Below are 115,343 nucleotides of genomic sequence, written 5' to 3'. Positions count from 1 at the left end.
CGTTGCTTGTAAATTTCCAAGGTTTTTTATAATCTTTGACATCATATTTCCAAATTACCTTATCCAGTTTATGAACCTTACCTTTGTAAACGATCCCATTTTCTGTGGCATGATCAGGAGTTCCAAATCCATAACCCAAATTCAGACTGAGTAATTCTCCTTGGACAAATCCAGCACCTGCAGCCCAAAGCCATTTGTTTTTTTCCGGCCAAGTGCCCCTTCCCCAATCCAATACCGCATAACTTTTGTCATTAAATTCATAAGTGATTTTATTATACTCAATAGAACCCTTACAAAGCAGACTTGGCATTTTGTATTCATAAAAAAAAGTAGATTCAGAAAAAGGAGTGATGACTGCTAAAGCTTCTGATGCTTTTTCTTCTAACTCAAAATTTCCTTTGATGGATTCGGTTTGAGAGTCACCAATAATGGAATACTCTATCACTCTTTTTCCTTTTAGTTTTTTAATACGAATGAACTGATCCCCTTTTTTAAATTCTATGGGATCTGTTGTATTGGTAGGGAAAAAGATTTCGCCCGGTCGCACTAATTCTGTTTTCGAAAAAATGGTTTTCCCTGTTACAAAATCTAAAAGTTCAATACTACCCATTGCTAAATTTCCAATGTCCGTGACCGTAATTGCACCACCAAACTTTTCATTATAAAAAGTATAATGTTCCCAACGTTTGTATCGTTTAGGATCTACTTTGATTTTGGATTCATCAATTTGAAAATATGGATATCTTGCCCAACCAGATACATTCAATTCTCCATTGTCTTTTAAAAGTGAAACATTAGATTGGATTTCTGTTTGTTTTGTCGGACTCAAGTCCGGTTCAGGAATGAGTGAAATGATTTTCCCTTGTTCATCTTTTACTTCGTTTGGTCCTAACTTTGAATTAGAACAAGAATAAAATAGTAGAGATGATACGATGCAGATTCCAATAAAGAACGGCAACATCGAATTTTTTTTGATCATAGATTTTCCCCGTGAGAGGCAATTAGAACATTAGCAGGTACTAATCGTCAATCTTTCTAGTAAATCTAAAGGGAATTCTGTATTTGAAAGTTAAAATACAATGGGTGGTCTTGGCAGAGATAAAATGAATGTCATAAATCGAATGACATCAATGCGAATCTAGAACCACATCTATAAAAAAAGAGTAACCCAACTCATTGACTTTAGAAAATACAATGACGTTCTTTTTTAATTCTTTATCCCAATACGGATCACTTACCTGCCAATTGTCTGCATCTCGAAAGACTTGTTTGACATGTTTATAAAAAAACGGCATATACGACCAGTTTTTCTGTAACAAAGATAGGTTTTCGGCAAATCCAAATTCACTGGTTCTCACGTAGTAAGGAGACACTTGTGTTCCTAACCAATCGGTAATATAAACACGTTGGATCTGTTGGTTTAATTTAAAAAAAGAATGTGGGTCGATGACAACTCGGTTTTCTAAAACTAAAGTTCGAAGAGAAAGATGGCTCAGTTGGAGTTTGATATTTTTTTCAAATTCAATCTCTGTCGCCACTTCGATTCGCTTTTTTTCATGATACAATTGTAACTGCGGAACAACGGTATCACAAATACTTTGTTTGTCCTGGTTGTATTCAGAAGGTCTTCCCAAAAAATAACCTTGCAGAAGGCTTGCACCAGAACTAATTGCACGAAACAACTCTTCTTCGGTTTCAATTCCTTCAAACAATAGCTGAGATCCAATACTAAGTGAAATCTGTTTTAAATATTCTAAAATAGATTGGTATTCTCTTTTTTCGATGGATTTCTTCAATAAATTCAAATCAATTTTGATGATATCCGGTTTGATTGCACCTAATCGTTCTAAGTTGGAGGATTCAGACCCAACGTCATCCAAAGCAATTCCAAAACCCTGTTCCCGCAAAAGTTCCACTCCTGCTGCCAAAACATCAGTTCCGTAACTTCCTGATTTTTCTGTGATCTCAATAACAATTCGATCCAGAGGAATCCCATAACTATTCACTAAATCAGAAATTGGTAAGGAATTGGAACGGCTTTCCTCATATTCTAAAATGACTTGGTCAGGTGACATGTTGACAAACAAACGATCGTTTGTTGAGCGGATTCGAGTCAAAGCAAGTCCAAGTAATTGCCGATCAATGACACTCATTCGCAACGGTGATACATGAGGATCACTGAATTCAGGAATCGAAACTAAATTCCCGGATCCGTCCCGTCTACGGCCGAGAGACTCGTAGGCAACCACAGTCTGTTCCTCTACGGAAAAGATGGGTTGGAATAAAGGGACATAATGATTCAATTGTATGGATTCCAATGTGTATAGCCTTTGTCAGGACAATATCTGTTTTAACAGAATAAAATTCAATAAATTAAACAATTTTCGAATTTTAAGCAATCCTTAAATCGAACTCGGCGAGCAGATGGACAATTCTTGACCCTCTTTCCGACATTTCTTAGACTCATCCGATGCGTCAGTACCTCACCCTAATCGGAATTCTCTTCCTTTCTCTTTGGGCAAGTCCTACACCGGGATTCGGATTCCCTACCATCAGTCGTGAAAGGACAAATACCGCCGATCCGAATGCCGCTTGGCAAATCCATTCACGAATCACTCCTAACATAGATGGACAAAACATTTTTAGCATCCAATACCATAACGATGGAAAATCGGCGATCATTGGAACCACTGATTTTTACATTTATCGTATTAGTTTATTAGATGGAAGTTTGATCTGGAAAGTACAAGCAAAGATGTACTACCAAAAGGAATTTGATGGCCCAAAAATTTTTGATGTATCGCCCGATGGAAAAACTTTTTTAAGTTTTGGTCAAACGGATCCCGAACGCCAATCATCCGAACGTTATTTAGTTTTGCGATCATCAGATAACGGAAGTATAACGAAAAAATTTCCTGCGGAATTTTCAACTTTCTATTCACACACTGCTGATATAGACTATCGATATCCGGGAGATGAAAGTAAAGACAATCGAGAGGCCGCAGGCTTATCTCCTAATTGGATACAAACAATAGATAACGCTAAGTACATTGATGGTGGAAGAAAAATCCTTGTTTCTTATAAACACAATATGGATGGCCCGCATTTTTATGATCGCAGATTAGTGGTTTATGAAACAAACTCAGGAAAAAAATTAAACGAATTTCAATTAACATCTGATCCAGAGTCTGCAGATTGGACTCAACCAGCAGGATTTGAAATTGCTCACCATCAATTTTCTTACCTACATGTTAATAAACGTAATACAATTATTTATGGCAACGCCCATGGACGAATTCATGAAGTCAATGAATCTGTTATGGTCCAAAATAGTATGATCCCACTTGTAGAAGAGAAACCAGCTGGTCCCATCGTTTATATTCCACTTAGCACTTCCTCTGATTTAGAAACCAAAGATAGACAAACTGTTCGTTCTGTAACCGTTTCTCCTGATGGAAAGATATTATATTGTTCTGCAGGGATCGAAGGTGGTTATATTCAAGTTTATGGATACAATTTAGAAACAAAAAAAGAATTGTTTCAATCTTCCTTTTTTGACGCAGGCGAACTCATTGCGCCTTCAAATGATATACTCATAATCGGAGGATTGTTTTCTTCAGGAAAATTCAACATAGTGGATACAAAAAAAGGAATTTTACTCTTTGCATCCAATGATGAAGATACTTACATCCATCCTTATATTTTTTCTGTACATCCAAAACTAAGAGAAGTTTTGACTTTGTCTTCAGGAAACGAACTTCTTATCCTTCGTCCCAGGGGAGCGGTATCACCATGGTAAAAAATACAAAAATGAAATTCTTAATTCAATTCTTATCTAACACAATTCTCTTTGTTGTGTTAACATTTCCTTTGTTTGCAACGGAGTTAGATTTATCGCAAATGAGAGATCCCAAAACCATAAAAGACAAAGTCAATAAAGGTTTTGATGTCAATGCCAAACGTTCTGCAGATGGATACACTTTACTCCATTACGCAGCAGAATTAGGCAATCCTGATCTAACCAAATTTTTATTATCCAAAGGAGCCAAGGCCAATGAAACAATGATTCGAGGAAACACTCCCCTTTCAACAGCCATTGGATTTGATAAAACAGAAATCATTAAAATTCTTTTAGAAGCAGGGGTTGATCCCAATGAAACATTAGGTGAATTTGATTACAAAAGATCCCACTTTCATTATTATATGATCAAAACAAGAAAGTTTGATCCTAATATCTTTCGTTTATTTATCTCGAAAGGAGCTAATATAGAAACCACTGATTCCTTTACAGAAACACCTTTAATATCTGCAGCCTCTCTCGACTTTAACTACATCCATCACGCAAAAAATTTAATGGATGCTGGGGCCAATACCAATGCCCAAACTAATTTTGGAAAAACTCCATTAATGGTCTCTGTCTTTATACGACACTTTGCACTCGTAGACGAATTCATCAAACGAGGGGCGAATATCGAATTAGAAGACTCAGATGGCAACACAGTACTACTTGCCATGATCAATACAGGGAATGATCATTCAGACAAACCAAAACTGTTTCAAATGCTTTTGCAAGCAGGGGCCAATCCAAACCATCAAAACAAAGAAGGGGATACAGCATTACATTTAAGTGTTATTGGTCATTCCTACGAGATCTTGGATTTACTCACCAAACAAAATGTAGATTCAAATTTACGAAATTCAAAATCCGTCACAGCCCTTGGCCAGGCCATCATCAATGAAAATTGGAAAGCGGTAAAAATTCTTCTCACTATTGAAAAAAATATCAACGGATTAGACAAATACGGATCCACCATGTTACACAGTGCGATTCTAAACGAAAAAATGGAACTCATCAAACTTTTGTTGGAAGCAGGAGCGGACCCGCAAACAAAGGACCAATGGGGAAAATCTGCGATTGAATTTGCGGAAAGACAAAACAATCCCAAGGTTCTCAAACTATTAAAGAAAGAATGAAACAAAAAACCAATACCCGTTTTTTACCAAAAGGTCTTACGATTTTACATGAAGACAGAGATATCCTTGTCGTAGACAAACCAGCGGGACTTCTCACAATCGCAACCGAAGCGGAAAAATCAAAAACAGCTTACGCTGCCCTTATGGACTATGTGAAAAAGGGAAGTGAAAGGTCTAAAAATAGAATCTTTATCGTACATAGATTGGATCGGGAAACATCGGGAATTTTGGTATTTGCAAAAACGGAAACGGCGAAACAAACACTCCAAGAATCTTGGGAGAAAACAAAAAAAATCTATCTCGCTGTGAGTCATGGCGTTTGGAAAGAGAAGTCCGGTGACATCCAATCTTATCTTATAGAGTCCAAAGCCCACCGTGTTTATTCCACTGATGAACCCGAGTTAGGAAAACTTTCTAAAACCAAATTCAAAGTTTTAAAAGAAACCAATTTATATTCTCTATTAGAAATTGAACTACTCACTGGCCGCAAAAATCAAATCCGTGTACACCTCTCTGACAAAAAACATCCCATTGTCGGAGACACTAAGTATGGCAATGATACAAGATCTTATCCTCGTATGGCACTACATTCTTTTTCCATCCAGTTGACTCATCCCTTCAATAAAGAAATACTTACTTTTGAAACTAAAATCCCAAGTTTTATCACAGGACTTGTTGGCGGATACGAAAGGAATACAAATGAAACATAAAGGATTTATCTTTGACATGGATGGAGTTGTTGTTGATAACCACGCCTTTCATTTCAAAGCATGGATGGAATTTTCTAAAAAATATAATTTCCCACTGAATGCAGAAATTTATAGAGATACGTTTAATGGTAAAACCAATGCAGACCTCTTTCGAATGATCTTTGGAAATATCTCCGATAAAGAATGTAAACAGTATGGAGATGAAAAAGAAAGTTGGTACCAAGATTTATACCGAAAGGAAATGAAACCACATACTGGTCTTTTGGATTATCTACAATTTCTAAAAGAAAACCATCTAAAGATAGCCCTTGGTACATCAGCTCCCACAATGAATGTAAACTTCACTTTAGATACTTTATCATTAAGGCATTTTTTTGATATCATTGTGGATGGAACTCAAGTAAGCCAAGGTAAACCCCACCCACAAGTTTACGAACTTTGTGCAAAGCAATTAGGACTTAACCCTAAAGATTGTGTGGTGTTTGAAGATTCTCTAGCGGGTTTACAATCGGGAAAATCAGCAGGATGTTCCATCATTGGTGTAGCCACTTCACATACAAAATCGGAACTAAAAAGCCATGTAGATCAAATCATTCATGACTTTAAAGACCCAACTGTTTTTCAGTTATAAAAGTTACTCTTGAAAATCGGTGAGTAGGTTTCCTTTTTTGTCGGATAGATCAATGCGAATGACTGCGGTTCTACCCTCGTCCGTATAAGAGAGGTCATCAAAAGACAATTTACGTGCCATAAAAATTCCACGCCCATGTGTTTTGAAGGCATTCTTTGTCATGGCTTCGACAGACAAATACCTCTGCCAATCAAACCCCTTACCTTGGTCACTAACTCGAATTTCTATATGGTGGTCATTTTTTTCAAAAGTAATTTTTACAAATTTATCTTTAAACTCAGGTGTATCTAATCTTCTAAAAATTTCTTCCATCAGTTTGTCATTATCGTGGAGTTCTGATTTTTCTTGATAAGAAATACCTAAGTTTCCATGTTCAATGGCATTGTTTAAAATTTCCATAATCCCAGTTAACACACGTTCAGGATCAGGACAAGCATTGGCAAGAAGTGGTGCCAATTCATGGGATTCACGAATGGAACGAATGCGAAATTCTCCCGTGAGCATATGGCGAAGCGCACCCATACCTTTATGTAAATCTTCTTTAGCACGTTGGAGTTTGATAAAATGTTCAACTGCCGTTTGTACAATGCGAACTAACAAAGTTCGAGAATAAGGTTTTGTCAGATAATAAAAAGCACCAGCATCCAAGCCTTCCGTCATATCTGTGACAGAACTCATCGCTGTTTGGAAAATAACCGGAATGTCTTTATACTTTTCAGAACGTTTGATTTTTTTTAATAATTCAATTCCATCCATCTTTGGCATCAATCGATCCAAAATAATGGCATGAAAGGCTGTTGAATCTGAACTAAGGATTTGAAATGCTTCTTCACCGTCTCTAGCTTTCACAACGGTAAATCCTTTATCAGAAAGGGACTCATCAATGATCATCAAATTGATCATTTCATCATCCACTGCAAGTAGGTTAATCATCGAAGTCCCTCGCGAGAACAAGGAATTAACATAGTAAAAATTGCTCCCTTTTCTTCATGGTTCTCGGCATACAACAACCCGTGATGGTCATTAACAATCTCTCTGGAAATGGACAAACCAAGTCCCGTTCCCTTAGTTCCTGCTTTCACTTGTTTGGACTGGATGAATTTTTCAAAAATTTTATCCAAATCTTCGGGAGGAATCCCCGGTCCAAAGTCACGAATTTGTATTCCGATACCTTTGACATATGACTGAGTTTTTCTCGGAATAAATTCTCTTCGAACCATACTAATTTCAATATTAGTGTCATTTGGAATGAATTTTAATGCATTGGATAAAATATTTCGTATCACCTGTTGGATTCGCTCATAGTCGAACTCCGCTTCCCAACGTTCTTCCTTATCTAATAAAACAACTGTGATCCCTCTTTTTTCCAAAATTAAACGCATTTCATTGATCACAAATTTTGTAGTTTCTTTCAGGCAGTTTTTTTCGAAAAGATATCGCATTTTACCAGACTCTAGTTTGGCAATATCTAACAAATTTTCTAATAAACCTAACAATCGTTTACCTGAAGAATCAATGATCTGAAAGTATTCTTTAATTTTTTCAGGCGGAACCGTTGCTGATTTTTCTTCGCCAAGTTCGGCATAACTCAAAATGGCGTGGATTGGTGTTTTGAGTTCGTGGGAGATATTGGCAAGAAAAAGAGACTTCATATAAGAAGCCTCTTCTGCAATATTTTTGGACATCTTTAAGTCCATGGTTTGGCTTTCCACCAAATCCTCTAAATGATTTCTATATTGGTATAGTTCTTCTTCTTGTTGTTTCCTAAGGCTAATATCCCGAAGAATCCCTGTAAACATCTTACCTGCCTTGGTTTTAAACTCGCCGACAGACAATTCACAAGGGAACATTTCACCTGACTTACGTTGTGCGACAAGTTCTCTTCCAACACCTAAAATATTTTGAAGGTCTGATTCTTTATATTTTTTTAAAAAAGTATTATGTTTCCCTTTATACCCATCAGGAATGATAATCGATATATTTTTACCGATGACTTCTTCTTGGTCATAACCAAAAGTTTTCTCTGCTGTTTTATTAAAAAATTGAATGATACCATCTGCATTGACAATGACGATAGAATCGGCTGCGTTTTGAGCCATGGAAAGGAATCGAGATTCACTTTCAAGGAAAGCACTTTCCAAACGTTTCCTTTCTGTGATGTCCCTATGGTTGGACATGATGTATCCTTCATACAGAACTACAAAACGCACTTCCACATGACGAATGTTTGGTTCAATTCCGTAAGAATACTCTTTCCAAAATACTTGGCTTTTTTTCTCGGATAAGTAAGCGAGAGCCTCGGCGGTGATTTCGCGAAGGTAAGGTGGTAGGCCCACATCGATATGTTTGCCAAGAAGGGTTTCTGGTTTATCTCCAATGTTTACAAACCGAGACGTTTTATAATCTACAATGATTCCCTCTCTATTGATTTTGAGCCAAAAATCGGGATTGGACCTAAGAAGGTTTTCCAATTCCCGTAATACAACTTCCGCTGGAAAGTCGGAAGGATTTTGCCAAATCCGGGAAAATGAAGAATTAGGTGCCATTCTATAAAGTCCTGATAATGAATCTCTGAAAGATCGCTATTTTCGGAAAGAAATTGTAAGAAAAGAGCGCGAAAAAAGAATCAACGTAAGGATTCTCCTCTTGTTCTACAACCACCTCATCAAACCAATCCTGTTTCACTTAGATCCAGAATCGGCACACCATCTTGTGTCAGGTTTCCTCTCGCTTTCCCAAAAAATTCCTTTTTTCCATAAAACGCTCTCTTCTCTCTTTGAATACAAATCGGAAAGACTGAAACAAAACATCCAAGGAATCCATTTTCCGAACCCTTTAGGCCTTGCGGCCGGTTTTGATAAAACAACAGAACTTTTTCCCACTATGATTCATATGGGTTTTGGTTTCATCGAAGTCGGAACCATCACTGCCAAAGAACAACCAGGTAATGACAAACCTCGTCTCTTTCGTTATCCGACTCACAAGGCACTCATCAACCGTATGGGCTTCAATAACCCAGGTGCCGACATTGCCGAATCCAATTTAAAGAAACAACCAAAGTTTGGAATTCGTGGGATCAATGCTGGTAAATCCAAAGTCACTGAATTAGAAAATGCAGTCAGCGATTATGTCTATACGTTAAAAAAACTTGTTCCTTATGGGGACTATGCAGTCATCAATATCAGCTCTCCTAACACTCCAGGTTTACGTTCTCTCCAATCCAAAAAAACTCTCATTGATCTCATTGAAGGAATTCAATCTGCTTTTGATCACAAGTTTCCGATTCCCTTATATTTAAAATTTGCTCCTGATTTATCAGAAGAAGAGTTAATAGAAAATCTAAAGGTTTGTTTGGATTACAAAATTAATGGCGTCATTCTCACAAATACTACATTAAATAAAGATGTACTCGGCGAAGCAAATCCACCGGAAGGAGGACTCTCGGGTGGACCACTCTTCGAAAGGTCTCTCCACTTTGTTTCTCTTGCCTACAAAACTCTTAAAGGAAAAATACCCATCATTGGAGTTGGAGGGATTGACTCAGGAGAAAAAGCACTGCGAATGATTGAGGCTGGAGCCAACCTCGTTCAAATTTATACAGCTTATATTTATGAAGGACCTTTTTTGCCTTACCAAATTTGTTCTTATCTCGACAAAACACTGAAACAAAAAGGACTTTCGAATATCTCCGAACTTGTAGGAACCGGAAACTCATTATGACAACAACCAAACCCGGTACAAAAATCTGTACACACTTCGGAACTTGCGGAGGATGTAATTACTTAGATATTGATTACACTAAAGAACTTCGTAAAAAAGAACAGAACATCAAAGAACTGTTTAAAAGCTATCGCCACTTAGAATTTCGTACCATAGTTCCAAGTCCCTCACCAGAGAATTACCGTCACAAAATCCAACTTCCTTTCGGAAGAAGAAACATTGGAAATAAAACACTTCTTACTTTAGGTTTATTCAATAAAGAATCCACATTTGTTCTAGACCAAACCGAATGTGATATCCAAGATCCAGGGCTCACGGAAATTGCTCTAGCCGTCAAACAGTGGGCAAGGCGAGAAGGGCTCCTTCCTTATAACGAAAAATCCAAACGTGGAATGATGAAGTATCTTGTAGCGAGAAAGTCTTTTTCTACAGGGGAAATCATTCTCGGGATTGTCACTGCAAAGGAAGACCTACCTCACTCTAAAGATGCTTCCAAACGACTTCACACTGCTATCCAGAACCGAATTGGCAAAACAGGAAAACTCGGAAAAATTGTTGGTATCATTCAAAACATCAATACAAAACATACCACGATGGCCCTCGGACGCGAAGAACACTTGTTATGGGGAAGACCTTATATCCATGAACATTTTGGAAAACATAAATTCCGAGTTGGCCTTTCTACTTTTTTGCAAGTAAACCCCATCCAAACTCCAAGTTTGTACAATTTAGTCTTAGATGAAATAGAACCAGAAAGCCGAGTGATTGATGCCTATTCTGGGATTGGAACTATTTCTTTTTGGATTTCTGGAAATTGCAAAGAAGTGATGGGAATCGAAGAAAATCCCAATTCCCATAGAACAGCACTAGAATCGATTAAATACAATAAAGTACACAATGTACGGTTTCGTAAAGGAAGAGTTGCCGATGTATTACCTTCTCTTTATGGAAAAAACTACGATACCTTGGTTCTTGACCCACCCCGAACTGGCCTTGGAACCGAAGTTGCGGAAACCATTTTAGGTATGGGATTTAAAAAAATTGTTTATGTATCTTGTGATCCAATGAGTTTACGTGAGGACACAAATTTACTTGCAAGACAATACTTTTTAAATTCCGTCCAACCAGTCGATATGTTTCCAAGGACAGATCACGTAGAAACTGTGGCAGTATTTAGAAATAAAAATATCACATAACATCCATTACAAACTCAGAGGCTTTTTTACTAAAAGCCATAATGGTAAAACTAGGATCTACACTCACTCCGGTAGGAAATACGGAAGAATCAGCAACAAACAAATTTTGAAATCCATGAACTTGGTGGCGTGAATTCACCACTGAATTTTCTGGAGATTTCCCCATCCGACAACCTCCCGCAGGATGAGGAGCGGCCATTGGAAATTCGGCAGGCCTCCATGCTAAGGCATCAATTTCTTCTTTTTTAGGTAATTTCGAATATTTCTTTAGCTTCATTCCGGCAAGGAACACTTCCTTAGCACCAGCTTCAAAGTTTAACTTCATTTGTTTATAGGTAAGATCGCTAAATATTTGTTTGGTGATATTACCAAAAGGGTAATGAATCTTACGTTTTCCAAATAGATCGACTTCGATAGAACCAAGCTCTCCATCTACATCATCGATCCAACCTATGGTTCCTCCTAAATGTTCCATTTGTTTCATATAATGAAAATGGTCTTTTCCAAAACTAGGTATGAGGGCAGCGAGGGTTGCTGGTTGTAACTGGTTTGGCATAAGCATATATCCACCTTCCCGGTAATTACCATTTTGGAATCTTGCTAAACGAAACCCTTCCACTCCGTAAGCCGCAGGAATATTGCGCCATTGGACTATTGGTTCTTCATATAACGCATGTACCATGGGAGAGGGATTGATTGCTAGGTATTGACCAAGAGCAGGCAAACGTTTTTTTAGACCGTTTCGTAGTAAAAAAGTAGAACTTCCAAATCCGCCTGCCGAAACACAGACTGCCTTTGTTTGAAATGTAATTTTTGTTTTTGTAGGCCGTAGGGTACGCCGATCAATCACTACAGCTTCCAACCCCGTTACTTTCTGACCTATATATATTAATTTTTCAGCACGAAGATCTGTATAAATATCCGTTCCAAGTTGCACGGCCCTTGGAATGTGAGTCACAAGTTGTGATTGTTTGGCGCCAAATAAACAACCTTGCATACAATGTCCGGACTTTTGACAGTTCTTTCGTGCCTGTGGAACTGCGTGCCCTTCCCAACCTAATCGTTGTGAGGCTCCTCGAAACAAACGATTCATCGGATTAAAATAGTCCTCACCGGCCGGTGTGACATGGAGGTCGGATTCCAACTCCGGCCAATAAGATTCTAAATCCTCCGGTAAGTGGTGTTCGATCCCGTATTTGCGGTTCCATAACAGCAATCGATCTTCTGGTGTACGGTAACTGTCTGCCCAGTAATGAACAGAGGCACCACCTAAATTGTTTCCATAAACAAGGTTGATCCCGCCATCAGCGGTTGTATGGAAATTTCTCTCTGCCGAAACCTTTCCTCCCATATTTAGTTCATTGTTGTCAAAGGTTCCTGTATGATAATTACCTCCTTGTTCAATAAGAGCCACCTTCCATCCCTTTTTGGAAAGTTCATAAGCCATAGTAGACCCACCACAACCAGAACCAATCACCACAATATCGGCTTGGATCGTTTCGTTTGGCTGATAAGATTTATAATCACGATATACACCTGGTTTCATTCTAAACCCCTCTCCCTTTCACCAAATTTTGGTAGTGAATTCTTGCTTCACTCCACTTCTCAGGTGGATTGGCAAAAGGCCCGGGATAGGAAATGGAATTCCATGTAGATTTATGTCCGTAGTAAACAAGACAAACCAAAAGTTTTAAATTGCCGACAACCGCTCTCAGAATATCTGAATCTGTATTTGCCAATTCGAAAAGTAGGACTTCTCGTTTTTCTAAACTAAGGTTGGAAAAAAATGAAAATTGTCCATAAAGAATAGGTAGGTATTCCAAAACCATCACTGCGGAATGAAAATCTTCCTGGATTTCCTCGGAGACAAAGTACAATTCTTCATCCAATCTTCGCATAACATTTGCTTCATCTAAACTTGGCATTCCAGGTTCTCTAATAGGCAAAACTACTTCAGAAAATGCTGTAACCGTTTTTGTTTCCGAATCACTAAAATAGAAATAACGAATTTTAGATTTGATGCCCGCACAAAAGAGTAATAAGGCCAAAAAGGATTTTCTAGAGAAAAAGTGCATAGATTCTTCCTTGGTTTTTTTCTTCCCTTACAATATTCAAAACTGATTTTCCCCCAAGGGATAAAAAGGCATCACCACTTGCATTCATATCCCATAAATCTCCCCGGAAAAACACGTTGATTCCAGCTTTTACTTTAGGATCTTTCAAACGTCCCAACATAGCGTATTTTTTCCAAGCAGTCCGTTCCGATATAGAGCCTATATCTTTTTGGTCTATATCTTTCGGATTCGCATAACCGTTGTAACCGTTCCATTTGGTGGTCCAAGAATCTGCTGGTGCCACAAAGGAAGGAATTGCCAAAAGTTCTGCTTCCGATTTCTGTAATTCTTTATACACCTCTGGGAACCAAGAGTCAGCACAAACCATAGTATACAACTTACCAAGCGAAGTTTGGTAAGTGACATTCTCTTCTAATTTTCCTTCTTTTAAAAATTCTTTCTCTTCTGTAATGGGAAAAAGTTTACGAACAATTTGATCATCTACTCGGCCATCAGGATGAAAATAAAAACTTACATTTTCTAATGGGCCATCCGTCGGTGTAATTTTTCCTTCAATGACTTTAGGATGAGGAAGGACAATAGAACCTGCGACAATAGAGACCCGATACTCTCGAGCCAATCTAGCAAACACGGATTGGTATCTATCGGACATTTGCCAAGCTTTCATCCGAAAGAGTGTCTCTTTTAATGTATCAGAGGAATACGATGTGCTAAACAAATAATGCCAGAGAAAAGAACCTAAGTTTTGTTTTACCAAAACCTCCATTGCCTCCTGAATTGTATTCGCTGCAAAAATGGATTTGTCATCAGCGGTGACCACAAGCCAAGTTCCTAAGTATTCTGGTAAAACGATGATACTACGATCGACAAAGAGAAGTTCCTTTTCTTTTGCCATGCGGAAGTAATTACCAAGGGCGATATAAAAACTATCCTCGGTTGCGTAACTGTACTTGTTAAGATAGGGCTCTATCCCTACAAAACTTCCGCGTTTTCCTCCTCCCTCCTTTTGGATGTATATCTTTGGATTAGGAAGAAACTTTAAGATCTCCTCTTGCGGTACAACTTGCTTTTGGCAGTGGATCGTAAAAACGGCAAGGTTTGCAAAAACGGAAAAAGAAAGGAGAAAACGCATCCACCAAATCTACTACACAACTTCGTTTCAGACAATATTTAATTGTGTTCTTAGTTTTTTCTTTTATTTTGACCTTATTCTATGAAAGAGAAACCTGCTCCCAAAAAAATCGTTCTCGCTTACTCCGGTGGATTAGATACCTCCGTCATCCTTGCTTGGTTAAAAGATACCTACGGTTGTGAAGTCATTGCTTTTTGTGCCGATGTTGGTCAAAAAGAAGAGTTAACCGGTCTCGAAGAAAAAGGAAAAAATACCGGAGCTTCCAAAGTCTACATCCAAGATCTACGTTTGGAATTTGCACGTGACTTTATCTTCCCTGCGATTCGGGGAAATGCTATTTATGAAATGCGTTATTTATTGGGAACATCTCTCGCAAGGCCACTCATTGCGAAAGCGATGGCAGAAGTTGCCAACAAAGAAGGAGCTGATGCTTTCTCTCATGGCGCAACTGGAAAAGGTAACGACCAAGTACGTTTCGAACTAACCTTTAAAGCTCTTTCGCCTAACTTACAAATCATAGCTCCATGGAGAACTTGGGATTTTGGTGGCCGAGCGGATCTACTAGAATATGCGAAGAAAAAAGGAATCCCCGTTCCCGTAACAGCTGCTAAACCATATAGCATGGACAGAAATTTAATGCATCTTTCTTTTGAAGGTGGAATTTTAGAAGATCCATACAATGAACCAAAAGAAGATATGTTTATCTTAACTGTATCTCCGGAAAAAGCCCCAGATAAACCAACTTATTTGGAATTGGATTTTGAAAATGGTGACTGCGTTGCCATCGATGGAAAAAAATTAAATCCTCTCGAAGTAATGGAAACCTTAAATGATTTAGGTGGAAAAAATGGAGTGGGAAGAGTTGACATCGTTGAAAACAGACTTGTCGGAATCAAATCTCGAGGAGTGTATGAAACTCCTGGTGGAACCATTCTTCATATCGCGCACCGTGATTTGGAATCCATCACCCTTGATCGTGACACCCAACACAAAAAAGACGAACTCTCTCAAGAGTTTGCTCGATACATTTACAACGGTCAATGGTATTCCAACCAAATGAATGCTCTAAGAGCTTATATGGATTACACACAAAAGTATGTAAACGGAACTGTAAGAATTAAATTGTATAAAGGAAGTTGTACAGTTGTCGGAAGAAAATCCAACAAATCCCTTTACAATGCAGGCCTTTCCACTTTCGAAAAAGAAGAACTTTACAATCAATATGACGCCGAAGGTTTTATCAACCTTTACGGACTTCCTATGAAAGAGTGGGCAAGGGTAAACAAATAAGATGAAAAATATCGCCGTATATCCAGGTTCTTTTGATCCGTTCACAAACGGTCATCTCGACATTATACGGCGAGCCCATCCGTTATTCGAAGAGATCATTATTGCAGTAGCCATTAACTCTAAAAAAACTTCACTCTTTTCTTCTGAAGAGAGAGTGGAGATGATCGGAAAGGTTTTTAAAGGTTGGGATAAAATAAAAATCGATACCTTTGAAGGACTTACTGTCGATTATTGCAAAGCAAAAAATTCGCGAGTCATCTTAAGAGGACTTCGTGCTGTAACTGATTTTGATTACGAATATGCAATTTCTCTTATGAATAAAAAATTAGCACCGGAAATCGAAACTTATTTCTTAATGGCAGATAATGAATACTCGTTTGTGTCTTCGACAATCGTCAAAGAAGTAGCAAGACATGGAAGAGCTGTATCCAACCAGGTCCCTGATGTTGTTGGTGATGCTCTTGCAAAGAAATTTTCCGTTTAAGGCGAAAATGAGGACTTTATGAGAATACGTTCATCTTTTTTCTATGGTTTCACCTTACTTCTATTTGGTTCTCTTGGTTACTTCCTCATTGAAGCAGGGAACCTTTTAGAATCTGCTAAAAATATCGTTCTTGTAACAAATGAACAATTGGATACGGAGAATTTTTTCACCCGGTTCCATCACCCACTCCCTCTTCTTTTCCTTCAGATCATCATCGTTTGCGGATCTGCAAGATTTGTAGGTTATATATTTTCTCGTAAACTCAAACAACCGTCTGTGATGGGTGAGATTGTTGCAGGGATTTTACTTGGACCATCACTTCTCGGTTACTACTTCCCAGATACCATGGGCTTTTTGTTTCCGCAGGCAAGTTTACCAACACTAGGAACTTTAAGCCAAATTGGTATGGTCCTTTTTATGTTCATCATTGGGATGGAACTTGACCTTTCTGTTCTCAAAAATAAAGCTCACTCTGCCATCATTATAAGCCACGCCAGTATCATATTTCCTTTCTTTTTAGGAATGATTTTGGCCTATTATTTTTATACTGACTATGCACCAGAAAATGTAGGTTTTCTATCTTTTTCCCTCTTTATGGGAATTGCCATGAGTATCACTGCCTTTCCAGTGCTTGCAAGGATCCTGCAGGAAAGAAACCTCACTAGGACACCACTTGGGGCTATGGTTCTCACTTGTGCTGCTGCTGACGATATCACAGCTTGGATCTTACTTGCGGTCATCGTTACCATTTCCAAAGCAGGAAATCTCAATACAGCACTGTTTACCATTGGATTGTCCTTTGCTTATATCCTAACTATGATTTATCTGGTAGCGCCATTTCTTAAACGATTGGGTTCCATTTATATCTCTCGTGAAAACCTAACACGAACTGCTGTGGCCCTTATCTTAATGATACTTTTCTTATCTTCTCTGACAACAGAAGTAATCGGAATTCATGCTTTGTTTGGAGCCTTCCTTGCTGGAGTCATTATGCCGGCTGAAGGAAATCTAAAAAAACTCATTGCAGAAAAGATCGAAGACATTGCCGTCATTTTATTTTTGCCAATTTTCTTTGTCATCACTGGGCTTAGAACAGAAATTGGCCTTCTCAATGGTTCCCACCTTTGGTTGGTTTTTGGTTTGGTCATACTTGTTGCGGTTGTTGGAAAATTTGTAGGAAGTGCTTTTGCTGCAAAAGTTTCAGGTTCCAATTGGGAGGATGCACTTTCCATTGGTGCTCTCATGAATACACGAGGTCTTATGGAACTTGTGGTTCTCAATATTGGTTATGATCTTGGAATTTTAAGTCCTGAGATCTTTGCTGTTTTTGTCCTTATGGCCCTAGTGACCACTCTCTCCACAGGGCCACTCCTAGATGGGATTCAAAAGTTCTTCTCTAAATCAGAAAAAAGAGTGACCACTGAAAAACCTTCAGATGACAAATTACGAGTGTTAGTGGCTTTTGCTCAAGAGAAAATGGGAAAAAGTTTAGTTCGTCTTACCTATTCACTTTCTGGTAACCAAAAGAAAAATTTAGAAATTACTGCACTTCACATTTCACCAAACGATTCCCTTTCCAACGAAGAAATTCGTCGCTATCGTGATGCTAGTTTTGAAGCCATTCGCCAAACAGGATCTAGTATGGGAATCCAAGTCCAAACGGAATACCGCATCACGGACAATGTAACTTATGAAATTGTCAATTTTGCCAAAATCAAACATACTGACACTTTACTCATCGGTGCCGCCAAACCATTATTTTCCCGCAGTTACACGGGTGGTAAAATCAAAGGAATTCTAAACTATTGTCCTGCAACGGTTGGGGTTCTCATCGACAATGGTCTCGAGTCTGTGGAAAAAGTGGCCATTCTCTATAAGGGAGAAAAAGATCCAATCCTTGGTTTTTCTCAAAAACTAACTTCACTGAAAGGAATGAAGTCGAACAAAATCAAAGTGGAAGACCTAATCCAACCCGAAACAGATTTGAATCCTTACCCAATTTCTCTGAATAAAATCACAGGGTATTCACTCATCCTCATCGATTTGAATGTTTGGGAAGAAATGGGATTTGAAAAAATGGATCTCCTACCCACCTCCTTCCTTTTGGTTCGTTTTTTAACCACCTAAAGATTCGATTGCTTTTTTGGGTTTCTCTAAGGTACTGGAGATATGGAAAGAACTTTTATCATGCTTAAACCCGATGCTGTGAAAAACAAACACATCGGTGACATCCTTCAAAGAATTGAAAAAGAAGGATTTAAAATCCTAGGACTGAAATCCTTAAAACTCAGCCTCGAAGACGCAAAACAATTTTACGCAGTTCATGCGGCTCGTCCCTTCTACAATGACCTTTGCACATACATGGCATCCGGCCCTATCGTTGCTTGTGCTCTAGAAAGAGACAACGCTGTTGCTCATTGGAGAGATGTGATTGGCGCAACTGACCCGAAAGAAGCAAAAGCAGGAACCATCCGTGCGTTATTTGCGGAAAGCAAAGAAGCTAACGCCGTTCACGGTTCTGACTCTGTTGCAAACGCTCTTCAAGAAATTGCGTTTTTCTTCAAAGGGTATGAACTTAACTAAGTTCGAACCGACCAAACGATCGGTTCTTTAAATAGAACCGGTCTTTCCTGTGTTAGCACCTTTTTCAGAAATTCTAAAAACCTCCAAACAACTCTTTGATTCTTTTTTTGAATCTTATACAAAAGAATTATTTTCTCCTAACACTCGCATAACAGAAGCATGTTTGTATAGCTTACGAGCCGGCGGAAAACGTATCCGACCCATTTTTGTTCTAAATTCTTTTTTTAATTCAAGTAACTTACCGGAAGAGATCAATCTTAAAGATCATAAGTCAGTTTACTTAGCTGCCTTGGCAGTAGAGTGTATTCATACCTATTCTTTGATTCATGATGACTTACCTGCAATGGACAACGACGACACACGTCGCGGTTTACCTACATGCCATATTCAGTTTGATGAGGCCACTGCCATCCTTGCTGGAGACACTCTCAATTCGATTAGTTTCTATTTGTTATCTTTGATTGAGGCCACCGACTCAAACACCATCCGGGATTGTATTCAGATCCTTCATGCTGGTGCCGGAATCCAAGGGATGATTCTTGGACAAATGGAAGATATCGAAGAAGAAAAAAATCCAAGTTCCAAAGATAAAGAATCTAAACTCACATCCATCCATGAAAAGAAAACGGGAGCTCTCATCGAGGCATCCTTCCTATTGGGAAATCGACTCCGACCCGATTGGAAAGAAAGGAATTCTGTGATTTCTAGTTATGCGAAAGAAATTGGTTTATTATTCCAAATTACCGATGATATTTTAGATGTAGAAGGAAACCTGGAGGACCTTGGAAAAACTCCTGGTAAAGATGCCAAAGCCGGTAAACTCACCTACCCGGGCCTTTATGGTATGGATACTGCAAAAAGATTCAAAAATGAGTCCCTGGAAAAAGCAATCTCTCTTGTTACAGGTGTTCCTTCCTTAAACAATGAATTCTTTTTAGGATTACCTAAATACATTGCCGAAAGAAAAAATTAGACTCGATGACTACCTCGTTCGCGCAGGTTATGCGATTGATTTAAAAATTGCACAGTCTCTCATTTTATCAGGTTCTGTCCTCGTAAACGATGTTGTTATTTCTAAAGTGGGAACAAATATCTCCACTAAAGATATTGTTCGTACCAAAGAAAAAATCAAAACCTACGTATCACGAGGGGCCTACAAACTTCTAGGTGCTTTCGATGTTTTTTCCAATGTGAATGTTCAACACAAATCGTGTATTGATCTGGGCTCCTCGACAGGGGGATTCTGTCAGGTACTTTTAGAAAAGGGGGCTTCCCGTGTCATTGCAGTAGACGTTGGTTATGGCCAATTGGCACAAAAGATTGCGAATGATCCGAAAGTTACAGTTTTTGACCGCACGCACTTAAAAGATTTAACCATACCCCAACTAGAGCCGTTGACACCAGAAACATGGATCACTATGGATTTAAGTTTTATCTCTTTGGTTCCTGTTTTTGGATCACTTGTCATTTTATTTCAATCGAGTCCCAAAATTGTTTGGCAAGGTATTTCTTTATTCAAACCACAATTTGAAGTCCATCCATCTAAATTGGATCGAGGTGTTTTGAAATCTTCGCATAATATAGGATATACGATACGATCGGTTTGGCGAAAGATCAAAAAACTGGATTCTAATATAAAATTTTTAGGACTGGCTGAATCCCCCATCCAAGGTGCTGATGGGAATCGGGAATTTTTAATTCGATGGGAATGGAAAAGTTCTGTCGAAAATCTTTAATTGGTAAAACTGGAAACTGCCACTTTTAATTGATCCGTAGTAAAGGGCTTCATTAAATACGCATAAGACGGATTCAGGTCTATTCTTTGTTTGGCTGTATCATCCAAAAATCCTGTCAAAAATAGTACAGGCACGGAAAACTGCTCACGTAAAGATTCGGCTGTATCAATCCCATCCAAAGGACCTTCCAGATTGATATCCATCAGTATAAGATCCGGAACTTTTTCCGAAACTATTTGGAAGGCCTCATCCCCAGAAGGCACAACCGCAATCACATGAAAACCAAAGGATTCGATTTTCTGTTTGATATTGAGTCCGAGGAAGGGTTCATCCTCGACGATGAGGATGTTCTTTTTCGTCATATATGCTTTATTTTATAAGGGGGGGTCTGTTAAAAAGTAAAAATACTCTATGGCAGATAAAAGTAGCAAACAACCGGAAAATGTCCCAGGAAAATACTATGTCGACCAGACCTGTGTGCCCTGCAGCGACTGCATTAAGGAAGCCCCGAACCTTTTACAGTACAACGAGGACGAAAGTCACATTTTCTTTAAAAACCAACCAACAAACCCGACAGAGGAAAAACAAGCAAAAGCAGCGATGGCGATGTGCCCTGTAGACGCTATAGGGGACGACGGAGAGTAATTAAGAATTATAGAATATTCTGATGTTGCTAGCAACAATGTCTGGTTTTTCCAAATGAATTGCATGTCTCACTTTTGGAATCCATACCAATTTACTTTTTTTGATATACGATTTCATTTTTTTCATCATAAACGGCGGGGTGATTTCATCTTCCGCGCCAGCCAAAATTAATGTAGGAATTTTGATCCCTTTCATTTTTGAATCAAAAAAAATCTCATCTTCCCTTCTTAAGGTATTTTCTTGCAGGTATTCATTCGGTTTTTCATTCCAAATTGTAACAAGAGTATGACGAAAAAGATATCCAGGTTCCGGAAATTCTTCTCCATAAAGATAACGAAGTAACAAAACTACTTGTTTTTCCGTTTTTGGAAAAAGTATCTTACGCATCCTTTCTCGTTCTGGATGGGGAATTCCACCGGGTGCCAAAAGGATTAGTTTTTTGACTCTTTTTTGAAGATCCTTTAGGACCAAATGTTGGGAAGTGAGCCCACCCATAGAATGCCCCACGAGGCAAATGTCTTTTAATTCTAACTTTTGAAAACATTCTAGGAGTAAGTCTGCCCAAACATCTATTTGGTATAAATACTTTACAAGTGGCAACTTACTCTGCCCATACCCTGGCAAATCAAAGATATAAAGCGGAAAACCGTCATCTAACAGTTCTTTAACGACTCTTCGGAACCCAAAACTCTCATCTAATAAACCGTGGAAAAAAACGATTGGTTTTTGGTTGCCATTTCCAAATTTCCAGTAAAAGATTCTATGTCCACCCATATCAACGAAAGACGGTATACCACCCATATTTTTCATTGATTTACGTCTCTGGGACTGATAGTTTCTAAAAAGGCTTTGGTAAAAGTATTTTATCATAATGTTGAATCTAAAAATTGAAAGATTATCGCAGCTTCTCTCCCATTCCCAGAATGGATTAGTTTTCGTCGATCTTAAATCCAAACAAATCCTATATATCGATGAAAACACGATTCAACGATTACACTTTAAATCTCCCAAAGCTTTGGAAATCCAAAATCTCTTTTACGATCATGAACTTTTGCTTTCTGAAATTCATATGCATCCGCAATCAAAAAGTGAATACAAATGGTTTCTGAAAAATCAAAATTCAGAAAAGGTTACTGTTTCTGTTCATTTTTCCTCGTTAACGGAATTCTTTGATTCTGATACTGAAATTTATTCGATCACCATCAATTGGAACCATGAGTATACAGATGATAATTCTGAAATCATAGACAATTTAGAAATTCCGTTTCTACAAGCCGACATTAAAGGAAATTTACTTTATGCCAATGCACGGTTAATTCATTTGTTCGGATTAACTCCAAACCCCATCCAATCATACAACCTACTCAATATACTTTCCTTATCAGAATCCGTAAAAAAGGAAATTTTGGTTCGAAACACAAAACGGATTATAGAATTCCAACCTAACGTTGGGAAAATAATTACCTTCCAACTACAAAGTTATATCACAACAATAGAAGGAAAACCCGAGGGCATTACCATTCTCTTACTTGATCTTTCAGAACTACAAAATGCAGAACGTATTGTTAAATACGGCGAAGATAAATTAAGAACATTCTTTGCTACCATGAACAATGGTTTTGTGATCATCAACAAGGAAGCAATTATTTTAGAAATTGCACCTATTTTTAAATTTTTATTATTCCAAGTATTTGCTTTTGAAGTAGGAGAAGATATTTTTCATTTTTTTGATACAAACATGAAATCAAAATTAATGGGAGTATTAGATTCTGTTATCGAAAACCAAAATGTACAAACAACAGAATTTGAATATTTACTACTTGGTGAAGAAAGGACATTTGAAATTCGCTTTATTCCTGTAAGGCGATATGACCCAAATGATAAAAAAGTTATGTTGGTATTCTCCGACATAACCGAAACAAAACGGTTGGATCGACAACTCGTCGAATCCATGAAATTCGCAAGTATCGGTGAAATTGCCGCCGGCCTTGCCCACGAAATTAACAACCCTTTACAAAGTGCTCTCTTATATCTAGATGATTTAATTACTGTTGATGAAACTGATGCCAATGAACGCCGTAATATTTTGAAAAAAGTTGAGTCTGCAAATTTGCGGATCCGAGATTTGGTAAAGGCCTTACTTGATTTAGGAAGGATGGAAAGTCCCAACCGGGATTTCGTTTCACCTTATTACATTTTGGTTCGAACCAGTGAACTGGTTGAAGTCAGTTGCCGAAAGAAAAATATCAATTTTACAAGGCATGCCGGTCCTAATTTACCGGGAATTTTTGTGCGTTGGCAGGAAATTGAACAAGTATTGATCAATTGTGTGGTAAACTCCATCAATGCTCTTTCCGAAATGGAAAATGCGAGACAATACCCTAAAATCGAATTAGGTATTGATTTAGTTAAAAATCAAAAAAAAGAATGGGTCGTGTTTTCCGTAGAAGACAATGGACCTGGAATCGATGACGATACATTGGAAAAAGTTTTTTTACCGTTATTTACAACAAGAAGAAATAAACAAGGAACTGGTTTGGGACTTTCTATTTCAAAAAAGATAATCGCCGAACATGGTGGAGAAATCTATATTAAAACAAAGGAAGGAACAGGAACCAAGGTAGATATCTATCTTCCTGCCCACACAGATGATAATGGATAAAATTTTAATTATAGATGATGAAGAAGACATTCGAATCGCTTTAAAAAGAGTTCTATCCCGCGAAGGGTATCAGATCGAACTCGCAGAATCGGCATCGGAGGCGATCCGCAGAATTTCGTCAGGGGAATCCTTTTCAGTCGTAATTTCTGATATTCTAATGTCTGGGATGTCGGGAATAGATTTCATTAAATTCATTGCTGAAAAAAATATTAATTTACCTGTTGTTTTGGTAACAGGAAATCCAAATCTTTCCTCAGCAGAATCCGCCATTCGCTATCATGCCTTTGAATATATATCCAAACCTGTAGACAAAACACAAATACTATCCGTTGTTAAACGAGCATTAGAACAAAAAAACCAAAAAGATTCCGATTTAGAAAAATTAATGTTATCGGAAAAACTGGAAAAAGCTCTAAGAACTCAAAATTTAGATTTAAACAGACAAAATGCTGCCATACTCAATGCAACTTCTGATGCCGTAATCACAATCGATTCTAAATTAACTATTGTTTCTGCAAACAAAGCAAGTTTTGATATGTTTCGATTTAACATACCCTTGGATCTAATTGGACAATCCGTTAAGATTCTATTTACTGAAAATAAAATGCAAAAGTATATGAGTCAAGTTGCTAAGGTTTTGAGTGAAGAGGCAAATAAATCTACACTCCAATTATCTGATGCCACATTATTACGTTCTGATCATACTACATTTTTAGCCGATATTGCTATTTGCTCTTATAGTTTGGATGGTGATACATATTACACTGGTGTCATTAGAGATGTAACACAAAAAAAACTTATGGTAGAACAACTCATCCATTCAGAACGCAGAGCATTTTTATCTGTAGTGGCTGCTAGTATAGGACATGAAATCAACAATTCGTTAACTGCCATCCAAGGTTTTGTGGAAATGGCTTCTAGAGAAAATGCAGACACTATGTTAAAAGATAGAGCTCTGAAAGTTACTCTCAACCAAACAGAAAAGTTAAGAGCGTTAACTTCCAATCTATTACAACTAGGAAAATCATTAAAATCAACTAATGAACAGTCCAAAGTATTAAATCTAAACAAAGAAATTTCCTCTGTCCTTCAAGTATTCAAAGAAACAGCAAAATTAAAATACTGTCAGATTAAAAGAGAAGAATCAACGGAAGACATTCCTATTCGTATGAATTCAGATCAATTTGCTCTACTATTATCAAATATTCTTTTGAATGCCGCTGATGCCACAAACAACATTGGCACAATAGAAATTTCCTCCTACCAAGATCAAAAATATTCTCATTTAGTTGTTACCGATGATGGGGAAGGGATGTCGCAAGAAACCTTGGATAAAATCTATGAACCTTATTTTACAACAAAAGAATTAGGAAAGGGTACAGGGCTTGGGATGTTTGTCGTCAAACAAATTGTAGATAATTTTGAAATTCGACTACAAATTGAATCGGCCGCAGGGAAAGGTTCTAAATTTCATTTTATTTTTCCAAAGGTTTCTGAAACATAGTTGCTTAAGTGTATCCAGGATTCAATGACTCCCAACTAGAATTGCTTTTTTCTCGTTATGGAAAAGATTGTAAAGTTTTTCCACTGCAAGAAGAAGCATCCACAAGACGTTACTTTCGTATCACAACTTCTGAAAATATAGATGTTGTTGTTTGTATTGACGAAGTGGTAAACGAAGATTTTATCATTATCTCCGAATTTCTAAACACCAATGGAATTCATGTTCCTAAAGTTTTGGATGTCAATAGAGAGTTTGGACTCACGTTTATGAGTTTTGAAGGGTTGGAAGATTTTAGTACTTACAATCTCAGTGATTACAAAAATAAATTTCCTATACTCATCGATTTAATTCTAAAACTCCAATCGCTCGAACCGCCTCCTCTTGTAAAAAATAGAAAATTTGATACTGAAAAACTGAGTTTTGAAACTAACTTAACTTTGGAAAAATTTGAAGGATTTCGTAAACAATTTCAAATCAAAACAGAAATTTCTAATGAAGCGAATGCTTTTATTGAAGAAACTGTCGGATACCTAAACAAATATCCGATTAATGTTTTTACTCATAGAGATTTTCATTGTCGAAATCTTTTGCGAGCACCTAACTCAGAATATGTATTAATCGATTTTCAAGATGCAAGAATGGGTGTTCCACAATATGATCTGGCTTCTATTTTGTACGATGCCTACTATCCACTCCCCAGAGATTTTCGTTCCTTAATGCTAAAGTCCTTTCGTGAACGAAACCAAGACCAAACAAAAAAATTTAACGATACTTTTTATCTACAAGCTCTACAACGATCCTTCAAAGCGCTGGGAACTTATTTCCGAATGCTCACCGACCACAAAAAAGATAAATTCAAACCATCCATTATTTCTTGCTTAAACCAACTAGAGGAAATCATTCAATTGGGAATGTTTGCAGATTCATTGTTTATTTTTGTTCGAAGTTTACGAGAAGAACTCAGTCGCCATAAGGACTTTAAAAATCTATGAACGCATTTGTTTTGGCTGCAGGATTCGGCAAACGAATGGGATCTCTTACTGAAAACACTCCTAAACCCCTATTAAAAATTCAAGGTGTCAGTCTTCTCGATTATAGCTTGTATTTATTAGATCAATGGAAAATTTCCAAGGTTTGGATCAACACACATTATTTAGGTGAACAAATCAAAATTCATGTACAAAATTTTAAACGATATCCCGTTGAAGTTTTAGAAGAAAAAGAAAAGATTTTGGGGACGGCCGGGGGAATCCGAACTGGGTTACCAGAAAACTCTCTAGAAGAGCCGATTTTACTTATCAATCCAGACACTTTGTTTTTTCCTAAGTTAGATTTTTTACCTAATCTTAGTTTGCCGAATGATAAAAAAATCCATTTATACCTACTACCGACACCTCCTGGTCAGAGTTATACAAAAATCAATATCGATAAAAATGGATTATTAAAATTTGGAAGTGGATCTTATTACTATATTGGGCTCGCAATTTTAAATCCAAAATGTTTAATCCATTTAGAAAAAAATCAATACCACGACCTTTCTGATATATTTAAAGAATGTGCGGAAAGAGGAGAAATTACCGGAGAGGTATTCCCCGGCACCGTTTTAGATTTAGGAACTAAGGAACTTTGGGATTCCTATGAAACAAAAAACATTTTTGGACATGAACTTTCTAAAATCAAATCCTTTATCAAATCTTCATATATGACTTAGAATTTCGTTTTTTCGCTTTTCATACCCTTTTTTTCCAAGTAAGGCAAACATATTGTTTTTATAATCTTCCACACCTGGTTGATCAAATGGATTTACCCCTAACATATATCCAGAGATACCACAGGCAAATTGAAAAAGATACAAAAGTTCTCCAATCGTTTCTTCGCTTAATCCTGGTAATACGATTTCTAAACAAGGTACTCCACCATCCTTATGAGCAATGAGAGTTCCAAGCATAGCACTTTGGTTTACTTCAGAAAGTTTTTTGCCGGCCAAATAGTTGAGGCCATCGCGATCATCAGTTTTTTCAGTTAGATAGACGTCTTGTTTTGGAGATTCTACCTTGATGACCGTTTCCATCAAATGACGTTCTCCATCTTGAATGTATTGCCCCATAGAATGAAGATCGGTGGTGAATTGAACAGACGCAGGGAAAATTCCTTTACCATTTTTTCCTTCACTTTCACCAAACAGTTGTTTCCACCATTCTGATACAAATACTAAAGCTGGTGAATAACTTACCAAAATTTCTGTTTTTTTCCCTTGGGCATAAAGACCGTTACGCATACTCGCATAATACGTTGCCAAATTTCCTTCGGAAGCCGACTTTGTTTTTAATTCGCCTTCCATTTGTTTGGCGCCATCAATGAGTTTGTTTATGCTAAATCCAGCGGCAGCAATCGGTAATAATCCAACTGGTGTGAACACGGAATAACGACCACCGACATCATCAGGAATCACAAAACTAGGAAAACCGTACTCGTCAGCTAGTTGTTTGAGGGCTCCTTTCTCTTTATCAGTAGTTGCATACACTCGATTTTTGAGATTTTCTCGTCCATACTTTCGTTCAAGAAGAGAAAGTAATAATCGAAAAGCAATGGCAGGTTCTGTTGTGGTTCCCGATTTTGAAATCACATTCACTGAAAATTCTTTGTTCTCCAAAAAAGCAAGTAAACGTGCATGGTAATCCGCATCCAAATGATGGCCCGCATATATGATCTTTACTGCCTTCTTTTGTACTTCTTGCGCGCTGAATTCTGGAGTTAACGCTTCAATCACAGCACGGGCTCCCAAATAACTTCCACCAATTCCCACAACGACCAAATATTGGGAATGGGATTGGATGGTTTCTGCAGCGAGTCGAATCTTCTGTAATTCATCTGCACTGGTTTGACCAGGAAGATCTACCCAACCTAAAAACTCATTTCCGACTCCTTTTTTTTGTAATAGAGTTTGTCGGGCTTTTTCGGCATTTTCTAATTCTTTCTGAATCAAAGTTTCAGTAAGAAAAGATTTCACAAATCGATCCGAAATTTTTAGGTTCGACATAGCACCTGTCCTAAAATAAAGTATGGCATCGAAAGGAAGATGAAGTGGATTCTTTTAGAAGTAAAGAAAATTTGAATCGATTTGAATCAATATTTGGAAAAACAAAACAACTCCCACGATTGTTTCAAGCTCCCGCTAGAATCAATATAATTGGGGAACATGTAGATTATTTAGGTGGAACGGTACTTCCTGCTGCTATCAATTTTGCCGTACAGGTTTATCTTCGCCCAAACGATACATCCACCTACAGATTACACTCCGTCACATACAATGAAACTGTAGAGTTAAAGAAACCTTTAGTATCAAATCCAAAAGCACCATGGTCGGACTACATAGCAGGTGTCATTGTTGAAATTGAAAAAAAAGGTCATACAATTCCTGGTTTTGATTTATTAGTCGATGGGAACATCCCCCAAGGATCGGGTCTCTCTTCCTCCGCTGCATTAGAAGTCGTAACTGGTTATGCGATCAAAGAAACATTTGAGTTGGTTATTTCCAAAGAAGAAGTCGCCTTAATTGGACAAAGGGCTGAAAACCATTTTGTTGGTACCAATTGCGGAATTATGGATCAATTCATCATTGCAGTCGGCAAAGAGAATGATTGTATTTCCTTAAATACGGATACTCTAAAGTATTCATACCACCATTTTGATTTGGGAGATTACGAGTTTTACCTAATCAATTCCAATGTGAAACATAGTTTGAAAGACAGTGCGTATAACCAGCGCCGAGCGGAATGTGAGTCCTCATTAGTAAAAATACAAACAAAATATCCAATTTTTACACATTTGTACGATGTGAACCTTGAGGAATCAGAACTCGACACATGTCACCTAACGAATCAAGAGTGGAAACGAACAAAACATGTGACTTCAGAACGCGAAAGAACAAAAATTGTCATCAATGGTTTAGAATCCGGGAATTTTAACGATGTGGGGTCGGCCCTTTTTCAAACACATTGGTCTTTATCTAAAGAATTCGAAGTGTCCTGCCCCGAAACTGATTTCATTGTTGATTCTTTACAAAGTTTGGGTGTCACTGGTGCCAGAATGATCGGTGGTGGATTTGGTGGATGCGTACTCGTACTAGACAAGAAGGATCATTTTTCTAAAATCGAAGAAGTTTTAAAAAAAAGTTATCAACAAAAATATAACCTTGCGATAGACTTCTACAAGTTTCAAATTTCAGATGGGGTAAAGGAAATTTATATATGATCGAAAACTGGAGTGATTACACAGTTGAAAGTGGTGACTTCAAAATGGAAGTCCTCCATCAGAGATATGTCCCCCTACCAGAAACTGCTGTATACTTTGAATTGTCTGGAGAAATCAATCTCTACAATTCACAGGTCATGAAAGAAAATTTGGAAATTCTCATCTCCAAAGGGATCAATAATGTCTTTTTAAACTTTGAACAAGTCAGTTATATCGATAGTTCTGGACTGGGAGTTTGTTTAGGGATTCATTCTAGACTGATGAAACAAAAAGGGTTCATCCGTATCATTTCTCCGTCTGAAAAAGTGAGATATGTTTTAGAACTAACCAAACTAAAGAGCCTGCTCCAAATTTATCCGACGTTGGAACAGGCCGTTCAAGCAACTTAGAAATAAGTAGGAAAAAGAAATTTCAATTTTTCAATCTGTTCTGGATTTCTTTTTTCTGGTGAAGTCACCAAAGAAAACTTTGTACTCCCCACAAGACTGGTATCATCCGACTTTCCTAAAAGATCAATAAGCGTAGAAAGTAACTTCTTAGCTGTTTCTGCATTTTTACTTAGGTTACCCAACACCATTTCCAAAGTGACATGGGCTTCATCTTCTTTCCAACAATCGTAGTCAGTTGACATACAAACCATTTGGTAAAGAATCTCCGCTTCTCTTGCTAGTTTTGCTTCTGGAAGGACAGTCATGTTGATGATGTCGGCTCCCCAAGACCTGTACATATGAGATTCTGCTCTTGTAGAAAATAAAGGCCCTTCCATACAAATTAGAGTTTTGTTGGAATGAATCGGAAGACCAATTTGTTTTGCAGCTTCTTCTACTTTTTTTCCAAGTCCTGGTGAAAATGGATCGGCAAAAGGAGCATGAGCCACCATTCCATTTTCGAAAAATGTAGATGGTCGTGCTTTAGTGCGGTCAATGATCTGCGAAGGAATCACAAAATCTCTAGGGGCAATTTCTTGGCGTAAACTTCCGACAGAACTAAAAGCTATAATTTCTTCTACGCCTAACTGTTTTAATGCGGCGATGTTCGCTCGTGCTGGAACTTCGCTTGGATTTAATGAATGTCCTTTTCCATGCCTAGGTAAAAATGCAATTTCTTTACCTTTAAAACGACCAATGGTGATCGTGTCCGATGGTTTGCCCCAGGGTGTATCAGGATGGATTTCTTTGATAATTTCCATTCCATCAATTGAATATAGGCCAGTTCCACCAATGACCCCGATTTTCACTACATTTGCCATATGAATCCTCTTAAAGTGCAGTTTTCCCCTAACGATTTTGGTTGCATTCGTTTTTTACATTCGAAGACTGTAGAATGCTCATGGGAGAATACATGAAATCCAAAATATTACCCTTAACCACTCTAACACTCCTGATTTTTACAGCAGGCATTACCTCTGATTCCGCATTTGATATGTCCACCCAGTCTGACCGCAAATCAGTCAGTGTTACCATTTACAATGGAGGGATTGGTCTCGTTCGGGAAACTCGCGTTTTAAATTTATCAAAAGGAATTCGTACGTTACGTTTTGAAGATGTCCCTTCTCAAATCATTCCACAAACTGTAAGGGTCAAAGGAGAAGATCAAAAAAAACTGACAGTGTTTGAACAAAACTATGAATACGATTTAATTTCCCCTGAACGCCTTATGGACAAATACATTGGAAAAGAAGTCACTCTTTACAATGAAACAAAAGAAAAAACAACTTCCGTCAAAGCAACGTTAATCTCTAATAATGGAAACCCTGTGTATAAAATTGGAGATGAAATTTCACTTGGTTACAATGGACGAGTGACAGTTCCTACCATTCCGGAAAATCTTTATGCAAAACCTACTCTTGTTTGGAAATTAAAGAATGATCTGGAAAAGGAACAAACCTTAGAAGTTTCTTACCAAACTCATGGCCTTGGTTGGTCCGCTGACTATATCCTGGTTTTGGATAAAGAAGAAGAACTTTGTGGTTTGAATTCTTGGGTGACCTTGAATAACAACTCCGGTGCAGAGTTTAAAAATGCAACGTTACAACTTGTGGCAGGAAAGGTAAATTTAATCTCCAACCAAGTGAACTCTTATGCAACACAACCCCGCGCAGTAAAAAAAACAATGATGAAAGAGTATTCTGAATCAGCAGATGCTCCAGAATTCAACCAAGAGAATTTGTCTGAATACTACCTATACACTTTGGACCAACCAACCAATATCGGTTACAACCAAACCAAACAAGTCCAACTGTTCCAATCCGAAGGAATCGAAATCAAAAAGTATTTTGTTTTTGAAAACCTTCCTATGTACGAAGGGAATGAAAAAAACTTCAATAACGCAACCATCAAGTACATCTTCAAAAATGCGAAGAAAAACAATTTAGGTCGCCCACTCCCACTAGGAACCATTCGTGTTTTCAAAGCTGATTCTAAAGGAAGACAACAACTTCTGGGAGAAGATACAATCGATCACACTCCTGAAAACGAAGAAGTAAAAATTCGAACAGGCCAAGCTTTTGATGTAGTTGCTAACGGCAAACGACTCTCAAACGAAGTGTTCAAACTTTCTCGTGGAGATAAATCAACTTACTCAGCGGAAATTCGAAACCGAAAAAAAGAAACAATCGAAGTTCGGTTCTATGCGAGTCTTTGGGGTGATTGGAATATCACAAAATCCTCTCATAAATTCACAAAAGAATCAGCAACGAAGGCATATGCGGATGTACCTTTAAAAGCGAATGAAACGGTAACTGTGGAATACACTGTAGAAACAAAATACCAATAATGGAAAACAAATATGACGTAATCATAATCGGTTCTGGTATAGGTGGCCTTACGGTCGCCTCTATCCTTTCTCAAGTAGCCAAAAAGAAAGTATTGGTTCTGGAACGTCATTTTAAGTTAGGCGGATTTACTCACACCTTCAAACGGTTTGGAAAATTTGAATGGGATGTGGGAATCCATTATATCGGGGACTTAGGCGAAGGTTCGATGTTACGAACTCTTTTTGATTCCATCACAAGAAAAGGTGTAAAGTGGAACAAAATGGAAGAACCTTTCGAAGTCTTCGATTACCCTGAATTTAGTTTTCCTGTTTATGGAGAAAAAGAAAAATTTGTTTCGGACTTAAAACTCAAATTCCCTTTAGAATCTGAAGCCATTGATAGATACTTTCGAGATGTCGAAACCTTCACCCAATGGTTTGGTAGGCATTTTACATTAAAAGCTTTGCCTGCTGTATTTGAAAAGGCAGCCAAGTTTTTAAACTTAAATCACATTCCCACACCTTACATCACTACCAAAGAATATATGGAAACCAACATTCGGGATGAAAACTTAAGAGCCCTTCTTTGTTCGCAGTGGGGTGACTATGGCCTCCCTCCTTCCGTTTCTTCCTTTGCCATCCACTCGATGATCGTTACACATTATTTCCATGGTGGGTATTTTCCGATTGGTGGATCTTCTAAAATTGTAGATTCCATTGAACCCATCGTAGAAGAAAACGGTGGGAGTTTAAAAATCCTCCACACGGTGAAAGAAATCCTTTTGGAAGGAGACAAAGCTGTCGGTGTGAAAGTAGAAGTTCAAAAAGGAAAAACCTTTTCCGAACAAGATTTTTATGCGGATGTGATTGTTTCCGATGCCGGAGCCTACACAACGTATAACAAATTATTACCAAAAGAATATTCCTCTTCTTTCCAAAAACCTTTGGAAACTCTCAGCACACAAGGAACCACTTCCATTACACTTTATATTGGATTTAAGGAATCTCCGACAAAACTCGGATTCCACGGAGAAAACCATTGGATCTTTCCAGATATCAATCATGACGCTTGTTATGCGAAAAGAAACGATTTGGCAGACGGGAAACCTCCGATGATGTATTTATCTTTTCCTTCCTTAAAAAATCCAGAAGCCGAAGACCACACCGCCGAAGCTATTAGTTTTGCTGATTATTCTTTATTTGCCAAATGGAAAGATGAACCCTGGAAAAAACGAGGGGAAGACTACACAAAACTCAAAGAAACCATCACCGAAGGTATGTTAGAATTTTTGGAAAAACGATTTCCCGGATTTAGGGATCTCATCGAATTCACAGAACTCTCCACACCCATCACTACAGAATTTTTTACCGGTCATAAAGAAGGTTCCATTTACGGACTTTCCTGTACACCGGAACGCTTTGAACAAGAATGGTTAGGTGTGAGGACAACGATCGAAAATCTTTACCTAACGGGAGCGGATGCCTGCTCTCCTGGTGTGGCCGGTGCTCTCATGGGCGGAATTGCGGCTTCTTCTGTGGTTTTAGGGCTTACGGGAACACTTCGGCTCATGAAAGAACTTTTCCAAAAGAGCCAAGAAACCGGTTGACAATTGGTTTAAGATTTGATAGTTTGATATTAAATTAATGGGAACAAAATTCAAAGGATCCAAAAAAGAAGTACAGGCGTTGGATGCGTTCATTAAATTGAAACGTGCGGCCGAGTCTCTGTCTTCCCGACTGATTTCTGAGTTCACAAAGTGGAGCATCTCAGAAAGCCAATTTGGGGTACTCGAGACTTTGTACCATTTAGGTCCTCTTTGTCAAAAAGACCTTGGGGATAAAATTCTCAAAAGTACAGGAAACATCACTCTTGTCATCGACAACCTAGAAAAACGAAGTCTGGTAGAACGTGTTCGTGGTGTGGAAGACAGAAGGTTTATTTCTGTCCACCTAACGACCGAGGGGAAAAAACTGATCGAACAAATTTTCCCTGACCATGTAAAACGAATCACATCTGAGTTCGCAGTATTATCACCTGAGGAACAAGAAGTCCTTGGTAAGATCTGCAAAAAACTTGGTAAAAAAACAGACGCTCTCTGTAAGTAATTTAATCTCGGTAGTCCATCACCAATCGAAATCCTGCTCGCCTATCTTCGGATAGGTTAGGAATCCCTCCATAAGATCTAGCAGTTGCTGTTGAGTTTTTCGCAGAGTCTGAATACGAACCTCCTCGAACTACTTTGTAAATTTTCCCAAAAGAAAAGTTTTTAATATGATGCCCTGGATACAACTGATAGTCACTGGAAGTCCATTCTGGAGCATTTCCACACATTCCAATGGCTCCATAAGGACTTTCCCCTTCTGTGGAGAGCACATGAACAGATTGTGCCTTTCCTATTTTTGATTCCCTCGTATTACAATACAAAGAGTCGTATTCATCGCCAAAAGGATATTTAGTAGCAATGATTTGGTATCCCAAGGTTTCATCCCGATTGGTAAACTCAATCACTCCTGGACCCCGAGCTGCTTTTTCCCATTCCCATTCAGTCGGAATTCGTTTCCCCACCCAACTCGCATAACGTTCCACTTCCCGATATGTAAGATGAACCACAGGAAAATCGCCTTCTCCTTCAGGGTATTTCCCCCCAATCCAATGTGGAGGGCTCTGGGTATTGGTTTGTTTTAAAAAGTAAGCATATTCTGCGTTAGTGACTTCAAATTTATCAATATAAAAGGAAGGAATCTCTTTTAGATTCGAAGGTTTTGGTTCTAAAAAGTAGGGATTAAAACTGTCACTCGAAGGATCTGTACCTTGACCGTATAAAAAAAGTCCGCGTGTGATAAGGACCATTTCTTTTCTATCTTTAGGATGAAATACCGTTTTTCTAGGAGGAGTGTATCTTCCTTTAAAAAAGGCATCTGGTTCGGTAAAAAAATCTTCTTCAATATAACTAGAAATGTAAGCATCTGTTGTGATCTCTTTCATTTTGGAACTGAGATCTGGTTTATAATCACCGACTAACACTACTTCTATGAATTGATTGTTTTTGTTAATATTTTTTTCTTCCCAAACAGTATCTCGAACCACGAGGATTCCTTGTTTAAGATTCGTAAGTTTTTGATACACAGGAAATTCTTTTGTATCAGCAAATAAAGATTTAATTTCGTTCAAAGAGAGTTTGGATATTCGTTGGTTGCGATAGATTCGAACTTTGATCCACAATCTATTTTTATAAACACCAACCACTTCCCCTTTCCAGAGTTGGACTTTCTTTTTAGTCGATGCAAAGGGTGATTCTTCCGAAGTTTCCTCTTGCGAAACAAGGGGTGCCGCAGCCATCCCTAAAACGAATAGAATCAATAGTAATTTTTTCATACTGTCTTTTATCATCATCGGCGTATTTTGCAGAAACCTTTTGATTGAAATTTCCTGTGCATGTATACAATCTGTGGGAAAGGGAAATGCCACATTGATCGAGTTTCAATACAAACGAGAGAAGGAAAACATCCTAATTTCCCTAAAAACGGATTCTACCCAAATTGGTACCTTCCACCGAATCGCTACGATCATTTATGCTCTGAAAATGGACATCCTTTCCGGTGAACTGAGCACTGTAATCGAGAAAGGAAGGGAATTTACAATCGATTCGTTCATTTTACAAGCAGATGGTGGTGATACTACCCAAGCCGCTTTCAAATTAGGGATGATGATGGATTCCTTATTTTCTAAAAATACTAAGTTCGAAGAAATTTTAGAAAAGTTACAAATCCAAGAACCTGCAATCGCTACCTTCTTTCGAGAAACACCTGAATTTATTTTTAGCGATCTTCCCGAACGGAATGAAACTTGTTTGTATTTGGAAAGTAGTGCAGGAAGGGGTCTGTTGTATTATGTTTCGCGAATTCTAATGCAAAACCAAATCAACATTCGCAGTGCTACGATTGAAACCGATTTCGAAACTGGCCGTGCGAAAGATAGTTTCTATTTAACAGATGCATCGGGGAAGATTTTTGCTTCTTCTGACCTTGCGGACAAAATCAGAAGAGAAATTCTAGCCCCGATCCAATCAAACTCTCGTTAGAGATTAGTTTTTACAAAGAACCTTTAAAGAAGTAGCTTTATCAACTTTTGGTGCTTTTCCGTTAGAAAAACGGTAAGCTAAACCTGACTTCTTATCCACTTCTGTTTTAGTCCAATATTTCTCTTCGCTTGATTTAATCTCTTTTGGAGCCGTTGCTGCAAATTTTACGAGATCATCTTTAGAAGGAACCACTCCACCTACGGATTTACAATATGCTGCGGCTTCTGACCATTTTTTAGAAGCTACTTTGTCCACGAGGAATCCAGCAGTAGATTCTTCTGGAGCCGGAGTCTCTTCTACTTTTTTCTCAGGTTCTGCAGCCACTGGTTTGGTCTGTGCATCAGCAGGAGCAGATGTAACAGCTACTGGAGCTTTTGTTTTGAAGTATTTTACATATCCTAAATACCCGATTGCAAGCACTCCGGCCAAAACCAAAAATAGATACACTCCATTTCCGGATTCTTTTGTACCATGGGAAGATCCGTCGGAATGAGATACCGGGGATTGAAGGGAAACTTGCGCGGACTCATCGTTTCTGAAAAGTGATGCACTTTCGTTTCTTGTAGATTGTTTCTTAACCGTATTTGTTTTCTTAGCCGCTTTTTTGACAGCCTTCTTCTTAGCGGCAGATGATGATTTTTTCGTTGCCATAATGATAATCCTTATTGCCGAGACAATTCTAATTATAGTTATCACATGAAATCAAAAAAAGCTGAAGAACTTCTTCTCAAATTTGTTTTTTTTTAAAATTTTTTTAAGTGTGTTTCCTTTTCTCCTACGAAATCGTGATCCTAGATGAAAGAAGTTCGTATTGGTCTATTGGGTGCCGGAGTCGTCGGCACTAGCTTACTCCAACTCTTGGAAAAAAACCGAGAAAAAATCCAAAATCATTATGGAATCAACTTACAACTAACGGCGATTGCTACTCGTAGCCCGGGAAAACTCCAAGGTAAAACAAACGTTCAAGTAACGGACGATGTACTATCTGTTACAAATCGTTCGGATATCGATATGATTGTTGAATTGATAGGCGGAACCGATATGGCCTACAAAGCGGTTCGGTCTGCTTTAGAAAATGGCAAAACTGTCATCACGGCCAATAAGGCGTTGTTATCCGAAAAAGGTAGGGAATTGTATCCGATCTCTACTAAAACAGGAGCAGAACTGGGGTATGAAGCAGCGGTCGCAGGTTCCATTCCTATCATCCGCACTTTAAGGGATGGTCTTTCCTCTTGCGAGTTTGAAGTGATTTGCGGAATTCTGAATGGGACTACCAATTTCATCCTAACCAAAATGGAACAGGAGTCTTGGGATTATTCCACTGCTTTGAAGAAAGCCCAAGAGTTAGGATTTGCGGAGGCAGATCCCACCTTTGATGTGGAAGGAATAGACGCAGGTCACAAAATCAGTTTGCTTGCGAGTCTTGCTTTTCGCGAGTATGTTTCGTTCTCCTCATTATCGGTAAAAGGAATCTCTGAATTACAATCATCTGATATCCAATCTGCCCTTTCTCTCGGCTACCGAATCAAACTTTTGGGAATCTCTAAACGAAGTTCGGCGGGTGTCCTTACCAAGGTTCACCCAACTCTTGTTCCCCTCGACCATCCTTTAGCAAATGTGATGAATGAATCCAATGCAGTATTTTATAAAACCAAAGAAGCAGATTCAGGAATGATCACAGGAAAAGGAGCCGGTGGAATGCCTACAGCCAGTGCCGTTCTCTCCGACATCATTTATTATGCAACACGACTGGGTAGTAAAGACATCGCGAAGGAAAATAACCTTTTTCCGGAAGCCAAAGCCTTTCCAGAGCCAGACAATTTGGTTCGTTATTACCTACGTTTTTCCACGGTAGACAAACCCGGGGTTCTTGCTGAAATTTCTCAAGTCCTCGGCCGTCATAATATTTCAATTGCATCCGTCCAACAGAGAGAGTCCACTTCCGAACCTGTGTCAGTGATTGTTGTCACACACGCAGCGACCGAAGGAGAATTTCAGAAATCTCTGCAGGAAATTGATACTATGTCTTCCATCATCAAACAAAAAACTGTGGCCATTCGGCTCTTGGAAAAGTTGTAAGTCGCGATGGCGAATTTACAATTTCCCTCTCTAGATTTAAAAACAGAATTCGTCGATATCAAAGGCGAACGAGTTCTGGTTGTTTCGTTCGTGGGTCAGATCACAAATACCAACGCTTATGAAATCAATCGGAATATTTCCGTCATCTTTCGGGATGCCGTTTACAATATTATCTTAGAACTCACAAAACTGGACTACATCAATAGCATTGGGGTCGCCACACTCATCGGAATCATCAAAACGGTGGAGAGCCATCATGGCAAAATTCTGATTGGAGGACTGAATCACTTTTTAGAAAACGTGATTCGCCTAATGGATTTGCCACGTAAGGTTCAAATTTTTAATACAAAACAGGAAGCCATCACTCACTGGGAGTAGAAACGAGAGTCGGTTTTTGTTCTTTTGTTTTCCAAATTTCCTCTTCAATCAGACCTAAAAGATGGGAAAGGCCGGCGCGTGTAACAGCAGAAACAAGTAAAACATCATTTTTTTCAAATGAGGCACGTGTCTCTTCATCCAACCCATCCGCTTTGTTAAAAACTACCATTCTCGGAATTTCATTTAATTGTAATGAATTAAGAATGGTGTCTACAGCTTCCATTTGTTCCGCATAACTTAAGTTTGTGGAATCAACCACATGCAGTAACAGATCCGCATCCCCCAATTCCTCGAGGGTAGCTTTGAAAGCTTGCGAGAGATCTGGTGGAAGATCATGAATAAAACCAACTGTATCAGAAATGATGATCTCTCTTTCTTCTGGAAAACGAATTCGACGAGTTGTAGGATCCAAAGTAGCAAAGAGTTTGTCTTCTGCTATGACTGTAGAATTGGTTAAAGCATTGAGGAGGGTTGACTTCCCAGCATTTGTATAACCAACAATTCCCACAATGGGGATTTCATTTCTGGAACGTGACTTACGGTTCAGTTCCCTACGGCGTTTTAGATCTTTTAATTCATTTTCCAAACGAGTGATTTTTTCTTCGACTCGTCTGTTTCCAATTTCTAATTTAGTTTCCCCTGGCCCTCTTCCACCAATACCACCTGTTAGGCGACTCATATTGTCATCTAATTCAGAAAGCCGGTTTTTTAAATATTTGAGTTGGGCCAGTTCCACTTGGAGTTTTCCATCTCTCGATTTTGCATTTTTCGAGAAGATATCTAAAATGAGTTGGGTGCGATCAATGATTTTTAAATCGCTGGCATCGGAGATTTTTTTTGCCTGAGAAGGTGTAAGTTCTAAATCAAAAATCAAATGTTCTATATCTTTATGGACTGAGGTGAGAATGATTTCTTGTAACTTTCCTTTTCCAACGACGGTTTTGGGATCGGGATCTCTTTTTTGAACATAGGTATCCACAACATGAATGCCAGCAGTGCGACAGAGTTCTTTAAGTTCCGCCATCGAATGATCAGGCGACCGTTTCATCTTCCGGACATCATACACACCTACGAGGAAAGCCCGATTTTCTTTTTGGGACTCCTTTAAGGTCGACGTCTTTTTAGTGAATTCAGATTCAAGTGCTTCCACTTGTTCTGAGTATCCATACTTCAACTGCCCTGGATATTGTTTGGGAGATAGGATCCAAGGTTCCTTTGCATCTGGATCTGGATTAATAAAGGCAGAAAAAAAGTATTTGGGAATTCCGTCAGAACCAACACAGGCTGCAGTGATCGAATCAAAACGGTTCAACACAAGGTCCATTAAGTCTTCTTGGTTTAACGGGTGTTCTTTGAGGTGTGTATGAAAGAGCCGCAGCCCTCGCAGACGAGAATGCGCCACACGATAACGATCCAAATGAGGAATTTCGATGGAGTTGTCATTACCAACAATCAAATGAGTGACATAACCTGTCCTCTCAATGAGAAGGCCGACTTGCCTACGAATTTCTACCGAAATCTCACCTACGAGCCGTGCCAGGTCCATAGAAATGATAGAATCCTCTCTCAGACGCCTTTCGGAGAGAGATTTTAACTTTTTTAGTTGGTTTGGCTTGAGACCAGCTAGATTGCCGCTAATTTTACTTATAGTAAGTATCCGATATTCAAAGTATGGAAGTAGGCTATCAGATGTTTCAAAAGGGTCAAGACATAATTTGGAAGAGCAGTTTATGGGTGGTCCTTGTTCTGTTGATAGGTTGTTCCACTGCAAGGCCATACCAGTTAACAGACGTTTCACCAAGGTATCAAGAATACCAAGGAACCGATTTAGATCCTCATAAAACAAAACAAGTATTGGTTCCAGTAACAAACAATCGTAAGTATGATGAATTTATCCAAGAAGCACACAGAACCATTGCACTTTTAGAATTTGGGGAAAACGTAGCTCTTCGTGCTGATAGCAAAAAAACTGTGGGGGAACCGGCAAATCAAGAAATGCAAGCCGCAGCCTATTTAGAAGAAGACCTCCCACCTATCATTACAAAACTTCCTGGTCTCGTACAAACCAACCAAGACTTAATTGAAAGCACACCCAACGACTTTGATGGGCCTGCCATAGGTCGTGTGACTTATGAATTAGGTAATATTTTAGATTCTCTAAAACAATACAGCCCAAAAGCTATTGGAATTCAAAATGCTATTCGTAATATTCGATCGGATTCGGCTAACTATGCCAAAGGAAAAGACATTGCCGATCCAGAAATCAATCCTGTAGTAGAAGATCCCATCATTATAGATGATAAAAAAGATAAACCAAAAAAACCAGAAAAGATTATTACTAAAAAAGAAGATGTTGGTTCTAAAATTTCCATTAAACGCCTCAATCGCAAAACGAAAGTTACAGGAAAGGCAAAAGTTGACGAACAAATTAATGAATTAGTCAAAAAGGAAGAAGAAGAAGTTTTTTCAGACGAAGAAAAAAAAGACAGAGAATACACTGACCAAATCCGTACTGGTCTTGTGAAAGTTTTCCAATGGGAATACTATCGAAACTCCAAAAACTTAGAAAAAATTCTGGCCACCCATCCGATCCCCCGTGTTCGTTCGGCAGCAGCACTAGCTCTCGGTCGATTGAAAGCCGGCCGTGTGAGTTTACAAACCGCAATTGATCGAGATGGTTACCAAGTAAGACCAGCGGCTTACAAAGCTTTGTCGGATCTTGGGGACAAACGTTCATTGTCTTATTTTATTGCAGGAACCAAAGCGGAAGATCCTGAAGTGATTGCTGTCAGTTACGAAGGACTTGGTAAAACGAGAGACCCCGCTGGTAGAGAAATGATCCTCACAACAGGACTTGCTTCCGAATATGTTGTCATTGTTTCCGGATCCCTTCGTGGACTCGCCTATCATAAATTAGATGCTGATGTAGAAGTATTTGATAAATTTTTAAAGTCCAATGAACAAGAGGTCAAAGAAGCAGCATTGGAAGCACTTGCCATTCACGGCAGTCGAGAAAGTTTGCGGATATTGGAACGAGTGGTGGCCGAAGAACCAAATCTTGCTTTATTAGCCGTTGATGAAATTAGTAAAAATCCAACTCTTTCGGCAACTTTTGCCCTCATTCGTTTGAACGAAGCTCAGACTGATGAAAAACTTGGGAAACGAATTGGAGAATCATTACTTCGCAGAAAAGCTTTTGGAAAATATGCAATCATTCTCGTTGAAGATGACTATCTAAGAGCAGAACCGAACGAACGATCCAGACCTGTATCTTATATTAAAAACAAAGAAATTGGTCTCATTCTTTCTGAAACGAAAAAGGAATTTGCCGTTCGCATTGGTGAAGACATACTTACAGACAAATACATCCAAGTTAAAATGGAATCTACCCTTCCAGGAGCCAGAGGAGCTTTTGTAACGGGTTGGATATTCTATCCAAAACTCGATATCATTGAAGTGAAACAATTAGGAAGTGATGGAAACTCAGGAAAGTATTCCAATTTGAAGAAAGGAAAACATAACAATCTCTTCAATCCAATTGAAGAAATCAAAGTTCCTAAAAAGGATTAGATTTTCCTTTTGAGAGGGCGGTGGGAACCCATTCCACCGTTCCTTGTTTGAGTGGGACTTTCGGAATCATCCAATGTAGTCCACAAAACCAAGGCAAAAACAAAGAAGAAAATGGCATCACGCCAAAAACATCGAATCCAGTGGAAGCGATGACAAGAACTCCCTTGTAACCCGATTTGTAAATTTTACGCATCATCCAAAGACCTGAGGTTTGCGTTTCCATAGTCACATCAGAAACTACCATATCGTAATTTTGATTTTTAGAAAAAAGGACCAGTCCTTCTTTTGCATCCACTGCTCTGTCTGATGGAATATTTCGAGAATCAAAATATGATTTTAAATTGTTCGCATAACGATCATTATCATCAACAATTAAAACTCTTTTCATATTTGGATCTCCGCATCAGCAAATTGACTGTCATATAATTTTTTATAAATTCCATTCTCTGCCAAAAGGAAGTCATGATCTCCCTGTTCTTTAATCTCACCATCTTCAATCACCACTATGTTTTTTACACGACGTACTGTCGACAGGCGATGGGCGATAATGAAGGTAGTTCTATTTTTAAAAAGGCGTTCCAAAGCACGACTGACTAACCTTTCGGATTCTGCATCGAGGGCACTTGTTGCCTCATCTAAAATCATAATTTCCGCATTTCGTAATAAGGCACGGGCAATCACCAAACGTTGCCTTTGTCCTCCACTGAGATCGAGCCCTCGAACCCCAATAACAGTGTCGTATCCATTTTCCATATTAGTAATGAAATCATGGGCATTGGCAAGACGGGCTGCACGAACCACTTCCTTACGTGTTGCAGCACCCGTTCCATAAGCAATGTTCTCTGCTATGGTTCCGTGGAAGAGAAAAATTTCCTGAGTCACAATTCCAATTTTTTTACGAAGGGATTTAAGAGAGTAGTTACGAATGTCAATCCCATCGATGCGAATTTTTCCTGCTGTAGGATCAAAGAACCTTGGAATTAAATCCATGAGTGTGGACTTACCAGAACCACTAGTTCCAACAAAGGCATAAGTTTCACCCAGTTTGATATCTAAGTTGATTCCTTTTAGAACTTCTTGGTTGGTTCCCGGATAAGAAAAATGGATGTCATCAAACTGAATCCCCTCCTCTATTTTTTCGAGAATGGCTTCATCTCCATGTTCTACTACTTCAGAATCCCGATCGATGATTTCAAAAATCCGTTTTCCTGCTGAATTGGCTTGGGTGATTTTTCCCACCATTTGGGAGAGTTGCGTAAGAGGACGAAGTAAAAATAACAAGGTAAGGAGAAATGCCATAAACTCCCCTTGTGTGAATTTACCGGAATAAATAAATTTAGCACCCATTGCAAAGTATCCAAGAACCACAATGGAAGATGTCAACTCCACAAGACTGGGTGCCATTTGTAAATAGAACTGCCCTTTGAAAGTTCGTCGGTAAACTCTATAGTTAATGTGATCGAATTTTTTAAGATCCTGGTTTTCTTGGCGAAAGGTTCGGATGACCTTAATTCCTGAAATGAATTCTTGAATATGACTGTTTAGGTCGGCCAGTTTTTCTTGGAACCGAGCAGTAGAAGAGGAAATTTTCCGCGTAAATAATGTTACCGGCAATATCACAACCGGAATAGTAAGACAAGCTAGGACTAATAATTCCGAATTCAAATAAATAAGAATCATTAGGTGTGTTAAAACATAAAAAAAGTTAATCACCGCATCACGTAAGTTACTCGAAATGACAGCAGCAACAATCTCAGCATCGTTAATCACACGGCTCATGATAAGACCCGTTTTTTCTTTATAGAAATAAGTGAGAGGTAACCTTTGGACTTTTTGAAATAATTCTTGGCGAATGTCTCTCACTGCTTTATAACCGGCAGTCGCTATACAAAAAACAGATAAAAGGTAAGTTCCTAGTTTTAAAAGATAAAGTGGAAATACAGCAATACAGACAGCCCAGACGACTTCTTTTGGTTCCATATCTTCTGTGAATTGATTGATTTGGAGTTTTGCAGAAATAATGACCCGTTTCAGCCGTTCAAGCCCATCCAAACTTTCTTCACCCAATAGAACTTCTTGAACGAGGATAGTTTTTTCAGGCAGTGTTAAATCCAAATGAAAACGATTGTTTTTATCGCCACCTAACGAATCAAAAAGGGGGATAAGGGCCGTAAGAGAAATACCATTTAGAACTGCTGTCAAAAGGGCAAATACTAAACCCAAAACAAATCGTTCTCGGTAGTGCACAGAATAGGACAATAGTCTTAAAAAATATTTCATTTGATAACTTCCTCATAGAAGTTACGGAGTAATGTTTCCCCATGTTCGGTGAGGATGGATTCTGGGTGGAATTGTACCCCAAATACCTTATTCCATTTTCTGTGACGAATTCCCATTATGACTCCATCTTTTGTTTCCGCTGTCACTTCCAATTCGTTTGGCAAAGAAACTTTCGAAACAGCCCAGGAATGATACCTGTTCGCTAAAAATCCATTAGGAATGTTTTTAAACACCCCTTCGCCGTTGTGTTGGATCTCAGAGGGTCTTCCATGGAACACTTCGGGGGTTTGTTCCAAACTCGCTCCGGAGGTTTCAGCAATGGCTTGGTGACCGAGACAAATCCCAAGCACAGGCATTGTCTCATACACTGCCTGTATATGATTCATTAATTTTCCGGAAGTTTTAGGAAGCCCTGGACCCGGCGATAAAACAACTGCCTGGTATTTTTTTTGTAAATCTACGGGTAAGTCTTCATCATGTCGCATGACAGTGGTTGGTATGATTTGGTTCAGGTATTGGTACAGAATATAAGTGAATGAGTCGTAGTTGTCGATGAGAAGGAACATATTAGGAGAGGACAAGTGGATTTGGTTTTAATTCCACCTGTCCTAATTCCAATCTTTATGCGTTAGGAGTTTCGATCCCAACACCATCATTGAGAAATTTAGAAATGATCACACGTTGGATTTGTGAAGTTCCTTCGTAGATTTGGAAGATTTTTGCATCACGCATTAATTTTTCTACAGGGTATTCTTCGTTGAATCCGTAACCACCAAAGATTTGAACTGCATCTGTTGTGACACGCATTGCCATATCAGCACAAAATACTTTTGCGATGGATGCTTGGTATGTATTTCTAAATCCGTTATCAATGAGCCAAGCCGATTGCCAACAAAGGAGTCTTCCGGCTTCAATGTCACGAGCCATCTCAGCAATCATAAAACTCACACCTTGGTTTACAGAGATCGGTTTACCAAACGCATTACGAGTGTTTGCATAACGAATGGAATGGTCAAGTGCTGCACGAGCCACACCAACGGCTCCAATTGCCACTGCAGGACGGGTTTTATCAAAAGCGCCCATGGCAATTTTGAATCCTTCGCCTTCTTTTCCGATCATGTTTTCTTTTGGAACTTTTACGTCTTCAAAGGTAACACCACGAGTGTCGGAACAACGTTGTCCCATATTTTTTTCTTTTTTACCGATGATGATTCCTGGAGTTTTTGCATCTACGATGAATCCGGTCATACCTTTGTGGCCAGCATTAGGATCTGTTTTTGCTAAAACAAAAAACCAGTCCGCATGACCTGCGTTAGTAATCCACATTTTGGATCCATTTACAATATATTCATCACCCACTCGTTTGGCTGTGGTTCGAATTCCTGCAACATCCGACCCAGCACCAGGTTCGGTAACCGCATACGCAGCAAGAGTAAAAGTTTCAGACATTGGTTGGATGAATTTTTTCATTACATAATCATCTGCACCGAGTAAAACAGGTGCTAATGCTAAATTGTTTGCTAAAATGGCAGTCGCCATTCCCGAACATCCGTAAAATAACTCTTCTGAGGCGATAAGTTCATCCAAAACACCGAGGCCTGCTCCACCGTATTCTACCGGGATATGCATATTCATAAGGCCTACGTCAAAAGCTTTCTTTAAAATTTCTTTGGGATATTCACCGGAGTGGTCATGGTGTTCCGCCTTGGGAATCATTTCATTTTTGGCGAAATCTCTTGCTAAGTCGCGGAGGGCTTTTTGTTCATCGGTGATGGAAAAGTCGATCATGGTGTGCCTTGTAGATGTTTTTTTACAGTACTTTGGAATTTTCTCTCTGAGTCAAGAAACTAGGGCGACTTAAATCTGTTGAAAAATCTTTTGAATCCAAAATCCTAGCCTTGGGAGAAAACAATGTCAGGACACTCGAAATGGGCGACGATTCGAAGAAAAAAGGGAGCTATTGACGCCAAAAGAGGCGCCATCTTTACAAGGATTGCCAAAGAAATTTCTGTAGCTGCCAAAGATGGTGGTGGAGACCAAGAAGGAAATCCAAGACTTCGCCTTGCCGTAACAAAAGCAAAAGCTGCCAACATGCCAAAAGACAATATCGAACGCGCCATCAAAAAGGGAACAGGCGGACTTGAAGGTATGGTGTATGAAGAGTGTCTGTACGAATGTTACGCACTTGGTGGCGTAGCCATCATGGTCGATGTCCTTACTGACAAAAAATCACGTACAACTCCCGAAATTAAAAGCATTCTAACCAAACTTGGCGGTTCCCTAGCCAATGCCGGGGCAGTCTCTCGTCTTTTTGAACGTAAAGGTCAAATCACCCTAAAAGCCGACCAAATTTCTGAAGAAGCTTTATTTGATTTAGCGCTTAGTGCAGGTGCTGAAGACATCCAGGTCAATGACGGTATGTATACGGTAATCACAGCTCCCGCTGAATACGAAGCAGTTCAATCTGCCCTTTCCACAAAGGGACTGAATATGGAAGAGTCGGAAATCAAATACATCCCTATGACTACTGTGGAAGTGAACGACAAAGAAACGGCTGAAAAAGTGATGAAGCTCATTGAAAACTTAGAAGCCAATGATGACGTACAAGGTGTGAGTTCCAACTTTGAGTTAGGCGATGGGGTGGAGTTAGATTAAACCTTACCCTCATAGGCAGGGACGATTTATGTCGCCCTGCCTCTTATATTTTGGGATCCTCTGCTTTGCTACAGCTCTACAGAAAAATCCACTACAAAGGGTTTATCTTTTTTTAATCAGACCTGCGATGAAAATCAGCAAAATCGATCCTGCCACTGCCACCAGCAGTTCTGCAATAAGGCCATAAGAGCGAAAGCCCAAAAGTCCAAATACAATCCCTCCTAAAAAGGAACCCACCACACCAATTACCAAATTAGCAATGATCCCAAATCCCCTTCCACGCAAAATACGACCAGCAAGCCAACCTGCTGCAAGACCAATCAGTAAAAACCAAATAAAACTAAACATAAGTTACTATCCTTGTTGCCTTTTCTTTTGAATTCTCATAAATTTACAAGAAGTCGTTTGAGAATCAAATCATATACGAAGGCTACATTTGAAAAATCAACTATTAACAGGTCCCTATTATTTTGGTATGAAGGACTTGGATGTGTTCAAAAAACATTTTATCCAGGAAAACCAAGGGAAGCCGCTCTTCCTCATTCGTTTCGAAAACATTAGTGGTATTGAACTAACTGATTTTTTGGATCTACTCCGAACCGAATTTTATGCCTGTTTGGATTTAGAAGATATTTGTTTCGGGTTTCATTACTTAGAAAAAAGAAATATATTGATCATGGGAATTTCTCCACTCTTTGAGTGGGACATTGAAAAATTTCCTAATATTGAAAATGCTGTTGGTAAATTCCAACAACAATGTATGCAAAATAAAACTGCATCTTTTCATTTTGGAGTTTCAAGAACTCAATCTAATTTTATCTCCGATAATGATGAAATTTATAACGAACTTTATAAATCCTCCGAAAAAAATCTAAACGATAACTTAGTGCGTTGGAGTTGGACCTACTACAACAAAGCTAACACCTATATTTCTGGATCGGTTCATGAAGCCATGATCCAACCCACTGTAATCTTCAACCCAAAAGATAAAACCTATTCTGTTAAAGGGGGGGAAGTATTCCTCGGTGGTGGAGCATACATTGGTTACAAAGATTTAATCAATGACATTCCTTCTGACCAAGATCTAAACCGAATCGAACTTTTGATTTTAGAAAAACTAATCATAGCCTGCGAAGGGGCTCCGGGACTTTTAAAATTTAATATTTCGCCACAATCATTAATTGATACTTTTTCCCATGTAGGTCGTGTCGATCGGTTGAAAAAATTAATCCAAAACAAAGATCTACTGCCTGAAAACATTCGATTTGAATTGGTAGAAAAACCATATGACGATTCCCATTATCCGTTAAAGGATGTTTGTCATGCTTTTTATTCTCATGGAATGAGTTTTGCTGCTGACGACTTTGGAGTCAAAAGCCAGTCTCATCAAATTGTTTTGGATTTAGGAATTATGATTAAAGAATTCAAACTTGATCCAATCAGTTTTAAATTCAAAATCGAAGAAGATCAAATCAAGTTTTTGGACAACTTAGCATTTATCGATTATTGTAAACGTCTTGCTGACAACAGAGAGGCCGTGATCACCGCAGAAGCCGTAGAGGATTACGATACCTTGCGGTTCCTTATGGAGCACCAAATCTATCAATTCCAAGCAAACATTCTATTTGGAAAAATGACTGTGTCTGATTACAAAAGAGATTTTGATCTTCTGCATTCCATTCACGAAGATATAGTGAAAGAAGTATTGACAGATAAAATTTTGTCAGAAAAACAAAAGAAAGTCGGGAATTTGTTTCGAGTGGCATCGGAAGAGGGTTTGATTTAAAAATAATTATGCATTTCATTATGGCGATTGAAAACGATCTAAATTCCGCACAGGATTTGGAAAATATCTTTCTTGGTTTGCGCCAACGTGTTGTCATAACAAAATTTTCGCAAACAGTCCAAGAGTATGTAAAATCCTCAAACCCGGATATCATTCTTATGGGTTTAACCTTTAAGGATAAAAAAGAATTAGAATTTGTTTTAGAACTTCGTCGGGATGTGATCACTCACAATATTCCAATTCTCGCTATGATTCCCAAAGAAGATGCTAACTTTGTCGCAAACCAAAAGGCACTTGGATTTACAGATTATATGGTAAAACCATTGATCAAACAACCACTTCTCGATCGAATTCATTCACATATTGAAGAATATAAATTTAGCGAATCTTCAAAAACTAGAGACAATATGTCCTTTATCGTTGTGGATCGGGGTCATGGTAGAGTTCTATTTCAATGCCGCGCCAATCTTAAACGGTATGTGTTTCCGGAATTTAAAAAAATATTCACTCCTAACTTTTTAAAATCCATTCTGGCCGAACGTATCTGTTTTGATGTTCGTGTAGTCCCCGAACTTGGAAAAGAAGAAGTAGAAGTTTTTGAAAGAGTAATGAAACTCTTTATGGGTCATGAGAAGGTTGTGTTCATTGCCGGTCGCCACATGGGTGCATTCATTGAACACGCATCAGATGATGAAAAAATGTTAGTTTTTATGGCTCCAAACGAATTCGATGAATACGTTAAAATGGAAGAACAGAAGATAGAAGAACAACGTAAGAAAGAAAAAAAGGAAAAGTTTGCAAAAGATAGTGCCAAAGAAAGTGCACCCACCCCACCTACATCTTTAGGCGATGTAAAAATAGAAATTCCAATCGGAGGACCGACTCTTCCATTGACTTCTGAAGAACCAATCATTTCGGAAACACCTCCTGAGACTCCACCTAACTCAGATTCGACTGAAAAACCTCCGCAATCATAAATTTTAAAATTAAAAAAACAAAAGAAGTAACCAATGAATTACAAACGCGAAGTCATCGACATTCCAAACGGTAAAGGCGAAATCATTCGCTTTCAAATGAACGAACAAAACTCACTGACGGGACAAAACATGAGAGATCTCGGTGAGATCTTAAATGAAATCAAAGCCGACAATTCTAAACGAGGTATTATCTTAACTACGGATAATCCTAAATTTTTTTGTAACGGACTCGACGCAGAAAATTTACTTTCTACTAGTCGTGACAAACTCATCGATGAAGTCGGTGGAATTGTTATTCTTTTTGGTGAACTTGTAAAGTTTGATAAACCTTTGATTACTGAAGTCACAGGTCATGCGATGGGTGGTGGCGCTGTCATCACTGTAGCATCCGATTTTAAATATATGCTCGATGGAAAAGGACGGATTGGTTTTACAGAAGTAAACGTAGGCCTTCCACTTCCAGGAAGTTTTATCGATCGTATTCGTATGTGTGTAGATCCAAGGTATTGGGCTGAAGTTTGTTTGGAAGGTTCGACTTACAAAGGTGCAGAGGCCAAAAGAATTGGACTTATCGATGAAATTGCACCAACTCCAGAAGACATAAGAAAGATTGCTTTAAAAAAATTAGAAACACTTTCGAAAGTTCCGCAAGCGGCATATCGTTCCACTAAAAATACTTTAAACGGAGCACTTCTAGCAAACTTAGAACAATATAAAAAAGATACGATCAAATCCTTCGAGCAGCCAGGTGTTGTTGAAAATCTACTCGAAGCAATGACGGCTCTTAAGGAAAAACGAAGACCCGTTTTTAAATAAAAATTTCATCGATCGAGGGGAAAAATACGACAGCCCCTCGATTCTTATAAGTCTTTTCACCATAAGCGCCGAAAATAATAGTGAAATCTGATGTTGCGCTCAATCGTATTAGTACTGATACTCTCTCTTTATCCACTCTCTGCAATATCTGTATCTGATTTCCCTCCTGGTTTTGTTTTAAAAAATCCATACCTTTGGCCAGTAAAAGGTTATGATTCGATTACAGGTGCCTTTGGAGAATTTCGAACCGGCCATTTCCATATGGGACAAGATTTTTCCACCGGCGGGAGAATAGGTGTACCCATCCTAGCCGTTGCGAAAGGAAAAGTAACAAGAGTACAAAGAAGATGGACTAGCATTGGTTATGCGTTATTTTTACAACACGACGATGGAATGACTTCTCGTTATGGTCATTTACATAAATTCTCACAAAAAATCATCAAACAGATTTTAAAATCAAAACAAGCAAAACGATATAAAGACAGAACTGATTTTGACATTGCTCTTCCTGAAGCTGTAGAGGTTGATGCGGGAGAAATCATTGCATTTTCTGGAGATACCGGAGTCGGTCCACCCCATCTTCATTTTGAACTTTTTAAAGACAATGTATATTACAATCCCATGCATTATGGTTTAGGTTATAATATAGCAGAACCAATTGTGTTTAATACAATTCGTATCACTCCCCAAACACCTCGTACCTTTATCAATGGTAGAAATGAAACCATTGAAATTCCATTTTATGAGACCAGTGGAAATCGATTTGAACTCTCAGAGTCCCCAACACTTTTTATCCAAGGAAAGGTTGGAATTCAAATTGCACTCCATCAAAAATCCAACAATAATCGTTTAGGAATTTTTACCTTAGATATGTTAATTGGTGAAAATGTTTTACAAGGGTTTCAGCTTTCTAAAATTCTAAAAGAACATACAAGAAAAAATGTTTTATTGTATGACAGCTCTGTCAGTAAACCAAATGGAAATCCTTTTTCCTACTATCTACACACCCGCGACGGAAATGATCTACTCGGAATGAGAAGTAATGGCCGAGAACAAGGCCTCTTGGATAGCGAGCAGATGCGTTTGGGAGAACCAAAAGAAATCACAATTCGTGCCACGGGCATGGGTGGACAAATGTCTTTTGCTTCCTTTTATATCCTAAAGGACCAAGGGGATTATAGTCATATTGTCACCAAAGAATGGAAGTACAATGTGTACTATGACCGTTATACTACATTCAAATCCAAAGATACAAAAGTGGAATTGTTTTTTCCTGTAAACGCTGTATATTCTAAAGCATTTTTTGAAATCGAAGCCCAAGAACAAATTCAAATCAATACAAAAGGCCTCAATCAACTTTCTAGCGTATATAAAATTGGTCCTGATTTTAAAGATTTTAATTTAGGTTACGATCTTTATGTAAAAGTTCCCAAAACTAAAGATATCAATTCAGCAGATTTATATGAAGTATTGGCAGATGGAAATGTAAAAAAAATTAACGGATCTTCGTTTAGTTCCTGGGGTCAATTTTTCAAAGTAAGACTTCGTAAAACAGGACTCTTTGTTGTTTTATCAGACCAAACTCCTCCTACAATTTATCTACATGATTTGATGAATAAAACAGTATATCCAAGGGAAGACTTTGCTTTGTATTTAAAAGCAGTCGATGTTGGATCGGGAATTATGCCGGATGGATTTGATATCACCGTAGATGGAATTCCAGGCAAAGCAGAGTTTTTTCCGAAAGACGGCCGATTGGAAATTTTTGAACCAGAAATTTTATACGAACCGGGAAAACATACGGTGCTTGCCAGTGTAAGAGATTTTGCAGGGAACTGGAGTTCTACTGTGCGGTATGATTATGAAATCCAAACACCACCAATTCCTGAAGAAAAGAAAAAACTATCTTTAGAAAACCAAAATCCAGATACGATCAAAGATAAAAAGAATACAAAAGAATCAAAACCGAAAGAATCTTCGCCTAAGGTGCAAAAGGTGGTAAAACCAATTACAATCGCACCCAAGGCAAAGGATAAAAAATCTACATCCCGATAGCCGCACCACCGTCTACACGGAGGTAAGTTCCAGTAATGTAAGATGCATCGTTACTTAAGAAAAACTTAACAGCGGATGCAATCTCTTCTTGTTTTCCCGGACGTTTGAGTGGGATCACAGAAGGATCAGTTAACTTATCTTGTACTTCTTTAGAAAGTGTTCCAGTCATTTCAGTTTGTACGTAACCTGGGCAAACTGCATTTACTAAAACGTTTCTTCCTGAAAATTCACGAGCAGAAACTTTTGTTAACGCAATCACTCCGGCTTTAGAAGTGGAATAGTTTGCTTGGCCTGGTTGACCTGTTAATCCAGAAACTGAGGAAATGTTTACGATCCGACCTGAGTCAGATTTAAGAATTAGTTTACTAGCGGATTTAGTCATAAGGAAAACTCCCTTACAGTTAACATCCATTACAAAGTCATATTCTTGTTCAGACATACGAATGAGAAGATTGTCTTTTAAAACTCCAGCGTTGTTCACAAGAAAATCTAATTTTCCAAAAGCTTCTTTTGTTTTGCTGATGGCAATGTCACAATCTTCTGGTTTCGTAACGTTACAAGCAACTCCAATTGCCTTAACACCAAATTTAGCTTCTACTTCTCTTGCAGCTTCTTCAATTTTTTCCTGATTCAAATCAACAAGCACCAAACTTGCACCATGCGATGCGATTCGGTTTGCGATTGCTCTTCCCAAACCAATGGGAGAGGCAGCTCCCGTTACCAGTGCTACTTTTCCTTCGAATTCTTTGGACATATGCCCCCCTAGGATTTATTACTAGATTCTAAACTTGAATTTCGAACATCGTTCGGCAATCGTAAAATTCCCAGTTGAAACAGAAGTTTCTAATGAAAGACTGCCCTTATGATCGATCGTTACAGCCATCCAGAGATTTCCGCCATCTGGGAATTAGAGAACAAATTTAAAATTTGGACAGATATTGAAATTTATGCCTGTGAAGCCCGTGCCAACCGCGGTGAAGTTCCCAAAGAAGACCTAGAAACTATCAAGCAAAAGGCAAAATTCAATGTAGATGAAATTCTAGAAATAGAAGCAAAAGTACATCACGATGTCATCGCCTATTTGACAAATCTAAATTCTTATATAGGACCAGCAGGCCGTCATGTTCACTTTGGTCTGACTTCCAGTGACGTTGGTGACACAGCACTTTGCGTACAAATGGTTCAAGCAATGGATCTTCTCATCCAAAGAACCGAAACCCTTTTACAAACAACAAAAGAAAAAGCAAAAGAGTACAAAGACCTTCCTTGTATCGGACGTTCCCATGGAATCCATGCAGAACCAATGACACTCGGACTTAAGTTTGCTCTCTTCTATGCAGAGATGACTCGCAACTTAGAACGGATGAAAGATGCTCGTACACAAATTGCCGTAGGTAAATTGTCTGGAGCCGTAGGAACTTATTCCAATATTGATTTAGAAATTGAAGAATATGTTTTAACCAAACTTGGCTTAATTGTGGATCCAATTGCCACACAAGTCATTTCACGTGACCGTCATGCTTTTTATATGTCCGTGCTTGGCGTGGTTGCTGCTAGTTTAGATCGAATGGCAACAGAAATCCGTCTTTTACAAAAAACCGAAGGACGCGAAGTAGAAGAACCATTTGCCAAAGGCCAAAAAGGTTCTTCGGCAATGCCTCATAAACGAAATCCTGTTGTTTGCGAAAGAATTTCTGGGATCTCACGAGTGATTCGATCTAACGTAAACGTTGGATTACAAAACGTTGGGCTTTGGCATGAAAGAGACATTTCTCACTCATCTGCTGAACGAATTGTCCTCCCTGATTCCACCATCGCTCTCGATTATATTTTGGAAAAAATGAACTTTGTTTTAAAAGGCCTTCATGTTTATCCAGATGCCACCGAACGTACATTGAACGTAACTCGCGGACTTATTTTTTCGCAAAAAGTTTTGTTATGGTTAATTGAAAAAGGCGGAATCACAAGGGAGGACGCCTACCTCATCGTTCAAGAAAATGCAATGGCGGTATGGGCAGACCAATCCAAAAACCTTCGTGACCTTTTGAAACAAGATCCAAGATGTTCCGCCATCCTGAAAGAAAGCGATTTGAATGAAATTTTTCAAATCAAACCTTATTTGGAAAGAATTCCACTCATCTTCAAACGATTGGGGATTATTGATTAGTCAGTTTTAAAAAAACGAAAGTATAAACTTTGAATTGGGTTAGTTCGATTTCAATATTGATCTAACCTTTTTTATTTCTGGGTATGATTTTAGTCTTCGTCTAATTGCAGATAACCTGCGGATGATATACGAAATACATATAACAGCGATCGCATATCAAATTTCTGGGTCGAGGGATCGCGAGTAGACTATAACCAGATTTCTAGATGATTTTTTAAGTCTAAATATAAAATAACTAAAAAACTTCGAAACTCAAATGAAAGATAATTTCTCTTCTCAGTCAGATCAATATGCAAAGTATCGACCAACATACCCATTAGAGTTTTTTGAGTATTTAAATTCACTGTTACCAACAAAACAAAATGTTTGGGATTGCGGAACAGGAAATGGACAAGTTGCCTATGAACTTTCAAAGATGTTTTCGAAGGTTTATGCAACCGATATCAGCAAATCTCAAATTGAAAATGCGATAAAAAAAGAGAATATAAATTACTCAGTCCAACCTGCTGAAAAAACAAATTTTCCCGATCATACATTTGATCTGATTACAATTGCACAAGCAATCCATTGGTTTGATTTTGATCAGTTTTACGCGGAAGCTAAGAGGACAGCAAAAAAGAATTCATTCATTGCTGCCATTGGCTACGGACGAATCCAAATCGCGCCAGCGATGGATACAATGATTGATGATTTTTACCAGAACGTAATTGGAATTTATTGGGATAAGGAACGAAAGTACATTGATGAGAATTATAAAACGATTCCTTTTCCTTTCGAGGAAATCCAGACACCAAGCTTTGCGATTCAATTGCTTTGGACAGAAGAACATTTGATTGGATATTTAAATACATGGTCGGCCGTAAAACATTATATCACAGCCAATGGGCACAATCCGGTGGATGAATTAAGAAATAAAATGAAACCCTTTTGGGAAAAACAAAAAGAAATAAACGTTCAATTTGAACTTTTATTAAGGATAGGAAAAATTATATAACTCCTAATTAATTTTGTCCTACTTCGCCTTCCATCCATTGGATTAAATCTTTTAACATATCGCGGTTGATACTATGGCCCTCTTCATATTCCCTGTAATGCGGATGAATTCCCAATGTTTCTAAATAGTTTTTTACCGATCTCGCATACTCCACTGACAAAACTCGATCGTTTGTGCCGTGTGATATAAAAATCTTTTTGTTTAAAACATCTTCTGTGACTTTCACTAGTTCTTTATTTTCTTCTAACAACCTTCCACTTAAAGCTATGATCCCTTTGAATCTTTCTGGATATAATAATCCCAATGAATAAGACATGATAGCACCTTGGCTAAAGCCACAAGTCCAAACATTCGATTCATCAAATTGATAATTTGATTTAAGATAATCCAGAAATTCTATCAAGAGTCTTATACTTTCTTTTTCCTGCTCTAAATTGATCTTAGGTTGGCCCGTTGTGAATAAAACTTCATACCAAGCGTAACTTTTTGGTGCTAAAGTGAGAGGACCTCTGGCAGAAACAATGAGAAAGGATTCAGGTAGGTAATTGGATAAGGAAAATAAATCCTCTTCATTACTTCCAACTCCATGTAACAAAAGCAAAAGTGGTGGGTTTTCCACTGAAACCTTTGGTTTGCGTACTAAATATTCTAGTGGTTTCTCCATAACTTATCCCTTTTGACTCGGTTCCAATCTTACGGAAGTCATAGTCAAAGCACCGGCAACAGGTTTGTCGTTAAAAAAGGAAATAGAATCTGAATCCAATTTTGTTCCTAAAGTATAAAGTAATGGCAAATAGTGTTCCGCAGTCGGAATGGCCCATTCGAATTCTTTTCCATATTTTCGAATTTGAATTAAGGAATCGTTGTCTCCAGCAAGAATCCAATTTTTGACCTTTTGATTCACATCGAGGGCCCAATCAAATCCATACACTTCGTTCAATCTGTCCCAGGCCACCATACGCAAGTTATGTACAATATTCCCACTGGCAAGAATGAGTACACCTTGGTTTCGAAGGGATGATAATTCTTTGGCTAATTGAAAATGGTCTTCAGGCGAAATTTTATAGGCCATACTTAGTTGCACAACGGGAACGTCAGCATTTGGATAAATATGTTTGATGACACTCCAAGCTCCGTGATCCAATCCCCATTCATAATCCAATTGAACTTTTTGAGATTTGACAACAGATTGAATTAGTTTTGCGAGTTCTGGGCTACCCGGAGCCGGATATTGGACATCAAATAATGCTTTTGGGAACCCACCAAAGTCGTGGATAGTCGGAGGATTTTCCATCGCGGTTACAAAAGTACCATCGGTCACCCAATGTGCGGAAATACAAAGAATGGCTTTTGGTTTGGGGATCGTTTTACTCAGATCTCGCAATCCTTCCACAAATTCATTTTCCTCAATTGCATTCATAGGACTTCCATGTCCCAAAAAAAGCGAAGGTAGTGTTTCTGTGTTTTGAAATATTCCTGCATTCTCTTTAGTTTCTGCTGAGTTCATCTGGTTTCCGGAATTTTGAAATTCCGACTCCTCTATTTATATAGTTTAATATTAAATCATTTATTGTCAATCTATTCTCCAGCAGGAAAACGGAAAATTATTCTTTTCCTTGCTTATGTTTCATTCCTAAACTGCTCTATTCTAAAGAGACTCGACGGTTATGAAAGCAATTAAATGGAATTCAGGGTTTGGATTTTTTAATTGGTTTCTAACATTTTGAATCTCGATATACTTCCATTAAAATGAAAAAAATCATCTGTCTCTCTCTCAAAATATTTTTTGCCTACATACTAATCTCCTCCAGTTATATCATCTCTACTGGTCTTGCTGAAGTAGACGATTTAAGTTCGAATACAGCTCTTATACTTGGTAATAAAGTCGAGTTAGACGGCACACCTTCCAATCGATTGCAAGCAAGATTGGATAGAGGAGTTTTACTCTACAAAGAAAATTTGATTCAGAAAATCATAGTCTCTGGAGGAATTGGAAAAGAAGGATTCGATGAGGCTAGAGTAATGAAAAATTATTTAGCCACCCAAGGAATTGAGACGGATCATATCATTGAAGATAATTTGGGTTACACAACTGAAAAATCTGCAACGAATCTAAAAGATATAGTAAGATCCAATGTTTCGGAACCAATTCTAATTATATCTCAGTATTATCATCTTCCGAGGGCAGCGTTCTTAGTGAAGAAAGCAGGTTTTCTCAATGTCAAAACATCTTATGCTAGGTATTTTGAATTCAGAGATTTCTATTCTATCTTTAGGGAGACAATTGCCTTACCTTATGTAATTGTTGTAGATTTGATTTTACATTAATGAAAACTTTCCCTATATAAAATATCTAAAGTTCATTTGTTCAAATATTCCTCTTCACTTACAGGCTGAAGCCAAATAACGGGGCCTACTTGCATGTTTGTTCCGATTGCAATATGGCTAAATTCTTCCATTGTGGTTGCACCATGCCAATGAATTATATTTGGAGGACATTTAATAATATCACCTGTATTTACAATACGAACGGCATTTCCTTTTTCCTGATAATATCCAGGACCTTTCGTTACCAATAAAATTTGACCACCTGGATGATAATGCCAATTAGTCCGGGAACTAGGCGAAAAAGTAACATTGCCAATTTGAGTATTCCAGGTTCGATCATCACTCACGAGCATTTCAACCCAAACTTTACCGGTAAAGTTTTGATTTTGATAAGAGATATCCACTGACAAAGTGTTAAATTTATTCTTATCTCTCTTAATTGTGTTGTCCAAAATATTTTTCGCCAATTGACTATCTTGCCAACTAACTTTCAATTCAAGAATGCTTATGAGGTTTCGCAGTTGGTTTTCTGTAAGACCAACATTAAGAGCAACTTTTATATGAGAACGTAGTTGAGCTTCTGCTCCACCTAGACTAGAGAGAATGGAAATAGTGGCAATTTCTCTACTCTGAAAATCTAAAACATCGCGACTAAAAATATCTGCAAACAAATGTTCTTTTAAGAACAAATCAATCACAGGAGCAAAAGTATAAACTTCTCCGCGAATTGGTTCTCCAATCAATTTGGTTTGAATTTCCGTTCCAAGTTCTAATTTACTTTTGTTCGTTGGTATAGGTAAAGCATCCCTTCCCTCTTTGTCTTTGAGTCCCTTTTGTTTGCGTTCTTTCAATACTTGTATTAGAACGTTTAACCCATTTAAACTACGAGGAAATCCAGCATATGCATAAGTATGTATTAAAATCTCTTTAACTTCGCTAATGTTTAAGCCAACGTCTAAACCTTCATGAATCGCTTGGTTTAATTCAACTGGTTTTCCCTTTGTTGTAAAGGCGGCTATGGTAACAATCGCTTGTTGACGTAAACTTAATGATTGATTCAAATTTCCAACGTTTTCAGCATTCACCTCTTGGTAGAAAACGACTAACAAGATGATAGATGCTATTCTTAAAAACATCTTCAATCCAAACCTTTTTCGTGCAAATATTCTGACATAAGATCAGCAATTTGGATATTGTTAAGATCTGAAAACGGAAAGTGAGTATTGCCATGAATCCCTAATTCTGGCAGATGTATAAGAGTAACATTTCCTCCGTGTCGGTTGATCACATCCCGCCAAAGTTTGGCCATTGCAAGGCGAACCCGCCAGTTGTCTTCACCCGGACTTTTTGTCGGCTTTTCCGGTATGTTGTCTCCATAGTAAAGAATTATCGGGATTTTAGTGAGTTTCTCGAATTCACCGACAGGAATGGAAATCCCTTCTAATGTACCTGTTGCACTTGGCATTGGTGACGGAACTTCACCTTCTGGAAAAACAAAACCGCTACCTGGCTCAAAGGAAACAATCGCCCGAACATTTTGATTCTTGATAGCAGTCATCCAACCAGGTCCACCCGCTTGAGAATGTGTTACCAAAATAGCTGGCCCTATTTTAGTGAAGAGTGCAGAGACAGCATTTGTGACTATATTCGTATCAAACAAACCGATATTAGGTGTCATTGATCGAAAATATTGATTTAATGCTTCTGGATTGCGGGAAAATTGAACTCCGGGGAAATAGTTAGGCCAAATACCTATACGAAACATTCCAAATAACAATTGTTCGTCAAAACTAGGTTTAATGGTACTCTCTACCGTACTTCGACCTGCATTACCCCGTCTTGGCTGATCAATTACATAAACACCAAAACTTCGTTTGAGAAAAATTGTTTGAAATCCTTCTCGGCCATCGGGAGTGGTTTCCCAAGTTTTTGAGAATTGTCCTGCTCCATGCCAAAATACGATTGGCAACTTACGGCTGTTCTCTGGAATCTGATAAAAAACATAGGCATGATCTCCATGGAAAGTTTGACCTGCTGTAGTTGGATTGTATGGATCAAAACTACCGGGGTTTATATTGATTGTTCCTCCTACAGCAAAGCTACCTTGCTCACTAAGGATAATTTTATTTGTTTCCGTTTTTCCATCAGTAGATGTAAAAATAACTAAGATTACCAGGAGAACGAATTGAAACTTTATTAACTTTTTCATTTTTCTTATCTCCCAACCTGCTTTTGTAAATGTTCTGGATAACGGTTGCCTTGTATTTCGACCTTTGATATTGTTTCATGAATATCCAATAAATCTCTAGCAGTCAGTTGAACTTCTGTAGCAGCCAAATTTTCTTCGAGTCGAACGAGTTTTGTTGTACCAGGAATTGGAACAATCCAAGGTTTTTGAGCCAGAAGCCATGCCAGCGCAATTTGTGCAGGGGTTGCCTTATGTTCGCTAGCTATTTTACTTAGGACTTCGATTAGAGTTTGATTGGCTTTTCTCGCTTCCACAGAAAATCGCGGAACTATATTGCGAAAGTCTTTGTTATCAAATGCAGTAGACTCATCGATTTTCCCCGTCAGAAATCCTTTACCCAGTGGACTAAACGGAACAAAACCAATCCCCAATTCCTCTAATGTTGCTAACACTTCTTGCTCCGGTTCGCGCCACCAAAGGGAATACTCACTTTGAAGCGCTGTTACAGGTTGAATGGCGTGTGCACGACGGATGGTCTGTACCCCTGCTTCAGAAAGTCCAAAATGTTTTACTTTTCCTTCCTGAATCAAAGTTTTTACTGTTCCGGCTACATCCTCAATTGGTACCTCTGGATCTACTCGATGTTGATATAAAATATCGATGACATCAGTCTTAAGTCTTTTTAGTGCACTTTCAGTAACAGTTCGGATATTTTCCGGCCGACTATCCAACCCAATTTGTCCACCATCAGTTCCAAATTTAAAACCAAACTTTGTCGCAATTACGACATCTCGGCGGTATGGTGCCAATGCTTCTCCAATTAACTCTTCATTGGTATAGGGGCCATATGCCTCTGCAGTATCAAAAAATGTTACACCTCGTTCAATTGCTTTATGAATTAGCCGAATCATTTCAACTTTATCATGGGCTGGGCCATAACCAAAACTCATTCCCATACAACCTAAGCCAAGTTCGGATACCTTTAATCCACTTTTACCAAGTTCTCTCTTCTTCATAATCGTATTCCTATTTCATCCTAACAAAAAATGGATTCAGTTTGTTCATCACTAAGTTTATATATGCAGGTACCCAGTATGTTTCGATATGTGTGGCACCTTCGATCAAATACAATTCCTTATCTTTTGTTCCTGTTGCCTTTAAAAAAGCATCTTCAGTCATATATAGGCTGTCTGCTTTACTACCAGCAATCATTAACAGTGGTTTATTGATTAATTCAATGTGATCGGTGGCATCGAAACTCATAAGATCCAACAGACTGCTTGTTGTATATTTAAAGGTTGAATTTGGATGTGCGTGTGTCTTCCAGTAGTATTCATAACCTTGTCGATACATCTCAAATGGTAGTTTGGCGATCTGCTCATCAGTCAAATTGGCATCTCCCGAATACAGTACATCTCCACCAACAGCTTCCTTAGCCCTGGCATCAGAAGCTTGTTTCAAACGCTCTTGGATGGTATTCAATTGAGAATCAGCAAAACCATTTCGACGAACTCTTCCAGAGTTGAACATACTCAAGGTAGCAATCATTCTAAAACGTTTGTCAGTTTGTCCCGCTTTCAATGAATATCCACCACCACCGCAAATACCAAAAAGGCCCAACCGAGAAGGATCGACACCTGGATATTGTGTAATAAAATCTGCCATGCCATGAATGTCTTCGATGCGATAGGCAGGTTTGTCTACGTTACGTGGTTTGCCACCGCTCGCTCCTTGAAATGCTGCATCTGCGGTGATAGTGACGTAACCTTGTTCCGCCAATCGCTGAGCATATAAACCGGAAACTTGTTCCTTTACCCCACCATTCGGGTGTGCCACGACGATTGCGGGATATTTTTGATTGGGATCGAAATTTGCAGGTGTGTATAAGTTTGCAGAAATATCTAATCCGTTGAGTTTATAGGTCACGGGATGAATGTTGACTTTCCCAGATTCATTTTTTGTGATCGCACCTGCATAGGTCAGAGTATATGGATTCAATTTGAAATTTTCAGCAACAGTATCCTCAGTGAAGAGGCCGATCATGAATATCAATAGAGAGGTCATCAATAGATTAAGTTTCATACGAACGCTCCTTTTATTAAACTTCGATTTTGCGTTCACCCAACCACTTCACCATTGATGGGTCACGGTGATCGAAAAAACTACTTACCTTTCTATCCAAAGTTGAGATTACATTCATATCTTCTGGACTTATCTCAAAATCAAATATCAGAAAGTTTTCTTTCATACGTTCTTTGTTTACCGATTTCGGAATGGCGATGATTTCCCTTTGTATCAACCAACGTAAGATGACTTGGGCAACGGATTTTCCGTATTTTTTTGCAATCACTCGTAAACTTTCATTTGTGAAAATATTGTTTTTACCTTCAGCAAAAGGTCCCCAAGATTCAATATGCACATTGTTTTCTATTAGAAATTTTTGTGTTTCTATCTGCTGATGGAAAGGGTGGGTTTCAATTTGATTGATTGCAGGAACTACTTCATTATGAATGATCAAATCCATTAGTCGATCAGGATGAAAGTTTGCGACACCAATCGCTCGAATTTTTCCTTGTTTGTATAACTCTTCCATTGCTCGCCATTCACCATAAACATCACCGTAAGGTTGGTGCATGAGGTAAAGATCAAGATAATCTAATTGTAAACGGTTTAAGGATCGTTCGAAGGCACTTTTCGTATCTTCATAACCTTTGTTCTGAATCCAAAGTTTTGTGGTGATAAACAGATCCTTTCTTGCGATGTTACTTTTTTTAATCGCATTGCCGACTGCTTCCTCATTCATATAAGAAGCTGCTGTATCAATGAGTCGGTAACCGACATCCAGAGCGTCCAAAACACAACGTTCACATTCTGCTGCCTCTGGTATCTGAAAAACTCCAAAGCCAAGAATAGGCATTGAAACGCCCGAATTAAGTAGTATATTTTTCATTATAAAATCTCCTGTAGTCGGTGTTGATCTTTTATGAAATTAATCCTAACTCATCTGAGGGAACTCAACAATACACATTCATGCGGAAGTATTGCCTGTTTCTCCGACGTCTAAAAAATGAGTGCTTTTTTTGATAGTGAAGGTAGTCTGATGGATGAAGTAAATATGGACTCTAGTGTAATTTCAGCGAAAGGCCAACAGATAAGGGAACTCTACAATGTATTGGTTCCTAAACCAGCTGTTATTTCCTCTTTAGTGGAAGGTGTTAAAATCTATCGTGCTACTGAGTCTACCCCAAGAGAACCCAAGGCTTATGGAGCAACTTTAGTATTTCTAGCCCAGGGTCAGAAACGTATTTTCCTTGGAGACAAATCTTTTTTATTAAATCCTTCCAATTATCTTCTACTATCAGTACCTCTACCGGTGGAATGCGAGGTGATAGCAAGTCCTTCAACACCCACGTTGGGTCTCTCTGTATATCTGACATCCGAATCCATTGCACAAATTCTCCAGAGCTCCGATGAAGACTACGCAGCTACAGACTATGTACCGTCGGGAATACATACAGCAAAAATGACCGAACCAATTGTTGATACTTTCTTACGACTTTTACAGACAATGACTTCTACAAAAGATGCTTCTATCCTAGGCCCGATCATATTAAAAGAATTACTTTATCGCGTAGCTTATGGTGAACACGGCGAATCATTACGCGCAATGGCATATCAGAATCGACGTTTTTTTATGATCGCGAGGGTATTAGATAAAATACACGAATCTTTTTCTGATGATTTAAATATCAATACACTGGCGATATATGCTGGAATGAGTGTATCCACGTTTCATGCTAGCTTTAAAGCCATAACAAATTCCTCTCCACTGCAATATATAAAGAATGTGAGATTACATAAAGCTAAAGCTCTAATGACACATGATGGAATGAATGCAATTACAGCTGCACTCAGAGTAGGATATGAAAGTCCATCGCAATTTAGTAGAGAATACAAACGTTTCTTTGGAACTACACCCGCACGAGATGCAGGCTTTGTCATGAGTCAAGGTATTAGTTAATCATCTCTTTACTAATTAATCAAATTACATTTGACATAATCAATTGTAAAATTCCATTGCAACTTATTTGAAAATTAACTTTTTTTGAATCAAATTCATTAATAAAACCAAACGAGATTGAATCAATAAAGAACCGTTAATTTCTTCCGAACCCATTAATAAAGAGTTGAAGAATTCTAAAGCAAATAATTAATTATCTCTGTTTTTCGATCATTCGTTCAGAAATTTATGAACATACCATATTCTAACAAATTGTAGTAAGGGGAATGCCATGGCAGCACCAAAGAAGAAAAAAAGTAGCGGAACCAAAACAAAATCCAGTTCAAAAAAGTTAGATTATCGTGCCAATCCTACGCATAGCATAACACCCTTTCTTATGTTTAATGCAAACATTGAAGAAGTGGCAAAGTTCTACGCATCGGTTTTTAAAAAATCCAAAATCATCACTGCCAACCCAATGCAAGGGGAGTTCATTTTAAACGGACAAAAGTTTACAGCTTACAATGGTGGGCCTGAGTTTAAATTCACTTGGGGTGTTTCTTTTATGATCAGTGTAGAAACTCAAAAAGAAGTAGATTATTATTGGAATGCTCTTTTAGCAGATGGTGGCACAGAAAGTATGTGTGGTTGGCTTCAAGATAAGTTCGGTATGTATTGGCAAGTCACCCCAAAAATTCTTTTACAATTAATTTCTCACAAAGACCCAATCAAAGCGGAACGTGCCACACAAGCCATGTTAAAGATGAGAAAAATCGACATTGCGACATTAAAAGAAGCAGTTAGTTAATCAGTATTTGTTCTTACTCTTTTACAAAATGAACAAAATTCAAATTTCTATTTTCTTTATCATTGTTTTAACGTTTTTTTTGCCATTTAAAAGTAACGCAATCAATCTAAACAAAGATACAACCAAACTCGATTGTCAAAAAAAACTTTTAGGTGTATTTGAATATACTTATCCAATTCCAGGTAAGTTCAATGTTGCTGATGTAAAAATCATTTATACAAAAAACAAAGTTTTCACTTTTAGAGAATATCCAAACTTTTATTTTGTCGAATGCATTGAATGGGTAAGTCAGTGTACTTACAAAGCATACAAATGCGAGTTTCACGATCCTATTCTTGATGAACAAACGCAGGACACATCCATTGCAGTTGAACAATTCACAAAAATAGTTGGTAATAAATTCTATTTCAAAAGATTTAACAATGAAAAACTTACAAATGAAGACTTTATTAGAAAAACCTCAAACGATATACCGAATGAATTTAAATAACAATTAAACTGTTAAAAATTCCAAACTAAACAGCTGATACTTGTTTTTCAGTAATCAAATTGTATTTCAATTTAATCTGATCTATCTTCTCTTCCATTGACTTCCAGAGTGATTCTTTTTCTGGATGGAAAGTACAAAGTACACCTTGTCTCACCAAATCAATAATTTCATCGATAGAAAAATCTAAGAAACGGTAGAGTTTAAAGAATTCATATGTAAGGTTAACATTAAAGATATCAGGATCATCTGTATTGATACACAACATTAGTCCCTGGTCGTAATAATAACGTACTGGATGGTTTTGTTCTTTACGAACGTATTTTCCCGTAAAAACGTTAGAAGTAACACAAATCTCAATTGGGATTTTGTTTTCTTTCATATATCGAACAAGTTCTGGATCTTGGATGGCCGAAGTTCCGTGCCCAATCCTTTCCGCCTTACAAAGATTGACAGCATCCCAGATAGCCCAAGGCCCATCATCTTCGCCGGAGTGAGCCACACAGCGTAAACCTGATTCGCGAGCTACTTTGAATACTTCTGAATAATCTTTTGCAGGACCCATAAGTTCTGCACCACCAAGCCCGATTCCAATGACTTCTTTATGTTTTAATCCCAAAACTCTTTTGAGATTATTCATAGCATTTTCAGGGCCGAAGGAACGAGATACATCCACTAACAATCGTATAGTGATTCCATCTTTGACTTCGATTTGGCGAATCCGATTCACCATCACCTCGACCATTTCATCAAAATCCAATCCATTTTGGATGAACTTAGAAGGAGCAAAGAAGGCTTCGCAATAAACAATATTATTGGAACGCAAATACTCTGCTAAACTATCGATAAAATATCCGAGATCGGATGCTTCCTTAACGGAACCTTGTACAAAGAAAAATACCTGAATGAAACCATTTAAGTCTTTAAAATTGTATTTATCTTCAAATTCTTTGTCGGTAACTTCGATTCCGTTCTTTTTGTACAAAAACTTCAAAGTTTCTTTATTCACACAAGCTTCCAAATGTAGGTGAACTTCTGTCTTTGGAATTTCTCGAATGAAATTGATAACATCCTGTTCGTTCGGGTGAGGAACCGAAAGGTCGCCGGCAAGTAAGGATTTTCTCTCTTTGAGAAGAGGTGACTCTGTGGATGGTTCCAACCCCTCTTTGGAAAGTAACCAAAGGGGAGGATGGAGGATCGGGAGCTCCATAAGGGAAACTCTCTCATTTAACAGAGTATTGATTTGTTTATCAAAAGTAAGTTGAATAGTAGGCGAGTACGGCCTGTCAGCTGGCAGACGGCTCTTTAAGCGATTGAGCTCTGCAATGTCACGGTCAATGACTGCAATACGATTTAAAATCTCAGAAAAAGGAACTTCCATGTTCCAGGAAAGAATGGGAAAATTCGTAGGTCTCTACAAGTAGATTTTTAGAACCCAGGTGAAAATCCCTATTCAGCTTTCAAAAATCCCGTCGATAGGAAGTTTGGGAGCGGAAAAGACTGGAAATTTTTTCCGAATTATGTCGTATAAATGAATATGCTCACATCTCGCAAAACATTCCTACCGTTTGCACTTCCTTCCATTTCTGAAGATGCAATTGAAGAAGTGGCACAAGTGCTAAGGTCTGGATGGGTCACCTCTGGACCCAAAGTTAAACAATTCGAGATGGAGTTTGGTGACTTTGTAGGAAGCAAAGAAACCATAGCTGTCAATTCAGCGACAGCTGGTCTCCACCTGGCTCTGGAAGCCATCGGACTTACCTCCAAAGATGCTGCTATCACAAGTGCGATCACGTTCACTGCTACTACCGAAGTGATTTGTTATTTTGGAGCCGAGCCAATTCTTACCGATGTGGATCCAATTCACAATTTAATGACTCCAGAAACTTTACGAGAAACCATCAAAACTAAGTGTGTATGGAACGGAAAAGAACTCAAAAGTAAAAAAACAGGCAAACAAATCAAAGCCATCCTTCCTGTACATCTGGCCGGTTATACATGTGATATGGAAAACCTCATGGCCATTGCAAAAGAATATAATTTATATGTAATCGAAGATGCAGCCCATGCTTTCCCTGCAGTTCACAAAGAGAAAATGATCGGAACCTGGGGTGATTTTACTGTGTTTAGTTTTTATGCTACGAAAGGGATCACAACGGGAGAAGGGGGGATGGTCACTACTTCTCATAAAGAAGCCGCAGAACGAATTCGTAAAATGCGCCTTCATGGAATTAACCGTGATGCGTTCAACAGACCAGGTTGGTATTATGAAGTAGTTGATGCAGGTTACAAATACAACATGACTGACATAGCAGCAGCACTCGGTGTTGTCCAATTAAATGAATCTCACGGATTCTGGGAACGCAGAACAGAAATTGCGAAACATTATAATCAAGAGTTTAGTTCCTTAAGAGGAATCAAACTTCCAAAAGAAGATTCGAATGGAATTCATAGTTGGCATCTCTACCGTATTGAAGTAGATCCTAAAATCGCCAAAGTAGGGCGAGATACTTTGGTTGAAGAATTAAAGGAAAGAAATATTGGCACAAGCCTTCACTTTATACCAATCTTTGAACACCCTTACTATAAAAAGACATTCCAATACAATCGAAAAGAATACCCGAATGCTTGTCTGATGTATGATCGTTCAGTGTCTCTTCCTTTATTTGCTGGTATGACTAAGTCGGATGAAAAAGATGTGATTGATGCGGTAAAAGACATACTCGGTTAATATAGATTAGTTACTTTGATTTGTGATCCGGTTTTGATAAAACTCCGGATCGTACAACTTCAATAAATCAACTAATCCTAAAACAAATTCGGTATCTGTTCCATCAGCCTTTCTGCGAATCCAAAATCCCACAAGTTCTTTGACCACTTGGGCATCTATAGTTTCATCGCCTTTCTTATAAACAAATCGAGATGACTCTTCAGGGTCTTCATTATCTGTAAAGGCCGGATATAAAAACAAAATAAAACGATCCAAATAATAAGGGTCTAATCGATTCTCTTCTACTAACAATATATAACGATCTGCTTCTTTTCTAAAAAACTTAGAATTCGAATCCAACTTTTGGTATACAATAAAGAACTCACGAGCTGTATTTCGAATCAAACGTTCATAAATCGGTAATGTCAAAGTATATAAAGCTGTATTTGTTTTTGCTGGAAGAAGATACTCCCTTAGCTTCGCAGGAAATTCTGGATTGTAATGTCCAAACTCAGAAGTAGAATTTAATTCTAAATAGTATTTAGTATGGGGGCCGGATTCAAAAATCTGAATTCCTAAATATTCGGAAAGTTTCCTAAAACTAAGAACGGTTTGAAGCTTACAAAAGATCTTATGGTAGGAAACTTCCTTCTCACAATACAATCCTAGTTTAGGGAATTGAATCCATGTGGATTCCACAAGTTCCTTAAATTTATTCTCTCGTTCAATGGCTCTGTCTACAAACAAAGAATTAAATTTTTGTCCGAGTCCAGAGCAGGCAAAGAGTAAAAGAAGGGAAACTTTACTTAATTTTGTAAGTAATCTCTGCAGGTAAATTTTCCCATTCTGAATTAACATCCTTACGAAAGTATACAGGAGAAACTGAAGATTTGAAATTCAAACTTTGATATAAAATCAAATCTGTTTCCTTTTTTTCAAAATATCGTTTGTCTGTATTGTTTCCAAGACCCAAATCACCAATGGGAATCCATCCATAACTCAAAAGAAAAATAGATAGGGAATCTTGAATTGATTTTGCTTTTCCCTTTTCAAAACGAATCATACGAAATGGTTGCATTGGAACACCAATTTCTTTCATTTTAGCTTTGAAATCATTGATACTTACGCTAGTTTGACGAGCCAAGTAAATCGCATCCAAATAATCTCTCGGTAAAAGTTTCGATTCCTCCGGTAACTTTTCATAAAAAGATGTAACATCTCCGGGATATACAGCTTCTTTATCCAAATATTCATCAGTAACATAGTACTTAATGAATTGGTTTTTCGAAGAAAACTTATACTTAACAATTTGTTCGCCAGGTAAATCTTCAATTGATAGTTTCTTTAAGTGTACTCGATTCCTTTGGATAAACGTTGGTTGGTAAGTTGTGTCCAAAAATTTTACAGAACGAATTCTTTGTTGTTCGTTAGAAGGAGGGTGGAGGATCGCAATTTGTGCTTTTGAAAGTGATACGGAATCTAGTTTGAATTTTAACGAAACTTCTAAGTTGTATTCTTCTTCACCGGATGCAATGAAACGTTCTGTTTCGATGAAGGGAATATTTTTAATTTCCTTATTTTCACGATCCACCACCCAAAGTTTGGATCCACTGAGTAAAACACCACGTACGGAACGTAGATTTGTTTTAATAGAACCTGTAATTTTTCCTGTTTTGGTATCGTATCGGTAAATACTATTGTCTGCTGAATCCGAAATCCATAAAGAATCTCTACCATAACAAATATCACGTGGTCGGGTTCTATCAGTAAAAAATCCGCCGATCAATAGAGAAGAAGATTGGTCATAGATCTGCACTTTCCCTGAGTCCAAATCCAGAATGTAATAGTAATTCCCGACACTCGCAATGCCCGCAACATTTGAAAGAGGAATTGGGATTTTATCTGTAATCCCGCCAGAGTTAGGATCCAATTTCAAAATCTGTTTTGGTGCCACCACAAGCAGTTTTCCTTCCCGTGAATCAAAACTAATTCCACGAAGGTTAGCTAATCCTAAATTGAAGATCTCTTGTTCACCAATTTCATTGATTTTAATAATGGCACGACGATTGGTGTCAATGTACCAAAAGTTCACTCCATCCCAAGCAAGACCATAAGCCTTATCTGTAAGTTTGTATTCTTTACTTTCCTGAGCGATGAGTCCAAAGGAAAAGAATGTTAATAAAAGTAGAATGCGAATCATTAATTCAACCCAATGTTATCAGTTATCAGACGAAAAATATCTGTAAGAAGAGAGGAATCATTAAATTCTGAACCCAAGATAATCGGTTTAGGTACAAAAATGATTAGGAATGTTACTAACATCGTCGCTCCAAAATAAAAGCGAAATTTACCAATGCCAGATAAGGAATCGCGAATGAATGGATGTTCTACCTTTACCACAAAATAAATAATAAAACCCCAAAGTAACCATGTAAAATGAATCAAAGCAAAAATAAGAAAAAAAACAAATAAACGATAGATCCACTTACGATATCCTTCACCAAACATAGAGTATATGACATGTCCCCCATCCAATTGTCCAAAAGGTAATAAGTTTACGGCTGTAATGAGAAGCCCTACCCAACCTGCTTTTGCAAGTGGATGAGCCTGTATATCCATTGTCGAAAAATCAATGGGACCAAGAATCCACTGAGTCGTAAAATAAGTAAAAAGACTATCTCCAAAAAATAAAAATCCCGACCGATCAAAACCTGCTGGTATTTCTAAAACTTTAGACAAACTAATGCCCACCAACCAAGCAATCATCGAAAGGACCAAACTTGCTGTAGGTCCACCAATCCCAATATCAAATAAGACTTTTTTATCAGGAATTTGTTGTTTGATTTGAATGACAGCACCCATAGTTCCAATCGGACCTACTGGCAGAGGAATGAAATAAGGCCAGGTAGCTTTCACGCCGTAATACCTTGCCGGTAAATAATGTCCCATTTCATGGGCAAATAAAATGAATAACAATGAAACCGAATAAGGCCAGTTTTCAAAAAACATAAGTTTATAATTCTCTAATGTCTGAGGAACCTGTGGATTCAAAAAAATATCGGAGTAAGTTAATGTAAAAAATGTAAGAATGAATAAAAGAATGTGTATTGTTTTTTTTGATTCCAAACTCGGAACAACCTAGAAATTTATTTCTACTCGAAAGGATATACAAGCTAACTATAGAATCAATTAGAAACTCTTTCGACAAAGGAAATTTGAATCGTCCATACGATCTGAACCTCATTCAGTTAGAATTTGAAGTTCGGAATCATTTGGAAAAACTGTGTCAAATCCGACCGAATTTGCAGAGTTGGTTTAGTTTTGAGAACTATCTAAAAGAAAAATTTTCTTCCGGAAAACAGGTCTTCAGAATCCATTGAACAAGTGGATTTTTTGTACAGACATATTGTCTCATTTCCTTTTAAAACTTTCCCAACTCTCGGAAAAGTTGACTCGTCTAATCATTAAAAATAAAACCAACTAATCAATGTTTGAAAATATTAAAATCATCAAAAGATTTGACCCGGCGGCAAAGTCCTATTTAGAAATTATTCTTTGTTATCCCGGTTTGCACGCCCTATGGCTTCATAAATTCGCGCATTTACTCTATAAACTTCGATTGCCCATCATTCCAAGACTTGTGAACTACATTAGTCGGTTTTTGACAGGAATCGACATCCATCCAGGGGCAAAAATCGCTCCAGGAGTTTTTATCGACCACGGGTCTGGCGTTGTGATTGGTGAGACAGCCATTATCGGAAGCGGATCACTTATCTTCCAAGGTGTGACTCTCGGTGGAACAGGAAAAGAATCGGGGAAACGCCATCCGACCATCGGTAAAAACGTAGTGATTGGTGCTGGGGCCAAAGTCCTTGGAAACATCACTGTAGAAGACCATGTTCGTGTCGGGGCTGGATCCGTTGTTATGCGAAATGTACCAGCAGGTTCTACAGTTGTCGGAATCCCTGGTAAGGTTGTGAAAGCAGGTGACCCTGCATCCGATAGTGTAGAACAAATGTTAGAGCACAATCAGATGCCAGATCCAATTGCTAAAGTTTTTTCTGTTTTGTTAGAGAAAGTAGAAACACAACAACAACTCATAAACAAACTATATGAGAAACAGCAACTCTTAGAAAAATCATCAATTGATGCACCTGAGGATGATATGTTCATTCAAGAATTCATCCATGGTGATGGAATTTAAAATTCTTTTAGTAGTTCTGTTTTTTTCCTGTTGTATTCTTCATCTGTGATGAGATGATTTTTCCTCAGCTCTTCTAGTGCTTTTAACTTCTCAGGAACCGTTTTCCACTGTTCGGTGGGTATAGTAATTTCATCTTCTTTGGGATATCGAAAAAGTGGAGGATTAGCGAAAAGTTCAGGAATATCAAAAACAACTACATTTCCATAAATTGCATTTTTAACTGCCGTTTTATCTTTATACATACTTGTATGTTGTTTGTCTTTTAGCCAAAGTTCCGGTCGATAAATTGGTTTGATGTGAGTAGGATGAAAAATTACCCAGTCTTCAAAAGAATATTGCGTCTGAAAGCTGACATTAGTATTCATTTCATGAAATAGTAAAATTAATCCATTCTCTGTACTCAGAATATAAAAACTTGTTTTTAAAATTTTTACATTTGGTGAAAGAATATCATCTACCTTAAATATACAAAGATATACTTTCGGTTCCGGATTAACGCTCACCTTCTCAGCAAATTTTTCTATTTCCGAAAGATATACTTCTGGAACTAAAACATCCCAATCTTCATACGCAAGAACTCCACGTTTGTAATGAATTGACTTTAATGCATTGGGTAATTGCTGAAAATTTTTTGTACTGATTTTAAGTTTGGAGATTTCACTGGGAAAAATTTTTCTCCATTCTTCATCCTCTACTTCAAAAAAAGCCAAAGAGGCAGAAGAATCAATCAGTTTGATTTTACTGGAAAAACTAGAACATCCAGAAACAAAAAAAACTAGAATCAGAACGAAGGAATGTTTTGAACTTGCCGTTAATGAATTTATGAATACGCTAAAAACTGTGTCACGTTTTGTAATATTTCTTTTGGCAGTAGTTTTTGTATCTGGTGAAGAATGGAAAACGCAACCCATGCCACAATTTCAGATGAAGGATCAATATGGGCAATCGTATTCTGACAGCTCAGTAAAAGGAAAACCCGTTGTCCTTATGGGTTGTTTCCTACGAGATCTAGAAATTTGTCGAAAACAAGGCAGAAAACTCTATTGGAAAATGCAGAACCTACTTTGGAAAGATAGTACCAAAGTCCACTTTCTCCTTTATTTGGATTTCCAAGAAACAAACAAACTTGTGGAAGATTATTTAGAGGAATCCAAAACAAAACAATTCGAAAGTATCCTTTTAGATCGCAAAGGTCACCTGGCAATCGGTCTAACAAAAAGTGTATCGTATTTACGAATTTATAATAAAACAGGCAAATTGATTTCATCATCCTATCAGGAAGAAATGGATGAGGCTCTCATCCAAGAAGTATATGGCATTCTTAAAAAAGAGATTTAGATTAGAAAATTATTTCATTTGTACATTAGTGTTTATCAGTGTATCTAACTGTTTTCAAAAAAATGAAAACTACTACACGTTTTGGAAAGGTTACGACCACTTACAACGTTCCATCAAATCCACTGCCAAAAATGAGATTCAGTTTTCCGCATTGGCAGGAAGCCTCAGCGAAGAAAACGAATCCCAACTGCAAAAATCACCCGAAGGATACCCTTTCCTTTCTCTCTATGGAACCATAGACAACCAACAGAATTGGAATTTGCATTGGAACGAAGTCGAACCACCAAAATATGATTATTCGGCAAAAGTCACCTTCACTCCAAAACTTTGGGAAGATAGAGAGATTTATGCCGTGGAAAGAAAGATTGTTCATAAACTAAACGGTTACCAACCCAGAGATTTTTTTAAATGGTTCCATGATTTTGTTTTAGCCATCAACGATCACAATGCTTACCAATCCTTAAAATCATCTTCAGAGAATTTACAATTTTTATGTAACGCCATGGCTTGTCATATCACTGAAAATGCAGAGTGGCATACTTTAGAATTTACCATTAATGAAGATACAAAAACAAAATTCCCAGGGTTTTATCAACGTACAGGTTCTCGTTTAGAGAAAACCAAACTCAATCTTGAAATCTGGGACAAATACAATCCAACGCATAAATTAAAAATTACCAACCAAGGAAAAACGATTCAATTTCATTTTCCCGTAAATCCACCGTTAGATTATTTCCAATCTCCAAAAGAAATTCGTTTTTTAGGTGATATTGAAATCAGATCTTTTGGAATCACTGTGAAAATCCAAAATTTGGAATACAAACTAAAAACAACATTTGATAAACAAACAGATACACTCGATGGACAATTTGTACGGATTGGAAAAAAGGAAATTAACGGAAACTTTTTCTATGTCATTCCACAAGGTTTTGTAAACTTTTTTATCCCTGGAAATATGGATGAATACTTTAGTGAGTTTTTCACTCTACTCATCCAAGGAACCCAAGGCCGAGGTGGTTCTCAAATTCACGCCACATTCAAAAAAACAGCCCAGGGCCAAATCAATACAATCACTACTTATAATGAAAACAAACGAAAACGTTTTTCTTTGTTTGGTGGGGATGATTCCCAAAAAGCCAGCAATGACTTTGACTTTTTTGCTTCTTGGGAAGAAGCCATGTTAAAGGACTTAAAATAACTAAACTAAAAATTAAAAACTAAGACTAAGGCGCACTTCTAGAATTTAGATTGAAATTCAGACGGAAATACGAACGGACTATTTCGAATTGATAAAGTTTCGGAGTAGATCCTTTCCCTCTTCCGATCCAAAAGATTCCGGATGAAACTGAACTCCTTCAATCTTTAAAGATTTGTGACGAAGCCCCATAATTTCCCCTTTCCCTTCTCCAGAAGAAACTCGTGCTGTAATTTCCAAATCCTTAGGAAGAGAAGTTTCTTTTGCAACTAATGAGTGATAACGCATAATTTCGATCCCTTGTGTAAGACCGGAAAAAACACCTTTTCCGTCGTGTTCGATGGGTGAAAGTTTTCCGTGCATGGCTACATTGGCCCGTACAACTTCGCCACCAAACACAGTGGCCATTCCTTGCATCCCAAGGCAAATCCCAAGTACCGGTGTAGTTTTTCCAAGTTCCTTCAATATATCTGCACTCACCCCAAAATAAGCAGGATCTGCGGGATGGCCGGGGCCTGGTGAAATAATGATCTTATCGTAGTTAGCTGATTTGATGGCCTCAAATGGTTTTTCATCATTTCGAATCACATCCAACTGAAAGAGTTCTTCCCTTTCTTCTAAAATTTCTCCTACAATTTGGTAAAGATTGAATGTAAAAGAATCATAATTGTCTAAGATGAGAACTTTCATATTTTATTGTCTCCTTTCTATCGGGATGTATCGTTTTGAATCAGTTAAGCTGATTTATGTAACTCTAAGGCTTTTCGAACGGATGCCATTTTATTAATGATTTCTTGGTATTCATCTTCTGGTTTGGAATCAAAAACAATCCCACCCGAAGCACGAACAAATCCTTTGTTTCCATTCACAAAAAAACTTCGGATGGGAATTGCAAACGTACAATCCCCGTTCAAACCAAAACTTCCCACTGCCCCACCATAAGGACCGCGAGGTGATTTTTCAATTCGTTCAATGATTTTCATCGATTCAATTTTTGGGGCTCCAGAGAGGGTTCCTGCTGGAAACGAAGAAGCGAGTCCTGAAAACATATCTTCTTTGGAAGAAAGAATCCCTACTACTTCACTGGAGATATGTTGCACATGCGAAAATCTTTTTACGTCAAAACGCCTACGTACCTTTACAGTTCCAAATTTTGCCACTCGACCCACGTCATTACGATGAAGATCAATTAACATATTGTGTTCTGCAATTTCCTTTGGATCTGTTAAAAGTTTACGAGCAAGGAATGTGTCTTCTTTGGCATCTGCTCCACGTTTGGTGGTTCCAGCCAAAGGAAAGGATTCCATTTCCCCTTGTCGCAAACGAAAGAGTAACTCTGGGCTCGCACCTAAAATAGCACGAGTTCCAAATTTTACATAATACATATGAGGGGATGGATTGATTTCCCGTAGTGTTTCATAAATAGCTAACGGGTTTCCATCCACTTTGTAGATTTCTTCAAACCCAATTTGGCATTGGAAAGTGTTGCCTGCCTTTACTTCTTCTAAGGCCTCTTCCACCATTTGTTTATGAACTTCTTTGGATAGTCCTGCCTGTAATAGAGAAACCTTTGCTTTCGGTTTTTCGGAATTTTGGTTTGCTGCCAGATTTAGGATTTGATTCACTTCTTCGATTCGGTTCGTTCCATTATCAAAATAAATGAGTTCACCAGTAAATTTATCGTAAATAAGTCCATCTAAATACAACCCGAAGATCATTGCCGGAAAATCTGGATGAGGTTCGAGTTTGAGTTTAGGTTCAAAGAATTGCATACTTTGATAACCTAAATACCCAACAAATCCACCCGCATAACTGATGCTTAGTGAATTGTAATCTACTAACTCGCGAAGAGCGAAATACGGGTTTTCGACAGAATATTTTTTTCCATCAATTTCTAAAACCCCCGTCTCACCCACGAGGAGATGGGATGGGTCGAATCCCATAACGGAATAACGTGAGTCGTATTGGTTGTCTCCCGCTGATTCGAGCAAAAAACAATTTTCATATTTAGCCTCAATGACCCGGAAGAGTTCCCAAAACTCGATTCCTTCCGGCAACGACAAGGAAGTATAATTTGGTTTTTTGGGGATCTTAATTTTCGGAAGTGTTTGGGTCATAAAAAACTCTGTATTAGTTACCAAGATTCATTTTGAATCTTTTTATGAAATAAAAAAGGCAGGAGCCGGATTCCGGAACCTGCCTTTTGACGTGTGATTCTTAAATCCGTTCTTATTTTAAGTTTTGGTTCGCGAAATCCCAGTTTACTAAATTCCAGAATGCTTCTACGTATTTTGGACGTGCATTGCGGAAATCAATATAGTAAGCATGTTCCCAAACATCAATCGTTAACAAAGATTGAAGTCCGTCTTTCAAAGGGCTACCAGCATTGCTCGTGTTTACGATCTCTACGCCGTCACCTTTTTTCACAAGCCATGTCCAACCAGATCCAAAGTTAGTAATCGCAGATTGTGAAAACTTTTCTTTGAATGCATCAAAAGATCCAAAGGATTTTGTGATCAAATCAGCCACAGCACCAGTAGGAGCTCCACCACCTTTAGGGGAAAGAGAATGCCAGTAGAACGTGTGATTCCAAATTTGCGCTGCGTTGTTAAAAATTCCACCAGAAGACTTTTTAACAATGTCTTCAAGAGTAGCATTTTCAAACTCAGTACCTTTGATTAGGTTGTTGAGGTTTGTAACGTAAGTTTGGTGGTGTTTACCATAATGAAACTCTAAAGTTTCTGGTGAAATATGGGGAAGAAGTGCATCCTTTGCATAAGGAAGTTCTGGGAGTTTATGTTCCATGGTGGTCTCCTGATGGATTCAAGTGTAATTGTATTTTGTCTCTAGTATGGATCGCAAAAGCAAATCGTAAACTAAAAAAGTAGAATGATTCTAATCATTCCTCTCTATTAATTTCGACTGACTGTAGAACGAACCGTCTTCAATAAATTTAAAATTTCCGAATGTAAAACTCCATTAGAAGCTACTAACTCCGGAAGTCCGGTATAGTAATGGACTCCATTTAAGTCAGTTAATTTCCCACCGGCTTCTGCCAAAATTACAGAAATGGCCGAAACGTCCCAATGTTTGACAGTCTTTTCCCAAATCGCATCCATTACACCTTCGGCGATAAAACAAGCATCCAAAACAAAGGAACCAGTTCTACGAAACGAACGCGCATAGGTTAGAAATCCGGAAAGGTCTGCCATGATCTCTTGGATCATATGAGCACGTTTTGTGGGAAGGTTGGGAGAAAATATGGCGCGATTGAGTTCCGAAATTCGGGACGTTCGAATTTGTTCCCCATTTTTATAAGCACCTTCACCCATCACCGCAGAATAAACTGACTCTTGTGGTGGGACAATGACCACTCCACCAACTGGTGTTTCTCTATGTTCCAATCCAAAGGAAATGGCATACAAAGGAAGGCCACGAACAAAATTCATGGAACCATCTACTGGATCGAGTACCCATTTAAAGTCACCACCATCTATCGTGGGTTTGTCTTCGCAAATGATTCCATCTTTTGGGAAAGACTTCTGCAAAAATCGAATGAGTATATCACCTAACTTACCATCTGCGGAATCAATTCTTTCCTTTTCATCTGCATCGGTTTCCGAACGAACGGAAGATACTTCTCTTTGAATTTTTTTTGCTTCATGGATGATTCCCATGGCATTTGCTTTTACGTATTCGATCCGTTTGATGGTTTCATCAATGGGGAAACTAATGGTTGGTGACGATATACCCATATTACCTACTTTTTAATTATCGGATGATTTCTGAATGACTTTCCACAAAATATTACCGGACTTAGACTTTGTCCTCTCTACTTCAAAAGAAGAAAGATATTCATGATACTTGTTCAAAGTTTCTTCTGGAATTCCTGCTTCTGTTTCTGTCAGAATGGGATAAAAATTTCGAAACTGTCTGATCGTTCTTGGTAAACTAGGAATTAAAAATCGTAGTGATAAAGATAAATAATCAATTCCAATGGGACTATAAATTCTACCTAATTTCCATATCTCTGGACTGATTCCGAGTTCTTCTCGGATTTTAGCTTCCGTTTCGGAAAAATCAATTTCATCAAAAATCTCAGAAAACCTTCGAATCGGTTTGTTTGCATCTTTTTCTGATTCCACGCGAAAGATTCCGCCTTGAAACCGTTTGGCTTGAAAGTCAGTAATATTTTCACCCTCTTCCTTTGTGGAATGAAGATGAATGATCTTTACTTGGAAATACAACCGGTCCGTCAAAATGGAAGGAGTCATATTTTGGGAACCTGGTTTTTTGATTTCTTCCGAACCCGCACCACCCAAATACAACATATCAACGGAAAAAACATATAAAAACCTAGATGATCCAAATAACATTGGTCGAACAAAAAACAATTTTCCTGTTTCTCGTTTGGGTCTGGGTTCCGGCAATAAATAAGTTCCTTCAATTGCTTCCGGGATGTATTTCAAAACTGTTTGTACAAAGTTTTTAATATCACCAAACTCTGGTTGTGTGCTAGATGTTCCTGGAATCAAAAATTTTTCTGAAAACTGAATGTATGGGGAATGTAGGTTATCTACATAAATTTCACCGGGTTTATTTTTTGCGGATGTTTCATTCAGTATCCGGTTGATGGATTGATAATCTTGTACTTTCATTTTTTATTTTTCAAATTACAAATTTCTATTTTGGTATCTTTTTAATTTTATAACCAAAGGGTTTTAAAATCGAAAGACCAGCCAACTTATACTTAGAGGAATGATTCATTGTGATTTGATAATTGTATTTTTTTCCTTCACGATAATGGCGTTCAATCGTTGCCCCAAGAAAACCAAAAGGAACTCCTGCCCCTTTTAATACCTTTCGGTAAAATAGAATGAAACTTTCAGGAGTTAACGAAGTTCCCACATAATAAACTTTGCCTTTTCCATAAGAATTCACAGTGATGGCTGGTTTTCCAGAATAGAATTTTTTAGAGTCATTATACCTTGCGATAACCTTTGCTGATTTTGGTTCTAGAATTTCGCAAAACTTGGCACCTTTCAAAGGTAATATTCCCATTCGAATCCCAATTTTGTCCGTTGCGGGTGCCTCAAACTGAAAAACGTCTACCCCAGTCATTTCACCAAAAACACCGGGAACTGGTTCTTCAACCATCCAATGGTCCTTGTCTTTAATTCCTGCACGATAGCCGAGAACCAAAGTTCCGCCATTCGCTACATAGGTTTTTAATTTTTCCACAACCTCTGGATCAAACATTGTATAAAGAGGGAGAGTTAATACTTTGTACTGGGACCAATCATTATCTGCACTAATGGGAAGGGAATGAGAGTTTACATTCAAAACATTGGTTCCTGCAAACCAAGTGGCAAGTTCAATATCATATCCTACCTGAGCAAAAGGAACGGGAGCAAATTTCAAACCATCACTTAATGGTTGGTGTTTATAATTACGCGAATTTTCTACGTCGTGTAAAATTGCCACCTCTGCCTTGTAAGGTGAATCAGCGATATCGGCAGCAAACTCTCGAATGTCTTCGATAGTATCTTTTAACTCAAAGTATTTGGCTGTTTTTCTTTTTCCATGGTCTAGAATTCCATAACAAAGTTGTTCTTGGCCAAAACGCGCCGTGCGATAACGAAAGAAATAAATTTGGTTGGCTCCATTCACAATCGCTTGTGTCAACCAAAGACCAATTTGACCCGGTGGTGGAAGGTAACCCAAAGTATCATGACCTTGTACACCGGAGAATTGTTCCATCACAGTGTATGGTTTATTTTTTAAACCTCTCGTATACTGTTGCGTGATCGTAACAAGTGGATGTGGGTATGGTTCTTGTTGGTTCCCCCAAACAGGATAGTTATCCCAAGACACATAGTCCAATTTGGAAAATAGAGCCGCCATATCGGTAACAGGTAAAAAAGGCGAAGGATAAAGATTGGTTGTGAGTGGTTTATTTTTACTAAATTTACGCAGTATCTCTGCTTGGAAATGAATGTAAGATACAAGTTCATCTGATTGGAACCTATAATAATCTTGAATCATGGCAGGATTAAAATTACTGGCTACATGCGCCGCTGGTAATGGAATTTCGTTCCAATCCGTATAAATCACTCCCCAAAATACGTTCCCCCAACGTTTGTTAAGCGAATCTAATGTTTTATATTTGTTCTTTAGCCAAATGCGAAAATTTTTTAGAGCTAGCGGGGAATAATCGACATCGGAACCTTCATGTCCTGGTTCATTGTCAATTTGCCAACCCGCTACGGCAGGATGGTTTCCAAAATGTTTGGCCATGGCGGTAACAATTCGTTCCGTCGCTTTTTTGTAAGCAGGTGAAGAAAAACAGGCTTGGCGTCTTGTACCAATCCCTCGAACAATTCCCTCTTTAGAAACCTGAACAATTTCTGGAAATTTTTTGTACAACCAAGGTGGGAACGTTGCCGTCGGTGTCCCGAGAATGGCAGTCATTCCATGGTCTTGGACTTTCTTTAAAACAGCATCAAACAAAGAAAAGTCGAACTTTCCTTCTTTGGGTTCCATAAGTCCCCAAGCAAATTCTGCGAGTCTTACAGAAGAAAGACCCATCTCTTTCATTATTTTTAGGTCTTCATCCCAATCCTTAGGGTTCCATTGTTCTGGATAATAACAGGCGCCAAAGATCATATTTTTCCTTTTTTCAGATTGCAGAATCTATCTTGTGACACAGACTGAATCAGAAAACACCCCTTTCAATCAAATAATGTCTGACCAAGTTATTTTAGGTATATCCAACACCCACCACTATCGATTCACTTTAGTCGATTTGACAGAAACAGCCAAAGAACCTATGTTTCTTCATTCTCTAAACAAAGAAATGTCCGTATTCCTTTCCAAAACCATGATGGGTGCGTTATTTCTCGCAGAGATGACTAAAAATCAACAAAAGGTTAGTATCCAATGGAAGGATGATTCCAACAAACAGGCTTTAGCCTACAGTGACCGTTATGGAAAGATGAAGTCTGTGGCTTATTCTGCAAGTCATGAAGAAGGTGACATTCGAAACGAATTCATTTTAGGCCAAGGAATCATGAAAGTGATCCGTTGGGATTTTGATTCAGACACATACCAATCTTATACAAACCTTGTGGAAGATACTTTCGAAGTTAATTTTATCAAATACTTAACCGAATCGGAACAAATCAAAGCCATTGTAGGAATGGAAGTGTTCCCTTTTGATTTTCCTGGAAACGATTTTTCCGCAAAAGGTTTGTTCTTTGAAGCGTTGCCCGATGCACCAGAAGAAAGTTTTACTTATCTCATTTCCAAAATCCAACCCTTAGTCCAAAAAGAAGCGTTTTGGGCTTTGAGTATCGATGAGATGTTGGCATCATTACAAACCGAGATTGGATCGGAGTTGGAAGTTCTCAGCAAAGAATCTCCAGAATTTTTATGTGATTGTTCCAGACATAAAGTAGCTGATATCATTGCCTCTCTTGGCAAACAAGAAGCCGATTCCATCATCGATGAATTTGGAAAAATTGAAATTACTTGTGAATTTTGTAGAACGGCTTACCAATTCAATTCCTTTGATGTGGAGAAATTCTTTAATCAATGAAGGCCAGTTTTCTCTCCCTCAGAGAATCGGAACTGAACCCAGTGTTTTTAAGTTTGGACCAATTGGTAAAAAAATTCTTAGAGAAAAATAGGTTCCCAATCATTCTGATTTCTGGTGAAATGGGAGCCGGCAAAACAACCTTCGTTCGAGAATGGTACAGCCGTTTTGGCACAGAAAGTTCCATCAATTCCCCTACCTTTTCCTTATACAATATTTACGATTCGCCTAACTTTCGTTTATACCATTTTGATTTGTACCGACTGAAATCTTCCGAAGAACTGGATGAACTTGGATTCGAGGAAATTTGGGGGAAAGAAGCAGTCTCTGCAATTGAATGGTGGCAAATTGCTGAACCTTACCTACCCAAAACCAATCGGATTCGATTGTCGATTGATGCCGATTCGATCGAAGTCCGTTCCTATACCTTAGAATGGTCGGAAGAAGAAATTCGATGAATGTCCTCTATTTTGACACAACCCAGGACTGGATTCAGGTTCTTGTAGTCAGATCTTCTGAAAACTTAGAGTTTGAAATTCTCTCAGAACAAACGGAAACAACACCAAAAGAATCCTCTTATAAATTGGTGGAACTCATCCGTATCGGTTTGGAAACCGCAAACATTAAAAAACCAGATCTAATCCTTGTCGCGAACGGACCGGGGTCCTTTACAGGAATTCGCATAACAGTCACTACTGCGAGAGACCTTTCTCAACTATGGAAAATTCCAGTTTTTGGAGTGGATAGTTTGGAAGCCTATTTGATTGGCATTGGTGCAAACAATGTTGATAAAGGAAGTTCCCTACTCTGTTTGGATGGCAAACAAGGAAAATACTATACAAAGTTTGAAACTCCAAATGGATTTTCCGATTCCTTGGACATGACTCCAGATAGTATTGAATCTAAAATCAAAACGAATGAATGGACACCTAACAATTGGTACTATACTGGCAATTTGCCTAAGTTTTATCCGAGTACCGCAATAAAAATTGAAGCGACAAACCTAAATCTTTCGTCTATACTACAGTATAGTTTGAAACAATATTTCAAAACTGAACCTAATAAAAACGACTATTTATCTCTCCTGCCCAACTACATCCGCGGGACCTACGTAGATCACAAATGAATTTATGGATACCTATAAAATACAAAAGAAAATCATAGAATTTCTGGATCAAAAATCCGGAAAGGACATCACAAGACAAGAGATCAAAAAAAAATTTACCGAATCAAGTGAATTCAAACGACCCGACCCAAAAACGAAGAAAGTAAAATCCTTCAAACGAAAAGAAAAAGTTCCAAGAAAGGAAATTGAATTCCTCATCGACCAACTTCTCAATTTATTAGAAGCCGAAGGATTACTAATTCCTAACAAAAAATATTTAACTGTAGCAAGTCCCTTTCGCCTAACAGGAAGAATCTCCATTTCTCGTAGAGGTGATGGTTTTATTTCTCTTCCTTCCAAAAACGAAATTTTTGTTCCAGGCCCAATGACCAATTCCGCGATCACAGGAGACAAAGTAGAAGTCATTCCTTTGGGAGTTGGAAAAAGAGACAGGCTCGAAGCAGAAGTCACAAATATTGTAAAACGAGGCCGTGTTCTTTACCGAATGCGAGTGAAAGAAAAAACAAATAAATTTGTTTTTGGAAACTTTTTGGATATGCTCGGCGAAGGCAAAGAAGGAGTCCTTCACGTTAAATCCATTCTCAAAGATACCTTTGATTCTATTAATGTAAACGATACCCTCATCGTAAAATTCAAAGAGGGTGCTATCCCTCAAGACAATCTTTATGATGTGAGTTTTATTCGATTTGAATCGGATACAAAAGAAGACAGCGACTTACAACGGATTTTAATGAAATACAATTACGATCCGGTGCATCCAGACTTTATTCCTTTGGACTTTCCTGAAGAAGTTTCGGAAAAAACGGTTTCTGATTGGAACAGTAGAACCGACTTACGGGATTTATATGCGGTTACAATTGATGGAATCACAGCAAAGGATTTTGATGATGCCATCAGTTTTGTCGATGAAGGAAATCGGTTACGAGTATGGATTCACATTGCTGATGTTTCCTATTATGTAGAAAAAGATTCTCCTCTAGACAAAGAGGCCTATGAAAGAGCCACTTCCGTTTATTTAGCCAACCGAGTGGTCCCCATGTTACCTCCGATTTTATCGGAAGACCTTTGTAGTTTGGTTGCGAATACCAATCGCCTTGCCTTTACCGTGGAGATGGAAGCAAGTAAAACTGGTGAAATTTACAATGCGAAGTTTTATAAATCCGTCATCAAAGTGAATACAAGATACACTTATGAAATGGCCGAAGAGGAAATCAAAGCCAAAGATCCCAAAAATTGGATGTATCAAGTTTCCCAATTCACAGAAGCCCTTCGCAAACGAAGAATGGAAGCGGGACGAATCGATTTAAATTTACGCGAAACCACAATCACTTGGAACGAAAGAAAAGAACCTGTTGGGATTGAAAATCGCGAACGCCTAACAAGTCATTTGTTGATTGAAGAGCTGATGTTATCTGCCAACCTAAAGGTGGATGAGTTTTTGAGGAAACGCAAAGCTCCTTCTTTACACCGAATCCACGAAGCGATGGACGAGGAAAAACTAGAGACTCTCAATCATTTTCTGCAATTGAATGGATATAACATCCAAATCAAAGACACAAGTTACGCAGAAATCATGAAAGCAGTAAAAGAAATCGAAGACAATTCCGTTGGAAAAATTTTCAATTATTTACTGTTGCGAAGTTTTATGCAGGCCTATTACGGATCCGATCCTCTCGGTCACTGGGGACTTGGATTTAAAGACTATTGTCATTTCACTTCTCCGATCCGCAGGTATCCTGATTTAATTGTGCATCGAGTGTTACAGGCAACTCTTTTAGAAACAGAAAGGGCCTACTCTGAAAATGAAATTGCGGTTATGGGACTTCATTGTTCGGAAGAAGAGAGAAGAGCAGCAGATGCCGAACGAGATATTGTAAAAATCAAATCGTTTCGTTATTTGGAATCTACGGGAATCCAAGAGTTCAAAGGATTTATTGTTGGGATCCGACCTTCTCAAATTTTTGTGGAATTAGATATTTCCAATTTGGAAGGAGTGCTCGATAAATCAGAGTTTACCGATGAGTTTGAAGTTATGATTAAAAATGATTTCTCATTTTATTCGAAAAAATATTCCAAAATATTTTTTATCGGTGATCCAGTTTCTGTAAGTCTTGATCGAATTGATTTTGAAGAAATCAAAGTTTTCTTAAAATTAAAAGATTTCAAAAAAGACGAACCAACTCCCAAAAAGAAATAACCAACCGTTCCGAATCTATTTTATAAAGATAGATTCGGAATTTCTTCTCGTTTCCAGATCTTTCTAAAAAAGTTTCGATCCTTTACTTGAATCGACATGATTTTTTGAATGATGGCCTCTTCACTGATTTGGTATTTCTTCATCAAATCGCGATCCAAAGATAATTGCGAATGTGCCACCCACTTAACTAAAGAATGTTTGGTTCTTTCTGATTCTGGCAGTAATTGGTTTACTGAATCAAAAAACATTTCATGACTTAAAAAAAGACCATTGGATATTTCCGGCATTGGTGCTGCCCCATGGTCGGCCGTTACCACCATAATGAAATTATCTCCAAAATTTGTTTTTAGAAATTCAAAGATGGTTTCAATTTCTTTGTCCGTAGCTTTCAGAACTTGTTCCGCTTCTTTGGATTCCCATCCATACAAATGTCCAACAGCATCAGTTGCCTTTAAAGTTACATAACCAAGATCTGTGATTCCATCTTTATCTTTTTTCGCATTGAGAATCGTTTCCGTAATGCTATCACGAAAGAGGGCACCATCCATCTTCGCTTGAAATTCGGATCCTTGGAAATGATGGATTTTTGTAATTAAGTCTACTGGATTTTTTGCTTCGAAATGAGTTGAGATATCTTTTTTATGATTCAAATAGAATTGATACAAATTGTACTTTTGTACAGACTTGGGAACAAGGAATGCATCCGTATAGGTAGACCAAGAAAGATTTTTGATATCTTGCCAATAAACGTAATCATTATCTGGAGAATTTTTTCGAGACTCATTTGTTACAGGATTAAATAGTTTTCCGTGACCAGCCATTCCGACGGCGGCTCTTGCCGCATAACATTGGCTAACGACAATCGGTTCATTGTTGTTGGAAAGATCCCACTCATCGGCAAAACTTGGGACCTCCATCTCACTCAAATCCCAATCTTTGTTTTTCCCTTGGTATACAGGTCTATGGAGGACTTTCCCGTCGGCATAAGTATAAATTTCGTTAGAGAAGATCTTCGAATCTTTTGGAAAAGCACCAGTACCAATCGCCATATGACCGACTGCCGTATGAGATTCCAAATGGGCCACTTTTGCTTTTTTGAAATAGGCAGATTTGTTTTTTAAATCTTCTAGGAAAGGATAAGCTCCTTTGTGAGCTTTGTAAAGTTGTCTACCACCTTGGTCCACAACAACGGTAACAATAATTTCTGGTTTGGTGGTCTCGTTTTTGAATATTTTTTCTAAATAAGATACATCGATTGTATTCTTAAATTTAAAGTTTAAAATTTTTCCGTAAATGGATGGAATATGTTGTTGGTTGATTTCATCCGAATATTGCCCGGTTCGAATCCATTTTGGCCCATAGATCCAAATGGGAATTTCTGTGTCGTAAAAATATTGTGTATAATGTGATGTGTAATTTACTTCTTTCGAAAAATTTTCGTCTTCAGCATCCAATTGCCATTCGTGATTTAACGTTTCCCAAGATAAATTGTGATCTTCTAAAATATTTTTAACTTCTTCCTTTGAATAATGAGAAAGAGTGATTGCGTCCCTTGCCTCTCTATCAAATATATTGAATGGAAATGGTGCTAATATTAAATCCGTATCTGGTTGTATTGATAAATAAGCAGCACGTTTATAATCTTTTTCCCAACCACAACTAAAGAGAACCAACAAAATACCAATTATGAGTGCATTATTTCGTTTTATGTTTTTTTGGTTGATCACGGTTCCCTGCCTATCTTGTTACACTCTACCTGATGTTTACTTTACTAGGCAAGTGCGAATTAAAGTTGTTGGCGATCTCATGTGTCATAACTCACAAATCTCTACCTATTACCGTGCAAAAACAAAAGACTATGATTCCAGTGGCAGTTTCGAATACGTTTCAAATTCGTTACAAGATGCTGATTTAACATTAGGTAACTTAGAAACTACGATTGTTACAGATCCAAATGAATTTACTGGTTATCCCAGATTTGGTTCTCCCATTGGTTATTTAACGGGAATCCAAAATGCAGGATTTGATATTTTATCAACAGCTAACAACCATTCTGCTGATAAAGGTCCGTTTGGAATCGATAATACAATTGATTCAGTGATTCAAAAAGGAATGATCCCTATCGGAACTTTTAAAACTAATTCTGACTACTTAGATCGAAAGGATTTCTTTTCAGAAATCAACGGAATCAAAATTGCGATTTATAATTATACATATTCAACCAATGGAATTCCCGTTAAAAATAACCGAATGGTGAGGCTTCTAAATGAAAAACAAATTAGGGAAGATGTGAGTTTTGCCAAAGAAAATGGAATTCATTTTGTGATCCTTTGGTATCACTATGGCTCTGAGTATGAAGAAAAACCCGATAAATCACAAACCAAATGGGTAAATATTGGGATCGAAGCGGGTGCTGATATAATTATAGGCGGACATCCACATGTAGTCCAAAGAATTGATCAATTCCAAGAAGAAATCAATTGGGAAGACCGACTTGTTGCTTATTCACTTGGGAATTTTTTATCTGCTCAAAATAGGGAAAACACAGATGGTGGGATTATTTTATCTTTCGAATTAGAAATGGATTCGCATCATCGAAAACGAATCAAAAATGTGAGTATGGATCCTGTTTGGATCTATTCACATGGGTATAAAATTATACCTATTCTAAAATATGCACGAAATGAAATTTCTTTGAAACTTCCGAAACATTTAGAAAAAAGAATGTTTGGTTACGAAACGCAGCTTAAAAAAATTCCTGGCCTCAGTTTTTAATCCAATTAACGAGAAATATCTTCCACAATAAGGTCGTATCCTTTTCCCTCTCGGATCAAATCAATTGAGTCATCGTTGATTTGTAAAATAGTAGAAAGATCCATTTTTACAATTCCTCCATCAATGATTCCTTCGACTTGGTTTCCATAAATAGATTCTAACTCATCAATATCAATGATGAATTCATCATCACAAAAAGCAGAGGTGGAAGTGAGAGGAGAATCATGAATTTTTAAAAGTTCAGTCAAATAAATATGATCAGGAATCCGAATGCCGATTTGTTTATCTTTATGATGAACCACTGAAGGTTTAGGTAAATTTTTATTGGCTTTTAGGACAAAGGTAAAAGGCCCAGGTGTCACTCGTTTCATCAAACGATAGGCAGAATTGGGTAAATATTCAATGAAATTGGAAGCCATTGAAATGTCTTTACACATAAGAGAAAGTGGTTTGTCTTTGGGAAGTTTACGAATTGCGTAAATTTTTTCTACACCAAGTTTTGAATGTGCATCCGCAACAATTGCATAAACGGTGTCAGTTGGAAAAATATAAACGGCTCCATCCTTCAACCTTTCCGAAATCTGTTTGAGTTTTCGGACTTCTGGATTTTCTGGATGGAGGTAGAGGATCATATGTTTTCTCAAGCAACTACTGTGCTGTGAGTCCCCCATCTAAAACAATACACTGACCTGTCATATAAGAAGAAGTATCCGATGCTAAATAAATCGCGGCACCTAATAATTCTTCTGGTTTTCCAAGTCGACCCATAGGAATTCCAGCAAGCACCTGTTTCATGATAAATTCTTTGTCTTTGATCATATCGGTCATTTCTGTATCAATAAGACCAGGACAAATCACATTCACTCGGTAACCGTTATTACACCACTCAATGGCTAGTGCTTTTGATAAAGTGATGACTGCTCCCTTTGTCCCTGAATAAACAGATGCTAGTTTACTTCCCACCATTCCCAGAACAGAAGCCACGTTGATGATGTTCCCACCCTCTTTTTTATGGTGTTTGTAATAGGCCTGACAGTTGCGAAACACACCAACATAATTGGTTTGGACTATATTTTGTAATTCATCTTCTTTAAATCCAGAGGCAGGAGTGTTCGTTGCAATCCCTGCATTGTTGATGAGAGTATTTAGTTTTCCATGTTTTGCTCTGATCTGGCCAATCACTTCATAAGCTGCACCTTCACTACGCACATCCAAAACTACACCATTGATACCTTCTTTAGCCATCCATTCAATGGATTCTGGTCTGGAACCAGCACCGTAAACGATAGCACCAGCATCTCTAAAGCCTAGAGCCAATGTTTTACCAATACCTCGGCTGGCACCGGTGATCAAAATTGTTTTTCCTTTTACATCAAACAAACTCATTTTACCTCATGATTGGAAGGATAACAATCGCTAGCTTGCGGTTTTGTGTCTTCCAAAAGTTTTTTATAATCTAAAGTATTATCATCCCGAACCAAATCTCTTCTTATGTAGTGAGTTCCCTTTTCGTAGTAATCCGCTATAGGATTACAATCTTCGATGTCTTCCGAAAGACCTCGTTTGCATCCAAAAACAAAAACGATTGCCCAGAAAAAAATAGCCAAAAGTCGAGGATTCACCATTATGAAATGAAACAATATCCCGTAAGGAATAGCAAGAATTTGTTTATACTCAAATCGACATCGCCAAGACGGATCCAAATACTTACCGACCTCGGTTTTTTATTCCAAGTAGCACCAGCAAACATTGACGAGTCTCAAAAAACATTGGAACCGGCCCTTCAGTATCTAGAACGAATGGTTCACTTAAAATTGGGAAATGATGGAGAGCCTAACTATCTCTATTTGGCCGCTGATACCATGGTTGTATTTGAAAATGAAATTTTACACAAACCCATCGACTTGGAAGATGCAGTCCGCATTCTGCAAACACTCTCTGGGAAAAAACATTCGGTATTTTCGGGGGCTGGCTTACAAACCAGATCAAAGATTGATTTCTTCTATGAAGAAACCATCATTCAATTTAAGAACTGGAATGAGGATCAAATTAGAGATTATATTTTGAGATGCCAACCTTTTGATAAAGCAGGTTCTTATGGAATCCAGGATGCAAACGGCCCTGTTTTAGAACGGGTGGGATCGTATACAAATGTGATGGGATTTCCACTTCGAAGTTTTTTGGCTCGGTCTTCGGTGTGGTTGCCTTATTGGGAAAGCTCTCTTAAGCGTATAGGTTGACTAAATTTCCAGGTTTGTAAGCTGCTTTTGCATCGGGACTCGTTTGTACCTCAGCCACTTTTTTTTCCGTTTCTCCGGAAACGTATTTTGGCTGGTAGGAACGAGATTGGATCGCTTCTACTTGCTCCACTGCTTGGGTATTGTATGTGGGAGACACATACATATACGGTTCCCCTAGTCCTGAAACTCTTGCCACATTACTTGAGATTTCCATACTATGAATATCGCCTCGATCCTATCGAAAGATTAGACCGGATTCACGAAAATGGAAACAAAAAAATCACAAGCGAGAGAATTTAGCTCTCTTTTCCAACTATTCAAAACCCAGACTAGTAACCTTCCGCAATTTTTTGCCTATACGGGGGAAGATTCCTATGAATTTGAACTCATCATCGATCATTACAAAGAAGCACTATCGAAATCTTCCGGAGCCTATGAGATCATTTTGATCGTTTCTGAATCAGGAGAACAGGCAAAACTTTTTGCCGAACTTTTCACACCTGATATGTTCTACCCAAGAAAACTCATCATTGTCAAACAAGCAGCTGCACTTTTTAAACCCATTCTTGATACAAAGGCGACACAAGAATGGAAAGACTTTGCGTCTGGATTTCGTAAAAATATAACAGCCGTTTCTGATGAAATTTTTCTCATTGTTCATTACGATGGAAAAGACATTCCACAAAGTTTGGTTCAACTCTTTCAAGGAACCTTAAACTATTACAAAACTAAGTTTTTATATCCAAGTGATTATCCAAAAGTATTCAAAGAAGTTTGTGACCAAGAACAAGTACATTTTGAACCCAATGCAGCTGATGAATTCATTCATCGAATTCCTGCAAATGTGGGTGCTTACCTTAAAAGTGTAAAAAAACTAAAACAATACCTTCACCGTTCTAAATTTACAATCGAAGATGTTAACTCAGTTCTCTTCAGTCAAAATGAACTTAATACAAATACTCTTGTAGAAACATTAGTACAAAAAAGAAAGGTAGATTTTTTTAAAGAATTCACAAAGTTTAATGACCAAAACTCAGAGATACTTAGTTTTCTAACTAGGCTCACCTATAAATTGGATGAAATTCGTAAAATCAAAGTCATACGAGCAAGGCATAACGGGGAAGTTCCAATTCCACTTATGGATGATCTTTTAAAAACAGGAAGTTTTTCTGATGCCAGAAAAAATTTTGTAAGAAGACAATTGGTTTCTGATTCGGCTTCGTTCACAGATAAAGTATTAGATCAGTTCTACGATCAAGTGATTGAAATGAATATTAAATTTAAATCAGGACTTCGTGATGAGGAAGGGAAAAATTATTTTTTACAGAAAGTCATATATTTATTTTCATTACTTCAAGAAAGATCTTCCAAATGATATTCGTGTAGTTTTCGATATAAATTTCTTTCTGAAATTCCAAGTAACTTAGCTGCTTTTTCTCGATTTCCTTTTGTATAAATTAAATTGGCTTTAATGATTTCTTTTTCGTAGGTTTCTAAACTGATTCCAGGTCTTACTTCCAATTCTGATAATTGGTTCTCAAAAAAATGAGATGGAATTTGTTTCCAATGTAAATGTTTACTAGAAGAAAAACCAACAAGAGCAAAGATCATATCTTTGAGTTCTGAAAGATTGGTTTTAAACGTTTTGTTTTTAAAAAAAACAAAGAATTCTTCTTCAATACCTGTGATTTTTTTACCTAAATCTGTATTTGCCTCTTCCAAAAATTGAGAAACAAACTGTGGTAATTCGGAAATTCTTTTTTTAAGATTGGGAAGCTCAAACCGAAAAGACTTTAGTTGATCATAAAAATCGGAATAAACATTCTTTTGATTTAAAATATCTAATTCGTCGGAATGAATTTCCCAATACAAATATACCTTTGACTTTTCTTCATATTTTTCTGATTTCCACCACTGCTGTAATTGTATTACTTCATCCGGTTTTGCCTTCGTAAGCCGATCAATGAGAAGTGTGACCATTTGTTTAGATGATTTGATTTTTTCTAATGTTTCCGTAAAAAGAAACGGATATTGAAAGTCTAAATGGAAAATAGAATTAGTAGTTATATTTCTTTGTTCTAAACTTCTTTGAATCCAAAAACTTTTGCCAACACCTCTTTCTCCAATGATTAATATTGGTAAATTTGAATTGGATGTTTCGATCCACTGGTTGCGGATCTTTTGGATATCGGATCCGCTACAAATCCATTCGTTATTGGATTTACTTTTTTTTGATGACACTCACTGTCCCTTGGAGATATCCATTGAACTCTCGAATTTTGTTTGTATCTAAGAACTTTTTTGCCTGTGAAGGTTTCACCATCAAGGTTTTTGGGTATGTTGTATTTATTTTTAGTAAGTTCGTTTCGGCTGGCGTATTCCTTACTCCCCAAGTAGATAAAGGATCTAAAACAAAAGTTGTTTGAAATAGATATTCTTTTCCTTTGGTAACAACCACATCATAGGGCAACTGGATCCAAATAGCCTCCCCTTTTGATTCCACAAGAACTGTTTGGAATCTATCTTTTTCTGTTTGGTCTGTATTAGATTCAGTTCGCAGTATATATTCCAAATCAGTTTTGATTTCTTCTTTTTCTAAAACACGTTTGTCCGAAATTTTTTCATAAGCAAGGTAAAGATTGTATGGAGTGATTACATCCACTGCAGCCCGAACCAAAGAAGCGTCATATTTTTTAACTTGGTTTTGATTCCAGTTAAAAGGCATTTGTAATTCTTCAACAGATGAATACACATTGAACTGATTTAGATAGAGGTATTCATAACCTTCTGAAGTTCCAATCTTTTGATATTCGGTAATTCCTACTACGCGACTATTACTTGCCTTACCGATTCGTTGTAGTTCTCTAATCGTACTCAATTCCGAATGGTTAGGAATGAGAAGAATTGGCTCAATTTCCATATGACGAAGGTCATTGAGTGCCATAATCATCGATCCAGATTTGTCCTTCACACTCGAAGAAAGCAAAAGAAACAATTTTCTGGAGTCTTTTTTTCCAGAAGAGATTTTTGATTTTAGACCTTGTAATGCAGCAACTACGGATTCGGCTTGATTGTTTCCTTGCCATCCAGTTTCTTCCAATAATTTTTTAATCTCAGTATGTTCCTTAGTTGGCGGAATGGAAACAGTTTTGTCTTTTTTGATCAGAGTGACACCCAAATACAATCCCTCTTGGTCATAAAGTGCAGATAAACTTTTCAGAATATCTTTCCGGTAATAGGCATATGAGGAGTGGATGTCTACAAATAGATTGATCTCATAATTAGAGACTGCTTTATTCTTTTTTTCGTAAAACCGGGGAGGTAAAAATCGAAAACTTTTTTCATTATGTTTTTCATAAGCTAATACAAAATTAGAAATGAGTTTGGATTGGATAGTTTGTCTTGTCTGGTTTTTACAATTATAAATAACAGTTTTTACAAGGATAGGATTTCCAAAATCAATTTGATCCTGAACCACAAAATGAGAATCCCATTCACTACAGTATGAGAAAAGTTCCTGATCTTTTAATTCTGCTTCTTCATTCCACTCTGTTTCGTTTAAATAATTCTCTATTAGTTTTGGATCGGTTATTTCAGTAAAAAAATTTCGTTTCAGATAGTGTCGTGAAAGTCGGGACAATTCAAAACCCGCCTCACGTCTAGTTCCAAGAACTGAAGGTACCTCACCTGAAATGTATGCAGGTAGGATAGAAATTTCTTTCGCAAAAATAATTTCGGGGAAGAACGCAATAAAAACGAGTATCCATACGTAGGGAATTCGGAAAGACCGGCGAGACATAAAATTAGAATCGGTCCACTTAGGGAAAATGTAAATCTTTATCCTGCAACCATCCTTCGTTTTCTTTGAGAAAAGATTGACAAGGGGTTTTTATAGGATCAAATTCTCCGGAAAAGGAGTAGATTCTTTATGAAGAAATCGCTTATCGTATGTGCCTCTCTAATCGCATTTGTTGTATCTTGCGGATCCAATGATGGAGGCAGAAGAGACGCTACGACCGTAGGTAAAAATGGTTGGATTTTTGAAGGTTGGGCTTGTGCGCCTGATGCCGCTGCTGCAAAACGTGGTGAAAGCCCGGCTGAGTATTGCAAAGGAAAAGAAAAAGAATACGATTATCTTTACATGAAATTTTCTGCACGTGCTTCTGACAAAGCAATCAAAGCTAACTCAGTTGCTATGAAACAATCCACTTGCCGTGAAGCAGCTCGTCTCCAAGTTGCTGGTGATGGTTTGAAAAAAATCTTAGGTGAATATTTAGAACAAGCATCTGGTGTATCTGATGGTCAATCCACAGGTTCCGTGATCGTTTCTGAATCTAAAGGTATCATCAAAGGTGTTGGGGTTTATGACTGCTGCTCATTGAACAACGAAACAGGAATTTGTGCAAATGTTGGCGAACCTGAAACTTGGGAAGAATGTCAGTGTGTTGGATACTTGCGTTATGCGGGTGGACAAAAAGCTCTTGAAGCAAAAGCAACTGCAGCTCAATAATTGACTGTTTAGTTTTTAACTTCAAAAAAGGCCTCCTTTTATCGGGAGGCTTTTTTTTGCCCTGACCTAAAATTACTTTTTTAGTTTTGGATCAAAGTAGTGTTTGTGTATGAATTCCTGAACAATTTTATGTTCTTCCGCCGCTAGAGGTTGGAAAATTACAGACGTCGTTTTACCTGCCGTTCTATGTACCGTTCCAATGATCTCTAATGGATTTTGATGGAGGGAAAATTGAACCTTTACTTGATCCCCTTCATAAAAAATTGCAGTCGCTTGGAAAGCAAGACCACCAGTTCCCAAATCAGAAAGATGTCCAGTCACTGGTGTGTTTTTAGATTTTACAAGTTCCACTGTGCAGGGAACATCTAACTTCACACGTGCATCTTTACGTTTTTGTTTTACACCCGCATACTTACTATAACTATCAGAGAATATTGACTGCTTTGAATCTGCCATTTTAACTTCCTTTACGCGAGACTAACAAACGTTTCACAGTTCATACTCTCGTTTTCTATTTCGCTTGTTTCCAAAAACTTAGAATCCATTTTTACGGATTCCAATCTATCTATAAATTGATTCACATTTGTGATCGTCAAAAGTTCTCTTTTGATTCCATCAGGGAATCCAGTGTTCTCTATATATCGTATAAAGTGCTTTCGAAAAAGTATCAAAGCATAATCATCATCGGAAGGATAAAAATTCAACATCAGATTTAAATGTTCTAAGATGACTTCCTTTATTTGAACCCAATCGATTTCTTCCTTGGGAGTTTCAGAAAAAATCCACGGATTTCCAATGGCCTTACGACCAATGAGTACAAGATCGACACCGTATTTTTTTTTCTTAAACATCGCTTCAGAAAAACTGGCCACATCTCCGTTTCCAAAAATGGGAACATTCGCTTTGGCTTTAATTTCACCAATTGCATTCCAATCAGCAAAACCAGTATATGCCATCGCTTTGGTTCTACCATGAACCGAAATTGCCGATACTCCAGAACCTTCTAATACTTTGACTGTTTCTAAATAATTTAATGAATTAGAATCCCAACCCAGGCGAATTTTGGCTGTAACGGGTAGGCCAGTTTTTTTTCGAATCCCTTCAATCATGGCACCAGCCAAACGAACATTTTTCAAAAGTCCAGCACCTGATCCGTTGTGAGAAACTTTTGCCACAGAACAGCCCATATTCAAATCAATCACATCTGGTTTTTTAGAAGCCGCAATTTCCGAAGCATTAACTACTGTTTCTAAATCAGAACCAAAGATTTGAAAAAAAATGGGTCGTTCTGTTTCTAAATATCGAAACATATCCAATGACTTTGTATTTCCCATTAGCAATTGTTCTGTGGATACAAATTCCGTATAAGCAAAGGCGGAACCAAATCTTCTTGTGATTTGTCGATAAGGACTGTCAGAAATACCAGCCATCGGAGAAAGAACAACATCACCTTTGATTGTCACTCCCCCGATGGTAATCATAATTCCTCTTTATTCCGACTCGGATTCTGAATCTCTAACAACGGCAAAGTCTTTTACAAAGTCATCATCTTTGGTATTCACAACTTTGACACCCATAGCAGAGCGACCCACCATAGATATTGTTTTGACTTCTACCCGAATCGCCATACCGGATTGTGTGATGACAAGTAGTTCATCTTCTTCTTTTACAGAAGCGATTCCTACAGCCCGTCCATTCTTTTCACCAATCTTTAAGTAGGTCATCCCTTTACCACCGCGACCTTTGGTAGAGAACTCTTCAAAATCAGTCCGTTTTCCAAATCCGTTTTCAGATACGCAAAATAAATTAGTTCCCGGTTCGACTTTTGTAATCCCGGCAATCGCATCATCGTCTTCTAACTTCATGGCAGTCACACCGGAAGCAGTTCTACCTTGCGAACGAAGTTCATTCAAATTCATTCGAATCGCGAGACCATTTTTACTACCGATAAACACATCAAAGTTATTTGGATTAGCAATTACATCGATTAGTTCATCACCATCACGAAGGCCAATCGCAATGATTCCCGATTTTTTGGTATTTGTGAATTCATCCAATTGGATTTTTTTCACAAATCCTTCTCTTGTTACCATAAGAAGATAGGACTCATCGAAGTTTCGGAATGTAAATAATGAAGTAATGATTTCATCATCATTTAAGTTGATCACCGCTTTGAGTGATTTACCACGTGCTTCTTTTGTAGCAATTGGTAACTCATATACTTTCATAAGGAAGGCTCTTCCTTTATTAGAGAAGAGCATCAAGTTATCATGAGTCATGGCACTACTTAGTTTTTTAACAAAGTCTTCTCTTTTCGTAGAGATCCCTTGAACACCCTTTCCACCTCGTTTTTGACGTCGGAAGGTATCCATAGGAAGGCGTTTGATAAACATATCTTCTGAAAGTTGAACAACCACTTCTTCATCGGCAATCAAATCTTCTGCATTGAATGTTGAGGATTCCAAAGACTCTAAACTAATTTCTGTAGCACGAGTGTTTCCAAAAGACTGAGCTACTTTTCCAAGTTCTTCACAAATGATCGATTTGACTCGTTCTGGTTTGGCAAGAATGTCTTCTAGGTCAGCAATGAGAAGTCGCACTTGTTCTAGTTCTTCGATAATCTTTTGAACTTCTAAGGAAGTTAAACGTTGCAAACGCATTTCCAAAATGGCATCCGCTTGGATTTCAGAAAGTGAAAAGGTAGCCATGAGGGAACTTTGTGCTTCTTTTACATCTTTCGAAGCACGAATGATACGAATCACTTCATCGATGTTATCAAGTGCAATACGTAACCCTTCTAAGATATGAGCTCTTTTGAGTGCTTTGTCTAAATCAAATTCAGTTCTTTTGATAACAACTTCGTTTCTATGATCCGCATACGATTTAAGAATTTCTTTGAGTGAAAAGATTTTTGGGCGATTGTTTAGAATCGCAAGCATCGTAATCCCATAACTCACTTGTAATTGTGTGAGTTTGAAAAGTTGGTTTAGAATGACTTGTGCGTTGGCATCCTTTTTAACATGAATCTCAACTCGAATTCCCTTTCTATCCGAAAGGTCTAAAATTTCAGAGATACCTTCAATGACCTTTTCATTTACCAAGTCTCCGATTTTTTCGAGTAAGTTCTTTTTGTTTACTTGGTAGGGAATTTCATTCACAACAATGATCTCACGACCTTTGTTGTTTTCAATGATATCCACTTTGGAACGAATACGAATGGAACCCTTTCCTGTTGCGTAAGCTTGGTAAAGGCCTTCCCCACCAATGATCGTTCCACCAGTAGGAAAATCCGGACCTGGTATGATCTTCATCAGTTCAGGAAGTGTGATATCAGGGTTTTGAATGAGGGCAATGACCGCGTTCACCGATTCTTTTAAGTTATGCGGTGGGATATTGGTTGCCATACCCACAGCAATCCCTGTAGAACCATTTACTAAAATATTGGGAAAATTAGCAGGTAATACATCCGGTTGTTGTCTCGTATCATCAAAGTTTGGCGAAAAGCTAACAGTATTTTTTTCAATATCTTTTAGAAGTTCTTCGGCAAGTTTAGTGAGACGGGCTTCCGTATAACGATAGGCCGCCGCGTTGTCACCGTCGACCGATCCAAAGTTACCTTGACCATCAATCAAAGTCTCTCGCATGGAGAAAGTTTGGGCCATACGAACCATAGTTTCGTAAACTGGGGAGTCACCATGAGGGTGATAGTTACCAATTACTTCCCCAACAATTTTCGCTGATTTTACATAAGGGCGATCTGATCTCCAAGCTCTTTCATTCATCGCATGGAGAACACGTCTATGAACTGGTTTTAATCCATCTCTAACATCTGGAAGGGCACGACCTACAATTACACTCATCGCATAATCAAGGTAAGCTTCCTTCATCTGGTCTTCAATTTCCACCGGAATGACCCGCACACCGGATTTAAGAGCACCGGCTACGTCTGGTCTACCGGAAAGATTCAGTGCTAAGGTTTTGTTTGATTCGTTTTCTTGGCCGTTTTGTTCGGTCATTTTTCTATCCTAATTCCGATTAAAGATCTAAATTTGCAACTTTGTATGAATTCGCTTCAATGAAACGACGACGAGGAGAAACTTCATCACCCATAAGGATATTGAATGTATCTTCTGCTTCTACAAAATCTTGTAACTTTACTTGTAACATAACTCGTTCTTTTGGATCCATTGTAGTGTCCCAAAGTTGTTCAGGGTTCATCTCCCCAAGTCCTTTGTACCGTTGGATTGTTACTTTGTCATTGGGTCTTGCTTTTAGGATTTCATCCTTTTCACGATCGGAATAAACATAAACCGCTTCGCGACCAAACTTCAAAAGATATAACGGAGGTTGTGCAACAAACAGTGAACCAGTTTCTATGATTGGTTTCATATACCGAAAGAAAAAAGTTAACAATAAGGTTCGAATATGGGAACCGTCCACATCCGCATCTGTCATAATAATGATTTTTTTATAACGGAGTTTATCGATATTAAATTCATCATCACCAATTCCAGTTCCCATAACAGTGATTAAAGTTCGAATTTCTTCATTTGATAAAATTTTGTCTAAACGTGCTTTTTCAACATTTAAGATTTTACCTTTTAAGGGAAGGATGGCTTGGGTATTTCTATCCCTACCTTGTTTCGCGGAACCACCTGCCGAATCCCCCTCGACAAGATACAATTCACAATGTTCCGGATCTTTTTCAGAACAGTCTGCGAGTTTACCAGGAAGACCACCACCTTCTAAAACAGTTTTCCGTCTTGTTAAATCACGTGCGCGTCTTGCCGCTTCTCTTGCTTTCGAAGCTAAAATACATTTTTCTAGGATCTTCTTAATCACAGCAGGATTTTCTTCGAAGAATCGATTGAGTCCTTCTCCTGTGATGGTTTGCATAAGTCCTTTTACTTCAGCGTTGACTAACTTTTCTTTTGTTTGTGAGTTAAACTGTGGTTGTGGAATTTTAATCGATATCACAGCACAAAGGCCTTCTTTGATATCATCCCCTTGTAAACCATTGGGTTGTTTTTTGAAAAGGATTTGGTCTTTCTTTAAATGGTCATTTAGAGTTCTTGTAAGAGCAGTTCGAAATCCTTCTAAGTGAGTTCCACCTAAGTTGTTGTTAATAGCGTTAGTAAAACAGAAAATATTTTCGCTGTAGGTATCACAGTATTGGAGAGCAATCTCCGCCCAAACATTTTCTTTTTCGCCCACAAAGTGTAAAACTTTATGTAAGGGATGTTTTGCATCTGTAATGTATTCAACAAAGGAAACAATCCCTCCATCAAATTTAAATTCATGTTTCGCAACTTCTTCTTTTCTTTGGTCTTCAATACGAATCAGAAGGCCTTTGTTTAGGAAGGCAATTTCTCTAAATCTTGCAGAAAGGGTATCAAAAGAAAAATCAACAGTGGTAAAAATAGTATCGTCTGCTTTAAAGCGAACAACTGTTCCACGGTGAGTTGTGTCTCCTATGATTTTTACATCTTCAATAGGAACACCAGCTTGGTATTTTTGGTAATGGAGTTTTCCATCTTGGTGGACTTCCACTTCTAAATAAGTAGAAAGAGCGTTCACAACGGATACCCCTACCCCATGCAAACCGCCCGATACCTTATATGCATCGTTTTCAAACTTACCACCGGCGTGTAAGATTGTTAGTACCACCTCAATTGTGGACTTACCTTTATCCGGGTGAATTCCTGTCGGAATCCCACGACCATTATCACGAACTTCAATGATATGATCTGGTAAAATGCGGACATCAATTTCAGTACAATGGCCAGCCATTGCCTCATCCACAGAGTTATCCACAACCTCATAAACCATCTTATGGAGGCCGGACTCATCTTGTGTTCCAATATACATTCCGGGACGTTTTCGGACCGCTTCTAGACCCTCTAGGATCTTGATTTTCGAGGCTGAATAGGCGTTTGGATCGGTTTGGTTGGACATAGATTTATAAGATACCCTATAGGAAGTATCCTAGAAAGACCCTCGAAGGGCAAGTGAAAACGGGGGGATTTAAGTGACTTAAGACCGAGGATTTTGGAATTCGTTTCCCGTTTTAAAGTGAATTTTTTCCAATAAAACTGGGTTCGTAATTGAGTTCACTTTCGCCAAAAGTTCTGTCTTTTGGAACTCCAATTCCTGGGAGATCATGGAATGACGACAAACAACTGTGAGTTTTTTGCCTTCAATGGATTTCGGAAAACTCTGTTTCCCAAAGTAATCACCAACAATATCATTCCAACGAAGACGTAAGGTTTTCAGAATTTGATCCCGAAAGACAGTTTCCCTGTCCATACCCATTTTTTCCAAACTTTGGAAGAGTTCTGAGAGTTCGACTTTTTTCATTTCTCTGAAAACACCTTCACTTTTCCGCCTTCCACTTGGTATATTTCTTTATCAAGTGTTAGGTTTCCGACATATTCATGAATTCCTTCCAAATCTGTAGTGGTAAAAAATGCCTGCCCACATTCCGAAATGAGATTCACAAAATATTCTCTTCGTTTGACGTCCAGTTCTCGAATGATATCATCAATAAGCAAAACCGGAGCTTCTCCCGTGGTATCACGGATCATTTGAAAACAAGCAGTTTTCAGAGCAATGACCGCACTTCGTTTTTGGCCTTGGGATCCAAACCCACTTAAATCTTTATCATCAAATCCAATTGGCAAGGTGTCTCTATGGTTTCCACAACTGGTATAACCGATGGCTCTATCTTTTCTAAGATTATCGATTAGTTTTTGTCTATGTTCTTCTTTCGAAGAGATATTTGGTTTATAGGTTAAAAAGAAGGGATCTTTTCCAGAACTTAACTGTTGTAAATTTTTATGAAAGTATCCGGCTAAACTTTCAATGGTTTTGGTTCTGATTTCACGAATTTCTGCATCATGTTCAATGATTGGTTCGTCCCAGATTCCAATTTCACGGTCTGTAGAATTGTCTTTTTTTAAAGTAGCATTTCGTTGTTTTAACAAACGATCATATTCAATGAGTTGTTTTAAATAATAACGATTGGTGGAAGAAATAAATGCATCTAAAAATCTTCTTCTTTCCACATTCCCATCTTCAATGATGAGGATGTCCGGTGGGCTCATCACAATCGAACGAAAGTATCCTACATAGTCAGAAATTTTTTTAAACTCTTCCCCGTTTACTTTCAGTTTTTTTCTTTTGGAATAAGAATGTTCAATTCCATATTCAAATAAATAATCATTTTCTTCGGATTCAAATTCGGCACGAATGAAGGTATCTTTTGTATCCCAACGAAGGAGTTGGTTTTGGTCAGATTCGCGAAAACTTTTTAAATAGGATAATAGGGAAATGGATTCGAGAAGGTTTGTCTTACCTTCTCCATTGTTTCCAATAAAAAAGATAAGACGTGATTTGAATGTTAACTGAGTTTCTTCGTGATTCCGAAAATTCTTTATGTAAATTTTCTTTAGAAACATTAAAGTTTCATTGGCATAATGACAGAAACAAAGTCGCTATCAGAAGGATCTTTAAAAAGAACCGGGGCACTTGAAGTTGTGAATTCTAAAATGACTTCAGGATCATCCACAGCTTTTACCACATCACTCAAATAGTCTCCTTTAAACGCAATGGTGATTGCCTCTCCACTGTATTCAATTGGCATGTTATGATCAAACATCATAGTTCCAGGATTGGAAGAACTGATATTGACATTTCCTTTTGTAAATGCCAAACGAATTTGTTTCGAAGGTTCTTCTGCAGAAATCAAAGCTTGTTTTAAAAAAGTTAAAAAGTCAGCTTTTACAACGCGAACCGATTCTGAAGTTTGTTTTGGAATGACTTGTTCGTAATCAGGAAAGTTACCATCAATGAGTTTGAAAAGAAGTTCTACGTTTCCAGAAGAAACATAAATTTGTTCTTCTACAAATCCAATTTTAGCAGTTTCTTTTCCTTCCATCATCTTTAACATCTCGCGAACAGCTTTGTGAGGAATGATCACACCATTTTTGAATGGGAATTGTTTTGGAAACTTACGAACAATTTTAGAAAGACGACGTCCATCTGTTCCGACAACAATTAGATCTGTATTATCTGGTTTTAAAAATAAACCATTGAATACAAACCTAGTTTCTTCAATCGCCATTGCATAAGATGTTTTACGAAACATCTCACGAATGGTCTGGCAAGGAAACTCAACAACACTTGCCTCATCTACTTTTGGAATTGTTTTGATATCTTCTGAATCAATTCCATTCACTTTAAACTTAGTGTCCATTTTGCCACTGGCATCAGTGATCGTTGTCTCTGAGTTTTCAGATTGGTCAGTAGTTGTGAGTAAACTTGTATCAAAGTTTAAATTTTTAAAAATACTCGATAGTTGTTTCGCAGGTAAAGATGCTGTTCCCTTTTCTCCAATGGTGGATGGAACAGAAGTTTTGATCGCGATCTCTAAATCGGTAGCAGAAAGATAAACTTCATTTTCACCTGTTTGGATTTTGAGATTGGAGAGAGCAGATTTAATTTCTCGAACTGAGATGACTCCATCCACTGAGTTGATTGCTTTTAGGAATTCTGTAGTATTGACAGTGAATTTCATTTTTCCTCTTCTTCTTATTTATATTATATATCTTTATATATATTATGTCGTTTCCGTTGGTTCTGTCAGTATGTCGATAAAGCCTGGAAACATCAATTTTTATTGAATTATGTCAGGTTTTTTCCTTTTTGCAACTGTCAATATTTATGTCACTTTGAACAGGTTAGGGAAAACTTAAGGGACAATAAGGACAGACTATGTCCTATCGACAGTTTATCGACAGGTAATGGTCGATTTAATCACAGGTTATTGGAAACTTATCTTGTGTTTGATGGTATGAAACAAGTCTTCCCATTGTGGATCCGTTTTCATACGTTCTTTGAATTTATCGATTCCGTGGATGACGGTCGAATGTGTGGTCGAAAAAATTCTGCCAATTTGTGCCTTCGGAACATGAAGGACGTCATGAAGGAGGAGCATACATAAATGCCTAGGCGGGATAAAATCTGCTTTCCGACTCTTTCCTAATAAATCCTTACGAGCAACATTGGACCTTTCACAGACAAGATCAATGACCATATCGGGGCTAAACCCAATTCGTTTTTTATTCGTAAGAAAACGTGCTTCCGCAATTTCCTGAATTTTCTCTTCTGTGAGTAAAAAGTATTCATAGGCTTTTTTGTATAAAACCAAATCGTTTACAATTCCAATCAGAGCGCGGGAATCCCCTTCCAATCGTTCACCAAGCCAGTGGAGGAGTTTGTCACTCGCAGGAATATTGAATTCAGAAAAATTAGCTCGCAAAAGTTCGATCCGAAGTGCCAAGTCATGTGATTTGATGTCTGCTTGGAGACCGTGTACAAACCGAGATTTTAGTCTTTCGTGTAACGGAAGTTCATAACTTGGCCTATCAGATGCAATGACGATCTGGCGTTTTCTATCATAAAGAAAATTGAAGAGTGCAAAGAACTCCTCTTGGGTTTTTTCAGCCCCACCATTCAAAAATTGAATGTCATCAAAGAGTAAAACATTATAAGACTGGTATCGAATTTTAAAAGATTCGAGTGACTCGCGGTTATTCTGACGAACAGTAAAAATAAATTCATTTAAAAAAGAGGTACTGTTTACATACCGAACCGTCTTCCACGGATCTTTTTTTTTGATCTCGTTTCCGATGGCATGTAAGAGATGAGTTTTCCCCACACCCACAGGACCAAAAATATAAAGTGGATTGTATTTCCCTGGTTGTTCCGCCACACTTTTTGCGGCTGTATAAGCGATTTTATTGGAATCGGAAGTGATATAATTACTAAAAATAAATTCTGGATTTAGGTCAGAGTCGGATTCATCAAATTTTGATTGGATGACTTCCTTAAAAATCTGTGTGGATGTTTCTGATTCAGCGAGAATCGACACACGAAAACGATCACCTACTACTTGATAAACGGCGTCTTCAATGAAACTTGTGTATTTGGTTTCCACATGCCGTTTGATTCCTGTGGAAGGAGCTGTCAGGTGGACCACCTGGTTCTCCGATTTATCGAATTTGAGTGGTGCAATGAAATTAGAAAAGTACTTGGGAGGTATCTGTTTCGATATTTCTTCTAAAATTTCTTCCCAACGTCTTTCCAAGTTTCCCCGCCCTAAATGTGAAATCGGGTACTATACTTTTAGCAAGTAGGTAGAATTCAAATGAAAAATCCGAAAACGCTCCAAACTACAAAAAATAGTCGAACCGAATAAAAAAATTATGTCACCTTATTGGTTTGACAGAATTATTTCTTGTAGCACATGTTAGGTGATATGTTCTGATTCAATCAATTCGAAAGAAGTAGGTTTTAGGATTCCAAACTAGGTAGCGAGTCTTAAAAACAACTGTGATAAAAGAACGTACTCAAGCGCAGGAATTTCATAATGTAGTTTCATTTTGAAATCTAGGATGGCTTCAATCCTTCCTACATTGGCTTCAAAGTTTTTTTGCCTGTATTCATAAAGAAGTAACAAACAAATCATTTCTAAAAAATCAATTCCAGTTAAGCCCTCTTTGTTGGAGCGAAATTCTCCCAGTTGGTCTCTCACCCAGTTTTCCAATTTAAAAAGTAAAATGGAATCGTGACAGTGTTCCCTTACATTCTCATGCCACTCTTCTAAAAATTCATCGGAGATTTCAAAAGGATTGAGTGATCCACCATAATAAAGTTTGGATTCCGTCATTTCATTTCTACGAATCTTTTTGATTTCGTCTTGAGGGAGATAGTTGAAGGGAACACAAACCGAACGAGAGACAATGGTTGGTTTTAAGCTTTTTAAATCGTTAACGATGAGAATGAACTTTGTATGTGGCGGAGGTTCTTCTAAAGTTTTTAGAAGAGTGGTTTCTGCTTCATTGTTGATACGATTTGCTTCGGGAAATAAAACAACACGGTAATCTGATGTATGTGGTTTGAATGGAATCCTTGCTGATAACAACCAACGGATGGTGAAGTCTTCTGGATCTTTTTCTTTTCCAATCGCTATGTTTTTCCTTCTAGGAAATTGGATGAAGTCGGGATGGACTCCTTTCATAAATTGTCTGCAGGAATCACAAACTCCACAAGAGGTTCCTTCTAAACAAAGAAGTTGTCTCGAGAATCTTTCAGCGGCAGTCCACTTCCCCACTCCATCGGGTCCATAAAAAATAATGGAACCGGGAATTCGTAACCTATCATTTAAAAAAGATTTTAAGTAAGTCAGTGCAACATCTTGGCCTGACACTTGGTCGAATGAAAACAAAGCATCAGCCATTGGTCTTTAGTATACCGGTGTCAGCCAATTCATATAACTTGGTTGTTCACCACGAACCGCTTCAAAAAAGATCGATTGGATTTTTTTGGTGATGGGGCCTATGTTTCCATTTCCAATCACACGACGATCCACTTCCTTCACCCAAGCCACTTGCACACCTGTTCCTGAAAAAAATAATTCATCAGCGATATAAAGTTCGGACCGAGCAATGTCTCTTTCCACAACTTGGATCCCTAAGTCTTTTGCAATTTGAATGATACTTCTTCTTGTGATCCCTTCTAAAATAGAAGAAGGAATGGTTGGTGTATGGATCACTCCATCACGAACGATAAAAAGATTTTCAGCAGAACCTTCTGATACAAATCCTCTCGCATCTAAGAAGATGGCTTCATCCATTCCATTTTGAACTGCTTCTGATTTTGCAAGGGCCGAGTTCACATACCCACCACTCACTTTGGAAAGAGTGGGAATTTGGTTATCAGAAAATCTTTGCCAAGAAGAAACAATCGTTGTCAGACCATTTTGTGTATCGAGGTAGTCATCCAACTTCAAAGCATAAACGGTGATGTCCGCTTTTACGTCATGGAACCGGGGTGAAAGTTGTAAGGCAGAAGTATAAATGAAAGGTCTTAAGTATACATTTTGTTTTGCTTCATTTTTACGAAGGAGATCCAGAATGATGGATTGGATTTCTTCCGGTGTGATTTGGATTTGAAGCTGCATGATCTTTGTGGAGTTCACAAGTCGTTTGCAATGGTCTGGCAATCGGAAGACATAAAGATTTTTTTTAGCTTCGTTGTAGTAACCGCGGATTCCACCGAAGACACCTGTCCCATATTGTAAGGCGTGAGTTTGGACACTAACTTTCGCGTCCTCGGAAGGAACGATCTTTCCTTCAAAGTATGTATAAGGGAATGAATTCTGAGCCATTGAGATTCCTATCACTCCAATCTTCTGAAGTTTCAAAATTAGAAAATGAATTTTATCTTTTTTTCTCTCGAAGGTTAGGCCGATGATTTTGATATCGTTCTAAGGAGTAGATTCGGTCGACCCACTCCCTCTCATTTTCGATAAGAACTGAATTACTAAGAAGACATAATATGAATCCATCCTTTTATCCCAACCAATTTGATTGTATCGTTGTCGGTGCAGGTCACGCCGGAACAGAAGCTGCTTATATTTCTGCCAAAGCGGGACTCAAAACTTTACTCATCACTATGAACCTTGATACCATCGGACAGATGAGTTGTAATCCTGCCATCGGTGGAATTGCAAAAGGACATATGGTTCGCGAAGTGGATGCACTTGGTGGACTTATGGGTCGGGTAATTGATCAAACGGGAATTCAATTTAAGATGTTAAACACATCGAAGGGTCCTTCGGTTTGGGCCCCGCGTGCACAAGCAGAGAAAAAACAATACCAACTCATGATCAAACACCAGTTGGAAAAATTAAAAACTCTCTCGATCCGACAAGACACAGTTGAGGATTTGATTGTGGAAGGAAACCAAGTGACTGGTGTCGTCACTGGGCGCGGTTTTACTTTCTATACGAATCATGTGATCTTAACCACAGGAACTTTTTTATCCAGTGTGATTCATATTGGAACTTACCAAAAAGAATCCGGTCGGATTGGCGAACCTACAACCAAAGGTCTTTCCCACACACTCTCTCGTTTTGAATTGCGACTCGGAAGATTAAAAACAGGAACACCTGCTCGTGTTCATAAGAACTCTATCAACTTTGAAGGACTTGATGTACAGGATGGAGATGAGAACCCTCGTCCCTTTTCTTTTTCAACGAGTAAGATCGATCGCAAACAAATTCCTTGTTACATCACTTATACCAACGACACCACACATGAACTGATCAAACAAAACTTAGAATACTCACCGATGTATTCGGGTCAGATCAAAAGTATTGGTCCAAGGTATTGCCCTTCGATTGAAGATAAGGTGGTTCGATTTGCCGAAAGAGATCGCCATCAAATCTTTATCGAACCGGAAGGTTATGAAACCAACGAGATGTATCTCAATGGTGTTTCCACAAGTTTGCCGGAAGAAGTGCAATGGACGTTTCTTCGAAGCATCAAAGGTTTGGAAGAAGTGGAACTCATGCGCCCGGGTTATGCCATCGAATATGATTTTGTAGATCCAACAGAACTAAACCCTACTCTCGAAACCAAAAAAGTAAAAGGCCTCTACCACGCCGGTCAAATCAACGGAACTACTGGTTATGAAGAAGCCGCAGCACAAGGACTTGTTGCTGCTTACAATGTGATTCGTTCCGTCAGAAAAGAAGAACCAATTCTTTTCAAACGAAGTGAATCTTATATTGGAGTTCTTGTGGATGATCTGGTTTACAAAGGTGTCGAAGATCCTTACCGGATGTTCACAAGTCGTGCTGAGTATCGTTTGCTTTTACGACAAGACAACGCCGACCAAAGACTCATGCAATATGGATATGAGATGGGTCTTGTAGAAGAGAACCTCTACCACGAAATGCGTGATCGTTATGCTCGAATTGATAAAATCAAAACCCAAATGTTTGTGACTTCCATGAAGCCAACCGAGGAACTCACAAAGGTATTGGAAGAAAAGAAAATTGAGAATTATAAATTTGGGCACACAGTGGCATCGTTTTTAAAACGATCTGATATCAAAATCGAAGACATCGAAACGTTTGTTCCTGAACTTCAAAACCTAAACGAAGATGAGAAAGCTGTTTTGGAAATGGAAGTTAAATACGAAGGTTATCTCAAACGAGAATTGGAAACGATTGAATACCGTAAGAAGTTTTTGAACTTTCAAATCCCGAATGATTTTGATTACGCCAGTGTGAAGGGTTTAAAAACAGAGGCAGTTGTGAAGTTAGAAAAACACCGTCCTATGAATTTAGAAACGGCTCTTCATATCTCGGGAGTGGATCCATCAGATGTGGATCTTCTACTCTATCATCTGGTGGACAGACGATAGAAATGGATTTGTGAAAAAGAATCACAAGGCTCTTGATTTAAAACTCTCCTCAAATAAAAAAACCAAGAAGGATTCCCTCTTGGTTTTTGTTTCTCATCCATGAATCTGTTTTTTTGATTTAGAAATCTTTAGGTTCAATGACTGAATCGGAAATGTTTGCTTTTGAAAAACCAATGAAGTCAACTTTTAGTCTTCTCAAAATAAACGTTCTAACTTCTTAAACTCTACCTTTGAATCCAGCTGAAACTTCGGCCTATCGTTTTCGAGTATTCTTCTGTATTAAACAACTACCACTCTGCGTTTCCTAATTGGCAACCTTCAAGTTCCGCTAGTTCCCAATTTGAAAACTACTTCTATCGATTGCCAAGATGATCTTCTGAAGCGGAGTTCATTCTTTTCTATTCGTAGACAAGCACGTGGGTCTTTTCCAAGATCCAGTTGTCCCCCTGTTTCACGTGAAACGAATGGGACTCCAAACTTCCATCAGCTTTGTATTTGAGTTTGTGAACACGTCGGTTCTCACCTTGGAAGAATTCTCTTTCCACTAGGTTTCCTTTTCCATCAAACTTAAAATGAATTTCACCAAGACCTTTCTTTTTATCATCAGTGAGATATTGAATTTGAACATTGGGACGTTTAGGATCGATTTGAAATCGGAAAGACTCGTTGTCTTTGGTTTCTAAGTTTTTCCCTTCAGCGGCAAAAATGTTCCCTTCGCCATCACTCTCGATGGAATAGACAATGAGTAATCGGCCTTCACCATCTTTTACATTCATCTTTTTCAAAGCACGACCTTTGAATTGGAAATCCTTTCTTTCGACTAAGTGTCCACCATTGTCATAAACTTCTTCGCTAGAAAGTAAACCTTCTGTATAGCGAAAGGTTGTTTTGCCATCACCCTTCCCTTCTTTATCAGAATAAGTTTCACTGATTAATTTTCCGTCACTGTTGTATTCGTATTCTGCGACATAAACAACCTGACCCTCGCCATTACGAACGATCTCTTTGTTTGGAACTTTTTTAACTTTTTTAAACAGGTAAGCATCTTTGTGGGACCACTTGCCGGGTGTGTAACCTAAAATAGGAAAGGAAAGGATGATTAAAAAACTAATGATTCGAATCATGGAAAAGAGTTCTCCTACAGGAGACATCGGCGAATTCATTTAAAACGATAACGAGATTATGTCAGAAAAAACGATCCAAGAAGAAATCCAAACCATCATCCCAGATTTGTTTCCCAAGTTGGAGCCAGAGTTTGATTGGGACTTAGTAAAAAACTTTTACGAGTTTCTGAAACGAGACAATGAGAAAGGTGGATTCTTTTCTCGAAATGATTCAGAGAAGATTCTCGAGAGACATATTGTTGAATCGATTATCTATGTTTGGAAACTGAAAGTGACCGGATATGTTTCACGTGAAACAAATGTAGCGGATGTAGGAACTGGGCCCGGTCTTCCCGGTTTTCTCTTCGCCCTTTTGAAAAAAGCGCCGCATGTTTTCCTTGTTGATTCTCAAAAACGGAAACTAGCACTTCTCGAAACAGAAATCGAAACGGGAACTCTTTCCAAAGTTAAAAAACGAGTGGAGTTTATCTACGCTCGAACAGAAGAAATTAATTCAAATTTTGATGTAGTGACTTCGAGAGCAATGGTTCCCTATCCATACATCGCTGAAGTAACAACGAGAATGGTGAAACAAAAAGGAATCTTATGTCCCTTCCTTGCGCAACCCTACCAAGATTTGGAAAAAGAAACCGAGGTCTTAAGCAACAATGGTTTCTTTATGAAAAAAGAAATTCCCATTCCCGAATTAGAGTTTGTGGGAAAGAGACATATAAAAATACTACAAAAGAATTCCCTTCCTAAAAAGGGATTCCCCCGCGACTGGAAAGAAATCGTAAAGGAGACTAAGAGCAAGAATGGGTAAAATCGTTTCTATCAGTAATCAAAAAGGTGGAGTCGGTAAAACGACAACAGCGATAAACTTGGCATCCAATCTTGTTGATTTGGGAAAAAAAGTTTTGCTCCTTGATATCGATCCACAAGGGAACTCAGGTTCTGGTCTTGGGTTGGAAGTGCAGTCTTTAAATAAAACCACTTATGAAGTATTGATTGGTGAACTCTCTGCGAGAGAAGCTGTTCAAAAAACTTTTGTAAACAATTTGGATATCATTCCTTCCAACATCAACCTCTCGGGATTGGAAGTGGATTTTCTTGGGATGGAAAGAAAGGAATTCAAATTGAAAGATGCTTTGGCATCTGTGAAGGAATCGTATGATTATATTCTAATCGATTGCCCTCCATCTCTCGGTGTACTTACTATCAATGCACTTTGTGCTTCTCAGTCTGTGATGATCACTTTGCAAACGGAGTACTTTGCTCTCGAAGGACTTTCGCAACTCATGCGAATCATTTCTCTTGTACAGTCACAATGGAATCCATCACTTGCCCTCGAGGGTGTACTCCTTACGATGTATGACAAACGAACCAACTTAGCAAACCAAGTTGCAGAAGATGTTCGTAACTATTTCAAAGAGAAAGTTTATGAAACTGTCATTCCAAGAAATGTAAAATTATCAGAAGCACCTTCTTTTGGAAAACCGATCAACTATTATGATCCAGATGGTGTTGGTGCAAAAAGTTATAAAAGTTTAGCGGAAGAAATTGTAGGGAAGGCATAAGCTTATGGCACTCGGTAAAGGTAAAGTTTTAGGAAGAGGACTTGGGAATTTAATTCCCGTAAATGAAAACAATGTTGAGATTTCTAAAGACGAACAAAGTGGCCTAAGAGAAATCAAAGTCACAGAAATTTTACCAAACCCACACCAACCAAGAAAACAATTTTCGGATGCCTCCATCCAAGAGTTATCTAATACCATTGTGGAACATGGAGTGATCCAACCTATCGTTGTACAAAAAAATCCATCAGGTTCAGGTTTCCTTTTGGTAGCGGGAGAAAGAAGATTACGTGCTTGTAAACTTGCCGGCTTTGCAAAAATTCCTGCGATTGTTCGTGACCTTTCCGAAGCGGATATGATGGAACTTGCCCTCATTGAAAATATCCAAAGAGAAAATCTAAATCCTATGGATGAGGCCTTGGCTTATCAGGCTATTATCGACAAACGGGGGTTAAAGGTAACTGACCTTGCGACCCGAGTGGGAAAAAACCGAGCTACCATTTCTAACTTAATTCGCCTACTTTCTCTTCCTAAATTGTTACAAGATTTAGTGAAGGAAGGAAAACTTTCTGAAGGACAGGCCCGCCCTCTTCTCTCTATCCCTGATCCAAAAAAACAATTGGAAGTGGGACAGAAAGTGATCGCTGAAGGATGGAATGTCAGAGAGGTAGAAAACTTTGTTTCTAACCTTTTACATCCGGATAAAAAATCAAAGTCCTCTTCTTTTGGTGCTGATAAACGAGATGCGAGTATTGTAAAACTAGAATCAAAACTCAGAAACAAATACAGTTCCAAAGTGGAAGTCGCTCACAATGAAACGAACGGAAAAGGAAAGATCGTTTTTTCTTACGCCAACCTAAATGACATGGAAAGAATTTTAGAGCAACTCGGTGTGAAATTGTAATTTCGCCAATCGTTCATACAATTCACTTTTTCGAATGAGTTCGTCATGGGTTCCGACGGACTCAATCTCCCCTTCCTTAATCACAACAATCTGATCTGATTTCACAACTGTGGAAAGTCGATGAGCAATCATAATCGTTGTTCTTTCCTTCACTAAAAAATCCAAAGCACGTTGGATCATTTGTTCCGATTCGGAATCAAGAGCGGATGTTGCTTCGTCCAACAAAAGAATCCTTGGGTTACGAAGTATGGCCCTTGCTATGGCAATCCTTTGTTTTTGTCCGCCGGAAAGTCTTGTTCCCAAATGTCCTAGATTAGTTTCGTATCCATCAGGAAGTTGGTTTAAAAATTCTGTGACATAGGCACTGGTTGCGGCCTTTTCTATTTCTTCAAAACTTGCATTTGGTTTTCCATAAGCAATGTTCTCTCGTAATGTTCCACTAAAGAGAATGGGCTGTTGCGGAACAAATCCGATGAGGGAACGTAAATCTTTTAAAGCTAAATCTTTCAGGTCTACACCTTCGATGAGAATCTTTCCGGCAGTAGGATCGTAGAATCTGAGGATGAGTTCAAAGAGTGTACTTTTTCCACCGCCTGATGGACCAACAAGTGCAGTGGTTTTGTTCGCAGGAATTTCTAAATTAATTTCTCGAATGGCTTTCTGTTCCGGTCTTGATGGATAAGAAAACTCTAAATGTTCTAAATTGATTTTTAATCCTTTTTGTTGAGAAGAGACTCCATTCAAATTTCCATTTCCTTCGTTTGGATGTAAAACCTCGAAGATTGATTTTGGAAATTGTGAATCTTTAATTTCTGATTCTGATAGTAGAAGTTCCATCAATCGTTCTGTGGCACCGGCGGCCCTTTGTAAATCACCGAGAACTTCAGAAACTGCACCGACACTATTGGCAACCATAATCGCATAAAAGGAAAATGCGATGAGTTCCCCGCCGGTAATTTTTCCTTCCAGTACATCTGTCCCACCGATCCAAAGCATCACACTGATTCCAGTTAGGATGAATAAAATGACAGCACCGATAAGGAGCGATCTTTGTTTAATGCGAGCCACTGCTACATCAAATGCTGCTTCCACTGTGTGTGAAAATTTTTCAATATCTTCCTCTTGGTGGTGGAAGGACTGAAGGATTTTTATATTGAGAAGGGATTCACTGACATAGGTTCCAATGCCTGCAATTTTGTCCTGAGTGGTGCGAGATAAATTTCTAACTTTTTTTCCATAGAACAAAATGGGAAACACGATGAAGGGAACACTCAGGAGAACAATCATTGTAAGTTTTGCATTTGTGATAAAAAGAAAAATGATCCCGCCTACAAACATCAAAACATTCCGAAGTGCAATGGATGCGGAAGATCCGATCACCGTTTGGATGAGTGTAGTGTCGGTTGTGATTCGTGATTGGATTTCACCAGGCGAATTAGTTTCAAAAAAACTTGGATGGATGAAAATGATATGTTTGAACACATCTTTTCGGATGTCAGAAGCAACCCTTTCTCCAATCCAAGATACGGCGTAATGACGAATGTAGGTTCCGATCGCGAGAAAGATTCCCACTAAAATAATAAAAGCAAGCGAGTAACC

The 115,343-nt window shown here is 38.1% G+C and carries 110 protein-coding genes (2 of these 110 cut by a window edge); 53 read left to right on the top strand and 57 right to left on the bottom strand.

The genetic code is table 11. From position 1 onward, the window contains the following. A protein-coding gene (locus EHQ49_RS02395) for a DUF2804 domain-containing protein (protein ID WP_135575993.1) crosses the window boundary here: on the bottom strand, positions 1–979 show its 5' portion. The gene continues 254 nt to the left of window position 1, outside the view; 979 of the gene's 1,233 nt are visible here — the first part of the coding sequence; its start codon is at positions 977–979; its stop codon lies beyond the left edge, outside the window. A 148-nt stretch (positions 980–1,127) separates the two neighbouring features. Next, positions 1,128–2,303: an EAL domain-containing protein gene (locus tag EHQ49_RS02390; protein ID WP_244241306.1), complete on the bottom strand. Its 1,176-nt coding sequence runs from the start codon at positions 2,301–2,303 to the stop codon at positions 1,128–1,130. A gap of 167 nt (positions 2,304–2,470) precedes the next feature. Between EHQ49_RS02390 and EHQ49_RS02385 the strand changes: the two genes are divergently transcribed. The 4 genes from EHQ49_RS02385 to EHQ49_RS02370 are packed head-to-tail and all read left to right on the top strand — an operon-like array spanning position 2,471 to position 6,315. Then, complete coding sequence (locus EHQ49_RS02385) at positions 2,471–3,799, top strand: hypothetical protein (protein WP_135575989.1); 1,329 nt, start codon at positions 2,471–2,473, stop codon at positions 3,797–3,799. Continuing rightward, the gene (locus EHQ49_RS02380; protein WP_244241305.1) at positions 3,793–4,974 is read left to right on the top strand and encodes an ankyrin repeat domain-containing protein; all 1,182 of its coding nucleotides are present in this window, start codon (positions 3,793–3,795) and stop codon (positions 4,972–4,974) included. The genes EHQ49_RS02385 and EHQ49_RS02380 overlap by 7 nt, the downstream gene beginning before the upstream one ends. Further along, positions 4,971–5,684, top strand: coding sequence for an RluA family pseudouridine synthase (locus EHQ49_RS02375; protein ID WP_135575987.1), 714 nt, complete (start codon positions 4,971–4,973; stop codon positions 5,682–5,684). The genes EHQ49_RS02380 and EHQ49_RS02375 overlap by 4 nt, the downstream gene beginning before the upstream one ends. After that, positions 5,674–6,315 (top strand): HAD family hydrolase, encoded by a 642-nt coding sequence (locus EHQ49_RS02370; protein WP_135575985.1) that lies wholly within the window; start codon positions 5,674–5,676, stop codon positions 6,313–6,315. The genes EHQ49_RS02375 and EHQ49_RS02370 overlap by 11 nt, the downstream gene beginning before the upstream one ends. Before the next feature lie 3 nt (positions 6,316–6,318). Here EHQ49_RS02370 and EHQ49_RS02365 read toward each other — a convergent pair whose 3' ends face one another. Both EHQ49_RS02365 and EHQ49_RS02360 read right to left on the bottom strand, forming a co-directional pair. After that, positions 6,319–7,248, bottom strand: coding sequence for a response regulator (locus EHQ49_RS02365; RefSeq protein ID WP_135575983.1), 930 nt, complete (start codon positions 7,246–7,248; stop codon positions 6,319–6,321). Next, positions 7,245–8,861 carry a sensor histidine kinase gene (locus tag EHQ49_RS02360; protein WP_135575980.1) on the bottom strand — a complete coding sequence of 539 codons (1,617 nt, stop codon included), beginning with the start codon at positions 8,859–8,861 and terminating at the stop codon, positions 7,245–7,247. Before EHQ49_RS02360 ends, EHQ49_RS02365 begins: the two co-directional genes overlap by 4 nt. A 100-nt stretch (positions 8,862–8,961) precedes the next feature. Here EHQ49_RS02360 and EHQ49_RS02355 point away from each other — a divergent pair, with 100 nt between their 5' ends. Continuing rightward, on the top strand, positions 8,962–10,035 hold the full coding sequence (locus tag EHQ49_RS02355) for a quinone-dependent dihydroorotate dehydrogenase (RefSeq protein WP_135575978.1): 1,074 nt from the start codon (positions 8,962–8,964) through the stop codon (positions 10,033–10,035). Further along, positions 9,954–11,231 carry a 23S rRNA (uracil(1939)-C(5))-methyltransferase RlmD gene (gene rlmD / locus EHQ49_RS02350; RefSeq protein ID WP_167482980.1) on the top strand — a complete coding sequence of 426 codons (1,278 nt, stop codon included), beginning with the start codon at positions 9,954–9,956 and terminating at the stop codon, positions 11,229–11,231. Before EHQ49_RS02355 ends, rlmD begins: the two co-directional genes overlap by 82 nt. Here the strand turns inward: rlmD and EHQ49_RS02345 are convergent. From EHQ49_RS02345 to EHQ49_RS02335, 3 genes are read right to left on the bottom strand one after another with little or no spacing between them, the layout of a single operon-like run. Then, positions 11,224–12,777 (bottom strand): FAD-dependent oxidoreductase, encoded by a 1,554-nt coding sequence (locus EHQ49_RS02345; protein WP_135575974.1) that lies wholly within the window; start codon positions 12,775–12,777, stop codon positions 11,224–11,226. The two genes, rlmD and EHQ49_RS02345, sit on opposite strands and share 8 nt — an antisense overlap. A gap of 1 nt (position 12,778) precedes the next feature. Continuing rightward, a complete protein-coding gene (locus tag EHQ49_RS02340) occupies positions 12,779–13,306 on the bottom strand; it encodes a hypothetical protein (protein ID WP_135575972.1) in 528 nt (175 codons plus the stop codon). Beyond that, positions 13,290–14,438, bottom strand: coding sequence for a carbon-nitrogen hydrolase family protein (locus tag EHQ49_RS02335; protein WP_135575970.1), 1,149 nt, complete (start codon positions 14,436–14,438; stop codon positions 13,290–13,292). Before EHQ49_RS02335 ends, EHQ49_RS02340 begins: the two co-directional genes overlap by 17 nt. 81 nt (positions 14,439–14,519) lie before the next feature. Here EHQ49_RS02335 and EHQ49_RS02330 point away from each other — a divergent pair, with 81 nt between their 5' ends. Genes EHQ49_RS02330 through EHQ49_RS02305 form a run of 6 tightly spaced genes read left to right on the top strand, consistent with a single transcriptional unit; the run spans position 14,520 to position 20,531 of the window. Then, positions 14,520–15,728, top strand: a complete 1,209-nt coding sequence (locus EHQ49_RS02330; protein ID WP_135575968.1) for an argininosuccinate synthase — start codon at positions 14,520–14,522, stop codon at positions 15,726–15,728. 1 nt (position 15,729) lies between these two features. Continuing rightward, positions 15,730–16,212: a pantetheine-phosphate adenylyltransferase gene (gene coaD / locus EHQ49_RS02325; protein WP_135575966.1), complete on the top strand. Its 483-nt coding sequence runs from the start codon at positions 15,730–15,732 to the stop codon at positions 16,210–16,212. Between the two features lie 18 nt (positions 16,213–16,230). Continuing rightward, a complete protein-coding gene (locus EHQ49_RS02320; RefSeq protein ID WP_135575964.1) occupies positions 16,231–18,339 on the top strand; it encodes a cation:proton antiporter domain-containing protein in 2,109 nt (702 codons plus the stop codon). A 42-nt stretch (positions 18,340–18,381) separates the two neighbouring features. Further along, complete coding sequence (locus EHQ49_RS02315; RefSeq protein ID WP_039926851.1) at positions 18,382–18,795, top strand: nucleoside-diphosphate kinase; 414 nt, start codon at positions 18,382–18,384, stop codon at positions 18,793–18,795. A 49-nt stretch (positions 18,796–18,844) separates the two neighbouring features. After that, on the top strand, positions 18,845–19,768 hold the full coding sequence (locus EHQ49_RS02310) for a polyprenyl synthetase family protein (protein WP_135575962.1): 924 nt from the start codon (positions 18,845–18,847) through the stop codon (positions 19,766–19,768). Further along, positions 19,749–20,531: a TlyA family RNA methyltransferase gene (locus EHQ49_RS02305; RefSeq protein ID WP_135575960.1), complete on the top strand. Its 783-nt coding sequence runs from the start codon at positions 19,749–19,751 to the stop codon at positions 20,529–20,531. The genes EHQ49_RS02310 and EHQ49_RS02305 overlap by 20 nt, the downstream gene beginning before the upstream one ends. On the opposite strand, the gene EHQ49_RS02300 is transcribed toward EHQ49_RS02305, so the two are convergent. Further along, complete coding sequence (locus tag EHQ49_RS02300) at positions 20,528–20,893, bottom strand: response regulator (RefSeq protein ID WP_135575958.1); 366 nt, start codon at positions 20,891–20,893, stop codon at positions 20,528–20,530. The genes EHQ49_RS02305 and EHQ49_RS02300 overlap by 4 nt on opposite strands. A 49-nt stretch (positions 20,894–20,942) precedes the next feature. On the opposite strand from EHQ49_RS02300, the gene EHQ49_RS02295 reads away from it, so the two are divergent. Further along, positions 20,943–21,176 carry a ferredoxin gene (locus tag EHQ49_RS02295; protein ID WP_135575956.1) on the top strand — a complete coding sequence of 78 codons (234 nt, stop codon included), beginning with the start codon at positions 20,943–20,945 and terminating at the stop codon, positions 21,174–21,176. On the opposite strand, the gene EHQ49_RS02290 is transcribed toward EHQ49_RS02295, so the two are convergent. Then, positions 21,177–22,046 (bottom strand): alpha/beta fold hydrolase, encoded by an 870-nt coding sequence (locus EHQ49_RS02290; RefSeq protein ID WP_244241304.1) that lies wholly within the window; start codon positions 22,044–22,046, stop codon positions 21,177–21,179. A gap of 1 nt (position 22,047) precedes the next feature. On the opposite strand from EHQ49_RS02290, the gene EHQ49_RS02285 reads away from it, so the two are divergent. From EHQ49_RS02285 to EHQ49_RS02270, 4 genes are read left to right on the top strand one after another with little or no spacing between them, the layout of a single operon-like run. Next, positions 22,048–23,838 (top strand): ATP-binding protein, encoded by a 1,791-nt coding sequence (locus EHQ49_RS02285; protein WP_135575954.1) that lies wholly within the window; start codon positions 22,048–22,050, stop codon positions 23,836–23,838. Continuing rightward, positions 23,831–25,342 (top strand): hybrid sensor histidine kinase/response regulator, encoded by a 1,512-nt coding sequence (locus tag EHQ49_RS02280; protein ID WP_135575952.1) that lies wholly within the window; start codon positions 23,831–23,833, stop codon positions 25,340–25,342. Before EHQ49_RS02285 ends, EHQ49_RS02280 begins: the two co-directional genes overlap by 8 nt. An 8-nt stretch (positions 25,343–25,350) precedes the next feature. Next, positions 25,351–26,334 carry an aminoglycoside phosphotransferase family protein gene (locus EHQ49_RS02275; protein WP_135575950.1) on the top strand — a complete coding sequence of 328 codons (984 nt, stop codon included), beginning with the start codon at positions 25,351–25,353 and terminating at the stop codon, positions 26,332–26,334. Next, positions 26,331–27,053, top strand: a complete 723-nt coding sequence (locus EHQ49_RS02270) for an NTP transferase domain-containing protein (RefSeq protein WP_135575948.1) — start codon at positions 26,331–26,333, stop codon at positions 27,051–27,053. Before EHQ49_RS02275 ends, EHQ49_RS02270 begins: the two co-directional genes overlap by 4 nt. Here EHQ49_RS02270 and EHQ49_RS02265 read toward each other — a convergent pair. After that, entirely contained in the window at positions 27,039–28,382 is a 1,344-nt protein-coding gene (locus EHQ49_RS02265; protein WP_135575946.1) for a glucose-6-phosphate isomerase, read from the bottom strand. The two genes, EHQ49_RS02270 and EHQ49_RS02265, sit on opposite strands and share 15 nt — an antisense overlap. A 44-nt stretch (positions 28,383–28,426) precedes the next feature. On the opposite strand from EHQ49_RS02265, the gene galK reads away from it, so the two are divergent. Beyond that, positions 28,427–29,596 carry a galactokinase gene (gene galK, locus EHQ49_RS02260; RefSeq protein ID WP_135575944.1) on the top strand — a complete coding sequence of 390 codons (1,170 nt, stop codon included), beginning with the start codon at positions 28,427–28,429 and terminating at the stop codon, positions 29,594–29,596. Then, positions 29,593–29,985: an STAS domain-containing protein gene (locus tag EHQ49_RS02255; RefSeq protein ID WP_135575942.1), complete on the top strand. Its 393-nt coding sequence runs from the start codon at positions 29,593–29,595 to the stop codon at positions 29,983–29,985. Before galK ends, EHQ49_RS02255 begins: the two co-directional genes overlap by 4 nt. Here EHQ49_RS02255 and mtnP read toward each other — a convergent pair. After that, positions 29,982–30,845, bottom strand: coding sequence for an S-methyl-5'-thioadenosine phosphorylase (gene mtnP / locus EHQ49_RS02250; RefSeq protein ID WP_135575940.1), 864 nt, complete (start codon positions 30,843–30,845; stop codon positions 29,982–29,984). The genes EHQ49_RS02255 and mtnP overlap by 4 nt on opposite strands. A 92-nt stretch (positions 30,846–30,937) precedes the next feature. Between mtnP and EHQ49_RS02245 the strand changes: the two genes are divergently transcribed. From EHQ49_RS02245 to EHQ49_RS02235, 3 genes are read left to right on the top strand one after another with little or no spacing between them, the layout of a single operon-like run. After that, on the top strand, positions 30,938–32,371 hold the full coding sequence (locus tag EHQ49_RS02245) for a DUF4139 domain-containing protein (RefSeq protein ID WP_135575937.1): 1,434 nt from the start codon (positions 30,938–30,940) through the stop codon (positions 32,369–32,371). Next, positions 32,371–33,957 (top strand): phytoene desaturase family protein, encoded by a 1,587-nt coding sequence (locus EHQ49_RS02240; protein ID WP_135575935.1) that lies wholly within the window; start codon positions 32,371–32,373, stop codon positions 33,955–33,957. The genes EHQ49_RS02245 and EHQ49_RS02240 overlap by 1 nt, the downstream gene beginning before the upstream one ends. Positions 33,958–33,994: 37 nt before the next feature. Beyond that, positions 33,995–34,456 (top strand): MarR family winged helix-turn-helix transcriptional regulator, encoded by a 462-nt coding sequence (locus EHQ49_RS02235; protein ID WP_135575933.1) that lies wholly within the window; start codon positions 33,995–33,997, stop codon positions 34,454–34,456. A 1-nt stretch (position 34,457) separates the two neighbouring features. On the opposite strand, the gene EHQ49_RS02230 is transcribed toward EHQ49_RS02235, so the two are convergent. Further along, entirely contained in the window at positions 34,458–35,726 is a 1,269-nt protein-coding gene (locus tag EHQ49_RS02230) for a formylglycine-generating enzyme family protein (RefSeq protein WP_135575931.1), read from the bottom strand. Between the two features lie 94 nt (positions 35,727–35,820). On the opposite strand from EHQ49_RS02230, the gene EHQ49_RS02225 reads away from it, so the two are divergent. Then, positions 35,821–36,432: a hypothetical protein gene (locus tag EHQ49_RS02225; protein WP_135575929.1), complete on the top strand. Its 612-nt coding sequence runs from the start codon at positions 35,821–35,823 to the stop codon at positions 36,430–36,432. 3 nt (positions 36,433–36,435) lie between these two features. Here EHQ49_RS02225 and EHQ49_RS02220 read toward each other — a convergent pair whose 3' ends face one another. After that, on the bottom strand, positions 36,436–37,083 hold the full coding sequence (locus EHQ49_RS02220) for a hypothetical protein (RefSeq protein ID WP_135575927.1): 648 nt from the start codon (positions 37,081–37,083) through the stop codon (positions 36,436–36,438). A 144-nt stretch (positions 37,084–37,227) separates the two neighbouring features. Here EHQ49_RS02220 and EHQ49_RS02215 point away from each other — a divergent pair, with 144 nt between their 5' ends. Together EHQ49_RS02215 and EHQ49_RS02210 are read left to right on the top strand one after the other, a co-directional pair. Further along, positions 37,228–38,511 carry a homoserine dehydrogenase gene (locus EHQ49_RS02215; protein WP_135575925.1) on the top strand — a complete coding sequence of 428 codons (1,284 nt, stop codon included), beginning with the start codon at positions 37,228–37,230 and terminating at the stop codon, positions 38,509–38,511. Positions 38,512–38,517: 6 nt separating this feature from the next. Continuing rightward, positions 38,518–38,889, top strand: a complete 372-nt coding sequence (locus EHQ49_RS02210; RefSeq protein ID WP_135575923.1) for an STAS domain-containing protein — start codon at positions 38,518–38,520, stop codon at positions 38,887–38,889. Here the strand turns inward: EHQ49_RS02210 and hflX are convergent. Further along, complete coding sequence (gene hflX / locus EHQ49_RS02205; RefSeq protein WP_135575921.1) at positions 38,873–40,435, bottom strand: GTPase HflX; 1,563 nt, start codon at positions 40,433–40,435, stop codon at positions 38,873–38,875. The genes EHQ49_RS02210 and hflX overlap by 17 nt on opposite strands. Positions 40,436–40,578: 143 nt before the next feature. On the opposite strand from hflX, the gene EHQ49_RS02200 reads away from it, so the two are divergent. After that, positions 40,579–42,459 carry a HEAT repeat domain-containing protein gene (locus EHQ49_RS02200; protein ID WP_208732150.1) on the top strand — a complete coding sequence of 627 codons (1,881 nt, stop codon included), beginning with the start codon at positions 40,579–40,581 and terminating at the stop codon, positions 42,457–42,459. Here the strand turns inward: EHQ49_RS02200 and EHQ49_RS02195 are convergent. From EHQ49_RS02195 to EHQ49_RS02180, 4 genes are read right to left on the bottom strand one after another with little or no spacing between them, the layout of a single operon-like run. Then, entirely contained in the window at positions 42,446–42,847 is a 402-nt protein-coding gene (locus EHQ49_RS02195) for a response regulator (protein ID WP_135575919.1), read from the bottom strand. The genes EHQ49_RS02200 and EHQ49_RS02195 overlap by 14 nt on opposite strands. After that, on the bottom strand, positions 42,844–44,739 hold the full coding sequence (locus tag EHQ49_RS02190; protein WP_135575917.1) for an ABC transporter ATP-binding protein: 1,896 nt from the start codon (positions 44,737–44,739) through the stop codon (positions 42,844–42,846). Before EHQ49_RS02190 ends, EHQ49_RS02195 begins: the two co-directional genes overlap by 4 nt. Further along, the gene (locus EHQ49_RS02185; RefSeq protein ID WP_135577681.1) at positions 44,736–45,305 is read right to left on the bottom strand and encodes an anthranilate synthase component II; all 570 of its coding nucleotides are present in this window, start codon (positions 45,303–45,305) and stop codon (positions 44,736–44,738) included. Before EHQ49_RS02185 ends, EHQ49_RS02190 begins: the two co-directional genes overlap by 4 nt. A 55-nt stretch (positions 45,306–45,360) precedes the next feature. Next, entirely contained in the window at positions 45,361–46,527 is a 1,167-nt protein-coding gene (locus EHQ49_RS02180; RefSeq protein ID WP_135575915.1) for an acyl-CoA dehydrogenase family protein, read from the bottom strand. 123 nt (positions 46,528–46,650) lie between these two features. On the opposite strand from EHQ49_RS02180, the gene EHQ49_RS02175 reads away from it, so the two are divergent. After that, a complete protein-coding gene (locus EHQ49_RS02175; protein ID WP_135575913.1) occupies positions 46,651–47,394 on the top strand; it encodes a YebC/PmpR family DNA-binding transcriptional regulator in 744 nt (247 codons plus the stop codon). A 102-nt stretch (positions 47,395–47,496) separates the two neighbouring features. Here the strand turns inward: EHQ49_RS02175 and EHQ49_RS02170 are convergent, their stop codons facing one another. Continuing rightward, on the bottom strand, positions 47,497–47,742 hold the full coding sequence (locus EHQ49_RS02170) for a GlsB/YeaQ/YmgE family stress response membrane protein (RefSeq protein WP_135575911.1): 246 nt from the start codon (positions 47,740–47,742) through the stop codon (positions 47,497–47,499). 88 nt (positions 47,743–47,830) lie between these two features. Here EHQ49_RS02170 and EHQ49_RS02165 point away from each other — a divergent pair, with 88 nt between their 5' ends. The 4 genes from EHQ49_RS02165 to EHQ49_RS02150 all read left to right on the top strand — a co-directional run bounded on the left by EHQ49_RS02165 (position 47,831) and on the right by EHQ49_RS02150 (position 53,028). Then, complete coding sequence (locus EHQ49_RS02165; RefSeq protein ID WP_135575909.1) at positions 47,831–49,180, top strand: EAL domain-containing protein; 1,350 nt, start codon at positions 47,831–47,833, stop codon at positions 49,178–49,180. 8 nt (positions 49,181–49,188) lie between these two features. Beyond that, positions 49,189–50,157 carry a response regulator gene (locus tag EHQ49_RS02160; protein WP_208732149.1) on the top strand — a complete coding sequence of 323 codons (969 nt, stop codon included), beginning with the start codon at positions 49,189–49,191 and terminating at the stop codon, positions 50,155–50,157. 33 nt (positions 50,158–50,190) lie between these two features. Next, a complete protein-coding gene (locus EHQ49_RS02155; RefSeq protein ID WP_135575907.1) occupies positions 50,191–50,973 on the top strand; it encodes an enoyl-CoA hydratase/isomerase family protein in 783 nt (260 codons plus the stop codon). A 90-nt stretch (positions 50,974–51,063) separates the two neighbouring features. After that, the gene (locus tag EHQ49_RS02150; RefSeq protein WP_135575905.1) at positions 51,064–53,028 is read left to right on the top strand and encodes a M23 family metallopeptidase; all 1,965 of its coding nucleotides are present in this window, start codon (positions 51,064–51,066) and stop codon (positions 53,026–53,028) included. Here the strand turns inward: EHQ49_RS02150 and EHQ49_RS02145 are convergent. Next, positions 53,015–53,782 (bottom strand): glucose 1-dehydrogenase, encoded by a 768-nt coding sequence (locus tag EHQ49_RS02145; RefSeq protein WP_135575903.1) that lies wholly within the window; start codon positions 53,780–53,782, stop codon positions 53,015–53,017. The genes EHQ49_RS02150 and EHQ49_RS02145 overlap by 14 nt on opposite strands. A gap of 108 nt (positions 53,783–53,890) precedes the next feature. Here EHQ49_RS02145 and purB point away from each other — a divergent pair, with 108 nt between their 5' ends. Both purB and EHQ49_RS02135 read left to right on the top strand, forming a co-directional pair. Then, positions 53,891–55,195 carry an adenylosuccinate lyase gene (purB, locus tag EHQ49_RS02140; RefSeq protein WP_135575901.1) on the top strand — a complete coding sequence of 435 codons (1,305 nt, stop codon included), beginning with the start codon at positions 53,891–53,893 and terminating at the stop codon, positions 55,193–55,195. 256 nt (positions 55,196–55,451) lie between these two features. Beyond that, entirely contained in the window at positions 55,452–56,189 is a 738-nt protein-coding gene (locus EHQ49_RS02135) for a class I SAM-dependent methyltransferase (protein ID WP_135575899.1), read from the top strand. A gap of 7 nt (positions 56,190–56,196) precedes the next feature. On the opposite strand, the gene EHQ49_RS02130 is transcribed toward EHQ49_RS02135, so the two are convergent. Continuing rightward, positions 56,197–56,853 carry an alpha/beta hydrolase gene (locus EHQ49_RS02130; protein ID WP_135575897.1) on the bottom strand — a complete coding sequence of 219 codons (657 nt, stop codon included), beginning with the start codon at positions 56,851–56,853 and terminating at the stop codon, positions 56,197–56,199. Between the two features lie 3 nt (positions 56,854–56,856). Then, on the bottom strand, positions 56,857–57,696 hold the full coding sequence (gene ygiD / locus EHQ49_RS02125; RefSeq protein ID WP_135575895.1) for a 4,5-DOPA-extradiol-dioxygenase: 840 nt from the start codon (positions 57,694–57,696) through the stop codon (positions 56,857–56,859). A 242-nt stretch (positions 57,697–57,938) separates the two neighbouring features. Between ygiD and EHQ49_RS02120 the strand changes: the two genes are divergently transcribed. Continuing rightward, a complete protein-coding gene (locus EHQ49_RS02120) occupies positions 57,939–58,517 on the top strand; it encodes a YdcF family protein (protein ID WP_135575893.1) in 579 nt (192 codons plus the stop codon). Positions 58,518–58,549: 32 nt separating this feature from the next. Here EHQ49_RS02120 and EHQ49_RS02115 read toward each other — a convergent pair whose 3' ends face one another. The 5 genes from EHQ49_RS02115 to EHQ49_RS02095 are packed head-to-tail and all read right to left on the bottom strand — an operon-like array spanning position 58,550 to position 63,655. Beyond that, a complete protein-coding gene (locus EHQ49_RS02115; RefSeq protein WP_135575891.1) occupies positions 58,550–59,653 on the bottom strand; it encodes a carboxymuconolactone decarboxylase family protein in 1,104 nt (367 codons plus the stop codon). Positions 59,654–59,655: 2 nt separating this feature from the next. After that, entirely contained in the window at positions 59,656–60,726 is a 1,071-nt protein-coding gene (locus EHQ49_RS02110) for an alpha/beta hydrolase (protein ID WP_135575889.1), read from the bottom strand. 5 nt (positions 60,727–60,731) lie between these two features. Beyond that, positions 60,732–61,721: an aldo/keto reductase gene (locus EHQ49_RS02105; RefSeq protein WP_135575887.1), complete on the bottom strand. Its 990-nt coding sequence runs from the start codon at positions 61,719–61,721 to the stop codon at positions 60,732–60,734. Positions 61,722–61,731: 10 nt separating this feature from the next. Next, positions 61,732–62,748 (bottom strand): alpha/beta hydrolase, encoded by a 1,017-nt coding sequence (locus tag EHQ49_RS02100; protein WP_208732148.1) that lies wholly within the window; start codon positions 62,746–62,748, stop codon positions 61,732–61,734. 55 nt (positions 62,749–62,803) lie between these two features. Next, positions 62,804–63,655, bottom strand: coding sequence for an aldo/keto reductase (locus tag EHQ49_RS02095; RefSeq protein ID WP_135575883.1), 852 nt, complete (start codon positions 63,653–63,655; stop codon positions 62,804–62,806). 150 nt (positions 63,656–63,805) lie between these two features. Here EHQ49_RS02095 and EHQ49_RS02090 point away from each other — a divergent pair, with 150 nt between their 5' ends. The 3 genes from EHQ49_RS02090 (at position 63,806) to EHQ49_RS02080 (ending at position 66,003) form a co-directional block, all read left to right on the top strand. Further along, the gene (locus EHQ49_RS02090; protein WP_135575881.1) at positions 63,806–64,726 is read left to right on the top strand and encodes an AraC family transcriptional regulator; all 921 of its coding nucleotides are present in this window, start codon (positions 63,806–63,808) and stop codon (positions 64,724–64,726) included. Between the two features lie 271 nt (positions 64,727–64,997). Beyond that, entirely contained in the window at positions 64,998–65,513 is a 516-nt protein-coding gene (locus EHQ49_RS02085) for a VOC family protein (protein ID WP_135575879.1), read from the top strand. Between the two features lie 28 nt (positions 65,514–65,541). Beyond that, positions 65,542–66,003, top strand: a complete 462-nt coding sequence (locus tag EHQ49_RS02080) for a hypothetical protein (protein ID WP_135575877.1) — start codon at positions 65,542–65,544, stop codon at positions 66,001–66,003. A gap of 25 nt (positions 66,004–66,028) precedes the next feature. Here EHQ49_RS02080 and add read toward each other — a convergent pair whose 3' ends face one another. Further along, positions 66,029–67,381, bottom strand: coding sequence for an adenosine deaminase (add, locus tag EHQ49_RS02075; protein ID WP_135575875.1), 1,353 nt, complete (start codon positions 67,379–67,381; stop codon positions 66,029–66,031). A 156-nt stretch (positions 67,382–67,537) separates the two neighbouring features. On the opposite strand from add, the gene EHQ49_RS02070 reads away from it, so the two are divergent. After that, entirely contained in the window at positions 67,538–68,731 is a 1,194-nt protein-coding gene (locus tag EHQ49_RS02070; RefSeq protein WP_135575873.1) for a DegT/DnrJ/EryC1/StrS family aminotransferase, read from the top strand. 6 nt (positions 68,732–68,737) lie between these two features. On the opposite strand, the gene EHQ49_RS02065 is transcribed toward EHQ49_RS02070, so the two are convergent. From EHQ49_RS02065 to EHQ49_RS02055, 3 genes are read right to left on the bottom strand one after another with little or no spacing between them, the layout of a single operon-like run. Further along, positions 68,738–69,568, bottom strand: a complete 831-nt coding sequence (locus tag EHQ49_RS02065) for a hypothetical protein (protein ID WP_244241302.1) — start codon at positions 69,566–69,568, stop codon at positions 68,738–68,740. Next, complete coding sequence (locus EHQ49_RS02060) at positions 69,513–70,910, bottom strand: NHL repeat-containing protein (RefSeq protein ID WP_135575871.1); 1,398 nt, start codon at positions 70,908–70,910, stop codon at positions 69,513–69,515. The genes EHQ49_RS02065 and EHQ49_RS02060 overlap by 56 nt, the downstream gene beginning before the upstream one ends. Then, positions 70,910–71,836, bottom strand: a complete 927-nt coding sequence (locus tag EHQ49_RS02055) for a site-2 protease family protein (RefSeq protein WP_208732147.1) — start codon at positions 71,834–71,836, stop codon at positions 70,910–70,912. Before EHQ49_RS02055 ends, EHQ49_RS02060 begins: the two co-directional genes overlap by 1 nt. 361 nt (positions 71,837–72,197) lie before the next feature. Here EHQ49_RS02055 and cysE point away from each other — a divergent pair, with 361 nt between their 5' ends. After that, positions 72,198–72,914 (top strand): serine O-acetyltransferase, encoded by a 717-nt coding sequence (gene cysE / locus EHQ49_RS02050; protein WP_135575867.1) that lies wholly within the window; start codon positions 72,198–72,200, stop codon positions 72,912–72,914. Here cysE and EHQ49_RS02045 read toward each other — a convergent pair. Then, positions 72,911–73,825 (bottom strand): SHOCT domain-containing protein, encoded by a 915-nt coding sequence (locus EHQ49_RS02045; protein ID WP_244241301.1) that lies wholly within the window; start codon positions 73,823–73,825, stop codon positions 72,911–72,913. The two genes, cysE and EHQ49_RS02045, sit on opposite strands and share 4 nt — an antisense overlap. Here EHQ49_RS02045 and EHQ49_RS02040 point away from each other — a divergent pair. Both EHQ49_RS02040 and EHQ49_RS02035 read left to right on the top strand, forming a co-directional pair. After that, positions 73,824–74,252 carry a hypothetical protein gene (locus EHQ49_RS02040; protein WP_135575865.1) on the top strand — a complete coding sequence of 143 codons (429 nt, stop codon included), beginning with the start codon at positions 73,824–73,826 and terminating at the stop codon, positions 74,250–74,252. The genes EHQ49_RS02045 and EHQ49_RS02040 overlap by 2 nt on opposite strands. After that, positions 74,227–75,450 carry an LIC10025 family lipoprotein gene (locus tag EHQ49_RS02035; protein ID WP_135575863.1) on the top strand — a complete coding sequence of 408 codons (1,224 nt, stop codon included), beginning with the start codon at positions 74,227–74,229 and terminating at the stop codon, positions 75,448–75,450. Before EHQ49_RS02040 ends, EHQ49_RS02035 begins: the two co-directional genes overlap by 26 nt. Before the next feature lie 78 nt (positions 75,451–75,528). On the opposite strand, the gene EHQ49_RS02030 is transcribed toward EHQ49_RS02035, so the two are convergent. The 6 genes from EHQ49_RS02030 to EHQ49_RS02005 all read right to left on the bottom strand — a co-directional run bounded on the left by EHQ49_RS02030 (position 75,529) and on the right by EHQ49_RS02005 (position 82,113). Further along, entirely contained in the window at positions 75,529–76,137 is a 609-nt protein-coding gene (locus tag EHQ49_RS02030) for an anthranilate synthase component II (RefSeq protein ID WP_135575861.1), read from the bottom strand. Between the two features lie 44 nt (positions 76,138–76,181). Then, positions 76,182–77,564 (bottom strand): anthranilate synthase component I family protein, encoded by a 1,383-nt coding sequence (locus EHQ49_RS02025; protein ID WP_135575859.1) that lies wholly within the window; start codon positions 77,562–77,564, stop codon positions 76,182–76,184. A gap of 112 nt (positions 77,565–77,676) precedes the next feature. Continuing rightward, positions 77,677–78,252 carry a superoxide dismutase gene (locus EHQ49_RS02020; RefSeq protein ID WP_135575857.1) on the bottom strand — a complete coding sequence of 192 codons (576 nt, stop codon included), beginning with the start codon at positions 78,250–78,252 and terminating at the stop codon, positions 77,677–77,679. Positions 78,253–78,359: 107 nt separating this feature from the next. Continuing rightward, positions 78,360–79,202, bottom strand: coding sequence for an inositol monophosphatase family protein (locus EHQ49_RS02015; RefSeq protein ID WP_135575855.1), 843 nt, complete (start codon positions 79,200–79,202; stop codon positions 78,360–78,362). A gap of 12 nt (positions 79,203–79,214) precedes the next feature. Continuing rightward, positions 79,215–80,105 (bottom strand): LIC_10030 family protein, encoded by an 891-nt coding sequence (locus EHQ49_RS02010; RefSeq protein ID WP_135575853.1) that lies wholly within the window; start codon positions 80,103–80,105, stop codon positions 79,215–79,217. 25 nt (positions 80,106–80,130) lie between these two features. Further along, the gene (locus EHQ49_RS02005; RefSeq protein WP_135575851.1) at positions 80,131–82,113 is read right to left on the bottom strand and encodes a beta-galactosidase; all 1,983 of its coding nucleotides are present in this window, start codon (positions 82,111–82,113) and stop codon (positions 80,131–80,133) included. A gap of 76 nt (positions 82,114–82,189) precedes the next feature. Between EHQ49_RS02005 and hslO the strand changes: the two genes are divergently transcribed. Genes hslO through EHQ49_RS01985 form a run of 4 tightly spaced genes read left to right on the top strand, consistent with a single transcriptional unit; the run spans position 82,190 to position 86,364 of the window. Beyond that, positions 82,190–83,044, top strand: coding sequence for an Hsp33 family molecular chaperone HslO (gene hslO / locus EHQ49_RS02000; RefSeq protein ID WP_135575849.1), 855 nt, complete (start codon positions 82,190–82,192; stop codon positions 83,042–83,044). After that, positions 83,041–83,499: a tRNA (adenosine(37)-N6)-threonylcarbamoyltransferase complex ATPase subunit type 1 TsaE gene (gene tsaE, locus EHQ49_RS01995; protein WP_135575847.1), complete on the top strand. Its 459-nt coding sequence runs from the start codon at positions 83,041–83,043 to the stop codon at positions 83,497–83,499. Before hslO ends, tsaE begins: the two co-directional genes overlap by 4 nt. Continuing rightward, positions 83,496–84,167, top strand: a complete 672-nt coding sequence (gene tsaB, locus EHQ49_RS01990; protein ID WP_135575845.1) for a tRNA (adenosine(37)-N6)-threonylcarbamoyltransferase complex dimerization subunit type 1 TsaB — start codon at positions 83,496–83,498, stop codon at positions 84,165–84,167. Before tsaE ends, tsaB begins: the two co-directional genes overlap by 4 nt. Positions 84,168–84,171: 4 nt before the next feature. Beyond that, on the top strand, positions 84,172–86,364 hold the full coding sequence (locus tag EHQ49_RS01985) for a ribonuclease R family protein (RefSeq protein ID WP_135575843.1): 2,193 nt from the start codon (positions 84,172–84,174) through the stop codon (positions 86,362–86,364). A gap of 20 nt (positions 86,365–86,384) precedes the next feature. On the opposite strand, the gene EHQ49_RS01980 is transcribed toward EHQ49_RS01985, so the two are convergent. Then, positions 86,385–88,091, bottom strand: a complete 1,707-nt coding sequence (locus EHQ49_RS01980) for an alkaline phosphatase family protein (protein ID WP_135575841.1) — start codon at positions 88,089–88,091, stop codon at positions 86,385–86,387. A gap of 52 nt (positions 88,092–88,143) precedes the next feature. On the opposite strand from EHQ49_RS01980, the gene EHQ49_RS01975 reads away from it, so the two are divergent. Continuing rightward, positions 88,144–89,139: a CapA family protein gene (locus EHQ49_RS01975; RefSeq protein ID WP_208732146.1), complete on the top strand. Its 996-nt coding sequence runs from the start codon at positions 88,144–88,146 to the stop codon at positions 89,137–89,139. A 5-nt stretch (positions 89,140–89,144) separates the two neighbouring features. Here the strand turns inward: EHQ49_RS01975 and EHQ49_RS01970 are convergent, their stop codons facing one another. From EHQ49_RS01970 to EHQ49_RS01960, 3 genes are read right to left on the bottom strand one after another with little or no spacing between them, the layout of a single operon-like run. Beyond that, entirely contained in the window at positions 89,145–89,771 is a 627-nt protein-coding gene (locus EHQ49_RS01970) for an L-threonylcarbamoyladenylate synthase (protein WP_135575839.1), read from the bottom strand. A gap of 16 nt (positions 89,772–89,787) precedes the next feature. Continuing rightward, the gene (locus tag EHQ49_RS01965) at positions 89,788–90,525 is read right to left on the bottom strand and encodes an SDR family NAD(P)-dependent oxidoreductase (protein ID WP_135575837.1); all 738 of its coding nucleotides are present in this window, start codon (positions 90,523–90,525) and stop codon (positions 89,788–89,790) included. After that, positions 90,522–90,764, bottom strand: a complete 243-nt coding sequence (locus tag EHQ49_RS01960; RefSeq protein ID WP_208732145.1) for a hypothetical protein — start codon at positions 90,762–90,764, stop codon at positions 90,522–90,524. The genes EHQ49_RS01965 and EHQ49_RS01960 overlap by 4 nt, the downstream gene beginning before the upstream one ends. Before the next feature lie 39 nt (positions 90,765–90,803). On the opposite strand from EHQ49_RS01960, the gene EHQ49_RS01955 reads away from it, so the two are divergent. Then, on the top strand, positions 90,804–91,379 hold the full coding sequence (locus EHQ49_RS01955; protein WP_135575833.1) for a Maf family protein: 576 nt from the start codon (positions 90,804–90,806) through the stop codon (positions 91,377–91,379). Here EHQ49_RS01955 and EHQ49_RS01950 read toward each other — a convergent pair. Then, positions 91,363–91,593 (bottom strand): hypothetical protein, encoded by a 231-nt coding sequence (locus tag EHQ49_RS01950; protein ID WP_135575831.1) that lies wholly within the window; start codon positions 91,591–91,593, stop codon positions 91,363–91,365. The two genes, EHQ49_RS01955 and EHQ49_RS01950, sit on opposite strands and share 17 nt — an antisense overlap. A 51-nt stretch (positions 91,594–91,644) precedes the next feature. Between EHQ49_RS01950 and holA the strand changes: the two genes are divergently transcribed. Beyond that, a complete protein-coding gene (gene holA / locus EHQ49_RS01945; RefSeq protein ID WP_135575829.1) occupies positions 91,645–92,754 on the top strand; it encodes a DNA polymerase III subunit delta in 1,110 nt (369 codons plus the stop codon). Here the strand turns inward: holA and EHQ49_RS01940 are convergent. Together EHQ49_RS01940 and EHQ49_RS01935 are read right to left on the bottom strand one after the other, a co-directional pair. Then, positions 92,733–93,620: a helix-turn-helix domain-containing protein gene (locus EHQ49_RS01940; protein ID WP_135575827.1), complete on the bottom strand. Its 888-nt coding sequence runs from the start codon at positions 93,618–93,620 to the stop codon at positions 92,733–92,735. The two genes, holA and EHQ49_RS01940, sit on opposite strands and share 22 nt — an antisense overlap. After that, complete coding sequence (locus EHQ49_RS01935; RefSeq protein WP_135575825.1) at positions 93,601–95,178, bottom strand: LIC10012 family protein; 1,578 nt, start codon at positions 95,176–95,178, stop codon at positions 93,601–93,603. The genes EHQ49_RS01940 and EHQ49_RS01935 overlap by 20 nt, the downstream gene beginning before the upstream one ends. A gap of 129 nt (positions 95,179–95,307) precedes the next feature. Here EHQ49_RS01935 and EHQ49_RS01930 point away from each other — a divergent pair, with 129 nt between their 5' ends. Continuing rightward, on the top strand, positions 95,308–95,889 hold the full coding sequence (locus EHQ49_RS01930) for a lipoprotein LipL21 (protein WP_002972335.1): 582 nt from the start codon (positions 95,308–95,310) through the stop codon (positions 95,887–95,889). A 72-nt stretch (positions 95,890–95,961) separates the two neighbouring features. Here the strand turns inward: EHQ49_RS01930 and EHQ49_RS01925 are convergent, their stop codons facing one another. The 10 genes from EHQ49_RS01925 to EHQ49_RS01880 form a co-directional block, all read right to left on the bottom strand. Then, positions 95,962–96,345, bottom strand: coding sequence for a PilZ domain-containing protein (locus EHQ49_RS01925; protein WP_135575823.1), 384 nt, complete (start codon positions 96,343–96,345; stop codon positions 95,962–95,964). Between the two features lie 11 nt (positions 96,346–96,356). Further along, positions 96,357–97,370 (bottom strand): tRNA dihydrouridine synthase, encoded by a 1,014-nt coding sequence (locus tag EHQ49_RS01920; RefSeq protein ID WP_135575821.1) that lies wholly within the window; start codon positions 97,368–97,370, stop codon positions 96,357–96,359. A 9-nt stretch (positions 97,371–97,379) separates the two neighbouring features. Next, complete coding sequence (gyrA, locus tag EHQ49_RS01915; RefSeq protein WP_135575819.1) at positions 97,380–99,905, bottom strand: DNA gyrase subunit A; 2,526 nt, start codon at positions 99,903–99,905, stop codon at positions 97,380–97,382. Between the two features lie 19 nt (positions 99,906–99,924). Beyond that, complete coding sequence (gene gyrB / locus EHQ49_RS01910; protein ID WP_135575817.1) at positions 99,925–101,844, bottom strand: DNA topoisomerase (ATP-hydrolyzing) subunit B; 1,920 nt, start codon at positions 101,842–101,844, stop codon at positions 99,925–99,927. A gap of 78 nt (positions 101,845–101,922) precedes the next feature. Further along, the gene (locus tag EHQ49_RS01905; RefSeq protein WP_135575815.1) at positions 101,923–102,246 is read right to left on the bottom strand and encodes a DciA family protein; all 324 of its coding nucleotides are present in this window, start codon (positions 102,244–102,246) and stop codon (positions 101,923–101,925) included. Beyond that, the gene (gene recF / locus EHQ49_RS01900) at positions 102,243–103,346 is read right to left on the bottom strand and encodes a DNA replication/repair protein RecF (RefSeq protein ID WP_135575813.1); all 1,104 of its coding nucleotides are present in this window, start codon (positions 103,344–103,346) and stop codon (positions 102,243–102,245) included. Before recF ends, EHQ49_RS01905 begins: the two co-directional genes overlap by 4 nt. Beyond that, complete coding sequence (gene dnaN / locus EHQ49_RS01895; RefSeq protein ID WP_135575810.1) at positions 103,346–104,464, bottom strand: DNA polymerase III subunit beta; 1,119 nt, start codon at positions 104,462–104,464, stop codon at positions 103,346–103,348. The genes recF and dnaN overlap by 1 nt, the downstream gene beginning before the upstream one ends. 246 nt (positions 104,465–104,710) lie before the next feature. Then, complete coding sequence (dnaA, locus tag EHQ49_RS01890; protein ID WP_135575808.1) at positions 104,711–106,036, bottom strand: chromosomal replication initiator protein DnaA; 1,326 nt, start codon at positions 106,034–106,036, stop codon at positions 104,711–104,713. Positions 106,037–106,255: 219 nt separating this feature from the next. Then, positions 106,256–107,188: a hypothetical protein gene (locus EHQ49_RS01885; RefSeq protein WP_135575806.1), complete on the bottom strand. Its 933-nt coding sequence runs from the start codon at positions 107,186–107,188 to the stop codon at positions 106,256–106,258. Between the two features lie 6 nt (positions 107,189–107,194). Beyond that, positions 107,195–108,118 (bottom strand): branched-chain amino acid transaminase, encoded by a 924-nt coding sequence (locus EHQ49_RS01880; protein WP_135575804.1) that lies wholly within the window; start codon positions 108,116–108,118, stop codon positions 107,195–107,197. Between the two features lie 170 nt (positions 108,119–108,288). On the opposite strand from EHQ49_RS01880, the gene mnmG reads away from it, so the two are divergent. After that, on the top strand, positions 108,289–110,163 hold the full coding sequence (gene mnmG, locus EHQ49_RS01875; protein ID WP_135575802.1) for a tRNA uridine-5-carboxymethylaminomethyl(34) synthesis enzyme MnmG: 1,875 nt from the start codon (positions 108,289–108,291) through the stop codon (positions 110,161–110,163). Positions 110,164–110,561: 398 nt separating this feature from the next. Here mnmG and EHQ49_RS01870 read toward each other — a convergent pair whose 3' ends face one another. Then, on the bottom strand, positions 110,562–111,287 hold the full coding sequence (locus EHQ49_RS01870) for a hypothetical protein (RefSeq protein WP_135575800.1): 726 nt from the start codon (positions 111,285–111,287) through the stop codon (positions 110,562–110,564). A 58-nt stretch (positions 111,288–111,345) separates the two neighbouring features. Between EHQ49_RS01870 and EHQ49_RS01865 the strand changes: the two genes are divergently transcribed. From EHQ49_RS01865 to EHQ49_RS01855, 3 genes are read left to right on the top strand one after another with little or no spacing between them, the layout of a single operon-like run. Next, positions 111,346–112,089 (top strand): RsmG family class I SAM-dependent methyltransferase, encoded by a 744-nt coding sequence (locus EHQ49_RS01865; RefSeq protein ID WP_135575798.1) that lies wholly within the window; start codon positions 111,346–111,348, stop codon positions 112,087–112,089. Then, positions 112,082–112,843 (top strand): ParA family protein, encoded by a 762-nt coding sequence (locus tag EHQ49_RS01860; protein WP_100788906.1) that lies wholly within the window; start codon positions 112,082–112,084, stop codon positions 112,841–112,843. Before EHQ49_RS01865 ends, EHQ49_RS01860 begins: the two co-directional genes overlap by 8 nt. A 4-nt stretch (positions 112,844–112,847) precedes the next feature. Further along, positions 112,848–113,744 (top strand): ParB/RepB/Spo0J family partition protein, encoded by an 897-nt coding sequence (locus EHQ49_RS01855; protein WP_135575796.1) that lies wholly within the window; start codon positions 112,848–112,850, stop codon positions 113,742–113,744. Here the strand turns inward: EHQ49_RS01855 and EHQ49_RS01850 are convergent. Further along, positions 113,718–115,343 carry the 3' portion of an ABC transporter transmembrane domain-containing protein gene (locus tag EHQ49_RS01850; protein WP_135575794.1) on the bottom strand. 198 nt of this gene lie beyond the right edge of the window, so the window shows 1,626 of its 1,824 coding nt (coding positions 199–1,824); the start codon falls outside the window, past its right edge; the stop codon is at positions 113,718–113,720. The two genes, EHQ49_RS01855 and EHQ49_RS01850, sit on opposite strands and share 27 nt — an antisense overlap.

The sequence above is a fragment of the Leptospira perdikensis genome, assembly GCF_004769575.1.
GTDB classification, from domain to species: Bacteria; Spirochaetota; Leptospiria; order Leptospirales; family Leptospiraceae; genus Leptospira_A; species Leptospira_A perdikensis.
This window is presented reverse-complemented; position numbering and strand designations above follow the sequence as displayed.

Bases quoted from the DNA above. Each gene is read 5' to 3' on its own strand.
- EHQ49_RS02385 (WP_135575989.1), top strand. From the start codon at position 2,471: ATGCGTCAGTACCTCACCCTAATCGGAATTCTCTTCCTTTCTCTTTGG.
- EHQ49_RS02380 (WP_244241305.1), top strand. From the start codon at position 3,793: ATGGTAAAAAATACAAAAATGAAATTCTTAATTCAATTCTTATCTAAC.
- EHQ49_RS02375 (WP_135575987.1), top strand. From the start codon at position 4,971: ATGAAACAAAAAACCAATACCCGTTTTTTACCAAAAGGTCTTACGATT.
- EHQ49_RS02370 (WP_135575985.1), top strand. From the start codon at position 5,674: ATGAAACATAAAGGATTTATCTTTGACATGGATGGAGTTGTTGTTGAT.
- EHQ49_RS02365 (WP_135575983.1), bottom strand. From the start codon at position 7,248: ATGATTAACCTACTTGCAGTGGATGATGAAATGATCAATTTGATGATC.
- EHQ49_RS02360 (WP_135575980.1), bottom strand. From the start codon at position 8,861: ATGGCACCTAATTCTTCATTTTCCCGGATTTGGCAAAATCCTTCCGAC.
- EHQ49_RS02345 (WP_135575974.1), bottom strand. From the start codon at position 12,777: ATGAAACCAGGTGTATATCGTGATTATAAATCTTATCAGCCAAACGAA.
- EHQ49_RS02340 (WP_135575972.1), bottom strand. From the start codon at position 13,306: ATGCACTTTTTCTCTAGAAAATCCTTTTTGGCCTTATTACTCTTTTGT.
- EHQ49_RS02335 (WP_135575970.1), bottom strand. From the start codon at position 14,438: ATGCGTTTTCTCCTTTCTTTTTCCGTTTTTGCAAACCTTGCCGTTTTT.
- EHQ49_RS02330 (WP_135575968.1), top strand. From the start codon at position 14,520: ATGAAAGAGAAACCTGCTCCCAAAAAAATCGTTCTCGCTTACTCCGGT.
- coaD (WP_135575966.1), top strand. From the start codon at position 15,730: ATGAAAAATATCGCCGTATATCCAGGTTCTTTTGATCCGTTCACAAAC.
- EHQ49_RS02320 (WP_135575964.1), top strand. From the start codon at position 16,231: ATGAGAATACGTTCATCTTTTTTCTATGGTTTCACCTTACTTCTATTT.
- EHQ49_RS02315 (WP_039926851.1), top strand. From the start codon at position 18,382: ATGGAAAGAACTTTTATCATGCTTAAACCCGATGCTGTGAAAAACAAA.
- EHQ49_RS02300 (WP_135575958.1), bottom strand. From the start codon at position 20,893: ATGACGAAAAAGAACATCCTCATCGTCGAGGATGAACCCTTCCTCGGA.
- EHQ49_RS02295 (WP_135575956.1), top strand. From the start codon at position 20,943: ATGGCAGATAAAAGTAGCAAACAACCGGAAAATGTCCCAGGAAAATAC.
- EHQ49_RS02290 (WP_244241304.1), bottom strand. From the start codon at position 22,046: ATGATAAAATACTTTTACCAAAGCCTTTTTAGAAACTATCAGTCCCAG.
- EHQ49_RS02285 (WP_135575954.1), top strand. From the start codon at position 22,048: ATGTTGAATCTAAAAATTGAAAGATTATCGCAGCTTCTCTCCCATTCC.
- EHQ49_RS02280 (WP_135575952.1), top strand. From the start codon at position 23,831: ATGGATAAAATTTTAATTATAGATGATGAAGAAGACATTCGAATCGCT.
- EHQ49_RS02270 (WP_135575948.1), top strand. From the start codon at position 26,331: ATGAACGCATTTGTTTTGGCTGCAGGATTCGGCAAACGAATGGGATCT.
- EHQ49_RS02265 (WP_135575946.1), bottom strand. From the start codon at position 28,382: ATGTCGAACCTAAAAATTTCGGATCGATTTGTGAAATCTTTTCTTACT.
- EHQ49_RS02255 (WP_135575942.1), top strand. From the start codon at position 29,593: ATGATCGAAAACTGGAGTGATTACACAGTTGAAAGTGGTGACTTCAAA.
- mtnP (WP_135575940.1), bottom strand. From the start codon at position 30,845: ATGGCAAATGTAGTGAAAATCGGGGTCATTGGTGGAACTGGCCTATAT.
- EHQ49_RS02245 (WP_135575937.1), top strand. From the start codon at position 30,938: ATGAAATCCAAAATATTACCCTTAACCACTCTAACACTCCTGATTTTT.
- EHQ49_RS02240 (WP_135575935.1), top strand. From the start codon at position 32,371: ATGGAAAACAAATATGACGTAATCATAATCGGTTCTGGTATAGGTGGC.
- EHQ49_RS02235 (WP_135575933.1), top strand. From the start codon at position 33,995: ATGGGAACAAAATTCAAAGGATCCAAAAAAGAAGTACAGGCGTTGGAT.
- EHQ49_RS02230 (WP_135575931.1), bottom strand. From the start codon at position 35,726: ATGAAAAAATTACTATTGATTCTATTCGTTTTAGGGATGGCTGCGGCA.
- EHQ49_RS02220 (WP_135575927.1), bottom strand. From the start codon at position 37,083: ATGGCAACGAAAAAATCATCATCTGCCGCTAAGAAGAAGGCTGTCAAA.
- EHQ49_RS02215 (WP_135575925.1), top strand. From the start codon at position 37,228: ATGAAAGAAGTTCGTATTGGTCTATTGGGTGCCGGAGTCGTCGGCACT.
- EHQ49_RS02210 (WP_135575923.1), top strand. From the start codon at position 38,518: ATGGCGAATTTACAATTTCCCTCTCTAGATTTAAAAACAGAATTCGTC.
- hflX (WP_135575921.1), bottom strand. From the start codon at position 40,435: ATGGACCTGGCACGGCTCGTAGGTGAGATTTCGGTAGAAATTCGTAGG.
- EHQ49_RS02200 (WP_208732150.1), top strand. From the start codon at position 40,579: ATGTTTCAAAAGGGTCAAGACATAATTTGGAAGAGCAGTTTATGGGTG.
- EHQ49_RS02195 (WP_135575919.1), bottom strand. From the start codon at position 42,847: ATGAAAAGAGTTTTAATTGTTGATGATAATGATCGTTATGCGAACAAT.
- EHQ49_RS02190 (WP_135575917.1), bottom strand. From the start codon at position 44,739: ATGAAATATTTTTTAAGACTATTGTCCTATTCTGTGCACTACCGAGAA.
- EHQ49_RS02185 (WP_135577681.1), bottom strand. From the start codon at position 45,305: ATGTTCCTTCTCATCGACAACTACGACTCATTCACTTATATTCTGTAC.
- EHQ49_RS02180 (WP_135575915.1), bottom strand. From the start codon at position 46,527: ATGATCGACTTTTCCATCACCGATGAACAAAAAGCCCTCCGCGACTTA.
- EHQ49_RS02175 (WP_135575913.1), top strand. From the start codon at position 46,651: ATGTCAGGACACTCGAAATGGGCGACGATTCGAAGAAAAAAGGGAGCT.
- EHQ49_RS02170 (WP_135575911.1), bottom strand. From the start codon at position 47,742: ATGTTTAGTTTTATTTGGTTTTTACTGATTGGTCTTGCAGCAGGTTGG.
- EHQ49_RS02160 (WP_208732149.1), top strand. From the start codon at position 49,189: ATGCATTTCATTATGGCGATTGAAAACGATCTAAATTCCGCACAGGAT.
- EHQ49_RS02155 (WP_135575907.1), top strand. From the start codon at position 50,191: ATGAATTACAAACGCGAAGTCATCGACATTCCAAACGGTAAAGGCGAA.
- EHQ49_RS02150 (WP_135575905.1), top strand. From the start codon at position 51,064: ATGTTGCGCTCAATCGTATTAGTACTGATACTCTCTCTTTATCCACTC.
- EHQ49_RS02145 (WP_135575903.1), bottom strand. From the start codon at position 53,782: ATGTCCAAAGAATTCGAAGGAAAAGTAGCACTGGTAACGGGAGCTGCC.
- purB (WP_135575901.1), top strand. From the start codon at position 53,891: ATGATCGATCGTTACAGCCATCCAGAGATTTCCGCCATCTGGGAATTA.
- EHQ49_RS02135 (WP_135575899.1), top strand. From the start codon at position 55,452: ATGAAAGATAATTTCTCTTCTCAGTCAGATCAATATGCAAAGTATCGA.
- EHQ49_RS02130 (WP_135575897.1), bottom strand. From the start codon at position 56,853: ATGGAGAAACCACTAGAATATTTAGTACGCAAACCAAAGGTTTCAGTG.
- ygiD (WP_135575895.1), bottom strand. From the start codon at position 57,696: ATGAACTCAGCAGAAACTAAAGAGAATGCAGGAATATTTCAAAACACA.
- EHQ49_RS02120 (WP_135575893.1), top strand. From the start codon at position 57,939: ATGAAAAAAATCATCTGTCTCTCTCTCAAAATATTTTTTGCCTACATA.
- EHQ49_RS02115 (WP_135575891.1), bottom strand. From the start codon at position 59,653: ATGTTTTTAAGAATAGCATCTATCATCTTGTTAGTCGTTTTCTACCAA.
- EHQ49_RS02110 (WP_135575889.1), bottom strand. From the start codon at position 60,726: ATGAAAAAGTTAATAAAGTTTCAATTCGTTCTCCTGGTAATCTTAGTT.
- EHQ49_RS02105 (WP_135575887.1), bottom strand. From the start codon at position 61,721: ATGAAGAAGAGAGAACTTGGTAAAAGTGGATTAAAGGTATCCGAACTT.
- EHQ49_RS02100 (WP_208732148.1), bottom strand. From the start codon at position 62,748: ATGATCGGCCTCTTCACTGAGGATACTGTTGCTGAAAATTTCAAATTG.
- EHQ49_RS02095 (WP_135575883.1), bottom strand. From the start codon at position 63,655: ATGAAAAATATACTACTTAATTCGGGCGTTTCAATGCCTATTCTTGGC.
- EHQ49_RS02090 (WP_135575881.1), top strand. From the start codon at position 63,806: ATGGATGAAGTAAATATGGACTCTAGTGTAATTTCAGCGAAAGGCCAA.
- EHQ49_RS02085 (WP_135575879.1), top strand. From the start codon at position 64,998: ATGGCAGCACCAAAGAAGAAAAAAAGTAGCGGAACCAAAACAAAATCC.
- EHQ49_RS02080 (WP_135575877.1), top strand. From the start codon at position 65,542: ATGAACAAAATTCAAATTTCTATTTTCTTTATCATTGTTTTAACGTTT.
- add (WP_135575875.1), bottom strand. From the start codon at position 67,381: ATGGAAGTTCCTTTTTCTGAGATTTTAAATCGTATTGCAGTCATTGAC.
- EHQ49_RS02070 (WP_135575873.1), top strand. From the start codon at position 67,538: ATGCTCACATCTCGCAAAACATTCCTACCGTTTGCACTTCCTTCCATT.
- EHQ49_RS02065 (WP_244241302.1), bottom strand. From the start codon at position 69,568: ATGTTAATTCAGAATGGGAAAATTTACCTGCAGAGATTACTTACAAAA.
- EHQ49_RS02060 (WP_135575871.1), bottom strand. From the start codon at position 70,910: ATGATTCGCATTCTACTTTTATTAACATTCTTTTCCTTTGGACTCATC.
- cysE (WP_135575867.1), top strand. From the start codon at position 72,198: ATGTTTGAAAATATTAAAATCATCAAAAGATTTGACCCGGCGGCAAAG.
- EHQ49_RS02040 (WP_135575865.1), top strand. From the start codon at position 73,824: ATGCCACAATTTCAGATGAAGGATCAATATGGGCAATCGTATTCTGAC.
- EHQ49_RS02045 (WP_244241301.1), bottom strand. From the start codon at position 73,825: ATGGGTTGCGTTTTCCATTCTTCACCAGATACAAAAACTACTGCCAAA.
- EHQ49_RS02035 (WP_135575863.1), top strand. From the start codon at position 74,227: ATGGCATTCTTAAAAAAGAGATTTAGATTAGAAAATTATTTCATTTGT.
- EHQ49_RS02030 (WP_135575861.1), bottom strand. From the start codon at position 76,137: ATGAAAGTTCTCATCTTAGACAATTATGATTCTTTTACATTCAATCTT.
- EHQ49_RS02025 (WP_135575859.1), bottom strand. From the start codon at position 77,564: ATGACCCAAACACTTCCGAAAATTAAGATCCCCAAAAAACCAAATTAT.
- EHQ49_RS02020 (WP_135575857.1), bottom strand. From the start codon at position 78,252: ATGGAACATAAACTCCCAGAACTTCCTTATGCAAAGGATGCACTTCTT.
- EHQ49_RS02015 (WP_135575855.1), bottom strand. From the start codon at position 79,202: ATGGGTATATCGTCACCAACCATTAGTTTCCCCATTGATGAAACCATC.
- EHQ49_RS02010 (WP_135575853.1), bottom strand. From the start codon at position 80,105: ATGAAAGTACAAGATTATCAATCCATCAACCGGATACTGAATGAAACA.
- EHQ49_RS02005 (WP_135575851.1), bottom strand. From the start codon at position 82,113: ATGATCTTTGGCGCCTGTTATTATCCAGAACAATGGAACCCTAAGGAT.
- hslO (WP_135575849.1), top strand. From the start codon at position 82,190: ATGTCTGACCAAGTTATTTTAGGTATATCCAACACCCACCACTATCGA.
- tsaE (WP_135575847.1), top strand. From the start codon at position 83,041: ATGAAGGCCAGTTTTCTCTCCCTCAGAGAATCGGAACTGAACCCAGTG.
- tsaB (WP_135575845.1), top strand. From the start codon at position 83,496: ATGAATGTCCTCTATTTTGACACAACCCAGGACTGGATTCAGGTTCTT.
- EHQ49_RS01985 (WP_135575843.1), top strand. From the start codon at position 84,172: ATGGATACCTATAAAATACAAAAGAAAATCATAGAATTTCTGGATCAA.
- EHQ49_RS01970 (WP_135575839.1), bottom strand. From the start codon at position 89,771: ATGATCCTCTACCTCCATCCAGAAAATCCAGAAGTCCGAAAACTCAAA.
- EHQ49_RS01965 (WP_135575837.1), bottom strand. From the start codon at position 90,525: ATGAGTTTGTTTGATGTAAAAGGAAAAACAATTTTGATCACCGGTGCC.
- EHQ49_RS01960 (WP_208732145.1), bottom strand. From the start codon at position 90,764: ATGGTGAATCCTCGACTTTTGGCTATTTTTTTCTGGGCAATCGTTTTT.
- EHQ49_RS01950 (WP_135575831.1), bottom strand. From the start codon at position 91,593: ATGGAAATCTCAAGTAATGTGGCAAGAGTTTCAGGACTAGGGGAACCG.
- holA (WP_135575829.1), top strand. From the start codon at position 91,645: ATGGAAACAAAAAAATCACAAGCGAGAGAATTTAGCTCTCTTTTCCAA.
- EHQ49_RS01935 (WP_135575825.1), bottom strand. From the start codon at position 95,178: ATGTCTCGCCGGTCTTTCCGAATTCCCTACGTATGGATACTCGTTTTT.
- EHQ49_RS01930 (WP_002972335.1), top strand. From the start codon at position 95,308: ATGAAGAAATCGCTTATCGTATGTGCCTCTCTAATCGCATTTGTTGTA.
- EHQ49_RS01925 (WP_135575823.1), bottom strand. From the start codon at position 96,345: ATGGCAGATTCAAAGCAGTCAATATTCTCTGATAGTTATAGTAAGTAT.
- EHQ49_RS01920 (WP_135575821.1), bottom strand. From the start codon at position 97,370: ATGATTACCATCGGGGGAGTGACAATCAAAGGTGATGTTGTTCTTTCT.
- gyrA (WP_135575819.1), bottom strand. From the start codon at position 99,905: ATGACCGAACAAAACGGCCAAGAAAACGAATCAAACAAAACCTTAGCA.
- gyrB (WP_135575817.1), bottom strand. From the start codon at position 101,844: ATGTCCAACCAAACCGATCCAAACGCCTATTCAGCCTCGAAAATCAAG.
- EHQ49_RS01905 (WP_135575815.1), bottom strand. From the start codon at position 102,246: ATGAAAAAAGTCGAACTCTCAGAACTCTTCCAAAGTTTGGAAAAAATG.
- recF (WP_135575813.1), bottom strand. From the start codon at position 103,346: ATGTTTCTAAAGAAAATTTACATAAAGAATTTTCGGAATCACGAAGAA.
- dnaN (WP_135575810.1), bottom strand. From the start codon at position 104,464: ATGAAATTCACTGTCAATACTACAGAATTCCTAAAAGCAATCAACTCA.
- EHQ49_RS01885 (WP_135575806.1), bottom strand. From the start codon at position 107,188: ATGGCTGATGCTTTGTTTTCATTCGACCAAGTGTCAGGCCAAGATGTT.
- EHQ49_RS01880 (WP_135575804.1), bottom strand. From the start codon at position 108,118: ATGGCTCAGAATTCATTCCCTTATACATACTTTGAAGGAAAGATCGTT.
- mnmG (WP_135575802.1), top strand. From the start codon at position 108,289: ATGAATCCATCCTTTTATCCCAACCAATTTGATTGTATCGTTGTCGGT.
- EHQ49_RS01870 (WP_135575800.1), bottom strand. From the start codon at position 111,287: ATGATTCGAATCATTAGTTTTTTAATCATCCTTTCCTTTCCTATTTTA.
- EHQ49_RS01865 (WP_135575798.1), top strand. From the start codon at position 111,346: ATGTCAGAAAAAACGATCCAAGAAGAAATCCAAACCATCATCCCAGAT.
- EHQ49_RS01860 (WP_100788906.1), top strand. From the start codon at position 112,082: ATGGGTAAAATCGTTTCTATCAGTAATCAAAAAGGTGGAGTCGGTAAA.
- EHQ49_RS01855 (WP_135575796.1), top strand. From the start codon at position 112,848: ATGGCACTCGGTAAAGGTAAAGTTTTAGGAAGAGGACTTGGGAATTTA.